At 63.3% G+C, this 111,548-nt stretch carries 112 protein-coding genes, 1 tRNA gene, 1 pseudogene and 1 riboswitch (1 of these 115 running past the window's edge); of the genes and pseudogenes, 68 read left to right on the top strand and 46 right to left on the bottom strand.

All coding sequences use genetic code 11. From position 1 onward, the window contains the following. From P0D73_RS23775 to P0D73_RS23760, 4 genes are all read left to right on the top strand, one after another. On the top strand, window positions 1-366 hold the 3' portion of the coding sequence (locus P0D73_RS23775; RefSeq protein WP_408433024.1) for a type IV pilus secretin PilQ. Its footprint begins 1,365 nt before the window's first position; the window shows 366 of its 1,731 coding nt (coding positions 1,366-1,731); the start codon falls outside the window, past its left edge; it ends in the stop codon at window positions 364-366. Window positions 367-472: 106 nt separating this feature from the next. Next, window positions 473-1,024 (top strand): shikimate kinase, encoded by a 552-nt coding sequence (locus tag P0D73_RS23770; protein ID WP_106284162.1) that lies wholly within the window; start codon window positions 473-475, stop codon window positions 1,022-1,024. Continuing rightward, on the top strand, window positions 1,024-2,109 hold the full coding sequence (gene aroB / locus P0D73_RS23765) for a 3-dehydroquinate synthase (RefSeq protein ID WP_132376716.1): 1,086 nt from the start codon (window positions 1,024-1,026) through the stop codon (window positions 2,107-2,109). The genes P0D73_RS23770 and aroB overlap by 1 nt, the downstream gene beginning before the upstream one ends. A 71-nt stretch (window positions 2,110-2,180) precedes the next feature. Then, window positions 2,181-3,386, top strand: a complete 1,206-nt coding sequence (locus tag P0D73_RS23760; protein WP_408433022.1) for a deoxyguanosinetriphosphate triphosphohydrolase — start codon at window positions 2,181-2,183, stop codon at window positions 3,384-3,386. Window positions 3,387-3,507: 121 nt separating this feature from the next. Here the strand turns inward: P0D73_RS23760 and P0D73_RS23755 are convergent, their stop codons facing one another. Both P0D73_RS23755 and P0D73_RS23750 read right to left on the bottom strand, forming a co-directional pair. Next, window positions 3,508-3,888, bottom strand: coding sequence for an ElaB/YgaM/YqjD family protein (locus tag P0D73_RS23755; protein ID WP_132376718.1), 381 nt, complete (start codon window positions 3,886-3,888; stop codon window positions 3,508-3,510). A gap of 350 nt (window positions 3,889-4,238) precedes the next feature. Beyond that, on the bottom strand, window positions 4,239-4,964 hold the full coding sequence (locus P0D73_RS23750) for an OmpW/AlkL family protein (RefSeq protein ID WP_408433020.1): 726 nt from the start codon (window positions 4,962-4,964) through the stop codon (window positions 4,239-4,241). Window positions 4,965-5,151: 187 nt separating this feature from the next. Between P0D73_RS23750 and P0D73_RS23745 the strand changes: the two genes are divergently transcribed. The 3 genes from P0D73_RS23745 (at window position 5,152) to P0D73_RS23735 (ending at window position 12,448) form a co-directional block, all read left to right on the top strand. After that, window positions 5,152-5,859 (top strand): transposase, encoded by a 708-nt coding sequence (locus P0D73_RS23745; protein ID WP_408433018.1) that lies wholly within the window; start codon window positions 5,152-5,154, stop codon window positions 5,857-5,859. Between the two features lie 295 nt (window positions 5,860-6,154). Beyond that, window positions 6,155-10,858, top strand: coding sequence for a glutamate synthase-related protein (locus tag P0D73_RS23740; protein ID WP_132376719.1), 4,704 nt, complete (start codon window positions 6,155-6,157; stop codon window positions 10,856-10,858). A gap of 120 nt (window positions 10,859-10,978) precedes the next feature. After that, complete coding sequence (locus tag P0D73_RS23735) at window positions 10,979-12,448, top strand: glutamate synthase subunit beta (RefSeq protein WP_408317055.1); 1,470 nt, start codon at window positions 10,979-10,981, stop codon at window positions 12,446-12,448. Window positions 12,449-12,629: 181 nt separating this feature from the next. Here P0D73_RS23735 and P0D73_RS23730 read toward each other — a convergent pair whose 3' ends face one another. Together P0D73_RS23730 and P0D73_RS23725 are read right to left on the bottom strand one after the other, a co-directional pair. Continuing rightward, the gene (locus tag P0D73_RS23730; RefSeq protein WP_408433016.1) at window positions 12,630-13,904 is read right to left on the bottom strand and encodes a D-amino acid dehydrogenase; all 1,275 of its coding nucleotides are present in this window, start codon (window positions 13,902-13,904) and stop codon (window positions 12,630-12,632) included. Window positions 13,905-13,921: 17 nt separating this feature from the next. Beyond that, on the bottom strand, window positions 13,922-15,181 hold the full coding sequence (locus P0D73_RS23725; RefSeq protein WP_408433014.1) for an MFS transporter: 1,260 nt from the start codon (window positions 15,179-15,181) through the stop codon (window positions 13,922-13,924). Between the two features lie 335 nt (window positions 15,182-15,516). Here P0D73_RS23725 and P0D73_RS23720 point away from each other — a divergent pair, with 335 nt between their 5' ends. Next, entirely contained in the window at window positions 15,517-16,467 is a 951-nt protein-coding gene (locus P0D73_RS23720; protein WP_408433012.1) for a tyrosine-protein phosphatase, read from the top strand. 161 nt (window positions 16,468-16,628) lie between these two features. On the opposite strand, the gene P0D73_RS23715 is transcribed toward P0D73_RS23720, so the two are convergent. After that, entirely contained in the window at window positions 16,629-17,900 is a 1,272-nt protein-coding gene (locus tag P0D73_RS23715; protein WP_408433010.1) for an ATP-binding protein, read from the bottom strand. Next, window positions 17,897-18,637, bottom strand: a complete 741-nt coding sequence (locus P0D73_RS23710) for a response regulator (RefSeq protein ID WP_132376725.1) — start codon at window positions 18,635-18,637, stop codon at window positions 17,897-17,899. The genes P0D73_RS23715 and P0D73_RS23710 overlap by 4 nt, the downstream gene beginning before the upstream one ends. Window positions 18,638-19,285: 648 nt before the next feature. Between P0D73_RS23710 and P0D73_RS23705 the strand changes: the two genes are divergently transcribed. From P0D73_RS23705 to P0D73_RS23695, 3 genes are all read left to right on the top strand, one after another. Next, entirely contained in the window at window positions 19,286-19,453 is a 168-nt protein-coding gene (locus P0D73_RS23705; protein ID WP_308706150.1) for a DUF6726 family protein, read from the top strand. Between the two features lie 3 nt (window positions 19,454-19,456). Continuing rightward, a complete protein-coding gene (locus tag P0D73_RS23700; RefSeq protein ID WP_408286927.1) occupies window positions 19,457-20,170 on the top strand; it encodes a hypothetical protein in 714 nt (237 codons plus the stop codon). Between the two features lie 74 nt (window positions 20,171-20,244). After that, window positions 20,245-20,916 (top strand): flagellar basal body L-ring protein FlgH, encoded by a 672-nt coding sequence (locus P0D73_RS23695; RefSeq protein ID WP_408433008.1) that lies wholly within the window; start codon window positions 20,245-20,247, stop codon window positions 20,914-20,916. Window positions 20,917-20,992: 76 nt separating this feature from the next. On the opposite strand, the gene P0D73_RS23690 is transcribed toward P0D73_RS23695, so the two are convergent. From P0D73_RS23690 to P0D73_RS23670, 5 genes are all read right to left on the bottom strand, one after another. Next, window positions 20,993-21,721 carry a response regulator gene (locus tag P0D73_RS23690; RefSeq protein WP_408179060.1) on the bottom strand — a complete coding sequence of 243 codons (729 nt, stop codon included), beginning with the start codon at window positions 21,719-21,721 and terminating at the stop codon, window positions 20,993-20,995. 91 nt (window positions 21,722-21,812) lie between these two features. Further along, complete coding sequence (locus P0D73_RS23685) at window positions 21,813-22,454, bottom strand: hypothetical protein (protein ID WP_408179061.1); 642 nt, start codon at window positions 22,452-22,454, stop codon at window positions 21,813-21,815. A 79-nt stretch (window positions 22,455-22,533) separates the two neighbouring features. Then, on the bottom strand, window positions 22,534-23,004 hold the full coding sequence (locus P0D73_RS23680; protein ID WP_408433006.1) for a hypothetical protein: 471 nt from the start codon (window positions 23,002-23,004) through the stop codon (window positions 22,534-22,536). A 310-nt stretch (window positions 23,005-23,314) separates the two neighbouring features. Further along, complete coding sequence (locus tag P0D73_RS23675) at window positions 23,315-24,124, bottom strand: SDR family NAD(P)-dependent oxidoreductase (protein ID WP_408179063.1); 810 nt, start codon at window positions 24,122-24,124, stop codon at window positions 23,315-23,317. Further along, window positions 24,121-25,872 carry an ABC transporter ATP-binding protein/permease gene (locus P0D73_RS23670; RefSeq protein ID WP_408433003.1) on the bottom strand — a complete coding sequence of 584 codons (1,752 nt, stop codon included), beginning with the start codon at window positions 25,870-25,872 and terminating at the stop codon, window positions 24,121-24,123. Before P0D73_RS23670 ends, P0D73_RS23675 begins: the two co-directional genes overlap by 4 nt. Window positions 25,873-26,252: 380 nt before the next feature. Next, window positions 26,253-26,376, top strand: a riboswitch (TPP riboswitch). Window positions 26,377-26,592: 216 nt separating this feature from the next. On the opposite strand from P0D73_RS23670, the gene P0D73_RS23665 reads away from it, so the two are divergent. From P0D73_RS23665 to P0D73_RS23515, 31 genes and pseudogenes are all read left to right on the top strand, one after another. After that, the gene (locus P0D73_RS23665; protein ID WP_408433001.1) at window positions 26,593-27,723 is read left to right on the top strand and encodes an FAD-dependent oxidoreductase; all 1,131 of its coding nucleotides are present in this window, start codon (window positions 26,593-26,595) and stop codon (window positions 27,721-27,723) included. Window positions 27,724-27,804: 81 nt separating this feature from the next. Further along, window positions 27,805-28,002 carry a sulfur carrier protein ThiS gene (thiS, locus tag P0D73_RS23660; protein ID WP_132376735.1) on the top strand — a complete coding sequence of 66 codons (198 nt, stop codon included), beginning with the start codon at window positions 27,805-27,807 and terminating at the stop codon, window positions 28,000-28,002. Between the two features lie 56 nt (window positions 28,003-28,058). Beyond that, on the top strand, window positions 28,059-28,874 hold the full coding sequence (locus P0D73_RS23655) for a thiazole synthase (RefSeq protein ID WP_012434521.1): 816 nt from the start codon (window positions 28,059-28,061) through the stop codon (window positions 28,872-28,874). Further along, the gene (gene thiE, locus P0D73_RS23650) at window positions 28,871-29,974 is read left to right on the top strand and encodes a thiamine phosphate synthase (protein ID WP_408286935.1); all 1,104 of its coding nucleotides are present in this window, start codon (window positions 28,871-28,873) and stop codon (window positions 29,972-29,974) included. The genes P0D73_RS23655 and thiE overlap by 4 nt, the downstream gene beginning before the upstream one ends. Window positions 29,975-30,068: 94 nt before the next feature. Further along, on the top strand, window positions 30,069-30,890 hold the full coding sequence (locus tag P0D73_RS23645) for an ABC transporter ATP-binding protein (RefSeq protein ID WP_408286936.1): 822 nt from the start codon (window positions 30,069-30,071) through the stop codon (window positions 30,888-30,890). Further along, window positions 30,887-31,654: a lipid asymmetry maintenance ABC transporter permease subunit MlaE gene (gene mlaE / locus P0D73_RS23640; protein ID WP_132376738.1), complete on the top strand. Its 768-nt coding sequence runs from the start codon at window positions 30,887-30,889 to the stop codon at window positions 31,652-31,654. The genes P0D73_RS23645 and mlaE overlap by 4 nt, the downstream gene beginning before the upstream one ends. A 91-nt stretch (window positions 31,655-31,745) precedes the next feature. Next, a complete protein-coding gene (gene mlaD / locus P0D73_RS23635; RefSeq protein WP_408286937.1) occupies window positions 31,746-32,300 on the top strand; it encodes an outer membrane lipid asymmetry maintenance protein MlaD in 555 nt (184 codons plus the stop codon). An 11-nt stretch (window positions 32,301-32,311) separates the two neighbouring features. Beyond that, entirely contained in the window at window positions 32,312-33,319 is a 1,008-nt protein-coding gene (locus P0D73_RS23630; RefSeq protein ID WP_132376740.1) for an MlaA family lipoprotein, read from the top strand. Between the two features lie 114 nt (window positions 33,320-33,433). After that, window positions 33,434-34,066 carry an MlaC/ttg2D family ABC transporter substrate-binding protein gene (locus tag P0D73_RS23625; RefSeq protein ID WP_408179068.1) on the top strand — a complete coding sequence of 211 codons (633 nt, stop codon included), beginning with the start codon at window positions 33,434-33,436 and terminating at the stop codon, window positions 34,064-34,066. Beyond that, window positions 34,063-34,356 carry an STAS domain-containing protein gene (locus P0D73_RS23620; protein ID WP_408179069.1) on the top strand — a complete coding sequence of 98 codons (294 nt, stop codon included), beginning with the start codon at window positions 34,063-34,065 and terminating at the stop codon, window positions 34,354-34,356. Before P0D73_RS23625 ends, P0D73_RS23620 begins: the two co-directional genes overlap by 4 nt. 170 nt (window positions 34,357-34,526) lie before the next feature. Beyond that, window positions 34,527-35,459, top strand: a complete 933-nt coding sequence (locus P0D73_RS23615) for an ABC transporter ATP-binding protein (RefSeq protein ID WP_132376743.1) — start codon at window positions 34,527-34,529, stop codon at window positions 35,457-35,459. Further along, on the top strand, window positions 35,456-36,211 hold the full coding sequence (locus P0D73_RS23610; RefSeq protein WP_132376744.1) for an ABC transporter permease: 756 nt from the start codon (window positions 35,456-35,458) through the stop codon (window positions 36,209-36,211). The genes P0D73_RS23615 and P0D73_RS23610 overlap by 4 nt, the downstream gene beginning before the upstream one ends. A 15-nt stretch (window positions 36,212-36,226) precedes the next feature. Next, a complete protein-coding gene (locus tag P0D73_RS23605) occupies window positions 36,227-36,466 on the top strand; it encodes a BolA family protein (RefSeq protein WP_006052280.1) in 240 nt (79 codons plus the stop codon). Between the two features lie 111 nt (window positions 36,467-36,577). Next, entirely contained in the window at window positions 36,578-37,840 is a 1,263-nt protein-coding gene (gene murA / locus P0D73_RS23600) for a UDP-N-acetylglucosamine 1-carboxyvinyltransferase (protein WP_408179071.1), read from the top strand. Next, complete coding sequence (gene hisG, locus P0D73_RS23595; RefSeq protein WP_408286939.1) at window positions 37,837-38,535, top strand: ATP phosphoribosyltransferase; 699 nt, start codon at window positions 37,837-37,839, stop codon at window positions 38,533-38,535. Before murA ends, hisG begins: the two co-directional genes overlap by 4 nt. Before the next feature lie 53 nt (window positions 38,536-38,588). Further along, window positions 38,589-39,911: a histidinol dehydrogenase gene (gene hisD / locus P0D73_RS23590; protein ID WP_408286941.1), complete on the top strand. Its 1,323-nt coding sequence runs from the start codon at window positions 38,589-38,591 to the stop codon at window positions 39,909-39,911. Between the two features lie 180 nt (window positions 39,912-40,091). Then, window positions 40,092-41,162, top strand: a complete 1,071-nt coding sequence (gene hisC / locus P0D73_RS23585) for a histidinol-phosphate transaminase (protein ID WP_408432999.1) — start codon at window positions 40,092-40,094, stop codon at window positions 41,160-41,162. A 115-nt stretch (window positions 41,163-41,277) separates the two neighbouring features. Then, entirely contained in the window at window positions 41,278-41,865 is a 588-nt protein-coding gene (gene hisB / locus P0D73_RS23580) for an imidazoleglycerol-phosphate dehydratase HisB (RefSeq protein ID WP_064267519.1), read from the top strand. 90 nt (window positions 41,866-41,955) lie between these two features. Continuing rightward, complete coding sequence (locus P0D73_RS23575) at window positions 41,956-42,576, top strand: MarC family protein (protein ID WP_132376748.1); 621 nt, start codon at window positions 41,956-41,958, stop codon at window positions 42,574-42,576. After that, window positions 42,573-43,214, top strand: a complete 642-nt coding sequence (gene hisH, locus P0D73_RS23570; RefSeq protein ID WP_408235018.1) for an imidazole glycerol phosphate synthase subunit HisH — start codon at window positions 42,573-42,575, stop codon at window positions 43,212-43,214. Before P0D73_RS23575 ends, hisH begins: the two co-directional genes overlap by 4 nt. 214 nt (window positions 43,215-43,428) lie before the next feature. Then, window positions 43,429-44,181, top strand: a complete 753-nt coding sequence (hisA, locus tag P0D73_RS23565; protein WP_042329166.1) for a 1-(5-phosphoribosyl)-5-[(5-phosphoribosylamino)methylideneamino]imidazole-4-carboxamide isomerase — start codon at window positions 43,429-43,431, stop codon at window positions 44,179-44,181. A gap of 152 nt (window positions 44,182-44,333) precedes the next feature. Further along, window positions 44,334-45,107, top strand: coding sequence for an imidazole glycerol phosphate synthase subunit HisF (hisF, locus tag P0D73_RS23560; protein WP_013589770.1), 774 nt, complete (start codon window positions 44,334-44,336; stop codon window positions 45,105-45,107). A 1-nt stretch (window position 45,108) separates the two neighbouring features. Continuing rightward, the gene (gene hisI / locus P0D73_RS23555; RefSeq protein ID WP_207915672.1) at window positions 45,109-45,519 is read left to right on the top strand and encodes a phosphoribosyl-AMP cyclohydrolase; all 411 of its coding nucleotides are present in this window, start codon (window positions 45,109-45,111) and stop codon (window positions 45,517-45,519) included. Continuing rightward, on the top strand, window positions 45,516-45,911 hold the full coding sequence (locus tag P0D73_RS23550) for a phosphoribosyl-ATP diphosphatase (protein ID WP_132376750.1): 396 nt from the start codon (window positions 45,516-45,518) through the stop codon (window positions 45,909-45,911). Before hisI ends, P0D73_RS23550 begins: the two co-directional genes overlap by 4 nt. A gap of 92 nt (window positions 45,912-46,003) precedes the next feature. Beyond that, window positions 46,004-46,399 carry a DUF4870 family protein gene (locus tag P0D73_RS23545; protein WP_408179074.1) on the top strand — a complete coding sequence of 132 codons (396 nt, stop codon included), beginning with the start codon at window positions 46,004-46,006 and terminating at the stop codon, window positions 46,397-46,399. A gap of 81 nt (window positions 46,400-46,480) precedes the next feature. Then, on the top strand, window positions 46,481-46,846 hold the full coding sequence (locus tag P0D73_RS23540) for a histidine triad nucleotide-binding protein (protein ID WP_342960584.1): 366 nt from the start codon (window positions 46,481-46,483) through the stop codon (window positions 46,844-46,846). Between the two features lie 228 nt (window positions 46,847-47,074). Then, on the top strand, window positions 47,075-47,314 hold the full coding sequence (tatA, locus tag P0D73_RS23535; protein ID WP_132376752.1) for a Sec-independent protein translocase subunit TatA: 240 nt from the start codon (window positions 47,075-47,077) through the stop codon (window positions 47,312-47,314). Window positions 47,315-47,353: 39 nt separating this feature from the next. After that, window positions 47,354-47,872, top strand: coding sequence for a Sec-independent protein translocase protein TatB (gene tatB, locus P0D73_RS23530; protein WP_408432996.1), 519 nt, complete (start codon window positions 47,354-47,356; stop codon window positions 47,870-47,872). A gap of 34 nt (window positions 47,873-47,906) precedes the next feature. Then, window positions 47,907-48,686, top strand: a complete 780-nt coding sequence (gene tatC / locus P0D73_RS23525; protein ID WP_408286950.1) for a twin-arginine translocase subunit TatC — start codon at window positions 47,907-47,909, stop codon at window positions 48,684-48,686. 246 nt (window positions 48,687-48,932) lie between these two features. After that, window positions 48,933-49,355 (top strand): annotated as a pseudogene (locus tag P0D73_RS23520) (STM2901 family protein). Then, window positions 49,352-49,702, top strand: coding sequence for a DUF1493 family protein (locus P0D73_RS23515; RefSeq protein ID WP_408432994.1), 351 nt, complete (start codon window positions 49,352-49,354; stop codon window positions 49,700-49,702). Before P0D73_RS23520 ends, P0D73_RS23515 begins: the two are co-directional and overlap by 4 nt. 22 nt (window positions 49,703-49,724) lie before the next feature. On the opposite strand, the gene P0D73_RS23510 is transcribed toward P0D73_RS23515, so the two are convergent. Next, window positions 49,725-50,945, bottom strand: coding sequence for a Do family serine endopeptidase (locus P0D73_RS23510; protein ID WP_408432992.1), 1,221 nt, complete (start codon window positions 50,943-50,945; stop codon window positions 49,725-49,727). Window positions 50,946-50,964: 19 nt separating this feature from the next. Here P0D73_RS23510 and P0D73_RS23505 point away from each other — a divergent pair, with 19 nt between their 5' ends. The 8 genes from P0D73_RS23505 to P0D73_RS23470 all read left to right on the top strand — a co-directional run bounded on the left by P0D73_RS23505 (window position 50,965) and on the right by P0D73_RS23470 (window position 57,617). Then, window positions 50,965-51,711 carry a Nif3-like dinuclear metal center hexameric protein gene (locus P0D73_RS23505; RefSeq protein ID WP_106284204.1) on the top strand — a complete coding sequence of 249 codons (747 nt, stop codon included), beginning with the start codon at window positions 50,965-50,967 and terminating at the stop codon, window positions 51,709-51,711. A gap of 231 nt (window positions 51,712-51,942) precedes the next feature. Continuing rightward, window positions 51,943-52,563, top strand: a complete 621-nt coding sequence (petA, locus tag P0D73_RS23500) for a ubiquinol-cytochrome c reductase iron-sulfur subunit (RefSeq protein ID WP_012434493.1) — start codon at window positions 51,943-51,945, stop codon at window positions 52,561-52,563. Next, entirely contained in the window at window positions 52,563-53,942 is a 1,380-nt protein-coding gene (locus P0D73_RS23495; protein ID WP_408432990.1) for a cytochrome b, read from the top strand. Before petA ends, P0D73_RS23495 begins: the two co-directional genes overlap by 1 nt. Before the next feature lie 22 nt (window positions 53,943-53,964). Further along, complete coding sequence (locus P0D73_RS23490) at window positions 53,965-54,720, top strand: cytochrome c1 (protein WP_408317076.1); 756 nt, start codon at window positions 53,965-53,967, stop codon at window positions 54,718-54,720. A gap of 95 nt (window positions 54,721-54,815) precedes the next feature. Further along, on the top strand, window positions 54,816-55,427 hold the full coding sequence (locus P0D73_RS23485) for a glutathione S-transferase N-terminal domain-containing protein (protein WP_006052302.1): 612 nt from the start codon (window positions 54,816-54,818) through the stop codon (window positions 55,425-55,427). Window positions 55,428-55,497: 70 nt separating this feature from the next. Next, window positions 55,498-56,007: a ClpXP protease specificity-enhancing factor gene (locus tag P0D73_RS23480; RefSeq protein WP_132376758.1), complete on the top strand. Its 510-nt coding sequence runs from the start codon at window positions 55,498-55,500 to the stop codon at window positions 56,005-56,007. Between the two features lie 19 nt (window positions 56,008-56,026). After that, window positions 56,027-56,102: transfer RNA gene (locus tag P0D73_RS23475), tRNA-Thr, on the top strand. Between the two features lie 393 nt (window positions 56,103-56,495). Beyond that, complete coding sequence (locus P0D73_RS23470) at window positions 56,496-57,617, top strand: methyltransferase (RefSeq protein WP_408317078.1); 1,122 nt, start codon at window positions 56,496-56,498, stop codon at window positions 57,615-57,617. A 48-nt stretch (window positions 57,618-57,665) separates the two neighbouring features. Here the strand turns inward: P0D73_RS23470 and P0D73_RS23465 are convergent, their stop codons facing one another. Then, complete coding sequence (locus P0D73_RS23465) at window positions 57,666-58,946, bottom strand: TIGR03862 family flavoprotein (protein ID WP_408432988.1); 1,281 nt, start codon at window positions 58,944-58,946, stop codon at window positions 57,666-57,668. Window positions 58,947-59,328: 382 nt separating this feature from the next. Between P0D73_RS23465 and P0D73_RS23460 the strand changes: the two genes are divergently transcribed. Continuing rightward, window positions 59,329-59,538, top strand: a complete 210-nt coding sequence (locus P0D73_RS23460; protein ID WP_132376761.1) for a DUF1059 domain-containing protein — start codon at window positions 59,329-59,331, stop codon at window positions 59,536-59,538. 90 nt (window positions 59,539-59,628) lie between these two features. Here the strand turns inward: P0D73_RS23460 and P0D73_RS23455 are convergent, their stop codons facing one another. Then, entirely contained in the window at window positions 59,629-59,949 is a 321-nt protein-coding gene (locus P0D73_RS23455) for a type II toxin-antitoxin system HicA family toxin (protein ID WP_012434486.1), read from the bottom strand. A 383-nt stretch (window positions 59,950-60,332) separates the two neighbouring features. On the opposite strand from P0D73_RS23455, the gene P0D73_RS23450 reads away from it, so the two are divergent. Continuing rightward, window positions 60,333-61,175, top strand: a complete 843-nt coding sequence (locus P0D73_RS23450) for a class I SAM-dependent methyltransferase (RefSeq protein ID WP_132376762.1) — start codon at window positions 60,333-60,335, stop codon at window positions 61,173-61,175. A gap of 43 nt (window positions 61,176-61,218) precedes the next feature. On the opposite strand, the gene P0D73_RS23445 is transcribed toward P0D73_RS23450, so the two are convergent. Together P0D73_RS23445 and P0D73_RS23440 are read right to left on the bottom strand one after the other, a co-directional pair. Beyond that, complete coding sequence (locus tag P0D73_RS23445) at window positions 61,219-61,773, bottom strand: DUF1415 domain-containing protein (protein WP_408432985.1); 555 nt, start codon at window positions 61,771-61,773, stop codon at window positions 61,219-61,221. A gap of 91 nt (window positions 61,774-61,864) precedes the next feature. After that, window positions 61,865-62,515, bottom strand: coding sequence for a TetR/AcrR family transcriptional regulator (locus P0D73_RS23440; protein WP_408432983.1), 651 nt, complete (start codon window positions 62,513-62,515; stop codon window positions 61,865-61,867). Window positions 62,516-62,670: 155 nt separating this feature from the next. Between P0D73_RS23440 and P0D73_RS23435 the strand changes: the two genes are divergently transcribed. Continuing rightward, a complete protein-coding gene (locus tag P0D73_RS23435) occupies window positions 62,671-63,954 on the top strand; it encodes an MFS transporter (protein WP_132376765.1) in 1,284 nt (427 codons plus the stop codon). Between the two features lie 177 nt (window positions 63,955-64,131). Next, window positions 64,132-64,725, top strand: a complete 594-nt coding sequence (locus tag P0D73_RS23430; RefSeq protein ID WP_132376766.1) for a nitroreductase family protein — start codon at window positions 64,132-64,134, stop codon at window positions 64,723-64,725. A 54-nt stretch (window positions 64,726-64,779) separates the two neighbouring features. Here the strand turns inward: P0D73_RS23430 and P0D73_RS23425 are convergent, their stop codons facing one another. Further along, window positions 64,780-66,255, bottom strand: a complete 1,476-nt coding sequence (locus P0D73_RS23425; RefSeq protein WP_408432981.1) for an MFS transporter — start codon at window positions 66,253-66,255, stop codon at window positions 64,780-64,782. A gap of 188 nt (window positions 66,256-66,443) precedes the next feature. On the opposite strand from P0D73_RS23425, the gene P0D73_RS23420 reads away from it, so the two are divergent. Beyond that, the gene (locus P0D73_RS23420; protein ID WP_408432979.1) at window positions 66,444-67,694 is read left to right on the top strand and encodes an Hsp70 family protein; all 1,251 of its coding nucleotides are present in this window, start codon (window positions 66,444-66,446) and stop codon (window positions 67,692-67,694) included. Between the two features lie 111 nt (window positions 67,695-67,805). On the opposite strand, the gene P0D73_RS23415 is transcribed toward P0D73_RS23420, so the two are convergent. Continuing rightward, window positions 67,806-68,009: a cold-shock protein gene (locus tag P0D73_RS23415; protein ID WP_007180251.1), complete on the bottom strand. Its 204-nt coding sequence runs from the start codon at window positions 68,007-68,009 to the stop codon at window positions 67,806-67,808. A 481-nt stretch (window positions 68,010-68,490) separates the two neighbouring features. Here P0D73_RS23415 and P0D73_RS23410 point away from each other — a divergent pair, with 481 nt between their 5' ends. Then, window positions 68,491-70,086, top strand: a complete 1,596-nt coding sequence (locus P0D73_RS23410; protein WP_408432977.1) for an APC family permease — start codon at window positions 68,491-68,493, stop codon at window positions 70,084-70,086. An 86-nt stretch (window positions 70,087-70,172) separates the two neighbouring features. Here the strand turns inward: P0D73_RS23410 and P0D73_RS23405 are convergent, their stop codons facing one another. The 7 genes from P0D73_RS23405 to P0D73_RS23375 form a co-directional block, all read right to left on the bottom strand. Continuing rightward, a complete protein-coding gene (locus P0D73_RS23405) occupies window positions 70,173-70,958 on the bottom strand; it encodes a DODA-type extradiol aromatic ring-opening family dioxygenase (protein ID WP_408432975.1) in 786 nt (261 codons plus the stop codon). A 157-nt stretch (window positions 70,959-71,115) separates the two neighbouring features. Further along, the gene (locus tag P0D73_RS23400) at window positions 71,116-71,715 is read right to left on the bottom strand and encodes a UbiX family flavin prenyltransferase (protein WP_408179088.1); all 600 of its coding nucleotides are present in this window, start codon (window positions 71,713-71,715) and stop codon (window positions 71,116-71,118) included. Window positions 71,716-71,759: 44 nt separating this feature from the next. Next, window positions 71,760-72,071 carry a Grx4 family monothiol glutaredoxin gene (grxD, locus tag P0D73_RS23395; protein ID WP_012434475.1) on the bottom strand — a complete coding sequence of 104 codons (312 nt, stop codon included), beginning with the start codon at window positions 72,069-72,071 and terminating at the stop codon, window positions 71,760-71,762. A 118-nt stretch (window positions 72,072-72,189) separates the two neighbouring features. Then, window positions 72,190-73,041 (bottom strand): peptide chain release factor N(5)-glutamine methyltransferase, encoded by an 852-nt coding sequence (gene prmC / locus P0D73_RS23390; protein ID WP_408432973.1) that lies wholly within the window; start codon window positions 73,039-73,041, stop codon window positions 72,190-72,192. Between the two features lie 7 nt (window positions 73,042-73,048). Further along, window positions 73,049-74,131 carry a peptide chain release factor 1 gene (gene prfA / locus P0D73_RS23385; protein WP_408179090.1) on the bottom strand — a complete coding sequence of 361 codons (1,083 nt, stop codon included), beginning with the start codon at window positions 74,129-74,131 and terminating at the stop codon, window positions 73,049-73,051. Window positions 74,132-74,254: 123 nt separating this feature from the next. After that, complete coding sequence (gene hemA, locus P0D73_RS23380; protein WP_132376774.1) at window positions 74,255-75,541, bottom strand: glutamyl-tRNA reductase; 1,287 nt, start codon at window positions 75,539-75,541, stop codon at window positions 74,255-74,257. 63 nt (window positions 75,542-75,604) lie between these two features. After that, window positions 75,605-76,315: a response regulator transcription factor gene (locus tag P0D73_RS23375; RefSeq protein WP_408432971.1), complete on the bottom strand. Its 711-nt coding sequence runs from the start codon at window positions 76,313-76,315 to the stop codon at window positions 75,605-75,607. Window positions 76,316-76,519: 204 nt separating this feature from the next. Here P0D73_RS23375 and P0D73_RS23370 point away from each other — a divergent pair, with 204 nt between their 5' ends. Genes P0D73_RS23370 through P0D73_RS23360 form a run of 3 tightly spaced genes read left to right on the top strand, consistent with a single transcriptional unit; the run spans window position 76,520 to window position 79,263 of the window. Then, window positions 76,520-76,774, top strand: coding sequence for a hypothetical protein (locus P0D73_RS23370; protein WP_408179091.1), 255 nt, complete (start codon window positions 76,520-76,522; stop codon window positions 76,772-76,774). Window positions 76,775-76,793: 19 nt separating this feature from the next. Then, a complete protein-coding gene (locus P0D73_RS23365; RefSeq protein WP_408432969.1) occupies window positions 76,794-78,608 on the top strand; it encodes an aminopeptidase P family protein in 1,815 nt (604 codons plus the stop codon). A 31-nt stretch (window positions 78,609-78,639) separates the two neighbouring features. Beyond that, window positions 78,640-79,263: an HAD family hydrolase gene (locus tag P0D73_RS23360; protein ID WP_408286976.1), complete on the top strand. Its 624-nt coding sequence runs from the start codon at window positions 78,640-78,642 to the stop codon at window positions 79,261-79,263. A gap of 191 nt (window positions 79,264-79,454) precedes the next feature. Here the strand turns inward: P0D73_RS23360 and P0D73_RS23355 are convergent, their stop codons facing one another. The 7 genes from P0D73_RS23355 to ugpB all read right to left on the bottom strand — a co-directional run bounded on the left by P0D73_RS23355 (window position 79,455) and on the right by ugpB (window position 87,407). Then, window positions 79,455-80,576, bottom strand: a complete 1,122-nt coding sequence (locus P0D73_RS23355; protein WP_408432967.1) for a DUF748 domain-containing protein — start codon at window positions 80,574-80,576, stop codon at window positions 79,455-79,457. 282 nt (window positions 80,577-80,858) lie between these two features. After that, a complete protein-coding gene (gene ettA, locus P0D73_RS23350; protein WP_132377022.1) occupies window positions 80,859-82,526 on the bottom strand; it encodes an energy-dependent translational throttle protein EttA in 1,668 nt (555 codons plus the stop codon). 233 nt (window positions 82,527-82,759) lie between these two features. Continuing rightward, window positions 82,760-83,059, bottom strand: a complete 300-nt coding sequence (locus P0D73_RS23345; protein WP_408179096.1) for a DUF3761 domain-containing protein — start codon at window positions 83,057-83,059, stop codon at window positions 82,760-82,762. 50 nt (window positions 83,060-83,109) lie between these two features. Beyond that, complete coding sequence (locus P0D73_RS23340) at window positions 83,110-84,198, bottom strand: sn-glycerol-3-phosphate import ATP-binding protein UgpC (RefSeq protein WP_408432965.1); 1,089 nt, start codon at window positions 84,196-84,198, stop codon at window positions 83,110-83,112. 85 nt (window positions 84,199-84,283) lie between these two features. After that, window positions 84,284-85,129 (bottom strand): sn-glycerol-3-phosphate ABC transporter permease UgpE, encoded by an 846-nt coding sequence (gene ugpE / locus P0D73_RS23335; protein WP_007180267.1) that lies wholly within the window; start codon window positions 85,127-85,129, stop codon window positions 84,284-84,286. Next, window positions 85,126-86,010, bottom strand: coding sequence for a sn-glycerol-3-phosphate ABC transporter permease UgpA (gene ugpA, locus P0D73_RS23330; RefSeq protein WP_012434461.1), 885 nt, complete (start codon window positions 86,008-86,010; stop codon window positions 85,126-85,128). The genes ugpE and ugpA overlap by 4 nt, the downstream gene beginning before the upstream one ends. 71 nt (window positions 86,011-86,081) lie before the next feature. Continuing rightward, entirely contained in the window at window positions 86,082-87,407 is a 1,326-nt protein-coding gene (gene ugpB, locus P0D73_RS23325; protein WP_408432963.1) for a sn-glycerol-3-phosphate ABC transporter substrate-binding protein UgpB, read from the bottom strand. Between the two features lie 270 nt (window positions 87,408-87,677). Here ugpB and P0D73_RS23320 point away from each other — a divergent pair, with 270 nt between their 5' ends. Then, window positions 87,678-88,661 (top strand): glycerophosphodiester phosphodiesterase family protein, encoded by a 984-nt coding sequence (locus P0D73_RS23320; protein WP_408432961.1) that lies wholly within the window; start codon window positions 87,678-87,680, stop codon window positions 88,659-88,661. Window positions 88,662-88,772: 111 nt separating this feature from the next. On the opposite strand, the gene ychF is transcribed toward P0D73_RS23320, so the two are convergent. Next, the gene (gene ychF / locus P0D73_RS23315; protein ID WP_408253546.1) at window positions 88,773-89,867 is read right to left on the bottom strand and encodes a redox-regulated ATPase YchF; all 1,095 of its coding nucleotides are present in this window, start codon (window positions 89,865-89,867) and stop codon (window positions 88,773-88,775) included. Between the two features lie 315 nt (window positions 89,868-90,182). On the opposite strand from ychF, the gene P0D73_RS23310 reads away from it, so the two are divergent. From P0D73_RS23310 to P0D73_RS23290, 5 genes are all read left to right on the top strand, one after another. Beyond that, entirely contained in the window at window positions 90,183-90,548 is a 366-nt protein-coding gene (locus P0D73_RS23310) for a hypothetical protein (protein ID WP_408179101.1), read from the top strand. 78 nt (window positions 90,549-90,626) lie between these two features. Next, window positions 90,627-91,799, top strand: a complete 1,173-nt coding sequence (locus tag P0D73_RS23305) for a UbiH/UbiF family hydroxylase (RefSeq protein ID WP_408286985.1) — start codon at window positions 90,627-90,629, stop codon at window positions 91,797-91,799. Window positions 91,800-91,931: 132 nt separating this feature from the next. Next, window positions 91,932-92,657 (top strand): DsbC family protein, encoded by a 726-nt coding sequence (locus tag P0D73_RS23300; protein ID WP_132376786.1) that lies wholly within the window; start codon window positions 91,932-91,934, stop codon window positions 92,655-92,657. 94 nt (window positions 92,658-92,751) lie between these two features. Beyond that, window positions 92,752-94,542 carry a M61 family metallopeptidase gene (locus P0D73_RS23295; protein ID WP_408432959.1) on the top strand — a complete coding sequence of 597 codons (1,791 nt, stop codon included), beginning with the start codon at window positions 92,752-92,754 and terminating at the stop codon, window positions 94,540-94,542. Window positions 94,543-94,695: 153 nt separating this feature from the next. After that, entirely contained in the window at window positions 94,696-95,292 is a 597-nt protein-coding gene (locus P0D73_RS23290; RefSeq protein ID WP_132376788.1) for an FMN-dependent NADH-azoreductase, read from the top strand. A 110-nt stretch (window positions 95,293-95,402) separates the two neighbouring features. Here P0D73_RS23290 and P0D73_RS23285 read toward each other — a convergent pair whose 3' ends face one another. From P0D73_RS23285 to rpe, 8 genes are all read right to left on the bottom strand, one after another. Continuing rightward, window positions 95,403-96,251, bottom strand: coding sequence for a uracil-DNA glycosylase (locus tag P0D73_RS23285; RefSeq protein ID WP_408179105.1), 849 nt, complete (start codon window positions 96,249-96,251; stop codon window positions 95,403-95,405). A gap of 46 nt (window positions 96,252-96,297) precedes the next feature. Next, entirely contained in the window at window positions 96,298-96,924 is a 627-nt protein-coding gene (locus P0D73_RS23280; RefSeq protein WP_408432956.1) for a CYTH domain-containing protein, read from the bottom strand. A 46-nt stretch (window positions 96,925-96,970) separates the two neighbouring features. After that, complete coding sequence (gene trpC / locus P0D73_RS23275; RefSeq protein WP_132376791.1) at window positions 96,971-97,756, bottom strand: indole-3-glycerol phosphate synthase TrpC; 786 nt, start codon at window positions 97,754-97,756, stop codon at window positions 96,971-96,973. A gap of 18 nt (window positions 97,757-97,774) precedes the next feature. Beyond that, complete coding sequence (gene trpD / locus P0D73_RS23270) at window positions 97,775-98,806, bottom strand: anthranilate phosphoribosyltransferase (RefSeq protein ID WP_408179107.1); 1,032 nt, start codon at window positions 98,804-98,806, stop codon at window positions 97,775-97,777. A 17-nt stretch (window positions 98,807-98,823) separates the two neighbouring features. Next, window positions 98,824-99,426, bottom strand: a complete 603-nt coding sequence (locus P0D73_RS23265) for an aminodeoxychorismate/anthranilate synthase component II (protein WP_408179108.1) — start codon at window positions 99,424-99,426, stop codon at window positions 98,824-98,826. Between the two features lie 13 nt (window positions 99,427-99,439). Further along, window positions 99,440-100,933, bottom strand: coding sequence for an anthranilate synthase component I (gene trpE / locus P0D73_RS23260; RefSeq protein ID WP_132376793.1), 1,494 nt, complete (start codon window positions 100,931-100,933; stop codon window positions 99,440-99,442). A 370-nt stretch (window positions 100,934-101,303) separates the two neighbouring features. Beyond that, window positions 101,304-102,020 carry a phosphoglycolate phosphatase gene (locus tag P0D73_RS23255; RefSeq protein ID WP_132376794.1) on the bottom strand — a complete coding sequence of 239 codons (717 nt, stop codon included), beginning with the start codon at window positions 102,018-102,020 and terminating at the stop codon, window positions 101,304-101,306. A 15-nt stretch (window positions 102,021-102,035) separates the two neighbouring features. Further along, window positions 102,036-102,719, bottom strand: a complete 684-nt coding sequence (gene rpe, locus P0D73_RS23250) for a ribulose-phosphate 3-epimerase (RefSeq protein ID WP_408179109.1) — start codon at window positions 102,717-102,719, stop codon at window positions 102,036-102,038. Window positions 102,720-102,998: 279 nt separating this feature from the next. On the opposite strand from rpe, the gene apaG reads away from it, so the two are divergent. Next, window positions 102,999-103,373, top strand: coding sequence for a Co2+/Mg2+ efflux facilitator ApaG/CorD (apaG, locus tag P0D73_RS23245; protein WP_132376796.1), 375 nt, complete (start codon window positions 102,999-103,001; stop codon window positions 103,371-103,373). 247 nt (window positions 103,374-103,620) lie between these two features. Continuing rightward, window positions 103,621-104,745 carry a murein transglycosylase A gene (gene mltA / locus P0D73_RS23240; protein WP_408179110.1) on the top strand — a complete coding sequence of 375 codons (1,125 nt, stop codon included), beginning with the start codon at window positions 103,621-103,623 and terminating at the stop codon, window positions 104,743-104,745. A gap of 59 nt (window positions 104,746-104,804) precedes the next feature. Here mltA and paaK read toward each other — a convergent pair whose 3' ends face one another. From paaK to paaN, 5 genes are all read right to left on the bottom strand, one after another. Then, window positions 104,805-106,109 carry a phenylacetate--CoA ligase PaaK gene (paaK, locus tag P0D73_RS23235; protein ID WP_408179111.1) on the bottom strand — a complete coding sequence of 435 codons (1,305 nt, stop codon included), beginning with the start codon at window positions 106,107-106,109 and terminating at the stop codon, window positions 104,805-104,807. A gap of 180 nt (window positions 106,110-106,289) precedes the next feature. After that, a complete protein-coding gene (paaI, locus tag P0D73_RS23230; RefSeq protein ID WP_408179112.1) occupies window positions 106,290-106,751 on the bottom strand; it encodes a hydroxyphenylacetyl-CoA thioesterase PaaI in 462 nt (153 codons plus the stop codon). A 1-nt stretch (window position 106,752) separates the two neighbouring features. Beyond that, window positions 106,753-107,544 (bottom strand): 2-(1,2-epoxy-1,2-dihydrophenyl)acetyl-CoA isomerase PaaG, encoded by a 792-nt coding sequence (paaG, locus tag P0D73_RS23225; RefSeq protein ID WP_408179114.1) that lies wholly within the window; start codon window positions 107,542-107,544, stop codon window positions 106,753-106,755. Between the two features lie 50 nt (window positions 107,545-107,594). After that, a complete protein-coding gene (pcaF, locus tag P0D73_RS23220; protein ID WP_408179115.1) occupies window positions 107,595-108,797 on the bottom strand; it encodes a 3-oxoadipyl-CoA thiolase in 1,203 nt (400 codons plus the stop codon). 124 nt (window positions 108,798-108,921) lie between these two features. Continuing rightward, window positions 108,922-110,622, bottom strand: coding sequence for a phenylacetic acid degradation protein PaaN (gene paaN / locus P0D73_RS23215; protein ID WP_408319762.1), 1,701 nt, complete (start codon window positions 110,620-110,622; stop codon window positions 108,922-108,924). A gap of 136 nt (window positions 110,623-110,758) precedes the next feature. On the opposite strand from paaN, the gene P0D73_RS23210 reads away from it, so the two are divergent. Continuing rightward, the gene (locus P0D73_RS23210) at window positions 110,759-111,535 is read left to right on the top strand and encodes an enoyl-CoA hydratase (protein WP_408287003.1); all 777 of its coding nucleotides are present in this window, start codon (window positions 110,759-110,761) and stop codon (window positions 111,533-111,535) included. Window positions 111,536-111,548: the final 13 nt, after the last annotated feature.

Here is a 111,548-nt window from a genome sequence, read left to right as displayed (position 1 = left end):
GTGGGGCAGGGCGTGTCGGGCGTGCAGTTTCGCCGCGCCACGCTCAAACTGGAGGTCGAGCCGCAGATCATGCCGGACGGCCGTGTGGTGCTGGACCTCGACGTCGCCAAGGACAGCGTCGGCGAACAGACCGACGCCGGGCCCGCGATCAACACCAAGCACGTGCAAACGCGCGTCGAGGTCGAGGATGGTGGTACGGTGTCGATCGGCGGAATTTATGCGACCGACGACCGGGACGATGTGACGCGGGTCCCGGTCCTGGGCAAAATACCGGTTTTAGGTGCGCTTTTCCGCCATCGGGCTCATCGCGACCAGCGCAGCGAACTGGCTGTTTTCATCACGCCGCGCGTCGTTCAGACAAATTAGGGGCATGCTGCCGCCGCTTGCGAGCGGGGGCGCGCAGGCTCGACAAGGCAGCCGCTTTGCCAGTAAGCTGCGGCACGAACCATACCGGATTAGCCAGAGGACACCGTTGCAAGCGCGGGACGCACACGCCAATGTATTTTTTGTAGGGCTCATGGGGGCAGGGAAAACCACCGTGGGCCGGGCCATTGCGCGCCGTCTCGATCGCCCGTTCTTCGATTCCGACCATGAAATCGAGGCGCGCACGGGCGCGCGCATCCCGGTGATCTTCGAGCTGGAGGGCGAAGCGGGCTTCCGCGAGCGCGAAGCCAGCGTGATTTCCGACCTCACGGGGCGCGACAATATCGTGCTCGCGACCGGCGGCGGCGCGATACTGCGGCCGGAAAATCGCGAAGCACTGCAGAATCGCGGAGTGGTCATCTACCTGCGCGCCAATCCGCACGACCTTTGGCTGCGCACGCGGCGCGACAAGAATCGCCCGCTTTTGCAGACCGAAGACCCCAAAGCGCGTCTCGAAGCACTCTATGAAGTGCGCGACCCGTTGTACCGGGAGTGCGCGCATTTCGTGATCGAAACCGGCCGGCCTTCGGTCAACGGACTCGTCAACATGGTTCTGATGCAGCTCGAGATGGCCGGCGTCGCCAAACATCCTGCGTCATAATGGACCGTATGATTACCGTCAACGTCGAACTGGGCGAACGCGCCTACCCCATCCATATCGGTGCCGATCTGATTGGCCAGACGGCGCTGTTCGCGCCGCATATCGCCGGCAGCTCGGTCACCATCGTCACCAACGCCACCGTCGAGCCGCTGTATGGCGACAAGCTGCGCGCCGCGCTGGCGCCGCTCGGCAAGCAGGTATCCACGGTCGTGTTGCCGGACGGCGAGGCGTACAAGAACCTCGAAACCCTGAACCTGATTTTCGACGCGCTGCTCGGCGGCCGCGCCGATCGCAAGACCACGTTGATCGCATTGGGCGGCGGCGTGATCGGCGACATGACGGGTTTTGCGGCCGCCTGCTACATGCGCGGCGTGCCGTTCATTCAGGTGCCGACCACGTTGCTGTCGCAGGTCGATTCTTCGGTGGGCGGCAAGACGGGCATCAATCACCCGCTTGGCAAGAACATGATCGGCGCGTTCTACCAGCCGCAGGCCGTGATCGCCGACATCGGCGCGCTGCGCACGCTGCCGGCGCGAGAACTCGCGGCGGGCGTCGCCGAAGTGATCAAGACGGGCGCCATCGCCGACGCGGGTTTCTTTAGCTGGATCGAAGCCAATATCGAAGCATTGAACCGCTGCGAACCCGAAGCGCTAGCTGAGGCGGTCAAGCGGTCTTGCGAAATCAAGGCGTCGGTGGTCGCGCAGGACGAACGCGAAGGCGGACTGCGCGCCATTCTCAATTTCGGTCACACCTTCGGCCATGCGATCGAAGCCGGCCTCGGCTACGGCGAATGGCTGCACGGCGAGGCGGTCGGCTGCGGAATGGTGATGGCGGCGGATCTGTCCGTGCGCTTGGGCTATCTCGACGAGGCCGCACGCAAGCGCTTGGTCGACGTGATCGTCGCCGCGCATTTGCCGACGCGGGCGCCCGCTCTTGGCGACTCGCGCTATGTCGAACTCATGCGGGTCGACAAGAAGGCGGAAGCCGGCGCGATCAAATTCATTCTGCTGAAGCGTTTCGGTGAGACGCTGATCACCCAGGCGCCCGACGCCGAGGTGCACGCCACGCTGGCCGCCGCCGTCTGAGTCTCGCGGGGCATCCAGCAACGCAACACGCACCAGCGTCACGAGGCGCCGCCCATGTTTCGGAGAACCCGGTGACTGACAGGCGCAGCGACGATGTAAAGCATGACCCGGTGGCAGGCGCGTCGACGATCGGCGTGCGTTCGCAGGAAGCACTCGAAGCGCACCTCGCGCCGTACGCGGCGCACTCCGCGCAATCGCGCGGCCGCCGCTATCCGGAAGCCGCGCCCAGCGCGCGCACCGAATTTCAGCGGGACCGCGACCGCATCGTCCATTCGACGGCATTCCGTCGGCTCGAGTACAAAACTCAGGTGTTCGTGAACCACGAGGGCGACCTGTTTCGCACGCGTCTGACGCACAGCCTGGAAGTCGCGCAGATCGCGCGGTCGGTCGCGCGCAATCTGCGGGTGAACGAAGATCTCGTCGAAGCCATTTCGCTCGCCCATGATTTAGGCCATACGCCTTTCGGGCATGCCGGGCAGGACGCGCTCAACGAATGCATGCGCGAGCACGGCGGCTTCGAGCACAATCTGCAGAGCCTGGCGGTGGTCGACGATCTGGAGGAGCACTACGGCGCGTTCAACGGCTTGAACCTTTGCTTCGAAACGCGTGAGGGGATTCTCAAGCACTGCTCGCGCGAGAACGCGCGGCGGCTCGGTGCATTGGGCGAGCGCTTTCTGGAAGGGCGGCAGCCGTCCATCGAGGCACAGATCGCGAATGTCGCCGATGAGATCGCGTACAACAATCACGACGTCGACGACGGCCTACGTTCGGGCCTGCTCACCGTCGAGCAACTCGCCGAAGTGGAGTTGTGGCAAGTGCACTATGAGGCGGCGCGCCGCGATTTTCCGCAGATCGAAGGGCGCCGGCTGATTCACGAAACGGTGCGCCGCATCATCAATACGTTGATCGTCGATCTGATCGACACGACCAAGCTGAATCTGGACCGGCACGCACCGGCGTCGCTGGATGCCGTGCGCTTGTCGCCCGCGCTCGTCGCGCACAGCGACACGATTGCCGCGCAGGCCGCGGCGCTCAAGCGCTTTCTGTTCAAGAACCTGTACCGCCATTACCGCGTGATGCGCATGGCCAACAAGGCACGCCGTGTCGTCGCGGGTCTGTTCGACGCGTTCACGGACGATCCGCGGCTGCTGCCGCCGAGCTACCAGTCGACCGACGCGACGCAGCAACCGCGCCTGATCGCCCACTACATCGCGGGCATGACGGATCGCTACGCGGTCAAGGAATACCAGCGGCTGTTCGTGATCGACGACAACTGAGCAGCGCGGCGCGAGGCTGCGCCGGCACGGACGGCCCGCGAGCCTGCACCAGTGCACGGCGCCGGTTCAGAGCACCTGCAACAACCGCCAGGGCGAGGGCGCGCCCCGCGCTGTAGCCGTCTTAACGCAGCCGCGACGCGAACAACGCGCCCGCAATCAACGCGACGCCGCCGACGATCGCAATCGTCTGCCACGGATTCTCATGCACGTAATCGTCGGCATCGGCGATCGCGACTTCGGCGCGTTCGCGCACGGCTTCGCGCGTGTCGTTCAAGCGGGCGCGCGCGACCTCGAGTTGTTTGCGAAGTTTGCTGCGCAACGCCACCGCGTCGGCCTGGGTGCCGTCCGCCAGCGTGGATTCGAGTTCCGACATTAGCGTGCGCAGTTCGCCTGCGATATCTTCGGCCGCGTGGCGGCTGTGGCGAGCGATACGCCGCGCACGGCGGCTGGTGCTGGTCCAGGATTCGCCGAGGGCGTCTCGCGTATTCGGAAGTGCAGTCATGGTCGCTCCGTCGATGAGGTGAAAGGGTCCCGCGCGTTGTCAGGAAGACGCAGATTCACGTCCCGACGCGGGAAACACCATGCGAATGCAACTTCGGTGCCAAACCCGAGAGGCCCCACCAATCGTGGTTTGGACGCGGATTCGTCAGCACATATTGCACTGGCTGACGCGAATCCGGGTCAAATTTACAACGCTGACAGCCGGTCGGCGCGTGGCTTCCACGAGCGCCGAAGTGGGAGCCATGAAGCGCCCACAAAAATAAAAACGCCGCCATTGGATGTATGACGGCGTTGTCCAAGCCACGAAAATTCGACTACCCTAACTCTACGGCCCCTAATTTTCTCGAAGCGTTAGAAACGGTAACCGATGTTGACGTAGGTAACGATCGGGTTCAGCTTGATCTTGGTTTCAGATTGCACGTTCAGCGTGCCGACCGGCGTGTTCGCCGCGGTATTCAGCTTGGCAGTCGTGCTGAGCGGCAGGTAGGAAACGGAAAGGCCGGCGAACCAGTGCTGGTTGAAGGCGTAAGTGAAGCCGGCATTAAACACCGGCTCCCACGAACTATCCGTAGTGACGCTGGTCGGACCATGCAGTACGTTTGCCTCGAATGCGCTGTTGGTGATCTTTTCGTCGGTGAACCAGATGCGGCTCACGCCAACGCCGAGATACGGGCGGAAAGCAGCAGTCGGGGCGTTGAAGTAGTACTTGAACAGCAGAGTCGGGCTCCACTGTTTTGCCTGGCCCAGCTTGCCGAATTGGGCGAGGCTGCCCGAGCCTTCCAGGTCGAACGAAGGCGGGACGCCAATCACGAACTCGGCTGCGATGTGATCGGTGACGAAGTAGCCGGCAGTGAAGCCGATTGTGTCGGCGGAACTGAGTGTTGCACCGGTGTTGGCTTCGGTGATGTTGGTCGGGCTGCCGCCGATGCTTGTCACCTTCAACGGTTCGCTGCTCGATTGAGGCGCTAGATGGAACCAGCCTGATGTGACGAAAAAGCTACCGGCCGATTGCGCATGCGCTGCCGTTGTCATGCAGGCTAGCGCCGCGATCCCCGTTACGGCCTGTTTTAATTTCATATGTGCTCCTCCAAAAAAGGCCCGCTCATTATGACTACAACGTTTGAAACAAACCATACGCGGCGGTTAGAGCTTTCTCCCTAAGCTCCGCGCGGTTTCTGGCTTTGCCGCGCCGCGCCGAACCTTTGGCGCATGCGGTTCTTCGGACCTTCGGGTATGTACCAACGCGACTATCGGATACTCCAGCATGGCACGGCTTGCACGTCTCTATGTCCCTGACCAGCCGCAGCACGTCATCCTCCGCGGGCTCGATCAGCAGCCCGCATTCGTCGACGACCAGGACTACGAGCTCTTCATCGATTGTTTGAAAGCGGCTTCTCGCGACCATCACTTATCCATCCACGCCTATGCGTTGATGCCAGGCGCGGTGCAACTGCTCGTCACGCCCACCGAGGAGTCGAGTCTGCCCAAGGCGATGCAGGCGGTCGGGCGCCGCTACGTGGCGCACTTCAACCGGCGTTACGCGCGCCGCGGCACCTTGTGGGAAGGCCGCTACCGCGCCACGGTGATCGAAGGCGAGCGCTACTTCCTGCTGGCGAGCCGCGTCGTCGAGATGTGCCCGGTGCGCGCGGGGCTCGTGAGCGCGCCGGAAGACTACCGCTGGTCGAGCTACCGCCATCACATCGGCCTCACGCTCGACAGCCTGATTACCGACCACCCGCTGTACTGGTCGCTCGGCAATACGCCGTTCGAACGACAGCGTGCGTACCGCGAACTGTGCGAGCAGCCGCTCGACGAACGCGAAGCCAGCCAGCTTCAACAGGCCACACTGAAGGGCTGGGTTTTGGGGAGCGATAAATACCGTGAATGGGCGGCACGGGCCGCCAACCGACGTGTGTCGCCGCTGCCACGCGGACGGCCGCGCAAGGTGCGCGAGACGCCGCAGCAGCAATAAAGCGTTTCGCATCAAAGGGCTGCATCGAAACGGCATCTTCGCATGCCGTTTTCTTTTGCACGATTTTGATATGGCACCAATAAAAATAAGGTGCAATGCACCAACTTGATAATTGGGGTTCGATGATCACGTTTTATTTGCTATTCCATTGATTCGTCGCGTATATTCCGAATTCCGGCGCTTTTTGACGCGCGTAGCATCGGGCGTTGAGCGCGCCGTCGCGGTTGTGAATCGCACTGCGGCAATAGAAAAAATGGTTTAACGGCCTGTCCGGCCCCTCACAGACGGTGTCCCCATGAACGACCACCAGCAACCGACTCATCCGGTTCCCGCCGCACAAGGTCTGTACGACCCGCAAAACGAGCACGACGCCTGTGGCGTCGGCTTTGTCGCACACATCAAGGGCAAGAAAAGCCACGAGATCATCGAGCAGGGCCTGAAGATTCTCGAGAACCTCGACCACCGGGGCGCCGTCGGCGCCGATCCGCTGATGGGCGACGGCGCGGGCATCCTGATCCAGATTCCGGACGGCTTCTATCGCGAGGAAATGGCCAAGCAGGGCGTAGTGCTGCCGCCGCACGGCGAGTACGGCGTCGGCATGGTCTTCCTGCCGAAGGAACACGCGTCGCGTCTCGCTTGCGAACAGGAGCTGGAGCGCACGGTGAAGGCCGAGGGCCAGGTCGTGCTGGGCTGGCGCGACGTGCCGGTCGACCACACCATGCCGATCTCGCCCACCGTCAAGGCGAGCGAGCCGCTGATCCGCCAGATCTTCATCGGCCGCGGCAAGGACATCATGGTGACGGACGCGCTCGAGCGGAAGCTGTATGTGATCCGCAAGACCGCGAGCCACCGCATCCAGGCGCTCAAGCTCAAGCACGGCAAGGAATACTTCGTGCCGTCGTGCTCGGCGCGCACGGTCGTCTACAAGGGCCTGCTGCTGGCCGGCCAGGTCGGCGTGTATTACCGCGACCTGCAGGACGAGCGCACGGTGTCGGCGCTGGCGCTGGTGCACCAACGCTTCTCGACCAACACGTTCCCGGCGTGGGAACTGGCTCACCCGTACCGCATGATCGCCCACAACGGCGAAATCAACACGGTGAAGGGCAACGTCAACTGGCTGAACGCGCGAACCGGCGCAATCGCGTCGCACGTGCTCGGCGACGATCTGCCGAAGCTCTGGCCGCTGATCTATCCGGGCCAATCGGACACCGCCTCGTTCGACAACTGTCTCGAGCTGCTGGTGATGGCCGGCTACCCGCTCGTCCACGCGATGATGATGATGATCCCGGAAGCCTGGGAACAGCACACGCTGATGGACGACAACCGCCGCGCGTTCTACGAATACCACGCCGCGATGATGGAGCCGTGGGACGGCCCCGCTGCGATCGCCTTCACCGACGGCCGCCAGATCGGCGCCACGCTCGACCGTAACGGCCTGCGTCCGGCGCGCTACATCGTCACGGACGACGACCTGGTCATCATGGCGTCGGAAGCCGGCACGCTGCCTATCCCCGAGTCGAAGATCGTCAAGAAGTGGCGTCTGCAGCCGGGCAAGATGTTCCTGATCGACATGGAACACGGCCGCATCATCGACGACAAGGAACTGAAGGACAACCTCGCGAACGCCAAGCCGTACAAGAGCTGGATCGACGCCGTGCGCATCAAGCTCGACGAAATCGAGCCGAAGGCCGAAGACGTCGTGACGGAGCGCCGCGAAGCCGCTGCTTTGCTGGATCGTCAGCAGGCGTTCGGCTACACGCAGGAAGACCTCAAGTTCCTGATGGCGCCGATGGCGCAAGCCGGCGAAGAAGCCGTCGGCTCGATGGGCAACGACTCGCCGCTGGCGGTCATGTCCAACAAGAACAAGACGCTCTACCACTACTTCAAGCAGCTGTTCGCGCAAGTGACGAACCCGCCGATCGACCCGATCCGCGAAAACATGGTGATGTCGCTGGTGTCGTTCGTCGGTCCGAAGCCGAACCTGCTGGACACGAACAACATCAACCCGCCGATGCGTCTCGAAGTGTCGCAGCCGGTGCTCGACTTCAAGGACATCGCCAAGATCCGCGCGATCGATCAGTACACGGGCGGCAAGTTCAGCTCGTACGAACTGAACATCTGCTATCCGGTGGCGTGGGGCAAGGAAGGCATTGAAGCGCGCCTCGCCTCGCTGTGCGCGGAAGCCGTCGATGCGGTCAAGTCCGGCTACAACATGCTGATCGTGTCGGACCGTAAGACCGACCGCGACAACGTCGCGATTCCGGCGCTGCTCGCCACTGCCGCAATCCACACGCATCTCGTGCAGCATGGTCTGCGCACGAGCGCGGGCCTGGTCGTGGAAACCGGCTCGGCGCGTGAAACGCACCACTTCGCGTTGCTCGCGGGCTACGGCGCCGAAGCCGTGCACCCGTACCTCGCGATGGAAACGCTTGGCCAGCTCGCAGCCGGCCTGAAGGGCGACCTATCGGCGGAGAAGGCGGTCTACAACTTCACCAAGGCAGTCGGCAAGGGCCTGCAGAAGGTCATGTCCAAGATGGGCATTTCGACCTACATGTCGTACACCGGTGCGCAGATTTTCGAAGCCGTCGGTCTCGCTGAAGATCTGGTGCAGAAGTACTTCAAGGGCACGTCGTCGAAGGTCGGCGGCATTGGCCTGTTCGACGTCGCGGAAGAAGCGATCCGTCTGCATCGCGAGGCGTTCGGCGACAACCCGGTCCTCGCGAACATGCTCGACGCGGGCGGCGAATACGCTTACCGCGTGCGCGGCGAAGAACACATGTGGACGCCGGATGCGATCGCCAAGCTGCAACATTCGGCACGCAGCAACTCATATCAGACGTACAAGGAATACGCGCATCTGATCAACGATCAGACCAAGCGTCACATGACGTTCCGCGGCCTGTTCGAGTTCAAGTTCGACCCGACCAAGGCCATCCCGCTCGACGAAGTCGAATCGGCGAAAGACATCGTCAAGCGTTTCGCCACCGGCGCGATGTCGCTGGGTTCGATCAGCACGGAAGCGCACGCCACGCTGGCAGTCGCGATGAACCGCATCGGCGGCAAGTCGAACACCGGCGAAGGCGGCGAGGACGTGAACCGTTATCGCAACGAACTGCGCGGCATTCCGATCAAGAACGGCGACACCATGAAGTCGGTGATCGGCGACGAAGTGATCGTCGACATTCCGTTGAAGGAAGGCGATTCGCTGCGCTCGAAGATCAAGCAGGTGGCGTCGGGCCGTTTCGGCGTGACCGCGGAATACCTCGCGTCCGCTGATCAGATCCAGATCAAGATGGCGCAGGGCGCGAAGCCGGGCGAAGGCGGCCAGTTGCCGGGCCACAAGGTGTCGGACTACATCGGCAAGCTGCGTTACTCGGTGCCGGGCGTCGGCCTGATTTCGCCGCCGCCGCACCACGACATCTACTCGATTGAAGACTTGGCGCAGCTGATCCACGATCTGAAGAACGCCAACTCGGCGGCAAGCATCTCGGTGAAGCTGGTGTCGGAATCGGGCGTCGGTACGGTTGCCGCAGGTGTCGCCAAGGCGAAGGCCGATCACGTCGTGATCGCCGGCCATGATGGCGGCACGGGCGCGTCGCCGCTGTCGTCGGTGAAGCATGCCGGCACGCCGTGGGAACTCGGTCTCGCCGAAACGCAGCAAACGCTGGTGCTGAACCAGTTGCGCGGCCGTATCCGCGTGCAGGCCGACGGTCAGATGAAGACCGGCCGCGACGTCGTGATCGGCGCGCTGCTCGGCGCGGACGAGTTCGGTTTCGCGACGGCGCCGCTCGTCGTCGAAGGCTGCATCATGATGCGCAAGTGCCATCTGAACACCTGCCCGGTCGGCGTCGCGACGCAAGATCCGGTGCTGCGTGCGAAGTTCCAGGGCCAGCCGGAACACGTCGTGAACTTCTTCTTCTTCGTTGCGGAAGAAGCGCGCGAAATCATGGCGCAACTGGGCATCCGCAAGTTCGACGACCTGATCGGCCATGCCGAACTGCTCGATATGAAGAAGGGCATCGAGCACTGGAAGGCGAAGGGCCTCGACTTCTCGCGCGTGTTCTATCTGCCGCAAGTGTCGGCCGAAGTGGCGCGCAAGCATGTGGACGTGCAGGACCACGGTCTGGACAAGGCACTCGATCACACGCTGATCGAGAAGGCGAAGGCGGCGATCGAGAAGGGCGAGCACGTCTCGTTCATCCAGCCGGTGCGTAACGTGAACCGTACGGTCGGCGCGATGCTGTCCGGCACGATCGCGAAGAAGTACGGCCACGACGGCCTGCCCGACGACTCGATCCACATCCAGTTGAAGGGCACCGCGGGCCAGAGCTTCGGCGCGTTCCTCGCCAAGGGCATCACGCTGGACCTGGTTGGCGACGGCAACGATTACGTCGGCAAGGGCCTGTCGGGCGGCCGCATCATCATCCGTCCGACCAACGATTTCCGCGGCAAGTCGGAAGAGAACATCATTTGCGGCAACACGGTCATGTACGGCGCGATCGAAGGTGAATCGTTCTTCCGCGGCGTCGCGGGCGAGCGCTTCTGCGTGCGTAACTCGGGCGCGACGGCGGTTGTCGAAGGCACGGGCGACCACGGTTGCGAATACATGACGGGCGGCACGGTGGTCGTGCTCGGCGAAACGGGCCGTAACTTCGCGGCCGGCATGTCGGGCGGCGTCGCCTATGTGTACGACCCGGACAGCACGTTCGCAGGCAAGTGCAACAAGTCGATGGTCGCGCTCGATCCGGTCCTGCAAACGGCCGAACAGGAACGCACGGTTGACAAGGGCCTGTGGCACACCGGCACGACCGACGAAGCGCTGCTCAAGGGACTCATCGAGCGTCACTTCCAGTTCACGGGTTCGCCGCGCGCCAAGGCGCTGCTCGAAAACTGGGACGCGTCGCGCCGTCAATTCGTGAAGGTGTTCCCGACCGAATACAAGCGCGCGCTGGGCGAAATGGCCGCGAAGAAGGCGAACAAGGAAGTGCTCGCCGCCTGATTCGCAACGCTGTTCAACAGCAAGACGTCACCTTTAGCCGTACCCGCCGCGCGCGACCGTTCAACGGTGCGACGCGACGGGTCCAGATCACCCCTAGATACAGATAGAGAAGAGAACCACATGGGCAAGGCAACCGGTTTTCTCGAGTTCGAACGCCGCCACGAGGCGTACGAAGCTCCGCTCACGCGTGTGAAGCACTACAAGGAATTCGTCGCCGCACTGACCGACGACGAAGCGAAGATTCAAGGCGCGCGCTGCATGGACTGCGGCATTCCGTTCTGCAACAACGGCTGCCCGGTGAACAACATCATCCCGGACTTCAACGACCTGGTGTTCCATCAGGACTGGAAGAACGCGATCGAAGTGCTGCACTCGACGAACAACTTCCCCGAGTTCACGGGCCGCATCTGCCCGGCGCCGTGCGAGGCGGCGTGCACGCTCGGCATCAATGACGACCCGGTCGGCATCAAGTCGATCGAACACGCGATCATCGACAAGGCATGGGCCGAAGGCTGGGTTGCGCCGCAGCCGCCGAAGCACAAGACCGGCAAGAAGGTCGCCGTGGTCGGTTCCGGCCCCGCCGGTTTGGCCGTCGCGCAGCAACTCGGGCGCGCGGGGCACGATGTCACCGTGTTCGAAAAGAACGACCGCATCGGTGGTTTGCTGCGTTATGGCATTCCCGACTTCAAGCTGGAGAAGTGGTTGATCGATCGCCGCATGCGCCAGATGGAAGCCGAAGGCGTGACGTTCCGCGCGGGCGTGTTCATCGGCAAGGCAGATTCGCTGCCGGCGCACATCGGCAGCACGGCGAAGGAAACCATCACGCCGGATCAGCTGAAGGAAGAATTCGACGCCGTGGTGATCGCTGGCGGTTCGGAAACGCCGCGCGATCTGCCGGTGCCGGGCCGCGAGCTGGAAGGCATCCACTACGCGATGGAATTCCTGCCGCAACAGAACAAGGTCAATGCCGGCGACAAGGTCGCGAACCAGCTGCTCGCGAAGGGCAAGCATGTCGTCGTGATCGGCGGCGGCGATACGGGTTCGGACTGTGTGGGCACGTCGAATCGTCACGGCGCGAAGAGCGTCACGCAGTTCGAACTGCTGCCGCAACCGCCGGAAGAAGAGAACAAGCCGCTCGTGTGGCCGTACTGGCCGATCAAGCTGCGCACTTCGTCGTCGCATGACGAAGGCTGCTCGCGTGATTGGGCGGTCGCGACCAAGCGCCTCGAAGGCAAGAACGGCAAGGTCGAGAAGCTGATCGCCGCGCGCGTCGAATGGAAGGACGGCAAGATGCAGGAAGTGCCGGGCTCCGAATTCGAAATGAAGGCCGATCTGGTGCTGCTCGCCATGGGTTTCACGCAGCCGGTGTCGCCGGTGCTCGAAGCGTTCGGCGTCGACAAGGATGCGCGCGGCAACGTGCGTGCGTCGACCGAAGGCGACAAGGCGTATTACACGTCGGTGGACAAGGTGTTCACCGCGGGCGACATGCGCCGTGGTCAGTCGCTGGTGGTGTGGGCGATTCGTGAAGGCCGTCAGTGCGCGCGTTCAGTTGACGCGTTCCTGATGGGTCATTCGGAACTGCCGCGGTAAACGTCTCCGTCGGGTTTTCACGCTCTGACTGTGGCGTGGAAACTGGCTACTGCTTGCAGGAAGAGGTGGAGACGACAATGTGCCACGTCAGTGGCACATCGAGCGGTAAAAAATGAAGCCGGGCACCTGAGAGGGTGACCCGGCTTTTTAATGTCTGCGCGACGCGGCGCTATGTGTGTGTCTACCCGCGAGGCTTGCGATACCGCGCCAAGGTCAGTCCATCGAGATCGATCTCCGGCTTGCGGTGCGTGATCAGATCCGCGACGACGCGTCCCGAACCCATCGACATCGCCCAGCCCGTCGAGCCGTGCCCGAGGTTCAACCACAGTTTCTCCACGCCGGACGGACCGAGCAGCGGCGCGCCATCGGGTGTCATCGGACGGCGGCCTACCCAGAAATGCGCTGACGTGGGATTGGCCGCGTGCGGGAACCAGTCGCTGAGCACTTTCATCAGCGTTTGCAGCGCCTGTTCGCGCAAGGTGGTCTGCCGATTACCGAGTTCCGCAGTGCCGGCAACTCGCAAGTTGTTGCCGAAACGAGTGATCGCCGTTTTCAGCGATTCGTCCATCAGCGCGGCGCGCGGGGCTTTTTCTTCGTCGGTGACGGGCAGCGTCGCCGAATAGCCTTTCACCGGATAAAGCGGCACCTTCACGCCGAGCCGCGCCAGCAGCGCCGCGCTGTCGACGCCTAGCGCTACCACCACGGCATCCGCGTGCAGCATCGCGGCGCCCCGCTCGCTCTCGATACCCACCGCGCGCACCGCACCGCCTTGCACATCGAGCGACGTGACGCGCGTGTCGAAACGAAAGCGCACTCCGTTGCGCTCGCAGATCGCGCGCAGTTCGCGGGTGAAGCGGGCGCAGTCGCCGGCTTCGTCGTCGGGCAGATAGAGGCCCGAGAGCGGCGCCTGGCGAGCCCAGCGCAAACCAGGCTCGATCTCGACGCATTGCGCCGCGCTAACCTCGCGATGCGCGATGCCCGCATCGCGCAACACGGCGAGCGCCGGCTGCGCAAGCTCGACGTCGTACTCGCTGCGGAACAACTGCAGATAGCCCTGGCTGCGGCCGTAGTCGAACGGATGACGGCCGCGGAATTCGTGCAGACACTCGCGGCTGTAGTAAGCAATGCGCTGCATGCGCTGCTTGTTGACGCGAAACCGTTCGAGGTCGCATTCACGCAGCCAGCGCGCGATCCAACGCCATTGAGCCGGATCGAAGGTCGGACGGAAGATCAGCGGCGAGGCCGGTTTGAACAGGTATTTGAGAATCTTCGTCGGCATGCCGGGCGCGGCCCAAGGCGTCACATAGCCCGGCGCGATCACGCCGGCGTTGCCGAAACTGGTGGAGAGCGCGACGTCCGGCTCGCGCTCGATCACGGTGACTTCGCAGCCCTGCTGGCGCAGGTAAAAAGCCGTGGCGACGCCGATGACGCCGCCGCCCAGAACAATCGTTTTCATGTGTGTGTACTGCGGATTCAGGCGGCGGGGCGAGTCGTGCCGAGTACCTTGCCCTTGGTTTCGGGCAGACACAACGCGGCGACGATCACGAGCAGGTAGCCCGAGCCGGCCACGATGCCCATCGCCTTCACCAGCGTCATGGTTTGCGACAGTGTACCGACCAGAATCGGAAAGAACGAGCCGAGTCCGCGTCCGAGGTTGTAGCAGAACCCTTGACCCGAACCGCGTATCGCGTTCGGATAAAGCTCCGACAGGTAAGCGCCCACGCCCGCGAAAATCCCTTGCACCACGATGCCGAGCGGAAAGCCGAGCGCGAGCATCATGCCGTCGGTGATCGGCAGCATGGTGTAGAACATGCCGAGTACGAAAGAGCCGATCGCGAACAGCACGAACGACGCGCGCCGGCCGATCTTGTCGCAGAGTATCGCGCCGACGATATACCCGGTGAACGAACCGACGATCAGCACGATCAGATAGCCACTGGTGTTGAACACCGACAGATGGCGCACGGTTTTCAGATAGGTCGGCAGCCAGGTGGTGATCGCGTAATAGCCGCCGAGCATGCCGGTGCACAGCGCACTGCCGAGCAAAGTGGTTTTGAGGTGATCGCCCGAGAAGATTTGCAGGAAATGCGAGGTGTCGAAACCGCTCTCACGAGCGCGGCGCGTTTCGAGAAAAATATCCGGATCGCTCACGTTGCGGCGAATGTAGATGATCCACGCGGCGGGTAGCAGGCCGATCCAGAAGCAGGCGCGCCATGCGTATTGCTCCGGCAGCAGCGCGAAGAACGCCCAGTAAATGATGGCCGCAGCCGCCCAGCCGAACGACCAACTGCTCTGCACGGTGCCCACGGCTTTCGCGCGATGCTGAGGCGAGCGAATGGTCTCGGCCATCATGATCGTCACGACCGACCATTCACCGCCGAAGCCGATGCCTTGCAACGTGCGCGTGGTGAGCAACTGCCAGAACGAATGCGTGAAGCCGGACAGAAAGGTGAAGAGCGCGAAGGTGGCGATGGTCCACTGCAGCACGCGGATACGGCCGTAGCGGTCAGCGAGAATGCCGGCAAGCCAGCCGCCCACCGCCGATGAGATCAGCGAACTGGTGGCGATCATGCCGGCTTCGCTTTTGGTCATGCCCCATGTCGCGATCAGCGTCGGAATGAGGAAGGAGTAAATCATGAAGTCGAAGGCGTCGACCGCGTAACCGCCGAAGCCGGCGTACAGAGTGCGGCGTTCTCGCTGTGTCAGTTCGGTGAACCATTGGAGAGAAGGCATGTTTTGTTGTGGTCTCCAGGGCTTGTTGGCCTGCCGTTGGCGTGAATGTGGGGTGTTTGTATTCTACGGGGATGGGGCGTCGTGGGGCCAGTTGTGGTCAAAAATGGCAGGGAACGGTAAGAAACCGATAACAGATGAAATGCCGGAGAAATCAGGCCGAGGAAAGGCCAGATCCACAGCCAGGCTGGCGATCGCGCTGTTCGGGCGATACGCGCGAAGATCTTTTTCCTTACCAACTACTACCGTGTAACCCAAACATTATTTGCCGTGGTTAAACTGCGCTCGCAGCGCCGATGCTGCGACTAATCCACTCACGCCCGCGACAGCCACGCCGAATGCCCGCTACCGCAAAAACCTGCTCGCCATCCAGTCGCTCCGCGAGCACGTTCCCGCGGGCAAGCCAGATCTCAGACGAGGCGCCGCTGGCCTCGCGCCGCACTTTTCTGAAGCGCTCAGCCAGTGTGCTGCTGGTTTCCGGCATGGGCAGCTCGCTGCTGTCCGCGTGCGGCGGCGGCAACCTCGACGCCGATCAGCCGGCCACGCCGCGCCTTGCGTCGGTCGACAACTTCCGCGATCTGGCGGGAGCGGCCGCGGGTTATCCGACCGTCGACGGCAAGCAGATGCGCCGAGGCGCGTTCTATCGCGCGAACGCATTGACGCTCAACGCCACCGACCAGGCCACGATAGACCGGCTCGGCATTGCCTCGGTCTACGATCTGCGCACGCCCGGTGAAATCGCGCGCACCGCTGATATCTTGCCGGGTGGCGCGACTAGCCAGACGCTCAACGTGCTCGGCATCACGGACTTCGTGGCGCAGCCCTTCGATACGGCGGGTGCCGCCGTCGCGTTCATGGAGGCGCAGGCGCGCGGCTATGTCACCGGCGCCGCCCAGCGCGCCGCTTACGGTGCGCTGCTGACGAGGCTCGCCGACGGACCCGGCGCGCAACTCTTTCACTCCAACGCGGGCAAGGACCGCGCTGGCTGGGTCGCGGCGCTTCTGCTCAGCATCGCGAACGTTCCGCTCGACGTCATCATGCAGGACTATCTGCTGAGCAACGTCTATCTGGTGCCGTCGATCAAGGCGCAAACCGACAGGTTGCGCGCGCAGGACGGCGACGCCGTCGCATCGGCCGAAGCGCCTTTGATGAATGTTCAGGAAAATTATCTGCAGGCCGGGTTCGACCAGGTGCAGGCGAGCTACGGCACGATGGTGAGCTATCTGACGCAAGGCCTCGGCGTCTCGCAGACGACCATCGACACCTTGCACAGCCGCTTGGTGGTCTGAGAAGTCCACGCCGCGCGCTCGAAGCAGGCAAAAAAAGTCCGCCCCAAGTGACTGGGCGGACAGAGAAGGGCGGCATCGAGGTTGCCGGGGGCGACTATAAAGCCGCCGCGCCTGTGATGGTTCATGCAGTAAGGGCGCGTAAGCGCCCGCCCAACTCTCTCTCACGTCGACGCCGGCACCACCGGCAATTCGATCCGCACTTCCAGGCCGCCTTGCGCGTGATTGCGCACGTGACACCGTCCGCCGCGATCGTGCGCGAGCCGCGCGACGATCGCGAGGCCGAGGCCGCAATGGCCTTCGCCGCCACGCGCGGCGTCGAGCCGGACGAACGGCTTCATCGCGGCGGCGACGCGGTCGTCGGGGATGCCGGGACCGTGGTCGCGCACGCTGATCACCCAATGGCCGTCAGTGCGGGCGGTGACGATATCCACCGGCGGCGCACCGTGTTCGAGCGCGTTATCGACGAGGTTCGTGACCAGCCGGTCCAGCAACGTGCGCGGCAACGTGAAAGCTGAACCGGCGCGCAGATCGAGCGTGAAGAGCGGCGTTTCGGTGCTGTCGCTGGCGGAGAACTGTTCCTGCAAAAAGTCGTCGACTTCGACCGGCGGCCCGGTGTCGGCGGACTGGCCCGCGAATTCGAGAAACTGCTGGACGATATTGGTGAGCGAGTCGACATCGCGAATCAGACCGGCACGTTCGCTTTCGGCGACCAGCACGCTCGCGCGCAACTTCAGGCGCGTGAGCGGCGCCTTCAGATCGTGCGCGACGCCGGCCAGCATTACGGCCTGGTCGTCGCCCGCTTCGTTCAGGCGCCGCATCATGTCGTTGAACGATCCGATCAGATCGCGCAATTCGCGTGGGCCTTGCACCGTCACGGGTTCCGGACGGCCGCCCGAGCCGAATGCGCGCGCGGCGTCGGCGACGCGCGAGAGCGGCCGCTGCATCTGCCAGACCGCGAACAGCGAGAGGATCAGCGCGGCGAGCAGCATCGAGATCGCCTCGATCAGGAAGCGCGGGCGCGGCGGCACGTCGACCGGCACCACGACCCAGTTCGACTTGCCGGGAAACAGCACCCATAACTGCGGCGGGCGCAGGTCGTCGACGGCGATCTGCGTGCCGGGCGGCAGGTTCTCGCGCAGATGCCGGCTCAGTTCTTCCAGCGGACGCTGGGTCGGCTGGTGCAGATGCACGCTCGCCGGCATGTTCCAGGTGGGCACGAGATGCACGCGCATGGCGGGCGCGAGAGCGGCGCCCTTCATCGGCTCGCCGTTGATGGCTTGCAGCACTAGCAGGATGCCGCGCGCGAAGCCGTCGATTTCATGGCGCGGCGGCTGCATCACCACCAGCACGAACCAGCCGGCCTGAATCGCGAACAACACCGCCGCCGAGAGTAACGCCATTCTGCCGAACAGCGTGTTCAGCGGGTTTTTCATGCGCTTGCGGCGGCCTCGTCGGCGAAGGGCGTGCCGTCGGCGTCGGGCACGAAGACGTAGCCTTTGCCGCGCACCGTCTGCACGTAGCAGGGATTCGACGGGTCGTCTTCGATCACGCGGCGCAGACGCCAGATCGGCACGTCGAGGCTGCGGTCGCGGAAGGCGAGATTGTCGCGATGCACGAGATCGTGAATCAGCACGCGCGACAGCACCTTGTACGGATTGTTGACGAAGATCTTCAGGAGCGCGAACTCACTGTCGCGCAGCGCCAGCTTCGAGTTGTCGCGGCACAGCGAACGCGTGGCGAAGTCGAGTTCGAACGGCCCAAAGCGATACGGCTTGCGGGCTTCCGGCGCGCTCGTGGTGGACGGCCCGCGCCGGCGCAGCACCGTGTGGATGCGGGCCAGCAATTCGCGCGGATCGAACGGCTTGGTCAGGTAGTCGTCTGCGCCGAGCGAGAGCCCGACGATGCGGTCGGCCACGGTGCCGCGCGCCGTCACGAAGATCACCGGAATGTCGTCGCCGGCGGCGCGCAGCGCGGTGAGCGCGCGCAAGCCGTCGGTGTTCGGCATCATGATGTCGAGCACGACGACGGACGGCCGTTCGCGTTCGAGCCGGCGTTGGAGATGCGTGCCGTCGTGGAGCACGGACGCGTCGAAGCCGTTCGATTGCAGAAACTTGCAAAGTAGATCGCGTACGACCGGATCGTCGTCGACGATGAGGACCTGTGGATTCATGGCGAAATTTTAGACTGGCGCGCGCGACGCGCGGCCGACTGTTTTCTTACCAATGCTTACGGCATGCCGCGCCGCTTCGCGGCGGCTCGCTTGTCAGGCCTGCCACGCAAGGCTCGCGGCATATTTCAGCGGCGCCATATCTGGCGACACGCGCAGTGGTGCTGAATTCGTTTCGCATCGCCAACATCCCTCCGAAGAAAGAATTTGCGCGCATCTGGAACCGGTCGAAACAGGTCGCAACGGGTAGGAACAGGTCGTAAGAACCGGTGGAAAGCGCGCTTTCCTTCGTGCATCGGCACTGCGTGGTCGGCGAGATGATTCGTCGTGCAGTACGTTGCGCCGCATGCTGAGAACAGCCTAACGCCTTGGGCCCACGGCAAGCGGCGTGAAATCGAAACCTAGCGCCACGCGAGGCTCACCATGACCGTTCCAAGCAATCTCACTTCAACCCGCTTTTCTTCCTTGGCGCCGATGCCGCCGGCCGAAAGGCCCGCAGCCGCCAACAACCCGGGCGCCGCCGGGCAAGCCAGGGAGTCCGCCACCCAGCCGCAGCCGTCGCTGCCCGCTGGGCTGGTCGGGCACCACGTCAATACGACAGCCTGACGTACCGAGGCCCATGTGTCGACCCCGAGAATTCTTCACCGCTTCATGCGTGTCGTTGCGTGGTTGACGCTCGGCGCGGCGCTGCTGCCCCTGGGTGGCTGCGCCGTTGCCGCGCTGCCGTGCCGGCTGACTTCGGCCACGCTGAAAATCATCCCGGTCGTCGGCCATGCCGCGGCCTCGCCGTTCGACATGTGTTCATCCGCCATCGACTGAATCATGACACTCAAACGGATTGCCTGGGCGCTGGCGTTGCTGGGCGGCGTACTGTCGTCGAGTGCTGAAGCGCAGCCGCCCGCGCGCGACGCGAGTGCGGCGAGCGCCGCGTCGAAAGAGCCTTCCGTCGATGCACGGCGGCGCCCGCAAGACGCGCCGTTCGCGTTTCGTGGCATCGCGCTCGGCATCACGCTCGACGAATTCCGCGCGGGCTCGAGCGTGCGGGCGACGCCGCTCGGCAGCGTGCCGGTCTGCGAGACGGACGTGCAGGCGGGCGCGCTCGGCATGCGGCTCAAGTCGCACGACAGTCTGACGGTGGCATGCCGCTGGGCGCATCGCGCGGACAACGGCTGGGCGGTGTCGCAGGCGGTGGTCGACGGGGCGCCTGCGTTAGAGCACGTGCTGCGCTTCGCGCGAGTGGACGGGCAAAGCGCGCTGCATCTGTACGAGATTTCTTTCGTGATCGACGAGATCACCGCCGAGGACTTGCGCGACGCGCTCGCGGACCGCTACGGGCCGCCGCGTCTCGCGACGCAGAACGTGTCGGCGTCCGGCGCGATGCCCACCTATGTCTGGGAAAACGCGGTCAGTTCGATCACGTTGTGCTTTCTGCCGGGTACGCGCAACGGCACGCTCACTTATCTGCTGAAGGGCTCGGACGCGTGGGTGAAGTCGGTCGTGCGGCAATGGCAGGCGAGCGGCGCGGAGGCGGGTTGATGCGCGGCACGAGTGTGGCCAATGAGTGGGCCAATGAGTATGGCCATCAGGCCCGTTTCGAACAAGGAGCATGCATGACTACGCTACGTCTGACTGTCGCGCTGGGCGCGGCGGCTTGCCTTGCGGCTTGCGCGAGCCACCAGCAAAACTCGATCGTCGATACGCCGATGGCGCCGCCGCTCGCCTCGGCGCCGCTGAACGTCAACACGCAAGGCGCGATCTATCAGGCTGGCACGCCGTTGCTGCTGTACGAAACGCCGCGCGCCCAGCATATCGGCGACGTGCTGACGATCCGTCTAGCGGAATCGTATAGCGGCAACAACAGCGCGACCGCGGCGGCGAGCCGTTCGAGCAGCATTACCGCCGACGCCGCCGACCAGTCCACCAATGCCGCCGCGCGGCTCGCGCGCCTGTTCAACATCGGCTCGGCGAGCACTGAATACAAAGGGCAGGGCAATATCACCGACATCAGCGGCATGAGCGGCACGCTCGCCGTCACTGTGATCGGCACGATGTCGACCGGTAATCTCGTGGTGTCGGGCGAGAAGGTGATTGCGATGAGCGGCAACCGCGACCGGCTGCGACTGTCGGGCATCGTCAATCCTAAGGATATCGAAGCGGGCAACTACGTGGCGTCGAGCAAGGTCGCGAACGCGCGCATCGAACAGGCGGGCGTGGGCATGGTGTCCGACTCCACGACGATGGGTTGGCTGCAGCGAATGTTCATGAGCGTGCTGACGTTCTGAGCCGGCGACGACGCGTTGGATACCTGAAACGCAAGAGATGCATGAAGTGGGATGTCCGTCGCACTTCATGCATGCGTCAGGCGCTGCGTTCGGCCGCGCCGATTTCACCGTCCGGCACGAATACGTAGCCGCGTCCCCACACGGTTTGCACATAGCGCGGCTCGGACGGATCCACTTCGATCAGCCGGCGCAAACGCCAGATCGAGACGTCCAGGCTGCGATTGCGATGCAGCTCGCTATTGCCGTGCAGTTTCTCCAGCAACTGCGCGCGCGTGAGCACGGTCATCGCGTGGCTGACGAATACCTTGAGCATGGCGAATTCGCTCGAACGCAGCGTGATGCGCTCGCCATCGCGGCGTAATTCGCGCGCCGGGAAATTCACTTCAAAACGGCCGAAACGGTACGGCGCGCGCTGCTCCGGCGCGCTCGGCGCAATACTGCCACGACGGCGCAGCACGGTGCGAATCCGCGCGACCAGTTCGCTCGGTTCGAAGGGCTTGCCGAGATAGTCGTCCGCGCCGAGTTCGAGGCCGATCACGCGATCGATCGGATCGGAGCGTGCGGTCAGCAGAATCACGGGAATGTCGTCGCCGGCCACCCGCAAGGCGCGCAGCGCGCTGATGCCGTCGAGCTCCGGCATCATGATGTCGAGCACGATCAAGGCGGGACGCTCGTCCTGCAAGCGACGCTGCAGCGCCATGCCATGCTCGAGCGTGTCCACCTTGAAGCCGCGCCCTTGCAGATAGCCGCTGACGAGCTCACGTACGACGGGGTCGTCGTCGACGACCAGAATGGATTGGTTCATTCAGGTCATCTTAGAGAACGGCGCGGGCGGAGCAAAGCGCGTAACGCTTTCGAATCCTTTCCCGTGTAAGAGAAAGCAAGAGCCCGCGTGCCTAGTTCGCCTGGGAGGTCTGAATGGTCTGCAGCGGCTGCCGCGCGAAGTCGGTTCGATCGACCACCATTCGCTCGATCAGGCCGTTGAGCTTGGTCGACGCCGAGGAAAAGCGATCGGTGTTCAGGCCGCCGGTCTGATAACGGGCCGTGACGAGAATGCGGCCGTTCTGAATCAGCGTCAGGTCGATGATCGACAGATACTGGATCGTTTCGTCGCTGAACGAGCGGCGACCGTAGTCGATCGCGGCGTTGTAGACGAGGCGCGCCTCACACCCGGCGGGCGAGGTGCCCGGATTGTAGACGTCCGAACGAATCCCGCGCCGGTCGAGTGCGAGTTGCAGCGCCGGCACGAAATCGCCGACCGACACGTTCTGATTCACTTCGATGCAGACGTTACTCACCTCGGCCGGCCGGCCGTTGACGAAGGTCGGCGACGAATAGTTCGCTGCGATCGCGTAGCCCGCCTGAATCACGGAGCCGGTGGCATCGGCGGCCTGGATCAGCGTCCAGGCGCAGCCGTTCAGACCGACCGCCAGTGTGGCGGAAACGGCGAGCCACGCGCAGGGACGCCGCAACGTGACCCACGCGGCGCGAGAGGCTCGCGTGAAAGCATAAGCGCGCATGCTCGGCATGAAGGTCATGATGCGGTGCCTGGTGGCGGTCAGTGGATGCGGTGAATCACAGCGAATCACCGCGGATAGCTGCGCTCTGGATCGAGCGTCAGCGCGTGACGCGCAGGCGCAGTTCGTTTTGACCTTGCACGCTTGCCGTGACGCTGACGCGCCGCTCGGCAGTGGTGACGATGAAATGCTGGCGCGTCGGTGTGTTGACGTCGTGCACGACGTTCGGGAAGCAGGCAGCGACATCGGCGCCGAACTCTTCGAGCGGATCGGTGACGACGCCGTCGGCTTGCCAGTGCACGCGCCAGTGGCAATCGTAGGCGTGCGTGTTGGCGTGGCAGTCGTCGGCGCTCGACGTGCCCGGCAGTTGCGCGGCGGCTTGGGTTTGCAACTGCCGGAAATCGGCCGCGTCGACGATGTGCTTGAGCGCGGGGCAAACGTCGGCCGGCTCGTTGGCCAGATTTGCCTGAGTCGCCTGGGCTGCGTGCGCGGCGCTCGTGACGAGCAGCGCGGCGCCGAGAGCCAGCGCGAGACGCTGGGTCAAAGGATGGGAGCGGCGATCGAATGACATGGGCGGAGAATCCAGTAGCGATGAATGACGTGGGGCAGGACGTGGTACGGCCCGCACGACTATCGTCGCCGCTGGGGGGCATTTCCAAAGCGCGGAACAGCTTGCCCGCTTCGCAAATGCTTTCGAACTCTTCTCGCGTGTTTCGGGATGTTGCGGGGTATTGCCTGGGATCGCGAAGGGATGCGGCGGCGGCCGCTGCGATCTGGCGTGGCTGGGTGAAGCGGTCAGGCGGTGCGGCGTGAGCGAGCGTTGCGGCTGAGTGGCCGCGCGTGTGGCTCCTACGGTCGGCGTGGCGCGGTTCGCCCGTCACTCACCCGAGCGTGAGACCACCGTCTACATGAATCACCTGGCCGGTGATATGACGCGCTTCGTCAGAGAGCAGGAACGCGATCAACGCGGCGACATCCGCCGGTTCGGCGACATGCCCGAGCGGCGTCGCTTCGGCAGCCCGAGTCCACACCGATGCATTATCGGCACTCGGCCCGCGATCTTTACGGGTATAGCCGGGCGCCACGCAATTGACCGTCACGCCGTGCGGTGCCAGTTCGGCGGCTGCGGTTTTCGCCAGCGACTCGAGCGCTGCTTTCGCGGCGGCGGTCGCGGCAAACGGCGCGTCCGCGCGATAGCGGTGCGCAACGAACGAACTGAGTGCGATCACGCGGCCGCGCTTCGAGGTTTCCAGTGCGGGTGTCGCGCGTTTGACGAGCGCCGCGAAGGCGGCGGGCATCGCCGCAAAGGCTGCGCCGAGCGCGTCGGGATCGAGCGCATTCAGCGTTTGGCGCTGCGCGTGTCCCGCGTTGGCGACGAGTTGATCGAGTGCGCCGAAGCTCGCCAGCGTTTGGTGGACCACATGTTCCGCGGCCCCGCGTTCGGCGAGGTCGCCGAACACCGTCGCGCAGCGCGCGCCGTTCGCGCTGCAATCGACGGCGACTTGCGCGAGCCGTTCACGCGCGTCATGATCGGCGCCGCGTGCGTGCAACATCAAGGCCGAGCGTGGCGCGGCGATGCGCCGGGCGAGAGCGGCGCCGATGCCGGAGCCCGCGCCGGTGATCAGCACGACGCGTTCGAATCCGGCGCTGCCGGCGTCGTTCAGGTCACTCACGCGGCTCATGGTGGTCATGCCGCGACCGCTTCGCCCGAGCGCTCGACTTCGAGCGTCTCGTCATGGAATGCAGCCAGCGACTCGCGATGCGCAACGCTGACAATCGCCGCCTTCGGCAGCCGCTCCGTGAACAGGCGATACAGACGCGCTTCGTTTTCCGCGTCGAGCGCGCTGGTCGCTTCGTCGAGGAACAGATAGTCCGGCTTGTGCAGCAGCACGCGCGCGGCGGCGAGGCGCTGTTGCTCGCCCGGCGAGAGAATGCGGGTCCAGTGTCCCGACTCCTGCAGACGGTCCGCGTATTCCGACAGATGGCACACGACGAGCGCCTCGCGGCATTCGTCGTCCGTGTAGGTGTCGACGGCGGACGGATAGGCGAGCGCCGCTTTGAGCGTGCCGATCGGCATGTAGCTCACCTGCGGGATGAACATCATGCGCGCGTTGACCGGGGCGTCGATCGAGCCGTCGCCGAACGGCCACAAGCCGGCGAGGGCGCGCATCAGCGTGCTCTTGCCCGAGCCCGACGGGCCGCGCACCAGCCAGCGCGAGCCCGGCTGAATCGCGACATCGCGAATGCGCGACAACGGGTTGCCGTTGGGCAGGGCGAGCTTGAGGCCGTCGGTGGAGAGCTTGTCCTCGTCGACGAAATGCAGATTGATGCCGCCATGCGCGGTAGCCGGCGAGACCGATTCCTTCAGACGCGGCGCGTGCACGACGCGCTTGAATTCACGCAACCGGTTCACCGTGGCGCGCCATTCGACCAACGTGCCGTAACTGTTGATGAACCACGAGAACGAATCGCTGACGGTGCCGAATGCGCTGGAGATCTGCATCAGCACGCCGAACGTGAAGGCGCCGGCGAAGTAGCGCGGCGCGGCGACCACCAGCGGGAAGATGATCGCGATCTGGCCATAGAAGCTCAGCACGAACGTGAGCCGCTTGGTGTACTTCATCACCTGCCACCAGTTGTCGCGGATGCGGCCGAACAGCGAGTGCGCGTTCGTCTTCTCGGTGTCCATGCCGTTGTAGAAGGCGATCTGTTCGGCGTTTTCACGCAGACGGATCAGGCCGAAACGGAAATCCGCCTCGACTTTCTGCGCCTGGTAGTTGATCGGCACGAGCGGATGGCCGACCTTCTGGATGATCAGCGAACCGACCACGGCGTAAAGCGCCGCGGCCCACACCATGTAGCCGGGAATCTCGATCGGCATGCCGCCGAGCGAAATGGTCAGAGCGCCGGCGAGTGACCACAGGATCGTGATGAACGACACCAGCGTGACGACGGTGGACAGCAGGTCGAGCGTCAGCGAGAGCGTGCTGGTGGCGAATGACTGCAGGTCGTCGCTGATCCGCTGGTCCGGGTTGTCGGCGAGGCGGTCGCGTTCGATCCGGTAGAACGCGCTGTCCTTCAGCCACTCGTTCAGATAGCGCGTGGTCAGCCACTGGCGCCAGCGGAAGCCGAGCATCTGGCGCAGGTAGCGGCCGTACACCGCAAGTATGATGAAACCGAACGCGAGCCCCGAGAACACCATCAGCAGATGCGGGAAGTCGTGCACGTTCTTGGTTTGCAGCGCGTTGTAGAAGTCGGCGCTCCAGCGGTTCAGGCGCACGTTGATCCACACCACGAGCAGATTCATCACGATGATCGCGATGAGCAGGCCCCATGCCGTTTTTCGTTCTTCGGAAACCCAGTAGGGTTTGATCAGGCTCCAGGCGGAGACTTTTTCGTCCGGCGGCAGCACGGGGGTGGCAGAGGTATTCGGTGTCATGAGCATCCTGAAGTAGTGCTGGCCCATTCGGGGCTGACCCATCGGGGCAGGCCCGTCTGCGGGCTGCCCTGCGGCGGGTTTGCGGTACATGCCCGGGCGTCGTGCTCGACGAACGCACGCCTGGGTGAGCGTCAGATTCTGGCGTGAAGCCCTTAAGCGAAAATTAATTTGCGCCGCGAGGCCCCGCGCCGGTGCCGCTGCGAACATGGCGGGACGGCGTGCCGCCCGCGCCGCGTTCGTGCGGCATCCTGTGCTGGCATTGTGCCAGAGCGCCGCCTTCGGCCGTATTGATAACGTGAAAGATGGTGCCGGATCAAATCGCGCGCGAGGCGGCCAGCCGCTGGTTTGCGGGCGCCGCGCCTTTTATGGTCTAATGACCTTCGACGAAACAGGGGTGCTTCGCGCACAGGCGGCATGGTTTTCATGGCGCAGCGGCGAGGCTGAGAGACACCCTTTGCACCCGATCCGGGTAATACCGGCGCGGGAAGTTTCCGGAAGCAGCCAGTCTTCCATTCCCCGCCGGGCAGCGTCCGTCATTGGAACGCGCATTGCCCGGCCGGCCTCACCCGCCGGTTTCGTCCTGGGTACGTGCGTTTTTTTGCCGTACGGAAAGGACTCGATGACCGCCTATTCTTCAGATATGTGTTTTGCTCTTCGTCACGCCGCCGTCGGCGCGCCGCGCTTCAGCTTTGCTTGCCGTCCTGAAACGGAGTGTGCGCGATGACGCGTTCTGCGCAACCCGATTTCGCGGTGCTTGGCGGCGGCCTGTGCGGGCGGCTGGTGGCGTGGCGTCTCGCCGGGCAGGGGCATCGCGTGGCGCTCTATGAGCGCGGCGACGCCGCTGGTACGCAATCGGCCGCGTGGGTCGCCGCGGCCATGCTGGCGCCGCTCGCGGAAGCCGCCAGCGCCGAGTTGCTGATCACGCGCCTAGGCGCGAGTTCGCTCGAAACCTGGCCGCAAGTGCTGGCCGAACTTCCTGAGCCGGTGTTCTTTCAACGCAATGGCACGCTGGTCGTCTGGCATCACGCCGACCGTACCGAAGCACCGCTGTTCGAGCGCCGGGTGCGCTCGAATGCCCCGGCTGAGTTGCTGGACGGCGGCTTCGTCACGCTCGCGGGCGCGCAGCTCGGCGCCGCCGAGCCTGCTTTGGCGGGACGCTTCAATCAGGGCTGGCTGTTGCCGCGTGAAGGGCAACTGGATAACCGTCAGGTGCTGAGCGCACTGGCCGCGGGCCTCGCGCAACGTGGTGTCGACACGCACTGGAATACGCCCGTCGACGATCGCGCGCTGCCTCCCGCCCGCATCACGATCGACTGCCGCGGCCTCGGCGCGAAGCCCGTGCTGCCCACGCTGCGCGGCATTCGCGGCGAAGTGGCGCGCGTGCATGCGCCCGGTATCAAACTGACGCGGCCGGTGCGGCTGCTGCATCCACGCTACCCGCTCTACATCGCGCCGAAGCAGGACGACCTCTACGTGATCGGCGCGACCGAAGTGGAAGGCGAGGACATGTCGCCGGTCAGCGTGCGTTCCGCGCTCGAACTGTTGAGCGCGGCGTTTTCCGTGCATCCCGGCTTCGGCGAGGCACGCATTCTCGAACTGAATTCGCAGTGCCGCCCAACTTTGCCGGACCACCGTCCGGCCTTGCTGTGGGACGGTGCGCAGACACTGCGCGTGAACGGCCTGTACCGGCACGGCTACATGATCGTGCCCGAAGTCGCCGACGAAGCCGTGCGCTTCGCCGCGGCGCTGCTCGACGGCCGCATCGGCGACGCCGATGCCTTCGCCGACTGGCAGCGCGATGCGCGCTGGAGCGAGCTTTTTCAACTGGACTCCGCGCGGGAGCCGGCATGAGCGTTGCGCGACTGGTCTTTACCCAAACGAGCGCTCCACGCCACGCCGCTTTCGCCATCGACTGAAACGTATTCGAACGCCATGGACATTCATATCAATCAGAAGCCGTTGTCGCTGCCCGAAGGCGCGACTGTCGCCGACGCGCTCACCGCGTTCGGCGCGCGTCCGCCGTTCGCGGTCGCGCTGAACGGCGACTTCGTGGCGCGCACCCAGCATGCGGCGCGCGCGCTGCGCACGGGCGACAAGCTCGATGTCGTGCAACCCGTGGCCGGCGGCTGAGCGCCCGCCACGCATTGCCGGAACGCCGATTGCCGGAGACAAACAGGATTATGCAAATGACTTCCCCCCAAACCGCCGATGCGCTCACGCTCTACGGCCAGACCTTCGCGAGCCGCGTGCTGCTCGGCACTTCGCGCTATCCGTCGCTGCAATCGCTGTCCGATTCGATCGACGCGGCGCGGCCCGGCATGGTGACCGTCGCGTTGCGCCGGCAGATGAACGAAGGCGGCGCCGAAGCCGGCTTCTTCGACCTGCTCAAGCGCCACGGCGTGCCGCTCCTGCCGAACACGGCCGGCTGCCTGACGGTCGGCGAGGCGGTGACGACCGCGCACATGGCGCGCGAAATTTTCGAGACCGAGTGGATCAAGCTCGAACTGATCGGCGACGACTACACGCTGCAGCCCGACCCGGTCGGCCTGATCGAAGCGGCCGCGCAACTGGTCAAGGACGGCTTCAAGGTGCTGCCGTATTGCACCGAAGACCTGGTGATCGGCCGTCGTCTGCTGGACGCCGGTTGTGAGGCGCTGATGCCGTGGGGCGCGCCGATCGGCACCGGCAAGGGCGTGATCAATCCGTACGGCCTGCGCGTATTGCGCGAACGGCTGCCGGACGTGCCGCTGATCGTCGACGCTGGCCTCGGCGTACCGTCGCATGCGGCGCAGGTCATGGAATGGGGTTTCGACGGCGTGTTGCTGAACACGGCGGTTTCGCAGGCGACGCATCCCGACGCGATGGCGCGCGCCTTCGCGCTGGGCGTCGAAGCGGGCCGCCAGGCTTTTCTGGCGGGGCCGATGGCCGAGCGCGAAAGCGCGCACGCGAGCACGCCGGTGGTCGGCATGCCGTTCTGGCATCAAGACGGGAGCGCCGCATGACACAGACGTTGACATTGAAAGACCGCGACCTGTTCTGGCCGCCCGCCGACGAACTCACCGAAGCCACCGAGCGCATCCGCGCCCGGCTGGGCGACTGGCCGCCGACGCATGCGCCGTGGCGCATCTGCCTGACCGCGCCGGACGAACCGAACGGCGGCGATCTGATCGTCATCGCCGACGCGCAGCAGCATGGCGAGCAGGTGGCGCGCTGGCTGGTGCGGGGCGCCGGCGTGATCGAAGCCGCTGAAGACAAAGCGACGCTGCATCTTGGCGGCGAAAAATACCGCCTCGAAGGCCATCTGGCGGAAGACTGGATTGCCGCGCTGGCGGCTTTCCTCGACTGCGGCTTCGACCCGCATGACGCGCTGGTGCTCGCGCTGGCCTGGCGCGACGGCGATGAAACCCGCGCCGACGACGCCTTTCCCGCCGATCTCAGCCATTTCCCGCGTCTCGCCGGCTTGCCCGACGCGCCGGCCCAGGCGTTCGCGCGCTGCCCGGACCGGCTCGGCCTTTATCCGGTGCTGCCGACGGCGGAATGGGTCGAACGCGTGGTGGGCTTCGGCGTGAAGACCGTGCAGTTGCGCCGCAAATCGGCCGAACCCGCCGATGAACTGAAGCGCGAAATCGCCCGCTGCGTGACCGTCGGCCGCCAGCACGACGCCCAGGTGTTCATCAACGACCATTGGCTGGCCGCGCTCGAAGCCGGCGCGTACGGCGTCCATCTCGGTCAGGAAGACGTGCATACGGCTGACCTCGCCGCGCTCGCGGCGGGAGGCATTCGGCTCGGGCTGTCGACCCACGGTTTCTACGAGATTCTGAAAGCGCTGCATTTCCGGCCGAGCTACATTGCACTGGGCGCGGTGTTTCCGACCACCACCAAGGTCATGCCGACCGCGCCGCAGGGCCTCAAGCGTCTAGCCCGCTACGTGCGGCTGCTCGACGGCGTGGTGCCGCTGGTGGCGATCGGCGGGATCGATCTGCAGGTGCTGCCCGACGTGCTGGCGACGGGCGTCGGTTGCGCGGCTGTGGTGCGGGCAGTAACGGAAGCAGCGGATCCTGCCGCCGCCGTTTATGCACTGCAACAAGCGTTTGCGCAATAATCGTCACGTTTAGTCAAGGGACGGGGCAGCCTCAGGGCAACTTTTGCACGATGGCCCTATAATTCGCCTTCCGTGTAAAAGGACTGTCCGTTTCGTGTCTTCCTCTCCCGAGACCTTACTCGAGCTGCGCGACGTCGACTTCGGTTATGGCGACCGGCTCGTCCTGTCGAACCTGAATCTGCGCTTCAAGCGCGGCCAGGTAGTCGCGGTCATGGGCGGGTCGGGCTGCGGCAAGACCACGGTGCTGCGCCTGATCGGCGGCCTGGTGCGCGCGCAGCGCGGCCAGATCCTGTTCCAGGGCCAGGACGTCGGCCGGCAAACGCGCGACGGCCTGTACGCGATGCGCCGCAAGATGGGCATGCTGTTCCAGTTTGGCGCTCTGTTCACCGACATGTCCGTGTTCGAAAACGTCGCCTTCGCGCTGCGTGAGCACACCGACCTCCCCGAAGAACTGATCCGCGACCTCGTGCTGATGAAGCTCAACGCGGTCGGTCTGCGGGGCGCGCGCGACCTGGCGCCGTCGGAGATTTCGGGCGGCATGGCGCGGCGTGTCGCGCTGGCCCGCGCCATCGCGCTCGATCCCGAACTGATGATGTACGACGAGCCGTTCGCCGGCCTCGATCCGATCTCACTCGGCATCACCGCGAACCTGATTCGCGCGCTCAATCAGGCGCTCGGCGCCACCTCGATTCTCGTCACGCACGACGTGCCGGAATCGTTCGCGATCGCCGATTACGTCTACTTCCTCGCCAACGGCGGGGTTCACGCCGAAGGCACGCCCGCCGAACTGCGCGCGTCGACCGATGCCACCGTGCGTCAGTTCATCGACGGCGCGCCGGACGGCCCCTTCAAATTTCACTATCCCAGCAAGACGCCGCTCGCGGCGGACTTCGGCATCGGCGGAGGTCAGTCATGATCAGTGCGATCGGCCGCTCGGTGATCGACGGGCTGGGCACGGCCGGCTACGCCACGCGGTTTTTCTTCCGGCTGCTGCTCGAATTTTTCCCGTTGTTGCGCCGTCCGCGTCTTGTCACGAAGCAGATCCACTTCGTAGGTAACTATTCGCTGGTGATCATTGCCGTGTCGGGCCTGTTCGTCGGCTTCGTGCTCGGCCTGCAGGGCTATTACACGCTGAACCGGTACGGCTCCGAGCAGGCGCTCGGCCTGCTGGTCGCGCTGTCGCTCGTGCGCGAACTCGGTCCGGTGGTCACGGCGCTGCTGTTCGCCGGGCGCGCCGGGACGTCGCTCACCGCCGAGATCGGCTTGATGAAGGCCGGCGAGCAACTGACCGCGATGGAAATGATGGCGGTCGACCCGGTCAAGGTCGTGGTCGCGCCGCGCCTGTGGGCGGGCATTATTTCGATGCCGATCCTCGCCGCGATCTTCAGCGCGGTCGGCGTGTTCGGTGGTTATGTGGTGGGCGTGCTGCTGATCGGCGTCGATGCCGGCGCGTTCTGGTCGCAGATGCAAGGCGGCGTCGATGTCTGGCGCGATGTCGGCGCCGGGGTCGTCAAGAGCGTGGTGTTCGGGCTCGCGGTGACGTTCGTTGCGCTGTTTCAAGGCTATGAAGCCAAGCCGACGCCGGAAGGCGTGTCGCGCGCCACGACCAAGACGGTCGTGTACGCGTCGCTTGCGGTGCTCGGCCTCGATTTTCTGCTGACCGCACTGATGTTCAGCTAAGACTGCGCTGCGCGTTTTCCGCCGGCGACGCGTCACTGGGCGCGCGCGGCGGGGAGTATCGGCGGCGTGGCGGATTCACTTTGGGATGACGATGAAAAAGACTGCTGCTCTCGACTTCTGGGTCGGCCTGTTCGTGGTGCTGGGTTTCGTGGCGTTGCTGTTTCTCGCGCTGAAGGCCGGCAACATGAGCTCGTTGTCGTTCCAGGCAACGTATCCGGTCAAGCTCAAGTTCGACAATATCGGCGGATTGAAGGCGCGCGCGCCCGTGAAAAGCGCCGGCGTGACGGTTGGCCGCGTCGATTCGATCGGCTTCGACAGCAACGCGTACCAGGCCGTCGTCACGATCGACCTCGACAAGCAGTACCAGTTTCCGAAAGACACCTCGGCGAAGATCCTGACCTCGGGTCTGCTCGGCGAGCAATACATCGGGCTCGAACCCGGCGGCGACACCGAAATGCTCAAGGCGGGCGACACCATCTCCATGACGCAGTCGGCGATCGTGCTGGAAAACCTCATCGGCCAATTTCTGTACAGCAAGGCCGCGGATTCGGGCGCGTCCAAACCTGGCGCGGCGACGGGCACGCCCGCGCCTGCGGTGGCGCCGGCGGCGCCGAGCTTGCCCGCCTCCGGCGCGGCCGCTCAATAAGGAGAACAAGAATGCAGACCACACGCATCAGCGGCGCGCGCGCCTTCCAGGCCGGTAAGCTGGCGGTAGCCGCAGCGCTGCTCGCCGGCTGTTCGACGGTGCAGACGCCGACCAAGGGCGACCCGCTCGAAGGCTTGAACCGCACCATCTTCACGGTCAACGACAAGCTCGATCAGTACGCGCTCAAGCCGGTCGCGAAGGGCTACGTGTTCATCACGCCGCAGCCGGTGCGCGACAGCGTGACGAACTTCTTCTCGAACATCGGCGACGTCTACATTGCGGCAAACAACCTGCTGCAGTTGAAGATCACCGACGGTGTCGAAGACATCATGCGGATCGTGATCAACACCGTGTTCGGCGTGGGCGGCCTGTTCGACGTGGCGACGCTCGCCAAGCTGCCCAAGCACGACAACGACCTCGGCCTCACGCTGGGCCACTACGGCGTGCCGGCGGGCCCGTATCTCGTGCTGCCGCTGTTCGGGCCGAGCACCGTGCGCGACGCGGTCGGCTCGATCGGCAACTACTATGTGAATCCGCTCAGCTACATTCATCCGGATGGTCTGAGCTGGGCGCTCTACGGCTTGAACATCGTCAACACGCGCGCGAATCTGTTGAACGCGAGCGATGTGCTGGAAGGCGCCGCGCTCGACAAATATTCGTTCGTGCGTAACGCGTATTTGCAACGCCGTCAGTATCTGCTGTCGGATGGCAAGCAGTCGGCGGCGCTGCCCAACTACGGCGACGAAGCGCCGCTGCCGAAGTACGACGACGTCGACAGCGGCGCGGCGGCTGGTGCGGCGGGCACGCAGGGTGCTGCTGCCGCGAAGGCGGCTTCGGGTGCGACCGCGGCAACGCCGCCGCAAGCGGCATCGGCCACCGCTGCCGCGCCAGAGGCCGCTTCGGGTAGCTCGGAATCACCGCCGCTGGACCTGAACGGCGGCCCTGAGACGACGCAGATCCCGGCCGGTCAACTGGTCCCGCCCACGCGTTTCAACTTTCCGTCATTCAAATTGCGTTGATCGTGCGCCCGTAACAGATCGATACGACTCTCGCAGTTTGCGCATGGATTGCTGCTGAACTCGCGTGCTAATGTCGGTTCAAACGGTTGCACTATTTTTAAGGCAAGGCTCCAAATGAAAAAATTCTTCCTGATTCCGCTGTTCGCCGCGCTGTTCTCGTTTGCTAGTGCCGGTGCATCGGCACAAACGGTCGACACCAATTCGCCCGACGGCATGGTCAAGACGGTCACCCAGCAGGTGATCGACGCAATTCGTGCAGACAAGTCGATCCAGCAAGGCGATATCTCGCACATCACCAGGCTGGTCAACGAAAAGATCCTGCCTTACACGGATTTCCGCCGCACCACACAACTGGCGATGGGCCGCAACTGGCGCACCGCTACGCCGGAGCAGCAAAACGCGGTGGTCGAGCAGTTCAAGATGCTGCTGATCCGTACGTACTCGGGCGCATTGGCTCAGGTGCGCGATCAGGAGATCCAGTACAAGCCGTTCCGCATGAACCCGGACGACACCGACACGGTGGTGCGCTCGGTTGTGATGAACAACGGCTCGCCGATCGAACTCGACTACCGTCTGTACAAGACGCCGCAAGGCTGGCGTGTGTATGACATCAACGTGCTCGGCGCATGGCTGATCCAGGCGTACCAGCAGCAGTTCAACGAGCAGATCCAGCAGAAGGGCGTGGACGGACTGATCCAGTTCCTCACGCAGCGCAACCAGCAACTCGCCGCGGGCAAGCAGTCGTGAGCGAAGTGCTGAGCCCCGTCGTCAGCCGCTTCGAGAGCGGCGCGACGCTGACCCACGCGAGCGCGAATGCCGCGCTCGCGGCGGGTTTGCAACGTATCGCGGCGGGCGCGACGGGCGTGGACTGCGCACCGCTTGCGCAGTTCGATTCGTCCGCGCTGGCCGTCCTCCTCGCGTGGCAGCGTGCCGCCCAGGCACGCGGTGCCGCGTTCGAGATCGTCAATCTGCCGGCTGGTCTCGCCAGTCTCGCGCAAGCCTACGGCGTCGATACCCTCATCGCCTCGCGACATTGACGCTCTAACGCGTCACATCCAAACACCTCCTGCTGAGATAGGGCTACAGATTTTTGCCCTATAATCAAACGTTTTTTGGGGCACATAACCGGCCCCAATTCCGTTCCTTCCAGCATTTGTGCGCCCTCCCAGGGCTCCTTTAGGCGCCGCGACGCACGCGGCCCACAGTCATGTCAGCCATAGAAATTCGTAACGTCAAGAAGCGCTACAAGGATTTGCAGGCGCTCAAGGGCGTCAGCCTCACAGTTGAAGAAGGCGAGTTCTTCGGACTGCTCGGTCCGAACGGCGCGGGCAAGACGACGCTCATCAGCATCCTCGCCGGGCTCGCGCGCGCCGACGAAGGCAGCATTGCCGTGCGCGGCCACGACGTCGTCAGCGATTTTCGCGACGCACGCCGCGCGCTCGGCGTGGTGCCGCAAGAACTGGTGTTCGATCCGTTCTTCACGGTCCGCGAAACCTTGCGCATCCAGTCCGGCTACTACGGGCTGCGCAACAACGACGCGTGGATCGACGAGATCATGGCCAATCTCGACCTCACCGACAAAGCCGATGCCAACATGCGCGCGCTGTCGGGCGGCATGAAGCGCCGCGTGCTGGTCGCGCAGGCGCTGGTGCATCGGCCGCCCGTGATCGTGCTCGACGAGCCGACCGCGGGCGTCGACGTCGAATTGCGGCAAACGCTGTGGAAATTCATTTCGCGTCTGAACCGCGAAGGCCACACCATCGTGCTGACCACGCATTACCTGGAAGAAGCCGAATCGCTGTGCGACCGCATCGCGATGCTGCGGCGCGGCGAAGTCGTCGCGCTCGAGCGCACCAGCGCGCTGTTGCAACGCTTCGCCGGCATGCAGCTGTTCCTGCGTTTCTCGCAAGGCGTCTTGCCGGTCGATCTGCGTCCGCTCGAAGTGGAAAGCGGCACGGGCAACGGCAATGGCCGTCAGCATCTGCTGCGTCTGGCGAGCTACGACGACGTCGAAACAATTCTCGCGCAGTGCCGCGCAGCGGGCTGCATATTCGAAGAAATCGAGGTTCGCAAAGCCGACCTCGAAGATGTGTTCGTTCAGGTGATGAACGGTCCGGAAGTGATCGAGGGGCTTGCATGAGCGGTTTCCGTACGCTGTTTTACAAAGAGCTCCTGCGTTTCTGGAAGGTGGCGTTCCAGACCGTGCTGGCGCCGGTCATCACCGCGCTCCTGTATCTGACGATTTTCGGCCACGCGTTGCGCGGTCATGTGCAGGTCTATCCGGGCGTCGAATACACGAGTTTCCTGATTCCGGGTCTCGTGATGATGAGCGTGTTGCAAAATGCATTTGCAAACAGTTCGTCCTCGCTGATCCAGTCGAAGATCACCGGCAACCTGGTGTTCGTGTTGCTGCCGCCGCTGTCGCACTACGAGATGTTCGGCGCCTATGTGCTCGCGGCCGTGGCGCGCGGGCTGGCGGTCGGCTTCGGCGTATTCATCGTGACGATCTGGTTCGTGCCGGTCAGTTTCAGCGCGCCGCTCTACATCATTCTCTTCGCGATTTTCGGCGCGGCGATTCTCGGCACGCTCGGTTTGATCGCAGGTATCTGGGCCGACAAATTCGATCAGCTTGCCGCGTTTCAAAATTTTCTGATCATGCCGCTCACGTTCCTCTCGGGCGTGTTCTACTCCACTCACACGCTGCCACCGGTGTGGCGCGAAGTGTCGCGGCTGAATCCCTTTTTCTACATGATCGACGGCTTTCGCTACGGTTTCTTCGGGATGTCGGATATCAATCCGCTCGCGAGCCTCGCGATCGTTGCCGGTTTCTTTGTGGTGCTGGCCGTGGTGGCGATGCGCATGCTCGCTTCCGGCTACAAACTGCGCCACTGATCAGGAGCTTCTCTCATGTTGCCGACTCCCGAACAGGTCAAGCAATACATCGCGGCTGGGCTCGCCTGCCAGCATCTCGAAGTCGAAGGCGACGGCCAGCATTTCTTTGCGACCATCGTTTCGCCGAGCTTCGAAGGCAAGCGTCTGATCCAGCGACATCAACTCGTGTATGCGGCGCTCGGCGACCGCATGCGCGAAGAAATCCACGCGCTCAGCATGAAGACGCTGACGCCCGCCGAATGGCAGAACGCGTAATCTGGAAATTTAGTGCGAATTACTCAAGAAGGGCGTGACGCCGGTAGCGGCGCGCCGAACACAGTCAAAGCAGCCCCGGCCGAAGTCCGGGTCAATCAGGAACTGACAGGCATGGATAAACTCGTCATTGAAGGTGGCTACCCGCTGTCGGGTGAAGTCGTCGTCTCGGGTGCGAAGAATGCGGCATTGCCGATTCTGTGCGCGAGTCTGCTCAGCGCGGAGCCGGTGCATCTGGAAAACGTGCCCGACTTGCAAGACGTGCGCACGATGCTCAAGCTGCTCGGCCAGATGGGCGTGCAGATCGAAAGCGGCGACGGGCGTGTGTCGCTGAACGCGTCGAAGGTCGATAACCTCGTCGCGCCGTACGAAATGGTGAAGACCATGCGCGCGTCGATCCTCGTGCTCGGCCCGCTGGTCGCGCGCTTTGGTCACGCGCGTGTTTCGCTGCCTGGCGGCTGCGCGATCGGCGCGCGTCCGGTGGATCAGCACATCAAAGGCCTGCAGGCCATGGGCGCCGAGATCACGATCGAGCACGGCTTCATCGAAGCGCGCGCGAAGCGTCTGAAGGGGGCGCGCATCGTCACCGACATGATCACCGTGACCGGTACCGAAAACCTGCTGATGGCCGCCGTGCTGGCCGAAGGCGAAACCGTCATCGAGAACGCGGCGCGTGAGCCGGAAGTCGGCGATCTCGCGCATCTGCTGGTCGAGATGGGCGCGAAGATCGAAGGCATCGGCACGGACCGTCTCGTGATCCAGGGCGTCGACAAGCTGCATGGCGCGAAGCACACGGTGATTCCGGACCGGATCGAAGCCGGCACGTTCCTGTGCGCGGTGGCGGCAGCCGGTGGCGATGTCACGTTGCGCAAAGTGCGTCCGCTGATTCTCGAAGCGGTCACCGAAAAGCTGCGCGAAGCCGGCGTCACGATCGAAGAGGGCGACGACTGGATGCGCGTGCGCATGGACAAGCGTCCGAGCGCGGTCACGTTCCGCACCTCCGAATACCCGGCGTTCCCGACCGACATGCAGGCGCAGTTCATGGCGCTGAACACGATCGCGACGGGCACCTCGCAGGTCGTCGAAACGATCTTCGAAAACCGCTTCATGCACGTGCAGGAACTGAACCGTCTCGGCGCCAACATCACGATCGATGGCAACACCGCGCTCGTGACCGGTGTCGACCAGCTGTCCGGCGCGAAGGTGATGGCGACCGATCTGCGCGCGTCCGCGAGTCTCGTGATCGCCGCCTTGCGCGCCGACGGTGAAACGCTGATCGACCGGATCTATCACCTCGACCGCGGTTACGACCGGATGGAAACCAAACTCACCGCCATCGGCGCGAAGGTGCGCCGGGTCTCGGGGAGCCAGGCATGAGCGCCATGGCGCAAACTTCGTCGTCGCCGGCGGTGAGCGCACCGCTCACGCTGGCGTTGTCGAAAGGGCGTATCTTCGAGGAGACCTTGCCGCTGCTCGCCGCAGCCGGCATCGAGGTGGCCGAAGACCCGGAAACCTCGCGCAAGCTGATCCTGCCAACCACGGACGCGAACCTGCGCGTGATCATCGTGCGCGCCACCGACGTGCCGACCTATGTCGAATACGGCGCGGCCGACTTCGGCGTGGCGGGCAAGGACGTGCTGCTCGAACACGGCGGCAGCGGCCTGTATCAGCCGGTCGACCTGGATATTGCGCGTTGCCGCATGTCGGTCGCGGTCGCCGCCGGTTTCGATTATGCGAATGCGGTGCGCCAGGGCGCCCGTTTGCGGGTGGCGACCAAGTACGTTGAAACCGCCCGTGAGCATTTCGCCGCCAAGGGCGTGCACGTCGATCTGATCAAGCTGTATGGTTCGATGGAACTGGCACCGCTGGTCGGTCTCGCCGATGCGATCGTCGACCTGGTGAGCTCGGGCAATACCTTGCGCGCCAACAATCTGGTCGAGGTGGAGGAGATCATGCAGATTTCGTCGCGCCTCGTTGTGAATCAGGCGGCGCTGAAGCTCAAGCGCGCCGCGTTGCGGCCGATTCTCGACGCGTTCGAACGCGCGTCGAAAACCGGCGCCGCGACGGCCTGATCGTGTCAGTGTGACCACGTTCTAAAGCGCGCCTTACCGAAACGGATACCCGTATGTCTATCAAGATTCGCAAACTCGATTCCACCGCTCCCGACTTCCAGAAGTCGCTGCACGCGGTGCTCGCGTTCGAGGCGAGCGAAGACGAAGCAATCGAGCGCTCGGTCGCGCAGATTCTGAACGACGTGAAGGCGCGCGGCGACGCTGCGGTGCTCGAGTACACGAAGCGCTTCGACCGTGTCGAGGCGAAGAGCGTCGACGCGCTCGAACTGCCGATGTCGGAACTGGAAGCGGCGCTCGAAAGCCTCGAGCCGAAGCGCCGTGCGGCGCTCGAAGCGGCGGCGGCGCGGGTGCGTGGTTACCACGAGAAGCAGAAGATCGAATGCGGCAGCCATAGCTGGCAGTACACGGAAGCCGACGGCACCGTGCTCGGCCAGAAGGTCACGCCGCTGGATCGCGCGGGTATCTACGTGCCGGGCGGCAAGGCGGCGTATCCGTCGTCGGTCCTGATGAACGCGATTCCGGCGCGGGTGGCCGGCGTGCGTGAAATCGTCATGGTCGTGCCGACGCCGGACGGTGTGAAGAATCCGCTGGTGCTCGCGGCCGCGCTGCTGGGCGGCGTGGATCGCGTGTTCACGATCGGCGGCGCGCAGGCGGTCGGCGCGCTGGCCTACGGCACGGCAACCATTCCCGCGGTCGACAAGATCTGCGGTCCCGGCAACGCGTACGTCGCATCGGCCAAACGCCGGGTGTTCGGCACGGTCGGTATCGACATGATCGCCGGGCCGTCGGAAATCCTCGTGTTGTGCGACGGCACCACGGACCCGCGCTGGGTCGCGATGGACCTGTTCTCGCAAGCCGAGCACGACGAGCTCGCGCAGTCCATTCTGCTGTGCCCTGACGACGCGTTCATCGGCCGCGTGAAAGACGCGATCGACGAACTGCTGCCCACCATGCCGCGCCGCGACGTGATCCGCGCGTCGCTGGAAGGCCGCGGCGCGCTGGTCAAGGTGCGCGATATGGAGCAAGCCTGCGCGATCGCCAACGACATCGCCCCGGAACACCTCGAAATCTCCGCGCTGGAGCCGCATCAGTGGGGCCAGCTGATCCGCCATGCCGGCGCGATCTTCCTCGGCCGCTACACCAGTGAAAGCCTCGGCGACTACTGCGCGGGGCCGAATCACGTTTTGCCTACGTCTCGTACCGCACGGTTCTCGTCTCCTTTGGGCGTCTATGATTTCTTTAAGCGTTCAAGCGTGATCGAGGTCAGCGCGGAAGGCGCGCAGACGCTCGGCGAGATCGCAGCCGAGCTCGCTTACGGCGAAGGCCTGCAGGCGCATGCCCGCAGCGCCGAATACCGGATGCGGCAAACCGGCTAAGCGCGGTTGATCCGACGCTGAAACCGCGGGCAATGCGGGCATCGAGCCGGTGCCCGCGAACGTCGGCGACGGATTGCGCGCGGTTCTCCGTTTAATAAAGACAACACAGACCAACCTGGGGCGGCCCGCATGCCGCCGACGCCGGGCCGGCGTTCCCCCCGCGGCCCGCTCACCTGACCTATGACGACACCTCAAGACATCATCCGCCGCGACGTGCTCGCGATGACGGGCTATCCAGTCCCCGACGCCACGGGCTACATCAAGCTCGACGCGATGGAAAATCCGTTCACGCTGCCGCCGGTGCTGGCCGCGCATCTGGGCGAGCACCTGGCCGGCATCGCGCTGAATCGCTATCCGGCGCCGCGTCCGGATGCGTTGATCGAGAAGATCAAGCGTGTGATGGGCGTGCCGGCCGGCTGCGACGTGCTGCTCGGCAACGGCTCGGATGAAATCATCAGCATGGTGTCGGTCGCGTGCGCGCAGCCGGGCGCCAAGGTGCTCGCGCCGGTGCCGGGCTTCGTGATGTATCAGATGTCGGCGAAGCTCGCGAATCTCGAGTTCATCGGCGTGCCGCTGCAAGCGGACTTCACGCTCGACACCGAAGCGATGCTGGCCGCCATCGCCGAGCACCAGCCGGCGATCATCTATCTTGCCTACCCGAACAACCCGACCGGCACGTTGTACGACGACGCCGACATGGAACGCATCATCGCTGCGGCAACCAAGAGCCTCGTGGTGATCGACGAGGCTTACCAGCCGTTCGCGCAGAAAAGCTGGTTGCCGCGCGCCGACGCGTTCGACAACGTCGTCGTGATGCGGACGGTGTCCAAGCTCGGCCTCGCCGGGATCCGTCTCGGCTACCTGGTCGGCAAACCGGGCTGGCTGACCGAATTCGACAAAGTGCGGCCGCCGTACAACACCAACGTGCTCACGCAAGCCGCCGCCGATTTCTTGCTCGACCACGTCGACGTGCTCGACTCGCAAGCCGCGCAATTGCGCGACGAACGTACGAAACTGGCGCACGCGGTGTCCCAATTACCGGGCGCCGAAGTGTTCCCGAGCGCCGGTAATTTCCTGCTGGTGCGCGTGCCCGACGCGTCGGTGCTGTTCGAAACGCTACTGACGGCGCGGGTTCTGATCAAAAACGTGAGTAAAATGCATGCATTGCTGGCCAATTGCGTGCGTTTGACCGTCGGTTCGCCGGAAGAAAACGCCCAATTGATCGCTGCACTGAAACTCGTGCTGAACTGAACGGCGTGCAGAACGGGCGCGCAAGCGTTTTCCCATATTGCGGAAAAGCGCGCGTGGCCCGCCGTTTTCCCATCCCACCTACCTATCGCTTTCTAGCTAGATTCGAGGAATTACCATGCGCCTTGCGGAAGTCGTTCGCAACACCAGCGAAACGCAGATCCGTGTGAAGATCAATCTGGACGGCACCGGTCAGCAAAAGCTGGCCACCGGTGTGCCGTTTCTGGACCACATGCTCGACCAGATCGCGCGGCATGGATTGTTCGACCTCGAAATCGAAGCGCATGGCGACCTGCATATCGACGACCATCACACGGTCGAAGACACCGGTATCACGCTCGGCCAGGCCGTCGCGAAAGCGATCGGCGACCGCAAGGGCATCCGCCGCTACGGTCATTCCTACGTGCCGCTCGACGAAGCGCTGTCGCGCGTCGTGATCGATTTTTCCGGCCGTCCGGGCCTCGAATTCCATGTGCCGTTCACGCGCGCGCGCATCGGCACGTTCGACGTCGATCTGTCCATCGAATTTTTCCGCGGCTTCGTGAATCACGCCGGTGTCACGTTGCATATCGACAACCTGCGTGGCCTGAACGCCCACCATCAGATGGAAACGGTGTTCAAGGCGTTCGGGCGTGCGTTGCGCATGGCCACCGAACTGGACGAACGCGCGGCGGGGCAGATTCCGTCGACCAAGGGCAGCCTTTAAGCGCTCACTAGCCGGCTCGTTGGCCGGCTCATTGGCCAACTCACTTACCAGGACCGGGACCAGCGCCGATGCGCTCGCGCCCGGTGTGCGATGGACATTCTGAAGTCGTTTATTTCGCTGCTGGCACTGATCAACCCGGTCGGCGCGATCCCGTTCTTCATGAGCCTGACGGCGAATCAGAGCGATGCCGAGCGGCGTAGAACCATTCGCATTGCAGCGATTTCGGTGTTCTGCGTGATCACGATCACCACGCTGCTCGGGCAGCAGATCATCAGCTTCTTCGGTATTTCGGTCGGCTCGCTCGAAGTGGGCGGCGGGATCATCATGCTGCTGATGGCGATCAACATGCTGAACGCGCAGATCGGCAACAGCCGTTCGACGCCGGAAGAGCGCCATGAAGCCGAGCAGAAAGACAACATCGCGGTCGTGCCGCTGGCGATTCCGCTGTTGACCGGTCCGGGCGCGATCAGCACCACGATCATCTACGCGGCCGGTTCGGCGCACTGGTACGACCGGATCAGCCTCGTCGCGATCGGCGCGGTGCTGGCGGCGATCTGCTTTTTTTCGCTGCGGCTCGCCGAACCGATTGCCCGCTGGGTGGGTCGCACGGGTATCAACATCGGCACGCGGCTCATGGGTTTGATGTTATCGGCGCTGGCGGTGGAATTCATCGTCGATGGATTGAAGGCATTGTTGCCTAACTTGAAATGAAAACTTCGATAGCGATTGTGGATTACGGAATGGGCAACCTGCGTTCGGTCGCCCAGGCACTGCGCAAAGCCGCGCCGGAAGCGGACGTGGCGATCGTCGACCAGCCTGAAGCGATTCGCGCGGCCGACCGTGTCGTGCTGCCCGGCCAGGGCGCGATGCCCGACTGCATGCGCAGCCTGGCCGAATCCGGCCTGCAGGAAGCGGTGATTGAAGCGTCGCGCAGCAAGCCGCTGATGGGCGTATGCGTCGGCGAGCAGATGCTGTTCGACTGGAGCGCGGAGGGCGGTACGCCCGGCTTGGGCCTCTTGCCCGGCAAAGTGCTGCGCTTCGACCTGGAAGGCCAGGTGCAGGACGACGGCTCCCGCTTCAAAGTCCCGCAAATGGGCTGGAACCGCGTGCGCCAGGCGCAGCCGCACCCACTGTGGGACGGCGTCGCGGACAACGCCTTCTTCTACTTCGTGCACAGTTATTACGTGGTGCCGGACAACGCCGCCCATACCTCGGGCGAAACGGTGTACGGTGTGCCCTTTACCTCGGCGGTGGCGCGGGATAACATCTTCGCGACCCAATTCCACCCGGAAAAGAGCGCCGAAGCGGGGCTGCGCGTGTATCGCAACTTCGTGCACTGGAATCCGTGAGCGCCTTTCTTCATCCTGTTGCCGTGCACCGTTTCGCCACAAGCGGAGCGTGCGCTGCGGGCCGCAATCGCAGCGTCACGATTTCGCTCCCCCACGACGCCGCGCAAGGGCGTCGAAAGAGTTGTACTAAACTAGCGAAACGGCGTCCCGGCGGGCTGGACCATCAGCCGCCTCCGCCGACCTTCAACCCCTTCCCAGACAACACCCGATTGCTATGCTGCTGATTCCCGCCATCGACCTGAAAGACGGTCAGTGTGTACGCCTCAAACAGGGCGATATGGACCAGGCGACGATATTTTCCGAGGAACCGGCGGCGATGGCCCGACATTGGGTCGATCGCGGTGCCCGGCGTCTGCACCTCGTCGACCTGAATGGCGCGTTCGCCGGCAAGCCGAAGAATGAAGACGCGATTCGCGCGATCATCGAGGAAGTGGGCGGCGAGATTCCCGTGCAACTGGGCGGCGGCATCCGCGACCTGAACACGATCGAGCGCTATCTGGACGACGGTTTGTCGTACGTGATCATCGGCACGGCGGCGGTGAAGAACCCCGGCTTCCTGCAGGATGCCTGCACGGCGTTCGGCGGCCATATCATCGTCGGGCTGGATGCGAAAGACGGCAAGGTCGCGACCGACGGCTGGAGCAAGCTGACCGGCCACGAAGTGGCCGATCTGGCGCGCAAGTTCGAGGACTACGGCTGCGAGTCGATCATCTACACCGATATCGGCCGTGACGGCATGCTTCAGGGCATCAACATCGAAGCGACGGTGCGCCTTGCGCGCGCGGTGAAGATTCCCGTGATCGCGAGCGGTGGCTTGTCCAACCTCGCCGACATCGAATCGCTGTGCGAAGTCGAAGACGAAGGCATCGAAGGCGTGATCTGCGGCCGGGCGATTTACTCGGGCGATCTCGACTTCGCGGCGGCGCAAACCCTCGCGGACCGGCTGCGCGAATCGGACGACGCTTAAGGGTCGTTCAAGCGGCGTCGCGTTTGGCTCATCATTCGCGCAGAGGCGCCTCAGGGCGCCCGGCGCGCGCGGCTCGCCGCGCCGGCACTGTGCCGTTCGTCTGAATTCAAAGCGAGCGGCCTCATCAGCGGTATTGGCAGAATTGCAAGATCATGGCTCTAGCTAAACGCATCATCCCCTGTCTCGACGTCACGGCTGGCCGCGTGGTCAAGGGCGTCAACTTCGTCGAACTACGCGATGCGGGCGACCCGGTCGAAATCGCCCGCCGTTACGACGATCAGGGCGCCGACGAACTCACCTTCCTCGATATCACCGCGACCTCGGATCAGCGCGATCTGATCCTGCCGATCATCGAAGCGGTCGCCTCGCAAGTGTTCATCCCGCTGACGGTTGGCGGCGGCGTGCGCGCTGTCGAAGACGTGCGGCGCCTGCTGAACGCGGGCGCGGACAAGATCAGCATGAACTCGTCGGCGGTGGCGAATCCGCAGCTCGTGAAAGACGCGACGGACAAATACGGCTCGCAATGCATCGTGGTCGCGATCGACGCGAAACGCGTCTCCGCGGACGGCGAGCCGCCGCGCTGGGAAGTCTTCACGCACGGCGGACGCAAGGCCACTGGCCTCGAAGCCGTCGAATGGGCGCGCAAGATGGCCGAACTCGGCGCCGGCGAAATCCTGCTCACCAGCATGGACCGCGACGGGACAAAGAGCGGTTTCGACCTTGCACTCACGCGCGCGGTGTCCGACGCGGTGCCGATTCCGGTGATCGCTTCGGGCGGCGTGGGCAATCTGCAGCATCTGGCCGACGGCATCAAGAGCGGCCACGCCGACGCAGTACTCGCCGCGAGCATCTTCCACTACGGCGAACACACCGTGGGCGAGGCCAAGCGCTTCATGGCCGATCAGGGCATTTCGGTGAGGTTGTGACGTGGTGAATCCCTCGGCAGTCAATTGGCTCGACAAGGTCAGGTGGGACGCGAACGGCCTCGTGCCGGTGATCGCGCAGGAGGCGTCGACGAACGACGTGCTGATGTTCGCGTGGATGAACCGCGAAGCCCTTGCCAAGACCATCGAAACCAACCGCGCAGTGTATTTCTCGCGCTCGCGTCAGCGTCTGTGGTTCAAGGGCGAAGAGTCCGGCCATGTGCAGCATGTGCACGAGGTGCGGCTCGATTGCGACGAAGACGTCGTGCTGCTGAAAGTGGAGCAGGTGTCGGGCATTGCCTGTCACACCGGCCGCCACTCGTGCTTTTTCCAGAAATTCGAAGGCGCGGTGGACGATGGCGACTGGGTCGCCGTCGATCCCGTGCTGAAAGACCCCGAACACATCTACAAATGACGCAATCCACGCAAACCACGTCGTCCGATCCCGCGACCACGAATGACACGCTGCTGCGCCTCGCGGCGATCATCGACAGCCGCAAGGGCGGCGATCCGGACGTGTCGTACGTGTCGCGCCTGTTCCACAAGGGCGACGACGCGGTGCTGAAGAAGATCGGCGAAGAAGCCACCGAGGTCGTGCTGGCCGCCAAGGATGCGCGCCACGGCGGCGCGCCGAAGGCGCTGGTCGGCGAAGTCGCGGACCTGTGGTTTCATTGCCTCGTGATGCTGTCGCACTTCGATCTGAGCCCGGCGGACGTGCTCGCCGAGCTGGAGCGCCGCGAAGGCATGTCGGGCATCGAGGAGAAGGCGCTACGCAAGAGCCGCGACCGCGAGCAGAACGGCGACTGATCGTCGTTGGGCCGCTCGCGTCTTGAAGTGGGGAGCACCGGCGCCCATATTGCACTGAACGCATCTGATCGCATCCTTGGGAGGACGCAAGCATGGAACAGTCGCACGAAAGCTATCCGCCGCCGGTCTATCGCAATGCTATCGAGCCAGAGCGCGAACGCAGCCTGCGCACGCTCACCCACGTTCTGTACGCGCTGTATGCGGTCCACTGGCTGACAGGCGGCCTGACGATCCTGATCGCGATCATCATCAACTACGTGAAGCGGCCCGACGTGGTGGGCACGCCGTACGAAGCCCATTTCGAGTGGCAGATCCGCTCCTTCTGGATGGCCTTGCTGGGTTATGCGATCGGCGGCGTGCTGCTGTTCGTGGTGATCGGCATTCCGGTCCTGTGGGCCGTGAGCATCTGGATGTTGTACCGTATTATCAAAGGCTGGCTGTATCTGTACGATAACAAGCCGCTCGCGAATCCGCGCGCCTGGTTCTGAGTTTCGTCCGACGGTTGCCGGGCCTGACATGAATCGCGCCGCGTACGCTTCGCGCTTCAGCCATACTGTGTCAGGAATACGATGAGCCACGACCCGAACTGCCTTTTCTGCAAAATCGCCGCCGGCGCGATCCCGTCGACCAAAGTCCACGAAGACGACGAATTCGTCGCCTTTCGCGACATTCGTCCGGCCGCCGAGACGCATGTGCTGGTCATTCCGCGCAAGCACATCGCCACGCTGTCGAATTGCACCGAAGGCGATGCGCCGCTGCTTGGTAGAATGCTAGTTTTGGCGGCACGTCTGGCCGATCAGCTGGGCGTGGCGTACACCGGCGGCGAAACGGGTTTTCGCACGGTAATCAATACCGGGCCGGGCGGCGGGCAAGAGGTGTATCACCTGCACGCACACATTCTCGCGGGGCCGCGCCCCTGGCAGCGCATGGGCTGACGCGGCTGCGCGGCGAGTTTTGGTCACGCACAATACCGCGGCCGTTGTTTTTGCCGCATTGTAACGACGCCGACGCGATCGTCTGGTCACAATGACATACCGTGTCGCGGGTTGAGTCGGAAGGGCTCGCGGTAATGTTCAGATGAAGCGTACGCGCTTCGATTCATGCCGCAAGGCGTACGAGGTTCACCGCATTACGGTGCGGTGTCGGGTTTAAGGAGAGTAGTCATGGGTTCGTTGAGTATTTGGCATTGGTTGATCGTGTTGTTGATCGTGGCGCTCGTGTTCGGCACGAAGAAGCTGCGCAATATCGGAACCGATCTGGGTGGCGCGGTGAAGGGCTTCAAGGAAGGCATGAAGGAAGCCGAAACGCCAGGCGGCGAAGCGCAGCAGCGCGAACTGCCGCGCAACGGCGCCGTGGATGTGGAAGCGAAGGAAAAGACGCCGCGTTCGGGCGATTACCGCTAAGCCGCGGCTTAACCGCGTTACTGACGGACATTCCACTTCATGCTGGACCTCGGTCTAACCAAGATGGCGCTGATCGGCGTCGTCGCGCTGGTCGTACTCGGGCCTGAGCGCCTGCCACGCGTCGCCCGCACAGCCGGCGCGCTGTTCGGCCGCGCGCAGCGGTATATCAACGACGTGAAGGCCGAAGTCACGCGCGAAATCGAACTCGACGAACTGCGTCGCATGAAAAGCGAGTTCGAAGCCGCCGCGACCAATGTCGAAACCTCCGTTAAGGATAATCTGCGCAAGCACGAGACCGAACTGAACGACGCGTGGAACAGCGGCACGTCGGTGTCGCCGAGCATTGCCGGTGGCGCGCTTGAAGACGTCGGCAATACATCGTGGCCGAGCAGCACGCCGGCGGCGGCGCCCAAACGCAAGAACTGGCGTGTCAAGCAGACGGCCATGCCCACCTGGTACAAGCGCGCGACCACGCGCCGCACGCGCGTGCAGTCGGGTGCGGCGCGCGTGGCGCGGCATACGCCGGCCAGCATGCGTCGCCCGACGCGGTTTTTCTGATGATCAGAACGACAATCTCCAACCGAGGGCCGGTGTGAGCGACCCCCAGCATACCCAGGACGAAGGCACTGAAGAGACCTTCATTTCCCACCTCGTTGAATTGCGCGACCGTATCATTCGCGCCGGCCTTGCCGTCGTCGTGGTGTTCGTCGGGCTCGTGTACTGGGCGCCGGATATCTTCCGGTTGCTGGCGCGGCCCTTGATGCAGAACCTGCCGAAGGACGGCAAGATGATCGTCACCGACGTCACCGGCTCGTTCTTCGTGCCGATGAAGGTGACCATGCTGGTGGCCTTCGTGATCGCGCTGCCGATCGTGCTGTATCAGATCTGGGCATTCGTCGCGCCGGGTCTTTATCAGCACGAGAAGAAACTGGTCGGCCCGCTGGTGGGTAGCAGCTACACGCTGTTCCTGTGCGGCATGGCGTTCGCGTATTTCGTGGTGTTCCCAACTATCTTCCGCGTGATGGCGCACTACAACGCGCCACTCGGCGCGGAGATGACCACGGACATCGACAATTACCTGAGCTTCGTGTTGACCATGTTCATTGCATTCGGCGTGACGTTCGAAGTGCCGATCGTCGTGGTGCTGTTGGTGCGCATGAACGTGGTGACGCTCAAGAAGCTCAAGGAGATTCGTCCCTATGTGATCGTCGGCGCCTTTGTTATCTCGGCCGTGGTCACGCCGCCGGACGTGTTCTCGCAATTGATTCTGGCGATTCCGCTGATCGTGTTGTACGAGGCAGGGATCATCGCGGCGCGGTTGATTGTTGGCAAGCAGCCGGTGGTGGTTGAGGATGCGAGCGCTTCGGAGTGAGCGGCGCGGGGTTTTCCTGCGGTTCCGCATGAGTTAACAAAAAGGGCAGCACATCACGGGCTGCCCTTTTTGTTTTCGCTCATGTTGCGGTAGGTTTGGATGCTTGCTCTTGTGGACATTCAAACGTCGAACAAAAAGCACACGTTCTTAGAATGCGAGTTGAAAAGTCTTAAGGCGTCTAATTGTTTATCGCCTTATCGAGCGATATTATTTTGCCTGGCCATTAGACGGGCGTTCGTATGTCAAATCAATAAATACGGAATACATGACGGGCTAAGTCGAGAAGAGATCTTCTCTCTTATCACAATTGACGAGACATGCAAGCAACTCGGTGTGGACGATTTCGCTGGTGTTGCGAGCGTCTTGCTGGGACAGCGATTCATTCCGACGCGTGGCAAGTTCTCGGGTGCGGTCAAGGGAACCTCAATCGCATCGGTTGTGTCCCGCCGTGTGTTGCCATACGAACTCAAGTAGAGGCTGCTGCCGACAGTCACATCGTTCAAAAGTCTTATTTTGCTGAGAATCAAATTTACCCGTAGTGTTGGCGCGTTCGTTGGACGCGCTATTCCGGGTGTTGGCGGGGTCCTCCTCGCTTCCGATGCGTCTACAATCATTTACCGTTCGGTTACTTCATATAGCGGGCTCGTAAAAGCAGAGGACCGTCTATGACCGCAGATATCTGGAACGACTTGGAAGCGTTCGTTACAGAAGATGCCGGCAAACCGATTGTCGGCCGACTCCAACTCACGAGAGAAACGGACCTCTATCACGATCTGGACATGAATCCCGATTGCATCTCCGAATTCATGAAAAGATGGGCCGCCCAGTTTCACGTCGAGCTAAACGGGTTTGATCTCCATCACTACTACGCCGCTGCGAAATTGAATATCGGCTCGTTTCTCGCTACGGTGGCCAAGTCGCCATTCAGCGCTAATGCGCGCGAAACCCTCGGCGGTAGATCGCTTACGCTCGGCATGCTTGAAGATGCTATGAAAACGGCGCAGTGGGAAGCCTAGCGGTCTTCCACGCAGCTAAACCTCAACCCCCCTCATCATCTTGCTGATCACCACCGCCGTTGTCCTCGGCCGGTTGCTTCGGCGGAGGCGGGCGTTTGCCGATCGTGACTTCCAGATCCATCTCGCGGCTCTTGCGCACGAGATGCACCTTCGCGGCCGTGCCCGGCTTGATCTGCGCGATCACATTCAGGAGACGCGTGGTGTCGGTGATTTCCTGGCCGTTCACGCTCATGAGAATGTCGCCCGGCTTGATGCCCGCGCGGTCCGCGGGACCGTTCTTCAGCACGCCCGCGACAATCGCGCCCGACTTCTGATCCAGCCCAAACGATTCGGCGATTTCCGGCGTGACATCCTGCGGTTCGACGCCGATCCAGCCGCGCGTGACCGAACCCGTGGTGATGATGCTCTCGAGCACGCTGCGCGCCGTCGAGACGGGAATCGCGAAGCCGATGCCGAGCGAGCCGCCCGAGCGCGAATAGATCGCGGTGTTGATGCCGAGCAGATTGCCGTTCACGTCGACGAGCGCGCCACCCGAATTGCCCGGGTTGATGGCCGCGTCGGTCTGAATGAAGTTTTCGAACGTGTTGATGCCGAGGTGATTGCGCCCGAGCGCGCTGACGATGCCCATGGTCACCGTCTGGCCGACGCCGAACGGATTGCCGATCGCCAGCACCACGTCGCCCACGCGCGTCTGATCCATGCGGCCGAGCGTGATGGTGGGCAGATTGGTCATGTTGACCTTGAGCACGGCCAGATCCGTTTCCGGATCGACGCCGATCACCTTCGCATTCGTGGTGCGGCCGTCGGCCAGCGCGATTTCGATCTGATCGGCGCCGTCCACGACGTGCTGGTTCGTTAGAATGTAACCTTCCGAACTCACTATCACGCCGGAGCCCAGATTGGACGCGGGCTGTTCCTGCTGCTTGCGGTTCTTGTCGCCGAAGAAGTAGCGGAACAGCGGATCTTTTGCGCGCGGGTCGGGTGGCAGTGAGCCATCCTTGCTGGAGAACACATTGACGACCGCGGGCATGGCCTTTTGCGCGGCGTCCGCGTACGACGCCTGAGCTGGGCCGCTGCCGATGCCTGGCGCTACTTCCCGCAGGGCGACGATCGGTTCGGCGAGTTGCTTGCCGAATTGCCCTTGACGCTGGAGCCACTGCGGTTTGAGGGTCGCAATGATGAACATGAGCGCCAACAGCACGGTCACCGCTTGGGCAAAGAACAGCCAAAAGCGTCTAAGCATCTGAAGACTAGAGGTTTATATGGATCGGATCGAACTTGAATTGTACTTGAACAATCTCCTTGAAACCGCGCGCTTCAAGGACTATTGCCCCAATGGACTGCAGGTCGAAGGGCGTCGCAAGATCAATAAGCTCGCGACCGGCGTGACCGCTTCGGCGGCCTTCCTGGAGGCCGCGCTCGATTGGGGTGCGGACGCCGTGCTAGTCCATCACGGCTACTTCTGGCGCAACGAAGCGCCGCAGATCACCGGCCGCAAACACGCGCGGCTGAAGCTGCTGATCGCCAACGACCTGAACCTGTTCGCCTATCACCTGCCGCTCGACGACCACCCCGAATTCGGCAATAACGCGCAGATCGGCCAGAAGATGGGCTGGATCAGCGACGCGCGCTTCGGCGAGAACGATCTCGGCTGGCTTGCCACGTTTCCGATGCCGATCACGCTCGCGCACTTCACCGCGCAAGTCGAACAGACGCTCGGCCGCACGCCGCTCGTGTTCGGCGACGCGGACCGCGAACTGCGCCGCGTAGGCTGGTGCACGGGCGCCGCGCAAGGCATGTTCGACGCGGCCATCAACGCTGGCGCGGACGTTTATCTGACCGGCGAAGTGTCGGAGTCGGTGATGCACACATCGGCGGAAAGCGGTGTGGCTTTTCTCGCGGCGGGCCACCATGCCACCGAGCGCTTCGGCGTGCAGGCGGTGGGCAAGCATCTGTCCGAGCAGTTCGATATCGAGCACCTCTTTATCGATATCCCTAATCCCGTTTGAATCGCAAGAATCAGGTAAAACGCATTAGCGTAGAAAAAGGCACGAATAACGGAGGGGGCACTTAAAAGGAGATGCAAAAAGGTTTGCGATTCGTACGGAGAAACCCTGATTTATCAAAGGCTTCGCACGGTTTTTGGCAATCGGCCCTTGTAAATGGCGACTCCATTCGCGCAAACTAGCGGCGGTAGAAGAGACGTGAAGGAAAAATCCAACTCAGAAGTGGGGCGTGTGATGCGAGACAAGGAAGATGAACGCGTCGACGGCAGCCGCCGTACCTGGCTGATAGCGACGACCGTAGCAGGTGGCATAGGAGGCGTTGCCACTGTCGTACCCTTTGTTAGTTCGTTTGCACCATCTGAAAAGGCCAAGGCAGCAGGTGCCCCGGTCGAAGTCGATATCAGTGATCTCAAGCCCGGCGACATGAAGACCGTTGCCTGGCGCGGTAAGCCGGTGTGGATCATCAACCGCACCGACCGGATGCTCGCCGATGTCCAGAAAGCCGATAACGAAGTAGCGGATCCCCACACCAAGAATCCTTTTTCGATGCCGTTGCCGGAGTACTGCAACAACGAGTTCCGTTCACGCACTGACCACAAGAACCTTTTCGTCGCCGTCGCCGTGTGCACCCATCTGGGCTGCACGCCGACGCCGCGCTTCCAGGAGGGCGCGCAGCCCAATCTTCCAGACGACTGGCCAGGCGGCTTCCTGTGCCCTTGCCATGGCTCGACCTATGACATGGCCGGCCGCGTCTTCAAGAACAAACCTGCGCCGCAGAACCTCGACATCCCGCCTTACATGTTCACCTCGGCCACCGGCCTCGTGATCGGCAAGGACGAGAAAGGAGAAGCGTAATGGCGATCGAACACGAAGTAGAGACGACCGGGCTGGTCGGCTGGATCGACCGGCGCTTTCCGATGACTTCCACCTGGAAGAAGCACGTTTCCGAGTACTACGCGCCGAAGAACTTCAACTTCTGGTACTTCTTCGGTTCGCTTGCGCTCCTGGTGCTGGTCAACCAGATCGTCACCGGCATCTTCCTCACCATGAACTACAAGCCCGACGCGACGCTTGCGTTCTCGTCGGTCGAGTACATCATGCGCGAGGTGCCGTGGGGCTGGCTGATCCGCTATATGCACTCCACGGGCGCGTCGATGTTTTTCGTCGTCGTGTATCTGCATATGTTCCGCGGGCTGATGTACGGCTCGTACCGCAAGCCGCGCGAACTGGTGTGGATCTTCGGCTGCGCGATTTTCCTGTGCCTGATGGCCGAGGCCTTTTTCGGCTATCTGCTGCCGTGGGGGCAAATGTCGTTCTGGGGCGCGCAGGTGATCGTGAACCTGTTCTCGGCGGTTCCGTTCATCGGGCCGGATCTGTCGCTGTGGATCCGCGGCGACTATGTGGTCTCCGACGTCACGCTGAACCGTTTCTTCGCGTTTCACGTGATCGCGATTCCGCTGGTGCTGATCGGTCTGGTGGTCGCCCACCTGGTCGCGCTGCACGAAGTGGGATCGAACAACCCGGACGGCATCGAAATCAAGGCGAAGAAGGGCCCGGACGGCATTCCGCTCGACGGCATCCCGTTCCACCCGTACTACTCGGTGCACGATTTCATGGGCGTGACGGTGTTCCTGCTGATCTTCGCGGCGATCATCTTCTTCGCGCCGGAGATGGGCGGCTACTTCCTCGAAGCGAACAACTTCGTGCCGGCCAACCCGCTGCAGACGCCGCCTGAAATCGCGCCGGTGTGGTACTTCACCGCCTTCTACGCGATGCTGCGCGCTACTACGGATCCGTTCAAGATCGTGCTAATGGTCGTGATCGGGCTGCTCGGCCTGCTCGCGTTGGTGCGCGCGCGCGGCAAGTGGAAGCTCGGCCTGCCGGCGCTCGCGGTGCTGGTGATTCTGGCCATGGCGTTCACGGAGTCGAAGTTCTGGGGCGTGGTGGTGATGGGCAGCGCGGTGGTGTCGCTGTTCTTCCTGCCGTGGCTCGACCGCTCGCCGGTCAAGTCGATCCGTTACCGGCCGTTTTTTCACAAGGTGTTCTACGGCATCTTCGTGGCCGCGTTCCTGACGTTGGCTTTCCTCGGCACTAAACCGCCGTCGCCGGCTGCCACGTTGATCGCCCAGATCTGCGCGCTGGTCTACTTCGCGTTTTTCCTCGGTATGCCGTTCTGGACGCGGCTTGGCACGTTCAAGCAGCCGCCCGAACGGGTGCGGTTCAAGCCTCACTAATCGCGAGCCAGGAGAACACGAAATGAAAAAACTGCTTACGAAGTGCGCGCTGATCGGCGCGACACTGCTCGCGGTGCTGGCTGCCCCGGCTTACGCGGACGAGAATTTCCCTCTCGACCGCGCGCCGGATAACGCGGAGAATTTCGCTTCTTTGCAGCACGGCGCGCAATTGTTTGTAAACTACTGCCTGAATTGCCACAGCGCGAACCTGATGCGCTACAACCGCCTGACCGACATCGGCATTACGCCGAACGAAATTCAGGCGAACCTGCTCTTCACCACGGATAAAGTCGGCAACACCATGACCGTGGCGATGCGTCCGGCCGACGCGCAAGCGTGGTTCGGCGCGAGTCCGCCGGATTTGTCGGTGGAAGCGCGAGCGCGCGGCAAGGATTGGCTGTACACGTATTTGCGCAGCTTTTACCGCGACAATACGCGGCCGACCGGCTGGAACAATCTGGTGTATGAAAACGTGAGCATGCCTCACGTGCTGTGGCAGCTTCAGGGGCAACGTACCGCGAAGTTCGGTGACGAAACCGACGAAAAAACTGGCGAGACGGTACACAAATTTGTCGGCTTCCAGCAGGTCACTCCGGGGACGATGTCGCCGGTAGATTATGATTCTGCTGTGGCCGACCTTGTGTCGTACCTGTCATGGATGTCCGAACCGACCCAGAAAACCCGCAAACAGCTTGGCGTGTGGGTGCTGTTGTTCCTCGGTATCCTGAGCTTTTTCGCCTGGCGATTGAACGCCGCGTACTGGAAACATATCAAATAATCACGCCGTCACCCGGCGTGGGGCCGGCGCCAGGAAAAACCTGTTGAACGGTTTTTCCGCGCGCTGGCCTTTCAGCTTTTTGAGGAAACGTAAACATGATGGTTCTGTATTCCGGCACAACTTGCCCGTTCTCCCAGCGCTGCCGGCTGGTGTTGTTCGAAAAGGGCATGGACTTCGAGATCCGCGACGTCGACCTGTTTAACAAGCCGGAAGACATCGCCGTGATGAATCCGTATGGTCAAGTGCCGATTCTCGTCGAACGGGACCTGATTCTGTACGAATCGAACATCATCAACGAGTATATCGACGAGCGCTTCCCGCACCCGCAGCTGATGCCGGCCGATCCGGTGCAGCGCGCGCGCGCGCGCCTGTTCCTGCTGAACTTCGAGAAGGAACTGTTCGTTCACGTCGGCACGCTCGAAAACGAAAAGGGCAAGGCCGCCGAGAAGAATCACGAGAAGGCCCGTCTCGCGATTCGCGATCGTCTGACGCAACTCGCACCGATCTTCCTGAAGAACAAGTACATGCTCGGCGAAGAGTTCTCGATGCTCGACGTCGCGATCGCGCCGTTGCTGTGGCGTCTGGATCATTACGGCATCGAACTGTCGAAGAACGCCGCACCGCTGATGAAGTATGCCGAGCGCATTTTCAGCCGCCCGGCTTATATCGAAGCGCTGACGCCTTCGGAAAAGGTGATGCGTCGTTGAGTTTGGCTTTGGGGCGAGGGCGCCGCGCGGCGGAGTGAGCGCGGGCCCGCGCCCGGTAAGAGGACTGTTGATGCAAGAGATTTCCACCAAGCCTTACCTGCTGCGCGCGCTCTACGAGTGGTGCACGGATAACGGCTATACGCCGCACATCGCGGTCCGGGTCGACAATCAGACGCGCGTGCCGCGTCAGTTTGTGCGCGACAACGAAATCGTGTTGAACATCAGCTTCGAGGCGACCAGCCAGTTGCAGATGGGCAACGAGTGGATCGAGTTCAGCGCGCGTTTCTCCGGCAAGTCGCACAAGATCGAGGTGCCGATCGCCAATATTCTCGCGATTTACGCGCGCGAAAACGGGCAGGGCATGGCGTTCCCGGTCGAGTCGACGGGCGGTGAAGCGCAGGATTCGGGCGCCGACGCGGAAGTGGCGGACGAGACCGAGGCGCCCGCGCCACGCGTGGTCGAAACGGCGCCGGCAACGGATGCCGCCACCGCCAAAGCGGATAGCGAGACGGACGGTCCGCAGCCTGACGACGATGGATCGAAAGGCGGCGGAAGGGCTCGCCTCAAGATCGTAAAATGAAGTAGAATCACGGCCTCATGCCGGCTTAGCTCATCAGGTAGAGCGCTTGACTTGTAATCATGAGGTGGCGGGTTCGAGTCCTGCAGCCGGCACCAGTTGTACTAAACGGGGTTTCTGTTCAGTCAGAAACCCCGTTTTTATTTGTCCGCGCTTATCGATAGACGCGACGTATCCGAGCCGCTGCACGGCCATTCAGCCTGCAGAAGGAACCGGCTTCGTGAAGCATCGGTGAGCTGCGAAACGGTCCAAAATCACCATATCTCTTTCACCTTGTCGATCGTAGACTTTTTAGTCTACGAGTTGCCAGTCGAGGCCTGCAGATAGCGCGCCTCACCCGTCCTCGCCGACGAATAGCGCACCGCGAACCCGGACGACAGAGGTACTATGCGGGCGTCAGTCGGCAACGCTATCCAGTACTCCGGCGGGCAACGCCCCCGATGACGCGGCTTATCAGCGCGTCGCTCCCGCAACACCGACCCCACCTCACCATGACCAGCCCTGCAACCATCACCTGGCCCGAAGCCGACGGCCCCCGCTCCGCGCGTTGGCGCTCCGAAGCGGCTGTGCCGCCGCCCAAGCGCGTCATCGTCGCGGACGACCGCACCACCGCCGATTCCGCGTACCGACTCGCATGTGAAGGCACGGCGCTACTGTGGAACGGCGACTTCCAGAACGCTCGCCAACTGCTGCAAGCGGTCACGCGCCGGCTCGAGCGCAAGCCTCGCAAACACGGCGAAACGCCGATCGACGCGTTCAATCTGCATCGGCAGGCGCAGTCGCAACGCGCGCGCACGCTCGGCATGATCCTGATTCCGCTCGACGCCGCGTACGGTATTCCGCTGCGCCGCGCGCCGGAGGTCCAACAGGCTTGCATCGAGACGTACGGACCGTCCACCGACGAGCCGTCCGTCGTGTCGCTGCGCGAACTGCTTGGCATGATCGGCGCGCATGAATGGCGCAAGAAGGGAGTCGAGATTCCCGCGCTGGGTGACCGGATACATCCGCACTACGGTGTGTTCTCACCGGTGCGCGGCGAGTATGTGGATCTCGTTGCGCGCACGCCGCTGACTTCGCTGAACAAGGCGTTCGATATTGGCACCGGTACGGGCGTGTTGTCCGCGCTGCTCGCCAAACGCGGCGTGAAGAAAATCATCGCTACCGATCAGGATCCCCGCGCGCTCGCTTGTGCGCGTGAGAACCTGACGCGTCTCGGCTATGACCAGCAGGTCGAGCTCGTGCAGGCCGATCTGTTTCCGGAAGGCCGCGCGCCGCTCGTCGTATGCAACCCGCCATGGGTGCCGGCGAGACCCGCTTCGCCGATCGAGTATGCGATCTACGATCCGGAAAGCCGCATGCTGCTCGGTTTCCTGAACGGCCTCGCGGAGCATCTGTCGCCGGGCGGCGAGGGCTGGCTGATCATGTCGGATTTCGCCGAGCATCTCGGTTTGCGCTCGCGCGACTGGCTGCTGGCCGCCATCGACAAGGCGGGGTTGACCGTGGTGGGACGCGAGGACATTCGTCCGCGACACCCCAAGTCGACCGATGAAACCGATGCACTGCACACGGCGCGCATGGCCGAAGTGACGTCGCTGTGGCGTCTGAAGGCGTGATAAGCGGTGAAGCGCGCTGCTCTCTCTTCCAAAAGCGAGGGCAACACGTCACGCCGCCGCGTCGCTCCCCTTGAGTTTGCCGACATACGCCGCCGCGCCGCGTCCTGCCGCGAGGCCGCTGGCAAAGCAGGCGGTGAGCAGGTAACCGCCCGTCGGCGCTTCCCAATCGAGCATCTCCCCCGCGCAGAAGGCGCCGGGCAGGCGCTCAATCATCAAGTGCTCATCAAGCGCCTCGAAGGGAATGCCGCCGGCGGTGCTGATCGCTTCCGCGATCGGCCGGGCGCGCGTGAGGCGCACGGGCAGCGCCTTGATGGCGTGCGCGAGGCCGTCGGCGTCGGCGAAGGCTTCTTTCGACAAAATCTCGTGCAACAAAGCCAGTTTTACCCCGCCAATTCCGATTCTGCCGTGCATATGGCTGGACATCGAGCGTGAGCCGCGCGGTCGCGTGACTTCGGCGACGACCCGCTCCAAAGGCAAGCCTGGCGCCAGATCCAGCGTGACCGTGACATCGCCGTCGGCCAGAATCCGCTCCCGGATTACTGCCGACAAGGCGTAAATCAGACTCCCTTCCAAGCCCGTTTCGGTCAGAAGTATTTCACCTTGTCGATTGTGGACTTTATTGTCTACGTCGGTGAGCGCAATGGCCACCGGCTTGACCGGTTGACCCGCGAAACGCTCGCGCAGATAGGGGCTCCAGTCCGCGTCGAAGCCGCAGTTTGCGGACAGCAACGGCGTTACGGGCACGTCGCGCGAGGCCATCAGCGAGACCCAGGCGGCGTCCGATCCGAGCCGCGGCCAGCTTGCGCCGCCAAGCGCGAACACGACGGCGTCGAAGGTCACGGTTTGTTCGCCGTCGGGTGTCGCGAAGTGGAGCCTATGCGCCGCGGCATCGTCCGCTTCGGTGTCCCAGCCAATCCACTTATGGCGCATGTGAAACCGCACGCCCGCCTCGCGCAGTCGATGCAGCCACGCACGCAGCATCGGCGCGGCTTTCATGTCGGTCGGAAAAACGCGTCCCGAACTGCCGACGAACGTCTCCACACCCAAGCTGTGCACCCACGCGCGCAGGGCGTCGGGATCGAAAGCTCGCACGAGCGGCGCGATCTGCTCGCGGCGCGCGCCGTAGCGGCCGAGGAACGGCTCGAGCGGCTCCGAATGCGTGATGTTCATACCGCCCTTGCCCGCCATCAGAAATTTGCGGCCGACCGATGGCATGGCGTCATAGACGTCGACCTGCACGCCTTGCTGGACGAGCGCCTCGGCGGCCATCAAGCCGGCGGGGCCGCCGCCGATCACGGCGACGCGGGCGGAATCGAATGAGGATGACATGCGGGCCTGCGGATGAGCGGAAGAGGCGGCGCGCCCTCGGTTCGGATGATCCGCCGGCGCGAAGGGCGCTATTTTCACACTGCGAGCAGTGCAGGGCAAACGCGCGGGCGGGTCGGCAGGCCGAAAATGGCTGAGTTCAGGCGGTCCTGCGTAAGCCTGGTTTGCGTCGACGGCTTTGTTATCGACCGGCGCGACCTATACTTTTCAGACACCTTCCATCGGATGCCGTGCGCGTCTTCCTCGCGTCATACCAACTCGCCGTCTTCCCCGCCACCCGACGCTATCCGAGCTATCGGAGCCGCCGTGTCACGGCCGGTGATGTGGTCCGCGCGTCTGCTGCCTGCGTGGATGTCTGAACGTCATCTTGATCAAGGAGACTGCCATGTCCCGCAAATACATCGATTGCCGTGAGTTTCCGAGCGAAATGAACTGCACCGTCGCCTTGTCTGCCGACAGCGAGAGCGAATTGCTCGACGCCGCCGTGCAGCATGCGGTTGCTGTGCACAAACATACGGATTCGCCGGAATTGCGCTCCCAACTCAAGGCGCTCTTTCACGACGGCACGCCACCGGTCGAAGCGACGCGCGGGTGAGCTGCCGTCATTTGGGGAGCTACAGAACGAGCGACCCGCGCAAGCGGCGTCTGGCCGCCCGCGCGGGTCGCAGCATCGTTGAACTATGTGTTAGCCGGGGTACGCCTCGTCCACCTTTAGCCCGGCGAGCTTGAAAATGACTCGCAGCGTCTGCGGTTTGATATCGCGCCGCGATGCGAGCGTAGTCATGACGAAGTCGAGCACTTTGGCGTACTTGAGCATGGTCAGGCAGGTTTCCATGTCCACGCTGCCGTCGCGCATGACTTCGGCCAGCCGCAGCATCTCCGTGGAGATGTCGCGGGCCATTTCCAGTTCGAGTTGCTGCTTCTCGGACCACGCTGGGGTGGCGATGAGTTTCGCCAGCATTTCCTGAAATTTCTGTTCGACGTTTCCGTTGGGTACCGTATCCATTGCCGCCTCTTCTATTTTCCGAGCGCGCGTCCGCTTGACGTCTCGGCGCGCTGCTGGTTACGTAACGTTCGGCCCGTGTTCCGGGACCGTCCTCCCCACATTCATTCGGTTCGCGTGGTGAAAGCCACGGCCGCAGCCCGTTGTTATAGGCGGCACGGCCGGCACCATCGGGCCCGGCCGTCACGCAAGCTGCTTTTGCGCCTTTCTGGAACCTTCCGCGTGACACTTTTTACGCAGGAAGTGTTCCAGTTGATGCCCTTTATCACATGCTTCGCGCGGCTCCTTCGGTCAGCAAGCCGCACTTTGGGTAAACTGGCAGCAACTTTTCCCTTTTTCCGTCACCTGTCGCACGTTCACGTTGCAATTCTTGGCGGTTTCCCCCGATGTCCAGCAAAACGCACGAAATCCGTCCGAACCAGTCCGTCGAGTTGTTGAAGGAGCTTCACATCCTCACGCGCGACGGCAAGATGAATCAGGACAGCCGCCGCAAGCTGAAACAGGTCTATCACCTGTTCCAGTTCATCGAGCCGCTGCTCAAAGACCTCAAGGACAAGCAAGGCGCCGTTACCCTCGTCGATCACGGCGCGGGCAAGTCGTATCTAGGTTTTATCCTGTATGACCTTTTCTTCAAGGAGTTTCAGGAAGATGCGGGTGTTGCGTCACATATATACGGCATTGAGACGCGCGAGGAGCTCGTCGCGAAGTCGGAAGAGCTGGCTGGAAGGCTGGGTTTCACGGGCATGTCGTTTCTGAATCTGTCAGTGGCGGACTCGATCACGTCGGACCGCTTGCCGGCCCAGATCGACATCGTCACGGCGCTGCACGCCTGCAATACCGCGACCGACGACGCGCTGCGCTTCGCGCTCGAAAAGAAGGCGAAGTACATCGTGGTCGTGCCGTGCTGTCAGGCCGAGGTGGCGGGGGTGTTGCGGCAGAACAAGGGCAAATCGCTCGGCAACGCCTTGACGGAGATCTGGCGGCATCCGTTGCACACGCGGGAGTTCGGGAGCCAGATCACGAACGTGCTGCGGTGTTTGCAGCTCGAAGCGCACGGGTATCAGGTCAGCGTGACCGAACTGGTGGGCTGGGAGCATTCCATGAAGAATGAACTGATCATCGCCCAATACAAGGATCTGCCGAGACGCCGGCCGACCGAGCGCTTGAACGAGGTGATGGAAACGCTTGGGATCGAGGAACTGAAGGAACGGTTCTTTGTTTCGGCCTGATCGGACGGCGTGGGCGGTGGCTCGTTGCGAGCCGCTGCGTGAACTAGGGCTTCATCAACGCGGCCCAGCCGGCCAGGCCGATTCGCCGGAGCGTTTCCTGATTCCGCTCGTAAATCTCTTCCGCATCGGGAAAAGCCTGAACCGCGCGTTCAATGCTGTCTTCGCGCAGCAGATGCAAGATCGGATAGGGCGCGCGATTCGTGTAGTTCTCGATATCGTCGGGCTCGCTGCCTTCGAACTGGTAAAAGGGATGGAAGCTCGCGATCTGAACGATGCCTTCGAGCCGAAGCTGCTTGAGCATGCGTTCGGCGAAAAACAGGCAGTCGTTGTAGTCGAGAAAATCGCTGAGCGCCTGCGGCACGATCAACAGCGTCGTATCCACGGCATCCGGGTTGGCGGCGACCAGCGTCTGAAGCTCGGTTTCCAGATCGGCCAGCACGCCTTCCATGTCCACCGCATCGCTGACGGCATAGCGAATCTGCCCCTTTACGTGGACTGCCTTCGCGAACGGACACAAGTTGAGCCCGATCACGGCCTCGGTCAGCCAGTGACGAGTAGCGGCAACAACGGCATCGTGGGATTCGGCGGACAACGGCATGGCGGGCGGCGCGGGAGATAAAGCGCCATTTTAACGGGGCGGATGGGCATCGATTCGCGCCTCGCGCAAACAGAACCGCAAAGCAGACAATTCAGTCAGTCGACGACGCCGACGCCGCGCCGCACGCCGCGGCGATCAACTGCGCGGCGACCTTCGGCGCGGCCAGAATGGGCCCGCAACCGGGGCCGTACGTCTGGCTGGCCGCATACACGCCTTCGATCATCAAACCGAGCGCATTGGCGAGCGCGACCGGATCATCGGCGCCCGCCGCCGTCGTCAGTTCCGTGAGTCGCGCCATCAGGCGCGCTTTGTTGTGAAACACGAACTGCCGCGCCGGATGCGCCGTGTCCGGAAACTCCACCGACACGTTCACGAAGGGACAGCCGCGATAGTCGTCGATCGACGCGCGCACCGCGAGGTCGTCGAAATATTGCTGAAGCTGCCGGGCCGGCTCGCCCGGATGTTTGGCGAAGCTCCTCTCCACGTAGCCGAAGAACTGCTCGTCCTTGCGGTCCAGATAAGCCATGACCAACTCGTCCTTCGACGAAAACTGCCGGTACAAGCTCATCTTGTTCACGCCGGCGCGCTCGACCACTGCGTCCACCCCGACGGCTCGCACACCCTCGCGATAGAACAGCTCGTCCGCGGCACGGAGCAAGTGCTGTTGCGCCTGCGGCCCGGCGGTCTGCGCGCCGCGCGTGCGACGGGCCGCGGCCGGTTTGAGGGATTCACTGTCGGACATGGAAGACCACCTGAACTCAATTAACGCCTTGACATGTTACCGACCAGTAACTAAGATCGCAACACCTATTGTGACTGATCTGTCACAAATCCTTTACCGAACGCGTAACAATACAAGCGGCGACGCCTGCGGGGCAGGTGTCGATTGGAGAACCGATGAACTGGGCAGCAAAACTGATTGGCGGACGTTTCCACTACGGCTGGTTGACCGTTGCGGTGGTGTTTCTGGTACTGCTGGCGGCAGCCGGCACGCGCGCCACGCCGAGCGTGATGATGGTGCCGCTCGAGCATCAATTCGGCTGGAGCCGCGCAACGATCTCGTTGGCGATCTCCGTGAACATCGCGCTGTACGGTCTGATGGGACCGTTCGCGGCGGCGGCAATGCAACGTTTCGGTGTGCGCCCCACGTTGTTGGCCGCGCTCGGCACGATGGCGGCCGGTGTGGGCCTCTCGTCGCTGATGACGCACCCGTGGCAGATGATATTGATCTGGGGCGTGATGGTCGGCGGCTCGACGGGTGTCGCGGCGCTGTCGTTGTCGGCGACGGTGGTCACGCGCTGGTTCACCACGCACCGCGGCCTCGTCATGGGCATTCTCACGGCAAGCTCGGCAACCGGCCAACTGGTGTTCCTGCCGATGCTCGCGGCCATCGCCGAGCACTACGGCTGGCGGCAAGTGGTGTGGGTCGTCGCCATTGCGGCCGCGATCGTGATTCCGCTGGTTGCGTTTCTGTTGCCGGAACGCCCGGCCGACATGAAGCTGCGTCCTTATGGCGAGCCACACGATTCGCCCATCAACAGCACGGTCACCAAACAGAACCCGCTGGCAATCGCCTTCGGCACACTCGCCATGGCGAGCAAGACCCGCGACTTCTGGCTGCTGTTTTTCAGCTTCTTTATCTGCGGCGCGAGCACCAACGGCTACGTCGGCACCCATCTGATCGCGATGTGCGGCGACTACGGCATGACGGAAGTGCAGGGCGCCTCGCTGCTCGCCGCAATGGGCATCTTCGATCTGTTCGGCACGACTCTTTCGGGCTGGCTGTCGGACCGCTTCAATAGCCGCGTGCTGCTGTTCTGGTACTACGGTCTGCGCGGGTTGTCGCTGATGTTTCTGCCGCACGCGTTCGGCATCGACTTCTTCGGTCTGCCGCTGTTCGCCGTGTTCTACGGCCTTGACTGGATCGCAACCGTGCCGCCGACCGTGCGTCTGGCCACCGACGTCTACGGCAAGGAATCAGCGCCGGTAGTGTTCGGCTGGGTCGTCGCCGGCCATCAACTCGGCGCGGCGTTCGCGGCGCTCGGCGCGGGCATGCTGCGCGCGAGCCTCGGCACCTATACGGTAGCGTCGATGATTTCCGGCGGCTTGTGCCTCGTGGCTGCGGTGATCGTGTTGCGGATCAACCGGCCCGCCAAGGTGCCGGAACCGCAGGCGGCATAAAACCGCCGCGGCGATCCGAGCATCGCGAGAACCACGGCCCCGCAAGGGGCCGTTTCGCTATCGCAGCCGGCACTAAACAAACTGCTCGCTTGTTGGCGCACGCGCGCTGAAGCCCGGTTATGCTATGTGACCCCGGGCAGTTGCCCGTCGATCATGAATTTCGACTGAGAGAAGCGCATGACCCATAAACCCGCCCCTACCGCAATTGCCATTCACGAGCTGATTGCAGGCCGCTGGAGCCCGCGCGCGTATTCGAGCGAGCCGGTGAGCCGCGAGCATCTGCAAGCCGTGCTCGAAGCGGCACGCTGGGCGCCGTCTTCGTACAACGCGCAGCCGTGGCGTTTTCTCGTATTCGACCGCAGCGTCGATGAAGTCTCGTTCAAGCAGGCTTTTGCCACGCTGGTGCCGTTCAACCAGGGCTGGAATGCGCCGGCGCCGGTGCTGATCGCGGTGACCACACACACGCTCACCAACAAGGGCGACGTGAATCGCTGCGCGCCGTACGATGCGGGCGCCGCGGCGATGGCGCTGGTATTGCAGGCGCATGCGCTCGGACTTGCCGCGCACCAGATGAGCGGCTTCGATCCGAACGCGTTCCGCACGGCATTCAAGCTGCCGAGCGACGTCGACGTGATCGCGATGATTTCGCTCGGCCACTACGGCGACGTCGACAAGCTGGATCCGGTGTTGCGCGAGCGCGAGAAGTCGGTGCGTCAGCGTCTGCCGCTGGCGGAAATCGCCTATGCTGGCGGCTGGAAGAAGGCGTTCTGAGCGGCCTGCGATTTGTGAATTGAAGTAGAACGCGCGGCGACAACCGCGCGTTTTTTATTCCACATCCTCCGCGACGCTCGACAGCGGCGTAGCCACACTCTCCAGCGACTTGCGCTCCGCGTCCACGCCCCAGATCGCCGCGATCACCGCCGCCGCGAGCATCAGCCCCGAGCCGACGAGATAGCCCGAAAACACTTCGCTGCGCTGATGCGTGTCGATCAGCCGGCCGAAGAACGCCGGCCCGGCGATGCCGCCGAGCGCCGTGCCCAACGCGTAGAAAACCGCAATGGCCAGCGCGCGAATTTCCAGCGGAAACGATTCGCTGACGGTCAGATAAGCCGAGCTCGCAGCTGCCGACGCGAAGAAGAAAATCACCATCCACGCGATCGTCTGCGTCACGACGGTGAGCATCTGCTGCTCGAAGAGGTAACCGCTGAGCGTCAGCAGAATACCGGAGCTCGCGTAAGTCGCCGCGATCATCTTGCGCCGCCCGATGACATCGAAGAGCCTGCCGAGCAGCAGCGGTCCTAGGAAATTGCCGAGCGCGAAGGGCAGCAGATACCAGCCGATGTGGTCGCCCGGCACGTGGTAGAAATCGGTGAGCACCAGCGCGTAGGTGAAAAAGATCGCGTTGTAGAAGAACGCCTGCGCGGTCATCAGCGACAGGCCGACCAGCGCGCGCCGTCGATGCACGTTGAAGAGCGTATGGAATACCTCGCGCAGCGGCGTATGTCCACGAGCACGCAGCCGCAGGCGCAGGAGGCCTTCGTCGGAGATCGTGTGACCTTCGTGGCGAAAGCGCGTTTCGATGCCTTCGACGATCGCGCGCGCGTCGCGCTCGTCGCCGTGCGTGAGCAGCCAGCGCGGGCTTTCGGGCAGCCAGATGCGCATCGGCAGAATCCCCAGCGCGAGCACCGCGCCGATGAAGAAACAGGCACGCCAGCCCCAATCGGCCGGCAACAGATGCGGATCGAGCAGCACTAGCGAGCCGGCCGCGCCGAGCCCCGCGCCGACCCAGAACGTGCCGTTGATGCCGAGATCGGTCCAGCCGCGCAGGCGCGCCGGCGTGAATTCCTGGATCGTCGAATTGATCGCCGTGTATTCACCGCCGATCCCGGCGCCGGTCAGGAAGCGAAACAGCAGAAAGCTGGCCAGATTCCACGACAGCGCGGTTGCCGCAGTCGCTGCCAGATACAGCGCGAGCGTGATGAAAAACAGCTTGCGGCGGCCCAGCCGGTCGGTCAGCCAGCCGAATCCCAGCGCGCCGAGCACCGCGCCGGCGATGTAGGCGCTACCGGCCAGGCCGACGTCGGCGTTGGAAAAGTGCAACGATGGGCTAGACTTCAACGCACTCGCAACCGCGCCCGCCAGCGTGACTTCCAGACCGTCGAGCAGCCACGTCACGCCAAGCGCCACCACGAGCAGCGAGTGAAACCGGCCCCACGGCAGACGGTCGAGCCGCGAGGGCAGATCGGTTTCGACGACCGTGGCGTTTTTTTCGTGAACAGCGGCAGTAGGCGGCGCGCTCATTGCTTGAAGTCTCCTCAATTCCGAAAATTGGCGGCGTATCCTGTCAAAATGAGCAATATTCGTTCCGTTGAGTTGGGTTCTTCCATTATCTGGAGCGTGCCCAAGCGTCAGTTGATGCTGATTGGGCTTTCGTGTTACAAAGCCGCTCCCCTTTCTGTCCGCGCCAGCCGTGAGCGGCGATTCCTGCCATGAACTATTGCGCGATTGACTTCGGTACTTCCAACTCGGCTGTGGCCGTTCCTGTCGGCGGCGCGCTCAAGCTCGCGCCGGTCGAGGGCGCCTACACGACGCTGCCCACGTCGGTCTTTTTCAACACCGACGAAAACACCCGCGAATTCGGGCGGGCGGCGCTAGCAGCCTACATCGACGGCTTCGACGGCCGCCTGATGCGCTCGATGAAGAGCATTCTCGGCTCGCCGCTCGCCGAGAACTCCACCGACCTCGGCGACGGTTCCGCGATCAAGTACACGGATGTGATCGCGATTTTCGTCGAGCACCTCAAGCGCTCGGCCGAAAAAAGCGCGGGCGGCGCGATTCATCGCGCCGTGCTGGGCCGGCCCGTGTTTTTCGTCGACGACGATCCGCGCGCCGATCAGATGGCGCAACAACAGCTCGAAGCCGCTGCGCGCTCGGTCGGCCTGCGGGAAATTCACTTTCAGTATGAGCCGATCGCGGCCGCGTTCGACTACGAATCGCATCTGACGGAAGAAGGGCTCGTGCTGGTGGCCGACATCGGCGGCGGTACCTCGGACTTTTCGCTGGTACGGGTCGGGCCGGAACGGATGAAGCGCGTCGAGCGCAAGGACGACGTGCTGGCGCACCACGGCGTGCACGTCGCCGGTACGGATTTCGACCGGCGCGTGGAACTGGTGACGATCCTGCGCGAACTGGGCTATCAGACGCTGGACCCGGAAGGCCGCGAAATCCCGAACCGGATCTATTTCGATCTGGCGACCTGGCATTTGATCAACACCGTCTACGCCCCGAAGCGCGTCAGTGAACTCGCGCTGATGCGGCACCTGTTCACCGAGGTCAAACACCATGACCGCCTGATGCGCGTCGTGGACCGCCGGCTGGGCCATGCGCTGGCAGCGCACGCGGAAGAGGCGAAGATCGGCGTGGCGGCGGGCGGAGAGACCGTGATCGACCTCGATGAAGTGGAAGACGACCTGCGCCTCGCGTTCGACGAGGTGCAACTCATCAAGGCCGGCCACGACGAAACGGTCCGCATCGTGCAGGCGGCGCGCGACACGGTGCAGGCGGCCGGCGTCGCGACACGCGACGTCAACGCGATTTACTTTACGGGTGGTTCGACCGGATTGGCGTTTTTATCGGGCGCATTGGCGGCGGCATTTCCGGATGCCAAAGCAGTATTCGGCGACCGACTTGCGAGTGTCGCGACTGGACTCGGTATTCACGCGCGGCGTCTATTCGGATAACCGAAATCACCAATCGCATACTGCGAAGATAATCACCATTCGCAATAGCGATGGATATAAAAAAACCCCGCCGAGGCGGGGTTTTTTTGCGTCCAGAAGGAAGCGTGTTGCTTACACCGGCTTGATGTTAGCAGCTTGCTTGCCCTTCGGGCCCGTCTTCACTTCAAACGTAACCTTTTGGTTTTCTTGCAGCGTCTTGAAGCCTTCCGTGCGGATTTCCGAGAAATGCGCGAACAGATCTTCGCCGCCGCCGTCCGGCGTGATGAAGCCAAAGCCCTTTGCGTCATTGAACCACTTGACGGTACCGGTTTCCATATTACTTGTTCCTAAAGATGGTAAATAAGGCCGAAGCCCAGAGGGTGCATGAAAATCAAGGAAGGGGGTAATGGGACCAACCGGAGTACCGTTGATGGGCGAACTACGAAAGACCAATTCACTCGCCGCTTGAAATCCTGCCCGAACGTTATACGGCGATTTCGAGAGAAGGTCAACAGTCTCCCCACAACTTTACAAACTTTCGTCAGCTTGGCGTAAAAGTTGCTTACAAAGCTTGCTATTCGTCTGAATTTTTTGCTAGGGAGAACCCTTGGTTTCGCTGCAGAGGCTGGGTGCAACCGTTAAACTACGCGCCTCGCGTCGGTTGCACCTGTCTGGAATGGGCCGTCGCGTACGAATGCGCGTCACCCGTCTGCAACGCCCCAAGGCGATGTCACGCGGTGCCGTCATGGTTCTGCAGCAAACTTGCATGGGGCGGAGGAGTGCCGAGGCGCTCACTCCGGCCGACACAGGAGAAGACGTGAAAAGTTCTATACAACGGAACATTGGGCCGTTCGCGCTGATGCTGACGGGCTTGGGTTCGATCATCGGGTCCGGCTGGCTGTTCGGCGCGTGGAAGGCCGCAAAAATTGCCGGTCCCGCCGCCATTTGTGCATGGGTGATCGGCGCGGTCGTGATTCTCGCGATCGCATTGACCTACGCGGAACTCGGCGCGATGTTCCCGGAGTCCGGCGGCATGGTGCGTTACGCGCGCTATTCGCACGGTGCGCTGGTTGGTTTCATTAGTGCATGGGCCAACTGGATCGCGATTGTCTCGGTGATTCCCATCGAGGCTGAAGCGTCCATTCAATATATGAGTACGTGGCCCTATCCTTGGGCACATGCGCTATTCGTGGATGGCTCATTAACTACGAATGGGTTATTGCTATCCGCTGCGCTCGTGATCATTTACTTCATGCTGAACTACTGGGGCGTGAAACTGTTCGCGCGCGCCAACTCGGCGATTACGATTTTCAAGTTCCTGATTCCCGGCGCGACGATCCTCGGCTTGATGCTGACCGGCTTCCACAAGGAAAACTTCGGCGAAGCGAGCACCTTCGCACCGTACGGCTGGTCAGCGGTGCTGACGGCCGTGTCGACGAGCGGCATCGTGTTCGCGTTCAACGGTTTCCAGAGCCCGATCAATCTCGCGGGTGAAGCGCGCAATCCGGCCAAGAGCGTGCCGTTCGCGGTGATCGGCTCGATCCTTCTCGCGCTGGTGATCTACGTGCTGTTGCAGGTCGCGTATATCGGCGCGGTGAACCCGGGCGACGTGATGAAGGGCTGGAGCCACTTCAACTTCGCTTCGCCGTTCGCGGAACTCGCGATCGCGTTGAACCTGAACTGGCTGGCAATTCTGCTGTACGTCGACGCATTCGTCAGCCCGAGCGGCACCGGCACGACCTATATGGCGACCACGAGCCGCATGATCTACGCGATGGAACGCAACAACACCATGCCGAAGATGTTCGGCAACGTGCACCCGTTCTACGGCGTGCCGCGTCAGGCGATGTGGTTCAACCTGCTGGTGTCGTTCATTTTCCTGTTCTTCTTCCGCGGCTGGAGTTCGCTCGCGGCGGTGATCTCGGTCGCAACGGTGATTTCGTATCTGACCGGCCCAATCAGCCTGATGGCCCTGCGCCGCGCGGCGACGGACCTCGAGCGTCCGCTGCATATCCCGGGCATGAAGATCATTGCGCCGTTCGCGTTCGTCTGCGCGTCGCTGATCCTGTACTGGGCGAAGTGGCCGCTGACCGGCGAAATCATTCTGCTGATGGTCGTCGCGTTGCCGGTGTACTTCTACTTCCAGGCGAAGTCGGGCTTTGCCGGCTGGGGACGTGATCTGAAGGCGGCGTGGTGGCTGGTCGCCTATCTGCCGGTGATGGCGATTCTGTCGCTGATCGGCAGCAAGCAGTTCGGCGGTCACGACCTCATCCCTTACGGCTGGGATATGGTGGTGGTGATCGCGTTTTCGCTGGTGTTCTACTACTGGGGTGTGACGAGCGGTTATCGCTCGGAATATCTGGACGAGCGCACAGAGCACGACGAAGTGCTCGAAGGCATGGGCGCGCATTAAGGTGCTGCGCTGAAGTCTGTAAAAAACCCCCGCCTGAGTTGCTCAGGCGGGGGTTTTTCTTTTCTGCCGCGCTTATTGACTCTGCGTCAGGCGGTGCCGAACACGTAGTTCGTCATGGCCAGCGAGCGCTGGTAGGTCCCAAGCGACTGGATGGCCAGCGAGTAATCGTCGTCCGCCGCGCCCAACGCGGCGAAGACCGGCAGCAGATGCTCGTCGGTGGGATGCATCAGCACGGCATGCGGCGCCTGGCGGCGGTAGTCGAGCAGCGCGTCGATATCGTGCGCGGCGAGCTTTTCCTCGAACCAGTCGGTGAATTCGGCGACGCGCGGATCGGCGTCTTCGGGGCGCGCGGAAAAGTCGGCGGCGCGCAGGTTGTGCGTGATCTGGCCGGAGCCGATCACCATCACGCCGTCGTCTTTCAACGACCGCAGCGCCCGGCCGACGCGGAAGTGATGCGCCGCGTCCATGTGCGGCTGGATCGACAACTGGGCGACGGGTACGTCCGCATCCGGAAACATGAGCAGCATCGGCACCCATGCGCCGTGGTCGAGTCCGTGCGGCTGCGCGCCCGTGAGGATGCCGTTTTCGCCAAGCAGCACCGCCGCGCGGCGCGCCACATCGGGCGCGCCAGGAGCCGGATACTGAATTTCGTACAGCTGACGCGGAAAGCCGTAGAAATCGTGGATCGTCTCCGGCGCCGTGGACGTGCTCGCCACCGGTTGCGACGTGCCCCAATGGGCCGACAGCATCAGCACGGCTTGCGGACGCGGCAATTGGGCGCTCAGCGCGCCGAATTCGGCGGACGGCAGCGACGGGTCGATCGGCAGCGTGGGCGCGCCGTGGGACAGGAAAAGCGAAGGTAAGCGGTTCATGGCGGCAGCGCAGCCGCGAAAGGCGGCGCAGAGATTGGGTTGCTACCAATATAGGGCTGCACCGCGATTTGATAAACGGGTGAAAAAAGAATTGATTGTGTCGCGGATGTTGTGAATCCGTGTGTATGCACGGTCATCATACGCTGCGGTTAAGGCGCTATTCCTGCACGCCGCGCAGCCCGGCCCACGCCGGCGACAAAGCCGGTCCGAGCGCGAATAGATCCAGCACGCGCGCCACGGTGTGATCGACCATTTCGTCGATGGAAGCGGGTTGGTTGTAGAAAGCAGGCAGGGGCGGGAAGATCACGCCGCCCATTTCGGTGACGGCCGTCATATTGCGCAGATGCGCAAGATTGAACGGCGTCTCGCGCACGAGCAGCACGAGGCGGCGGCGCTCCTTGAGCGTGACGTCGGCGGCGCGCGTGATCAGGTTGTCCGAGAAACCGTGCGCGACGCTGGCGAGCGTCTTCATCGAGCAAGGGGCGACGACCATGCCGTCGGTGGCGAACGAGCCGGACGCGATGCTCGCGCCGACGTCGCGCACCGAATGAACGACATCCGCGAGCGGATGCACGTCTTCTTTGCTCAACCGGAGTTCGTGCTGAATATTGAGCCAGCCCGCGCTCGAAATCAGCAGATGGCTCTCGACGCCGCCCAGCCTGCGCAGCGTTTCGAGTATCCGGATGCCGTAGATGGCACCCGTCGCGCCGGTAATCGCGACGATCAGCCGGCGTGGCGCCGCAGCGCGTGTTTCCATGGCTCGCGGCGCCTTGGGGATAGAAGCGTGTGGACCGTGGCCGCTCAGGCCGCGGCGAACAGTTGCTGCAGTTCGCCCGATTCGTACATTTCCATCATGATGTCCGAGCCGCCGACGAATTCGCCCTTCACGTAGAGCTGCGGAATAGTCGGCCAGTTCGAGAACTGCTTGATGCCCTGGCGGACTTCGTCGTCTTCCAGGACGTTGACGGTCTTGATCTCGCCGACGCCGCACGCCTTCAGGATCTGGATGGCGCGGCCCGAGAAGCCGCACATCGGGAACTGAGCAGTGCCCTTCATGAAGAGGACGACGTTGTTCTCGTCGACGATTTGCTTGATGCGTTGTTGCGTATCCATGACTGACCTTGCGGTTCCGTTATGTGTAGGGAATAGGCTGAAATGATAGCGGATTTCGATACGGCCGGCCGAGCGCCGCTTTGTCCGTGCAGCGTTTGTGGATATTAGGCGATGCGCGTCAGCCGTCCAACCGCCCGCCGCTGATCCGCTCGATGCCGGCCAGGTCCCGCTCCGAGCGGACTTGCGCGAAACCTTGCGCCGTCAGCAGCGCGCGCACGGCTTCGGCCTGATCGTAGCCGTGCTCGATCCACAATACGCCATCGGCGGCGAGCCGTGTGGGTGCACCGGCGATGATGGCGCGGATCGCGCTGAGCCCGTCGGCTTCGTCGGTGAGCGCGCCGCGCGGTTCGAAGCGCAGATCGCCTTCGTCCAGATGCGGATCGCCACTCGCGATATACGGCGGATTGCTGACGATCAGGTCAAAGCGCAAGGTGGCGTCGAGCGAGTCGTACCAGTCGCTTTGCGTCAATGCCAAGGCGCCGCCCGGCCGTTTCGCGTCGAGCAGGCGGGCGGCGTTGCGTGTGGCGATCGCCAGCGCTTCGGCGGAATGGTCGAGCGCCCAGACTTGCGCGTCGGGTCGCATCGATGCGATCGCGACGGCAATGGCGCCGGTGCCCGTGCCGAGATCGACCACGCGAGGCCGCGAGAGGTTTTCCAGCGCCGTCAGCGCGGTTTCGACCAGCAGTTCGGTTTCGGGGCGCGGAATCAGCACGTGTGGTGTGACTTCGAAATCCAGCCCGAAAAATTCCCGGGCGCCGACCAGTTGCGCTACCGGCTCGCCCGCTACGCGCCGTGCTTCCAGCGCCTGGTAACGCTCGACAAACTCGTCGCTGAGCGCTTCGTCGCTGCGCGTAATCAGCTGCGTGGGCCGCCAGCCGAGCACATGCGTGAGCAGGATGCGCGCTTCGAGCAGCGGCAGCGGCGAGGCGCGCAACAAAGCGGCGGGCGTGTTGGGCGTGGCCGAACTCATGCGCGCTTTAGTCCGCGTCGCCCAGCGAGGCCAGCAACTCGGCCTGATGCTCGCTGACGAGCGCCGCGATCAGTTCGTCGAGATCGCCGTCCATGATTGCGTCGAGGCGGTAGAGCGTCAGGTTGATGCGGTGATCCGTCAGACGCCCTTGCGGGAAGTTGTACGTGCGAATCCGCTCCGAGCGGTCGCCCGAGCCGATCAGGCTCTTGCGCGTGGCGGCTTCCTTCGCCTGCTGCTCGTGCGATTGCTTGTCCTTGATGCGCGCGGCCAGCACCTTCAGCGCGCGGTCCTTGTTCTTGTGCTGCGAACGGTCGTCCTGACATTCGACGACGATACCCGTCGGCAAGTGCGTGACGCGCACCGCGGAATCGGTCTTGTTGATGTGCTGCCCGCCCGCGCCGGAAGCGCGGAACGTGTCGATCCGCAAATCGGCCGGATTGATCTCGACTTCGCCGATTTCGTCCGCTTCCGGCATGACCGCGACCGTGCACGCCGATGTATGAATGCGGCCTTGGGTTTCAGTCGCCGGCACGCGCTGCACGCGATGGCCGCCGGACTCGAACTTGAGCTTCGAATAGGCGGCCTCGCCCGCGATCCGCACGATCACTTCCTTGTAGCCGCCCAGATCCGATTCGCTCGCCGACATCATCTCGACTTGCCAGCGGTTGCGCTCGGCAAAGCGCAGGTACATGCGCAGCAGGTCGCCGGCGAACAGCGCGGATTCGTCGCCGCCCGTTCCGGCACGGATTTCGAGAAAGATGTTGCGATCGTCGTTCGGGTCTTTCGGCAGCAGCATTTTCTGCAACTCGGCGCCGAGTTTTTCCATGCGCTCGCGCGCCGCGCGAATTTCATCTTCGGCGAAGTCGCGCATCGACACATCGGCCAGCAATTCCTGCGCGGTGGCCGCGTCGTTCATGGCCTGGCGCCACAGCGCGTAGTGGTCGACCACCGGCCCGAGCTCGGCGTGTTCCCGCGTGAGCTTGCGGTATTGGTCGAGATTCGAGGTGATGTCCTCGCGGCTCAACAGATCATTCAGTTCGGCCAGCCGGGTGGTGAGCTGGTCGAGCTTGCGTTGCATGCTCGTTTTCATCGGACGGGTATCGGAGCGGGCTCCGGCAAGGACGACGACTAGGGGAGTGGGCGGATGCCCTGGTCAGAAGCACGTCGCGGGCCACTTGCGGGTAGCCCGGACTGCGCGGCGGTGGCTGCGCCGCTAACGCTCCGTGGAACCGGAGTGTTTGTAGAAACCGCTCATGAGTTCGATGAGCGTGTCACGGTTCTCGCTGCTCGCACGATTGAGCGCGTGCGTGGGACCGTGGATCAGTTTATTGGTGAGCGATTGCGACAGCGCTTCGAGCACGGCAGCCGGATCGTCGCCGCGTGCGAGCATTTTCTGCGCGCGTTCGACTTCGGCACGGCGCAGCACGTCGGCTTGCGTGTGCATATGGCGGATCACCGGCACGATGCTGCGCGCGTCCAGCCATTGCATGAAATTCTGCACGCGCGTTTCGATGATCGCTTCGGCCTGCGCAACCGCGGCTTGCCGCGACGCATTGCCTTCGCGGACGATCGCGCCGAGGTCGTCGACGGTGTACAGGAACACGTCTTCGAGCTTGCCGACTTCGGGTTCGATATCGCGCGGCACGGCCAGATCGACCATGAAAATCGGCCGGTGGCGGCGCGCTTTGACCGCCCGCTCGACCGCGCCCAGGCCGATGATCGGCAAGGTGGACGCCGTGCACGACACGATAATGTCGAACTCATGCATGCGCGACGGCAGCTCCGACAGCGGAATGGCCCGGCCGTTGAAGCGCTCGGCGAGACGCGTGCCGCGCTCGGCCGTGCGGTTGGCGACTACGAGCTCCTTCGGCTGCTGCGCGGCGAAATGCGTGGCGCACAACTCGATCATTTCGCCCGCGCCGATGAACAGCACGCGCTGGTTCGAGACCTTGTCGAAAATCCGTTGGGCGAGGCGCACGGCGGCGGCTGCCATGGAAACCGACTGCGCGCCGATTTCAGTCGTGCTGCGCACTTCCTTCGCCACGGCGAAGGTGCGCTGAAACAGCTGGTTCAAATAGGTGCCGAGCGCGCCGGCTTCCGACGCGGTACGCACGGCATCCTTCATTTGTCCGACGATTTGCGTCTCACCCAGCACCATCGAATCCAGCCCGGACGCGACGCGGAACGCGTGACGCACGGCTTCCGATTGCGGCAGCGCGTAGACGTGCGGCGCGAGTTGGTCGATGGGCAGGTTGTGGTACTTGGACAGCCACTGGATCGCGGCTTCGCGCGCGGCCTGGTCGTCGGTCGCGCAGTAAAGTTCGGTGCGATTGCACGTGGACAGAATTGCCGCTTCCGGCGCCGTGCGGGCCGACGGCCCCAGCCAGACGCTCTTGAAGGTGTCCAATGCAGGCTTGATCTGTTCGAGCGGAAACGCCACGCGTTCGCGCAGGGCGACAGGCGCAGTGTGGTGATTGATTCCGATCGTTAGAAGCTGCATTTGGGGGAGCTATGGTTTAGCCCAATATTATAGCGTTTCCACGATTTTCACATTGTGCGTGGCTTATTCCGCGTTTACAACGGCTTCCGGCGGGATCGCGTCGAGTTGATAGCCGTAGCCGTACAGCGGCGTCAGGCAATAGCCATGTTCAGGATGAAGCTGCAATTTGCTGCGCACGCGCGACGCGTGCGTGTCGACCGTGCGCGACCTTACGTCGCGGCGGCGCGTCCAGACGTTTTCAAGAATATGCGCTCGCGACACCGGCCGCGAGAGATTGCTGAACAGCAGCAGCGCGAGGTGGAATTCCTTTGGCGTGAGCGTGACCGTTTGCTTACGGAATGTGACGGCAAATTGCGCCGCATCGAACGCATATTCGCCGATGACGTCGCGCCGCCGGTTGGGCAGCCGCCGCAAGCCGGCGCGGCGCAACAGCGCGTCCACGCGGGCCAGCATCTCCGGACCGCGGACCGGTTTGGTCAGGCAGTCGTCGGCGCCGGCGTGCAGCGCGGCGACAATCTGGCTTTCGCGTGGCGCCGACATCAGCACGATCACCGGCAAGCCCGGCAGGATGGCGCGGGCGCGCGCGATGACGTCTTCGGCGGAGTGGTCGCCGGCCCAGCTTTCGGTGATGAGAAGGTCGAAGAGTTCTTCGCTGGCGCGCGTCAGAAACGGCACGCTCGCGATGAAGTGCTGACACAGATGACCGCCGGCGAAGACCAGCCGGCCGACAAGTTCAGCATGCCGCAAGTCCGGCTCGATAAGGGCGATTCGCATGACGCACTTTCAGCGTGGCAATGACCGGGGACCAGGCTTTTCCGTAAGGCTCACAGCTTGCCTAACATCACCCCGACCCCTAAACTCAACCGCTATGCGGAAAGCGCCGTGCTGAACTTCTATAGTTAATGAGACAAAAATGCTAGCTGTGTTGGCCCCTTGCGCCCATGAGACGAATCCGAAACTGCGCGAGGCCAGCCGTTAATGGGGTGGCCCGGCCTTGTAGTGTTGGGGGCGGCGATCGGCCTTGCGGGCTGGTGGTTGCATCCGCTGCGACGCGCGAGCCGCGCCCGGTGGTGGGTGGCGCTGCTGGCCGGCGTGCTGGGCGCGGCCGTCGCGCACATGGCCGGCAATGTGATTGGTCTCTTCCATGACGGTGATACGCTCGAATGGCCGGTTTGCACCGCCGTCGCGTTGATCGCCGTCGCCGTGACGGTCGGCTTGCTCTCCCGTCGATGAATATTTGCAGGTGACTCCGATGAATGCCCGACTCCCCGAAACTTCCTCCATTCCCGAACGTCTTGCCACCTTGCGCAACGCAATGGCGCGCGAAGGCGTCGCCGCCTACCTGGTGCCGTCCGCCGACCCGCATCTGTCCGAGTATCTGCCTGGGCGCTGGCAAGGCCGGCAGTGGCTGTCCGGCTTCACCGGCTCGGCCGGCACGCTGGTCGTGACCGCGGACTTCGCCGGCGTCTGGACAGACAGCCGTTATTGGGAACAGGCCAACGCGCAACTAGCCGGCACCGGCGTTCAGTTGATGAAGATGACCGGCGGCCAGCAGACCGTGCCGCATTTCGAATGGCTCGCTCAGAACGTGCCGGCAGGCGCCACGGTCGGCGTGGACGGCGCCGTGCTCGGCGTGGCGGCGGCGCGGGCCTTGAGCGAGGCGCTGAGCGCGCGCGGCGTGCAACTGCGCACCGACGTCGATCTGTTCGACGCGATCTGGCCGCAGCGTCCGTCGCTGCCGGCGGCCGCCGTGTTCGAGCACGCCGCGCCGCATGCGAGCGTCGCCCGGTCGGACAAGCTCGCGCAAATTCGCCGCGCCATGGCGGACAAAGGCGCGCAATGGCACTTCATCTCCACGCTCGACGACCTCGCGTGGCTGCTGAATCTGCGCGGCGCCGACGTCAGCTACAACCCGGTGTTCGTGGCCCACGCGCTGATCGGCGTCGACCACGCGTCGCTGTTCGTCGCCGACGGCAAGGTGCCGCAGGCGCTGGCCGATGCGCTGGCGAAAGACAACATCAGCGTCGAGCCGTATGCGAAGGCCGCGGACGCGCTGGCCGCGCTGCCCGCCGGCAGCACGCTGCTGATCGACCCGCGCCGCATCACGTTCGGCTCGCTGCAATCGGTGCCGTCAACGGTTACGGTGGTCGAGGCCGTCAATCCGTCCACCTTCTTCAAATCGCGCAAGACCGAGGCGGAAGCCGAGCATGTGCGCGAGACGATGGAACAGGACGGCGCGGCGCTGGCGGAATTTTTCGCGTGGTTCGAAGGCGCGCTGGGCCGCGAGACGATCACCGAACTCACCATCGACGAACGTTTGACGGCGGCTCGCGCGCGCCGTCCGGGTTTCGTGTCGCTGAGCTTTGCGACGATCGCCGGCTTCAACGCGAACGGCGCGATGCCGCACTACCGCGCCACCCAGGAATCGCATTCGGTGATCGAAGGCAACGGCCTGTTGCTGATCGATTCCGGCGCGCAGTATCTGAGCGGCACGACCGACATCACGCGCGTGGTACCGATCGGCACCGTCAGCGAAGCGCAGCGGCGCGATTTCACGATCGTGCTGAAGGGCACCATGGCGTTGTCGCGCGCGCAGTTCCCGCGCGGCATCCGTTCGCCGATGCTCGACGCGATCGCCCGCGCGCCGATTTGGGAAGCCGGCGCCGATTACGGTCACGGCACCGGCCACGGCGTGGGCTATTTCCTGAACGTGCACGAAGGCCCGCAGGTGATTTCGCACTACGCGCCAGCCGAACCGTGGACCGCAATGGAAGAGGGCATGATCACCTCGGTCGAACCGGGCATTTACCGTCCGGGCAAATGGGGCGTGCGGATCGAGAATCTCGTGCTGAATGTGCCGGCCGGTCAAACCGAGTTCGGCGATTTCCTCAAGTTCGAGACGTTGACGCTGTGCCCGATCGACACGCGCTGCCTCGATCTGCCGCTGCTGCGCGAGGACGAACGCGCGTGGCTGAACGCGTATCACGAGACCGTGCGTACGCGTCTGTCGCCGCACGTGTCCGGCGACGCCAAAGCGTGGTTGGAGTTGCGCACGCAACCCATTTGATTGCGATCAGAAATCAGCTTACGGAGAGTGCATGGCCATCAAGGCAGTGGTGTTCGATTTCGGCGGCGTGCTGATCGACTGGAGCCCGGAGTATCTGTATCGGGAACTGATCCCTGACGAGACCGAGCGCCGCTGGTTTCTGACTCACGTCTGCTCGATGGACTGGGTGATCCGTCAGGACGGCGGCCAGCCGATCGTCGAGGCCACCGAGGAACTCGTCGCAAAGTTTCCCGATCACGAAGCGCTGATCCGCGCGTTCTACGAACGCTGGCACGACATGGTGGCCGGTGTGCTGGAAGAGGGCGTGGCGATCATGGAAAAGCTCGAAGCGGCCGAGGTGCCGCTCTTCGGGCTGACCAACTGGTCGGCGGAGACCTTTCCGTATGCGTGGGAGCATTACCCGGTGCTGCGGCGGTTTCGCGACATCGTCGTCTCGGGGCGAGTGAAGATGGTGAAGCCAGATCCGGCCATTTTCGCGGCCATGCGCGAACGGATCGAGGCGCAAATGCCGGGCATCGAGCCCGGCGAACTCGTCTTCATCGACGACAACCTGAAGAACGCGGAGGCCGCAACCGCGCTCGGCTGGCACGGCGTGCATCACACCAGCGCCGCGCGAACCGAAGCGAAACTGCGCGAGTTGGGGCTGTCGGTTTAAGGCTGGGACGGTTCCGAAGAAATAGCGAGGCAGTTGCGTTCCAGTTTCAGCGCGCCTCGCAAATTGAAGGGAGACTGCGCGAGCTTGGGCCAGCAGTTCGAAGCTCGTGCGTTTCTGGCAGCAAAGCGGCGCGGCCGCGCTCCAACGGCGCTGCTTTAACTCTGCCCGCATCGACGCAGTTTTGCCCCGGCCTACTGCCCAAGCAGATTTTTCAACGCGTTCCCTAAGCCTTTCACAGTTTCCCCCGCGCCCTTTGCCACGTCCTCGACGCTCACTCCGAGCGCCTTCGCAAAGCCGGTGCCGATGCGCTTCATCAGGCCTTCCTGCACCGAGAATTTCGGGTCGCGCAAATTCCCATCCAGAACGAAATGCAACGTGATGTCGCCGTTGTGCGACTTGAGCGCGGCGACCGCAGCCTTGGTCGGAATCGACATGAAGGTGTCGAGCGGGTTGCCGGTGTCGGCGAGCTGCAGATTGTGGACCGTCAGCGAGCCGGGTGCGTGCAACTGATAGTTGCGTACCGTCGAGTCGACCGTCAGGTCAATCGTGCCGCCGGTCACTTGCGCCTTGGTGCCGGCCTTTTTGATCAGGTACGGGTCGAGCATGACGATGTCGACGCCGCGCAGTTTGCTGGTGGTCTGCGAATCCTTGCTGGCGATCTTGATCCAGCCGGCGAACGACACGGTGCCCGTATGCGCCGGGCCTTTGATCGAGCCCGTGACATTGACGTTGGTCGGCTCAGTGAGGGCGGGCAGGTGCAGATTGTCGACGGTCGCGTTGGCATTGCTGACCGTCACTTTGAACGGCGGCGGCCCAACCGTCATGTCGTAAAAGTGGAAGTTGCCCTGCTCGAAGCTGATGTGATCGACCTGCTTTTCGCGGGGAGTGGACGCCGCCGCGCCGCTGGCTTCGATGTCGTACCGGTTGACCGATTCCCGCAGATTCGGCATCAAGCGAATCGTGCCGTCTTTGGTGCGCAGCACGGCGATATCGAAGCCGCGTACCACGACGCTACGGATATGCATGCGCCGCGCGATCAGATCGCGAATATCGGGCGTGACGGTGATTTCGTCCGCCCGGAGCGGATCGCCGGCCGGCCAACCGGGCGGCGCTTTGAGAAGAACGTTGGTGAGATGAACCGAGGTGAGGCCGACGTCGATGGTTTCGGCGCTGCCCAAGGGACCGAGCGCCGCGATCACGCGCTCCTTGACCTCGCGTTGCGCGAACTGCAAGGCGCCAACCACGACGACGATCAGCACCAGCAGCACGCCGCCCACGGCAACGGCCCAGCGCTTGCCCTTCGACATCGCCATGCTTGCCTCCTCGTCACCGCGTGGCGCGCGGCGTGGCAGTGATCGGCCTGTGCGCTCATCGGGTGGGCGCGCCTAGAGATGTTCGTCCGGGCGGAACGAGGAATGCACGCGTCTCGCCGCGATGACGTGTATCACGCCATGGCACGCAATGCGTGTGCCCTACCGCTCATACCGTCGACGCCAGGTGTTTGCGGCGCACGCCACGCTCGAGCGCCTTGAAAAGCGGCCGTCGAGGCGGCCTGCGCGTCAGCCCAGCCAACGCGCAGGCCAGCCGGTCTCAGCTTATCGTGTGATCGGCTTGTAACGCAGACGCTTCGGACGCGCCGCTTCTTCACCCAGACGAGCGCGCTTGTCCGCTTCGTATTCCTGGTAGTTGCCGTCGAAGAACGTGATTTGCGAATCGCCTTCGAACGCGAGGATGTGCGTGGCGATCCGGTCGAGGAACCAGCGATCGTGCGAGATGACCATCACCGAGCCGGCGAACTCGAGCAACGCGTCTTCGAGCGCGCGCAGCGTTTCGACGTCCAGATCGTTCGACGGTTCGTCCAGCAGCAGCACGTTGCCGCCCGCGATCAGCGTCTTGGCCAGGTGCAGCCGGCCGCGCTCACCGCCCGACAGATTGCCGACCACCTTCTGCTGGTCGCCGCCCTTGAAGTTGAAGCGGCCGATGTACGCACGCGACGGCGTTTCGTACTTGCCGACTGTCAGCACGTCGGCGCCGCCGGAGATTTCCTCGAACACGGTCTTCGAACCGTCCAGCGCGTCGCGGCTTTGATCCACGTACGCGAGCTTGACGGTCGGGCCTTGCACGATCTCGCCCGAATCCGGCTGTTCGCGGCCGGTCAGCATGCGGAACAGCGTCGACTTACCCGCGCCGTTCGGCCCGATGATGCCGACGATCGCGCCCGCCGGAACCTTGAAGCTGACGTTGTCGAGCAGCAAACGGTCGCCATACGACTTGCTGACATTCTTGAACTCGATCACTTCATTGCCCAGACGATCGCCGACCGGAATGAAGATTTCCGAGGTTTCGTTACGCTTCTGGTAGTCCTGGCTGTTCAGTTCCTCGAAGCGGGCGATACGCGCCTTCGACTTTGCCTGACGGCCCTTCGGGTTCTGGCGCACCCACTCCAGTTCTTTCTTGATCGCCTTCTGACGCGCCGACTCCGACGATTCTTCCTGCTTCAGGCGCTCTTCCTTCTGGTCGAGCCAGCTGCTGTAGTTGCCCTTCCACGGAATGCCGTGGCCGCGGTCGAGTTCGAGAATCCACTCGGCGGCGTTATCGAGGAAGTAGCGATCGTGGGTCACGGCCACGACGGTGCCCGGGAAGCGCGTGAGGAACTGTTCGAGCCAGTCGACCGATTCCGCATCCAGGTGGTTGGTCGGCTCGTCGAGCAGCAGCATGTCCGGCTTTTCGAGCAGTAGCTTGCACAGCGCGACGCGACGCTTTTCGCCGCCCGACAGATGTTCGATCTTCGCGTCCCAGGCCGGCAGGCGCAGCGCGTCGGCGGCGATTTCGATCTGCTGCTCGGCGTTGCCGCCGTCGGAGGTGGCGAGGATCGCTTCGTACTTCGCCTGTTCGGCGGCGAGCGCGTCGAAGTCGGCGTCCGGTTCGGCGTAGGCCGCGTAGATTTCGTCGAGCTTCTTTTGCGCGTTGAACACGTCGCCGAGACCTTCCTCGACTGCTTCACGCACCGTCTTGTTCGGATCGAGTTGCGGTTCCTGCGGCAGATAGCCGATGTTCAGGTTCGGCATCGGCGTGGCTTCGCCTTCGATGTCCTTGTCCACACCGGCCATGATGCGGATCAGCGTCGACTTGCCCGAGCCGTTCAGGCCGAGCAGGCCGATCTTCGCGCCGGGGAAAAACGACAGCGAGATGTCTTTCAGGATTTGACGCTTGGGCGGCACGATCTTGCCGACCCGGTTCATGGTGAAGACGTATTGGGCCATTTGCTTGCAATAGACGTTGACGACGCCGGCCGCGTAGGGGCGGGCGATCGTGGGTGGATGGGTAATCGGTGTCATGGCCGGGCGGAGCGCCCGGCGCCGGCCGGCGCGGCGTGAAGCATGGCGTCGAACTTCGCGACGCCCCGCGCGCGGGCGGGTTCTTCAGGTGGCATTGTACTTCGGCAGGGGCGCCGGACGGCAGTGGGTGTCCGTTCGGCCAGGGCCCGCTCGGATGATCAGAGCCAATCCGCGACACCGCCATGCCGCGAACACGTGCCGCTGCGATGCCGGCTGAAGCTGTACGTGGCATCGCGGCAGCGCGCGGTCGCGCCTTCCGGCGCCTTGCCGGATAACGAGCGGGCTGGCGCGTGCACCGTGTTGCCGTCGCGATTCGTATAGGTGTTGTGATTGCTGAGGTTCGCTTCGTCGGGCGTGGTGCCCGGTGCGACATACGCGAACGCGGAGGACACGCTGAACAACAGCGCCGCGGCAGCTGCCGTGCAGGCGCGCAAGGTGTTACGAGTCATGCCTGTCATGGTCTTACGAGTGCTTGTTATTCTGACCTCACGCGCGCTTTGCGAGCTCTTCAATTCGCGCGCCGTCCGCTCGCCGGATCGAAGAAATGCAGATGCCGCGCGGGCAGCGCCACTTGCAGCGCCTCGCCTGCCGCGGGCCGATGCGCGTGCGGCAAACGCACCGTCACGTCGTGCTTGCCCCAGCGGCCGTGCGCGAGATTGTCCGCGCCGAGCAATTCGCAGGAATCGACGGTGAGCGTCGCGTGCGGCGCATCCGCCTGACCCGGGCTCATGTGCTCCGGACGAATGCCGAGCGTCCACTCGCGTCCTTTGGCGACTTCCCGGTCGATCGACGCGACGTCGGCCAACGGCAGCCTCGGACCGTTCCCAGCCACTTCGAAAACTGAGCCGTCGTCCGACACGCGGCCTTCCAGCAAATTCATCCCCGGCGAACCGATGAAGCTCGCGACGAACACCGTGGCGGGCCGTTCATAGACCTCGGTCGGCGCGCCGATCTGCTCGGCGTGGCCCTTGTTCATCACGATCACACGCTGGGCCAACGTCATCGCTTCGATCTGATCGTGCGTCACGTACAGACTGGTCGTTGCGAGCCGCGCATGGAGGCGCTGGATTTCGAGCCGCATCTGCACGCGCAAGCGCGCGTCGAGATTCGACAACGGTTCGTCGAACAGGAACACGGCCGGCTCGCGCACGATCGCGCGCCCCATCGCGACACGTTGGCGTTGTCCGCCGGATAACTCGCGCGGCTTGCGCTGCAACAGCGCTTCTAGTTCGAGAATCTGCGCGGCGGCCTGCACGCGCTTTTCGATCTGCGCGCGCTCGACGCCCGCGATCTTCAGCGCGTAGCCCATGTTCTCGGCCACGCTCATATGCGGATACAGCGCGTAGTTCTGGAACACCATCGCGATGTTGCGATCCTTCGGCTCGAGCTGATTGACCACTTTGCCGGCGATCGAAATATTGCCATCGGAGATGCGCTCGAGTCCCGCCACCATCCGCAGCAAGGTCGATTTGCCGCAACCGGACGGGCCGACCATCACGACGAACTCGCCGTCGGCGACGTCCACGTCGATGCCGTGCAACACGAACTGTTTGCCGTCGTAGGTTTTTTTCACGCCTTGCAGAGTGAGTGCAGCCATGCCGTTTTAGCCTTTCGTTACGTGCCGCGGATCGCGCGGTGTTGTGATTTCAATGCCGGAAGAAGCTCGCTCAAACGGGCGCCGCTTACTTCTCCGCGTCCACGAGTCCGCGCACGAACCAGCGCTGCATCGTCAGCACGACTGCGAGCGGCGGCAGCATGGCGAGCAGCGTTGCGGTCATTACAAGATGCCATTCGGTAGCGGTGTCGCCCGACGCGATCATGCTTTTGATGCCGACCACGGCCGTGGTCAGCGATTGCTGGCTCGTGATCAGAATTGGCCACAGGTACTGATTCCAGCCGTAGATGAACGTGATCACGAACAGGGCAGCCATGTTCGTCTTCGACAGCGGCAAGACGACGTCCCAGAAGAACCGCATGGCGCCGGCGCCGTCGATGCGCGCGGCTTCCATCAATTCGTCCGGCAGCGTCATGAAGAACTGGCGGAACAGGAAGGTTGCGGTGGCCGAGGCGATCAGCGGCAACGTCAAACCGCTATACGTATTGCTCAGATGCATCGACGAGACGACTTGCACGGTCGGAAAGATCCGCACTTCGACCGGCAGCATCAGCGTAATGAAGATCAGCCAGAACGCGAGGTTGCGAAACGGGAAACGGAAGAACACGATCGCGTACGCGGAGATCATCGAGACGGCGATCTTGCCGATCGAAATCACCAGCGCCATCACGAGGCTGTTGAACAGCATGCGGCCGAACGGCGCCGCCGCGTTGCCGCTGCCTTGCGACCAGACGGTCGCGATGTTCTCGAACAGATGCGTGCTCGGCACCAGCGAAAGCGGCACGCTGAACACTTCGTGCTCGCTCATGGTCGCCGCGCAGAACGCGACGTACACCGGAAACACCACCAGCACGACGCCCAGAATCAGCACCGCGTGGCAGAAGAGGTCGAAACCGCGGCGGTTCTCGATCATGAGTATTGAACCCTGCGTTCGATAAAGCGAAATTGCACGACCGTCAACGCGACGACGATCACCATCAGGATCACCGACTGCGCGCCGGAACTGCCGATGTCGAGCCCCTGAAAACCTTCGGCGAAGATCTTGTAGATCAGCGTACGGGTGGCTTGCGCGGGACCGCCGCCGGTGGCGGCGTCGATCACCGGGAAGGTGTCGAAGAATGCATAGGTGATGTTGATCACCAGCAGGAAGAAACTGGTCGGTGACAGGAGCGGTAGTGCGATGCCGAAAAAGCGCCGCACCGGACCGGCGCCGTCGATTGCCGCCGCTTCGATGAGCGAGCGCGGAATCGCCTGCAAGCCCGCATAGAAGAACAGAAAGTTATAGCTGACCTGCTTCCAGACGGACGCGAGCACCACGAGGAACATCGCCTGGCCCGCGTTCAGCGCGTGATTCCACACGATGCCGTACTTGGCCAGCGCGTAGGTGACGAGGCCGATGCTCGGGTTGAACAGGAACGACCACAGCACGGCGGCGATCGCGGGCGCGACCGCGTACGGCCAGATCAACAGCGTTTGATAGGTCTTGGCGCCGCGCGTCACGCGATCGGCGCAGACCGCGAGCAGCAGCGAGATCACGAGCCCCGACACCGTGACGAGCGCGCAGAAGATCAGCGTCGTATAGAACGACGAGAGGTAGAGCGGATCGGCGAAGAGTTGCTTGAAGTTGGCGAGCCCGACGAACTCACTCGATGTTCCGAACGCGTCCTGGCTTTGCGTGGATTGCCAGAGCGCCTCACCGGCCGGCCACAGAAAGAACAGCAGCGTGATCGCGAGTTGCGGCGCGACGAGCAGGTAGGGCAGCAGGCTGGTGCCGAAGCTGGAGCGCTTTTCCATCGATGATTTCCAAGGTTCTGCTGCAAGCACGGGTTTCGGTGCGGGCGCACCGAAACCCTGCCGACGACCGCTTAGTTGCCGGCTTTCTCGAAGCGGCGCAGCAGTTCATCGCCACGCGACACGGAGGCGTCGAGCGCCTGTTGCGGCGTCTTCTTCTGTGCCCAGACCTGTTCGAGTTCTTCGTCGATGATGGTGCGGATCTGCGGCATGTTGCCCAGACGCAAGCCCTTCGTGTACGGCAGCGGCGGCTTGTTGAGCATCTGCTTGATGGCGGTGTCGCTGCCCGGGTTCTTTTCGTAGAAGCCTTGTTGCTGCGTCAGTTGATAGGCGGCGGTGGTGACCGGCAGATAGCCGGTGTCCTGATGCCACTTGGCGGCAACCGGCGCCGACGACAGATACGAGAGGAATTTCGCCACGCCCTTATAAACCGCCGGATCCTTGCCCGACAGCACCCACAGGCTCGCTCCGCCGATGATCGCGTTCTGCGGCGCGCCCTTCACGCTCGCGTCGTACGGCATCATGCCGGTCCCGAAGTTGAACTTCGCGTACTTCTTGATCGTGGCGAGCGACCCCGACGAGTTGGTGATGATCCCGCAGTCGCCGCTATAGAACTTCGACACCGGTTCGTCCTTGCGGCCGACGTACGTGAAGGTGCCGTCCTTCTGCATGTTCTGCAGGAACTGGATATGCGCGACTTGCAGCGGCTTATCGAACTCCAGTTGCGCGTCGGGGCCGTCGAAGCCGTTGTTCTTCGTCGCGAACGGCGCGCCGTGCCAGGCGCTGTAGTTCTCGAGTTGAATCCAGCTCTGCCAGCCCGACGAATAGCCGCACGCCATGCCCGACGCCTTCAGCTTTTGTGCGTCGGCCTGCAGTTCGGCCCAGGTTTTCGGTGGCTGGTTCGGGTCGAGGCCGGCTTTCTTGAAAGCGTCCTTGTTGTAGTACAGCACCGGGGTCGAGCTGTTGAACGGCATCGAGATCAGCTCGCCAGTTTTGGCGTCGCTGTAATAGCTGGCGATGGTCGGCACGAAGGCCTTTTCATCGAGCGGCACGCCGGCTTGCTTGAACACTTCCGAGACGGGGATCACGGCCTTCTTCGCCTGCATCATGGTGGCGGTGCCGACTTCGTACACCTGCAGGATGGCCGGCGCATTGCCGCTGCGATACGCGGCGATGCCGGCGGCGAGAGTCTGGTCGTAGGTGCCTTTGAAGACCGGCACGATCTTGTAGTCGCTTTGCGATGCGTTGAACGCGTTGGCGATGTCGTTCAGCCGTTCGCCCAATGCGGCTTCCATGCCGTGCCAGAACTGGATTTCAGTCGCGGCGTGGGCCGCCTGGCTGAGGCCGACACTCAATACGGCGGCAACGGAAAGCGAACGGATTAGCGGCTTCAAACTCATCGATTTGTCTCCAGATTGGAACGGGCGCGGATGCGAATCGCGCGATTCTATTTGTGTTCGATGACAGTCCGGCGACGGTGGCCGGGCGGCGTGCACCATTTTTGACGGGCGCCGAATGCCGCAATTTAACACCGGTGTCACAAAACGGAAACAGTCGGTGGTTGAAGGCGACGGTCTGTGCGAGGCCTTAGTCTGCTCGGCGCCTACGAGTTTGAGTTGCTCGCGTGGATTCGTGTACGTTACGTCACGGTGCGTTAATCAGGATTGCAGATGCTGGGTTCTTCATTGCGATTGGTAGCAGGTAGCTGGGTGGCGGGCCTGGCGTTGGCCGGTTGTTCGCTCGCGCCAGTGAGGAGCAACGATGCCGTCACTCAGGTGAGTTCATTGCCGGAGATCATCGCCCACCGTGGCGGCACGGGCGATGCGCCGGAGAACACGCTCGAAGCGATCCACCTGTCGATCGAACATCATGCCGACGCGATGTGGCTCACCGTGCAGTTGAGCAAGGACGGCGTGCCGGTCTTGTATCGACCAGCGGACCTGTCGGCGTTGACCTACGCGAAAGGACCGGTGTCCGCCTATACCGCGGCTGAACTCGCCCGCGTGAATGCCGGGTGGAGTTTCCGCCGCGGACAGGCGTATCCATACCGTGATCATCCTTCGGGCATTCCGACGCTACGCGAGGCACTGCGCGCGATGCCGGCGGACATGCCGGTCATCCTCGACATGAAGGTGCTGCCTGCCGGGCCGCAGACGCAAGCCGTCGCGCGCGTGCTCGACGAAGAAAACGCGTGGCAGCGTGTATCGATCTATTCGACCGAAGCCGATTATCAACAGAGCTTTGCCGCGTATCCGCAAGCCAGACTGTTCGAATCGCGCGATGCAACGCGTGAGCGGCTCGTGCGCGTCTTGCTGAATCAAGGCTGTGTGGATGCGGCGGCCGGACACGCAATGACCGCGTTCGAGCTGCATCGCGCGCTGACGGTGGTCGAGAAATTCACGCTGGGAGAAGGGCGGTCGGATGTGCAGGCTACGCTGTGGACGGCGGCAACGGTCGCGTGCTTCCGGCAGAAGCCCGACGTGCGCATCGTCGCGATTGCCGTGAACGATGCGGACGATTACCGCATGGTGGCGTGCCTCGGCATCGATGCGGTGCTGGCGGATTCACCGGCAAGAATGGCGGCGATCAGGGACGGTATCGCGTTGCCGCTGCGCTGCGCTGCGCGCGTTCCAACGCAAACTAGCGGCCAATAAAAAAAGCCCGCTTTAAAAAGCGGGCTCTCTTGAAGTCACTTGCTGCGGGCGACAACGCTCAGGTTTTCACCCGTGGCCGTCTCATGCCGAAGCCGAAGCCCAGGCAGAAACTCAAACGTTAAACAAGAAGTTCATCACGTCGCCATCATGCACGACGTATTCCTTCCCTTCCGCACGCATCTTGCCGGCTTCCTTCGCGCCTTGCTCACCCTTGTAAGTGATGTAGTCGTTGAACGCGATCGTCTGCGCGCGAATGAAGCCGCGCTCGAAGTCCGTGTGAATCGCGCCCGCGGCCTGCGGCGCCGTATCGCCAACATGGATCGTCCACGCGCGCACTTCCTTCACGCCAGCCGTGAAGTAGGTTTGCAGGCCCAGCAGCTTGAAGCCGGCGCGGATCACGCGGTTCAGACCCGGCTCTTCCATGCCCATGTCGGCGAGGAACACCTCCATGTCCGCTTCGTCGAGGTCGGCGATTTCCGCTTCGATCGCGGCGCACACGGCGACGACCGGCGCGCCTTCGGCCGCTGCGAACTTCGCGACCGCGTCCAGATGCGGGTTGTTCGCGAAGCCGTCTTCCTTCACGTTGGCCACGTACATGGTCGGCTTGGCAGTGATCAGGCAGAACGGCTTGAGCGTGGCCTTTTCTTCGTCCGACAGGTCGAGCGCGCGGACCGGTTTGGCCTGGTCGAGTTGCGCACGCACCTTTTCCAGCACCGCAGCGTTCTTGATGGCTTCCTTGTCGTTACCCGACTTGGCGGCCTTCGAATAGCGCGCCAGCGCCTTTTCGACGGTTGCGAGGTCGGCCAGCGCCAGTTCGGTGTTGATCACTTCGATATCCGACAGCGGATCGATCTTGTTCGCGACGTGAATCACGTTCTCGTCTTCGAAGCAGCGCACCACGTGCGTGATCGCGTCGGTTTCGCGGATGTTGGCGAGGAACTGGTTGCCCAAACCTTCGCCCTTGCTCGCACCGGCCACCAGACCGGCGATGTCGACGAATTCCACCACGGCCGGCAGGATGCGCTCCGGCTTGACGATCTCAGCGAGCGCCTTCAGACGCGCGTCCGGCACCTCGACGATGCCGACGTTCGGCTCAATCGTGCAGAACGGATAGTTTTCGGCGGCAATGCCCGCCTTGGTCAGCGCGTTGAACAGGGTGGACTTGCCGACGTTAGGCAAGCCGACGATGCCGCATTTGAGGCTCATGGAAATCCTTCAGTGAATCAGTAAGTTGCGTGATGCGCTCGACGCTGTGTGCAGGATTCGAGAAGCCTTCGCGTGTGGCGTGGCGGACCAATGCAGCGGAGCGGGACAAGACACCGGATCGGGGCGTTGCTCGACGACCGGGCGCAAGTTTTCACGGAAAGCGCAATTGTAACCCGTTCGGATCGGCGCACCGACGCGGCAGCGGGAAAGCGGCGCCCATCGCTCGATCGGCGATTGCAAGGTTCAGGTAAGAATTTCTCGAACGCATTGTAGAATCGCCGGTTCAGGGCCGCTAGAGCCCAATCCGAGGAAAAAATGAGAACAATACGATGGGTCATCACGGGCGTGGCTGTCGTCGCGCTGGGCAGCGCGATCGCGTCATGGGTATCGCCGAACTTCGACGACGCCCAGGCGAACTCGGACCGGCAGACGGTCAACTGCCTCGCCAGCCGTTTGACGTTGGACGATAAAAAGCAGATCGCCCAATACGCCGATGCCAACGACTTCGATTCACTGTGGCACGTGTATGACCGCATTTTCCCGGACTGCGCCGTGCGCGGCGATCAGCGGGAGCGCAAGGGCGACCTCGAGGCGAGCGCCTGGCGGCTCCTGTCTTCCGACCGCGAATTCACGCGGCTGCGCGAAGCGAACGCGGCACACGCGGCCGCCGGTCGCCTGTGAGCATCGGCGCGATTGTTTGGGCTCAAACGCCGTGTGCATCGATCCGTCCCCCGCAACCCCCGCGGCTATAATGCGCGGATGAACGCACACCACCAGACCTTTGATGCCGCCGTGATCGGCGGCGGGCTCGTCGGCAAGACCGCGGCGCTCGCGCTGACTCAAGGCGGGTTGCGCGTGGCGCTGCTCGCGCAACCCTGCGCGGCACTGCCCGCCGCCGTCGCCTTCGACTCGCGGGTCTACGCGTTGTCGTCGAGTTCACAGGCTTTGCTGGAGCGTTTGCGGGTCTGGCAGGCGCTGGATCTGGCGCGGCTCGGGCCCGTCTACGACATGCGCGTCTACGGCGACGCGCACGCCGAACTGCATTTCTCCGCGTTCCAGGCTTCGGTGCCGCAACTGGCGTGGATCGTCGAGTCGTCGGTGATCGAACGTGCGCTGGATGCGGCGCTGCGCTTCCAGCCGAATCTCACCTGGATCGACACGCGCGCTCAGGCGCTGGACTTCACCGCGGATAGCGCGAGCGTCGGGCTAGCCAACGGCAATGTGCTCGACGCCGATCTGGTGGTCGGCGCGGACGGTGCACATTCGTGGGTGCGTGCTCAGATCGGCTCGAAGATGGACCGGCGCGACTACAAGCAAACCGGCGTGGTCGCCAATTTCAAGGCCGAAAAGCCGCACGGCGAAACCGCTTACCAATGGTTCAAGGACGGCGAGATCATCGCGCTCCTGCCCATGCCGGACGGCCACGTTTCGCTGGTCTGGTCGGCGCGCACCGAGCACGCGGAGCAACTGATCGCGCTCGATCCGGCGCAACTCGCCGCGGAAGTGGAACGCGTGACCGGCGGCCAGTTCGGCGCGCTCGATTGCGTGACGCCCGCGCAAGGTTTCCCGCTCGCACTGCAAACGGTCGACCGGCTGGTGGCGCCACGCGTCGCGCTGGTCGGCGACGCCGCGCATCTGATTCATCCGCTGGCCGGGCAGGGCATGAACCTCGGCCTGCGCGACGTCGCGGCGCTCGCCGACGCGGTCGCCGGCAAGGAATCGTTCCGCGATCTCGGCGACATGGTGCTGCTGCGCCGCTACGAACGCGCCCGCCGCGAAGACATCCGCGCGCTGATGATTGCCACCGACGGGCTGCAAAAACTCTTCTCGGTTCCCGGTCCGTTTGCCAAGGTGTTGCGTAATACCGGCATGGCGTTCGTGGGCGCGCAGCCGTTCATCAAGCGCTGGCTGGTGTCGGCTGCGCTGGGTTGAAGCACCCGGCCGGGCATGCCGCGGCCGGCGACACAGGTATCATGAGCGGATGGACGCCGTTCCGGTCAGACTGGAAACGTCAGGAAACGAGCAATGCGTGCGCATGGCGCGCGATTGAACCAGGAATTCAGGATGAAAAAAACTTTCCGCATGGCCGCCGCCGTGCTTGCCATCGCCGCCGTCACGATCGGCTGCTCCGCGCAGGCCGACCAGACCACCGACAAGCTCAAAGCCACGCTGCAGACGCGGCTTTCCGACGTGTCGATCAAGAGCGTGACGAAGTCGCCGATTGCCGGCCTGTACGAAGTGAACCTCGGTACGCAGATCGTGTATAGCGACGCGAACGGCGATTACCTGATGCTCGGCGACATGGTCGACGCCAAGACCCGCAAGAATCTGACTGAAGCACGCCTCGCTGAAACCAACCGCATCGATTTCGCGAGCCTGCCGTTCGGGAACGCGGTGAAGGTCGTGAAGGGCAACGGCGCGCGCAAGATCGCCGTGTTCTCCGACCCGAACTGCCCGTACTGCAAGCAGCTCGAAACGTCGCTCAAGTCGATCGACAACGTGACGGTCTACACGTTCCTGTACCCGGTGCTGTCGCCGGATTCGACCGCCAAATCGAAATCGATCTGGTGCTCGACGGACCGCGCGAAGGCCTGGGAATCGTGGATGCAGGACCATCAGGCGCCTACCGCCGCCGGCACCTGCGACACCGCCGCGATCGACAAGAACCTGGCGCTCGGCCACGCAATGAACGTCGACGGCACGCCCACGGTGTTCCTCGCCGACGGCCGCCGTCTGCCCGGCGCCGTGCCGGCCGACCGGCTGGACAAGGAAATGTCCGCAGTGCACTGAGCACGCGGAACACAACGAACAAAGGAGGCGCGACGTGCGCCTCCTTTCGCATCGAGCCCGAACATCCCCGCCTCACCTCTTCTAATCGCCGCCGATGAAGCCGATCCGCTACACCATCGTTCCCAAGCAACCCGCCGCTCACCTGTTCGAAGTCACCGTGACCGTCGCCGATCCCGATCCGGCCGGCCAGCGTTTCATGCTGCCGGTGTGGATTCCGGGCAGCTACATGGTGCGCGAGTTCGCCCGCAACATCGTGACGTTGCGCGCCTTCAACGACGCGGGCCGCAAAGTGCGCGTCGAGAAGACCGACAAGCACACGTGGCAGGCTGCGCCGGTCAAGGGCGCGCTGACGTTGCGCTATGAGGTCTACGCGTGGGATCTGTCGGTGCGCGCGGCGCATCTCGACGATACGACGGGCTTTTTCAACGGCACGAGCGTGTTCCTCTCGCCGCTCGGCCATGAAGAGGCGCAGTGCGTGGTCGATATTCAGAAACCCGAAGGCGCGGCGTATCGCAACTGGCGTGTCGCGACCGCGCTGCCGGAGGCGCGCGGCACGAAGCGTTACGGTTTCGGCGAGTATCGCGCGCAGAACTACGACGAGCTGATCGATCATCCCGTCACGCTGGGTGAATTCGCGCTGGCGACGTTCAAGGCGCATGGCGTGCCCCACGACATCGTGATCGCCGGACGCGTGATCGGGCTCGACATGGCGCGTCTGTCCGCCGACCTGAAGCGCATTTGCGAAGCGCAGATCGCGTTGTTCGAGCCGAAGTCGAAGAAAGCGCCGATGGATCGCTACGTATTCATGACCCAGGCCGTCACCGATGGTTATGGCGGCCTCGAACACCGTGCTTCGACCGCGTTGATCTGCAATCGCGGCGATCTGCCGGTGGCAGGGCGCGAGGCGCTCACCGAAGGCTACCGGACCTACCTCGGCCTGTGCAGTCACGAATACTTCCACACCTGGAACGTGAAGCGCATCAAGCCGGCCGTGTTCGCGCCGTACGATCTGAGCGTCGAAAACTATACGTCGCTGCTGTGGTTGTTCGAGGGCTTCACCTCTTACTACGACGACCTGATCCTCGTGCGCAGCGGCCTGATCTCGCAGGACGACTACTTCGGCATGCTCGGCAAGGTGATCGGCGGCGTGCAGCGCGGCAGCGGACGTCTCAAGCAGACCGTCGCCGAAAGCTCGTTCGACGCGTGGGTCAAGTACTACCGCCAGGACGAGAACGCGCCGAACGCGATCGTCAGCTACTACACCAAGGGCTCGCTCGTCGCGCTCGCGTTCGATCTGACGATCCGCGCGCAGACCAACAACCGCAAATCGCTCGACGACGTGATGCGTCTGCTGTGGCAGCGCTTCGGCCGTGACTTCTATCGCGGCAAGCCGGTCGGTGTCGACGAAAGCGAGATCGAAGCGATTTTTGCGGAAGCGACCGGCGCGAAATTGGCCGAGTTGTTCGCCGAAGCCGTCCACGGCACGCGCGATCTGCCCCTCGACACGCTGCTCGCACCGTTCGGCGTCGAAATCGCGCCCGAAGTGGACAAAAACGCCAAGCCGTCGCTCGGCGCGCGCATGCGCGGCGGCGCGGATTGCACGCTGGCAGCGGTTCATGACGGCAGCGCCGCACAAAAGGCAGGGCTCTCGGCCGGCGACGTGCTGATCGCGCTCGACGGCCTGCGCGTGACGGGCTCGAATCTTGACGGGCTGCTCGCGCGCTACCAGCCGGGCGCGAAAGTCGAGATTCACGCCTTCCGCCGCGACGAGTTGCGCATCGCGCAAGTCAAGCTGGACGGGCCTGAGGTAGCGCGCTACAAGCTTAGCGCCAGCGACAAGCGCCCCGCCGCGCGCAAGGCTCGCGAGCGCTGGCTGGCTAGCTGATCGTCATCCGGGCCGTCCCAACGGACGGCCCGTGGTGGCGGATTGTTCTACCAGTGCAACGATCCGTCGCCGCCGGATGGCTTTTTCCCGAGGCGGTAAAAAAACACAATGGCTCCATTCGCGCAACACTGCGCGCCCCAACTGGAGTCAACCATGACCACGATCCTGCAAATCAACTCGGCAGCCCGCTCGCAAGGCGCAAACTCGACGTTGCTCGTCAACGAGCTGACCGCAAAACTGCAACAATCGAATCCGGGCGCGCAAGTCGTCGTCCGCAATCTGCAAGCTGAACCGCTGCCGCACCTGGACGACGCCGTCCTCGGCGCGTTCTTCACGCCGGCTGAGCAACGCACGGCCGAGCAAGCCGCGATCGCCGCGCGCAGCGAAGCGCTGATCGCCGAACTGCAAGCCGCCGACATCGTCGTGATCGGCGCACCGATGTACAACTTCGGCATCTCGTCGCAACTGAAGACGTACTTCGACTTCATCGCCCGTGCCGGCATCACGTTCCAGTACACGGCGAACGGTCCGGAAGGTCTCGTGAAGGGCAAGAAGGTTCACGTCGTGTCGGCACGCGGCGGCAAGTATCTGGGCACGCCGAACGACAGCCAGACGCCGTACCTGACGAGCTTCCTGGGCTTCCTCGGTATGACCGATGTCAACTTCATCTACGCCGAAGGCCTGAACATGGGCCCGGACGCTGCCGGCGCCGCGCTGGCTTCCGCGCGCGAAGCGATCGCTGCTGCGTAAATCTGGCTGCGCCGCTTCGATGCGGTCGATAGCACCGGAATGAAAAACGCCACGAACCTTGGGTCCGTGGCGTTTTTTCTTTGTGGCGCGATGCCGGATGCCGGCGGTTTTTACGCGAGCATTTGCGCTTCGTCGGGCAGGCGCCAGTCGATGGGTTCGCGGCCGTGCTGCGCGAGATAGTCGTTGGCCTTCGCAAAATGCCCGCAGCCGAGAAAACCGCGATGCGCCGACAGCGGCGACGGATGCGGCGCCTCCAGGACGTAATGCGACTTGCCGCCGAGCAGCGCGCGCTTGGCTTGCGCATGCGCGCCCCACAGCATGAACACGAGGCCGTCATGGCGCATCGCCAGTTCATGGATCAGCGTGTCGGTGCATTTTTCCCAGCCACGTTTCGCGTGGCTGGCGGCGGAATCACGCTCCACGGTCAGCACCGTGTTCAACAGCAGCACGCCTTGCTTCGCCCATGTGTCCAGACAACCGTGACGGGGCGTCTCGTGACCGAGGCTTGCGGCGATTTCCTTGAAGATATTGCGCAGCGACGGCGGCGTGCGCACGTCCGGCGCCACGGAAAACGCGAGGCCGTGCGCTTGCGGCGTGCCGCGGTCTTCGCCGTGGTACGGGTCCTGGCCGAGGATGACGACTTTCACTTCGTCAGGACTGGTCAGACGCAGCGCGCGGAACACGTCGGCGGGATAGACGGTTTTGCCGGCGGCGCGCTCACCGTCGACGAAACGGCAGAGCGGCGCGTAGGCGTCGCTTTCGATAAACGGTTTGAGGTGTGCGCGCCATGCGGGCGGCAGGGTGTCGAACTGGGCCTCGAGTGTTGGCGGCCGCGTGGCGGCGCTGGCGCTGGTTTGCTGCGGCTGCGCGTGCGTCATGTCAGTGGCCGGTGCAGACGCGGCGTCGCCGAACAGCGATGCCTGCGACGGATTGGAGCGGGTACGGGAAGCGGAGGTCATGGCGGGGAAGTGTCGCAGCAAACGCGGCGTTGCTCAAGGTGTCGCCTCAACCAGCCCGCAACTTATAACCGCGCTGCGCCTTGCTGATATTGTCCGGTGCGAGACCGGCTATCTGTTTACCGAGTTCCGCGGCGAGTGTGTGAAGCGCGGCTTCGTCGCCGGACTTCAGTTCGAGCTCGACTTCCGAGATCGGCGCGCGACGCGTTTCGCTATCGACCTCGGCGAACACGTCGCCCTGATCGATCGCCGCTTCGATGTCCGAGCCGTCCACTTCGACACGCCACAGCGTCCGGGTGAAATTCGTGCGGAACAATTCGACGAGTTCGGGCGCTGCCTGACGCAAAGCATCCGCGGCGGACGGTTCGTCGCACTCGCGTAACAACGCATCGATCTCCAGCTTTTCGCCCGCCACCGGCATTTCCCATTCATGCCGGCTGTGCAAACCTTCTTTGGCGCTGCCCACTGTCTTGAAGGTCTGCAGCCAGCCGTCCGGCGTCTGACGCAGACGCAACGCGCTCTTCGAACTCGCCAGCGTCAGCTCGGGCGTGTCGAAGTAGATATTCACCAGCTTGATCGGACGGCCCGTCCCACCTGCGCGCGCGACGAACCATTGGGTCGCCGCTTGCACCTGCGCGGGCGGCAGCGCCAGTTTGATTTCGCGTTCCATGCCCATGATCTGCTCCGCTATGTGCGCCGCGTGCCGTGTGTCGACACCGTGCTCAGAAAAACATCCGAGCAAGCTCCACGCCCGGCTCGTCTGCGCGCATGAACGCTTCGCCGACGAGGAACGTGTGCACGTCCATCGCGCGCAGGCGTTCCACATCGGCGCGCGACAGAATGCCCGACTCCGTGACGACGATGCGGTCCTCCGGAATCGCTTCGAGCATGCCGATCGTCGTTTCGATCGACGTCTCGAAGGTGCGCAGATTGCGGTTGTTGATACCGATCAACGGCGTTTTCAGCGTGAGGGATTCCATCAGCTCATTCTGGTCGTGCACTTCGACCAGCACGGCGAGACCGAGCGAATGCGCGAGCGCTTCGAGATCCTGCATCTGCGAGGTTTCGAGCGCGGCGGCGATCAGCAGGATCGCGTCCGCTCCCATCGCGCGGGCTTCGACGATCTGGTACGGATCGACGATGAAGTCTTTGCGCAGCACCGGCAAATTGCAGGCCGCGCGCGCTTCCTGCAGATACGCGACGCTGCCTTGAAAGAACTGCACGTCGGTGAGCACGGACAGGCAGGCCGCGCCGTGCTTTTCATACGATCGCGCGATCTCGGCCGGCACGAAGTGCTCGCGCAACACGCCTTTGGACGGGCTCGCTTTCTTGACTTCGGAGATCACCGCGGCGAGACCCGCCGCGTGTTTCGCGCGCAATGCGCCGACGAAATCGCGCAGGTCGCGCGACGACGCTTCGAGGCGCAGCTCTTCGAGCGGCGCGCTCTGTTCGGCCGCGCGGACTTCTTCGCGTTTGACCGCGATGATACGGTCGAGGATGTCGCTCATAAATGTCTCGCTACGTGATTACTGCTTGAATTGCTGGGTGAAGCGGACCAGCTCGTCGACTTTCGCGCGGGCCTTGCCGCTCGCGATCGCTTCGCGCGCCAACTGGATGCCGTCCGCGATCGACGAAGCCACGTTCGCCGAATACAGGGCAGTGCCCGCATTCAGCGTGACGATCTCGCGGGCGACGCCCGGCTTGTTGTCGAGCGCTTCGAGCAGCATTGCTTTCGATTCGGTGGCGTCGGCCACTTTCAGCGTGCGGTTCGACACCATCTGCATGCCGAAGTCTTCCGGGTGAATTTCGTACTCGTGGATCTGGCCGTCGCGCAGCTCGCCGACTTGCGTCGCCGCGCCGAGCGAGACCTCGTCCATGCCGTCCATACCGTACACCACCAGCACGTGCTTCGCGCCGAGGCGCTGCATCACGCGCACCTGAATGCCGACGAGGTCCCCGTGGAACACGCCCATCAGTTGATTGGGCGCGCCGGCCGGATTGGTCAGTGGCCCGAGAATATTGAAGATGGTCCGCACGCCGAGTTCGCGGCGCACCGGCGCGATGTTCTTCATGGCCGGATGATGGTTCGGCGCGAACATGAAGCCCATGCCGGTTTCCGCAATCGACGCCGCCACCTGTTCCGGCTGCAGATCGATATTCACGCCGAGCGCTTCGAGCACGTCCGCGCTGCCCGACTTGCTCGACACGCCGCGGCCACCGTGCTTCGCGACCTTCGCGCCGGCCGCGGCGGAGACGAACATGGTCGCCGTGGAAATGTTGAAGGTGTGCGAGCCGTCGCCGCCGGTACCGACGATATCGACGAAGTTCGAGTTGTCCGGCACGTCGACGTGCCGGGCGAATTCACGCATCACCGTGGCGGCGGCGGTGATTTCGCCGATGGTCTCTTTTTTGACGCGCAAGCCGGTGATGATCGCGGCCGCCATCACCGGCGAGAGTTCGCCGCGCATGATGAGCCGCATCAAATGCAGCATTTCGTCGTGGAAAATCTCGCGGTGCTCGATGGTCCGTTGCAGCGCTTCCTGGGGCGTAATCGACATGATCTCGTCTCTCTTCATCAAGCGTTGCGGTTGGACGTTTGCGCGCTCGCGAGCTTCGACTGCTTCACGAAGTTTTCGAGCAGCGCGTGGCCGTGTTCGGACAGGATCGATTCCGGATGGAACTGCACGCCTTCCACGGCCAGTTCCTTGTGACGCACGCCCATGATCTCGCCGTCTTCGGTCCATGCCGATACTTCGAGGCAGTCGGGCAGCGATTCGCGTTCGATCGCGAGCGAGTGGTAGCGGGTCACGACGAAATGCTTCGGCAGGTCGGCGAACACGCCTTTGCAGTCGGTTTCGATCGTGCTGACCTTGCCGTGCATGATGGTTTGCGCGCGCACCACGCGCCCGCCGAAGGCCTCGCCGATCGCCTGATGGCCGAGACAGACACCGAGAATCGGCGTCTTGCCGGCGAATTCACGCAGCACGTCGAGCGTGATCCCGGCATGTTGCGGATTGCTCGGACCGGGCGACAGGCAGATGCGCTCGGGGTTGAGCTTCGCGATTTCGTCCAGCGTGATTTCGTCGTTCCGATAGGTGAGCACGTCTTCGCCGAGTTCGCCGAAGTATTGCACCAGGTTGTAGGTGAAGGAGTCGTAGTTGTCGATCATTAGCAGCATGGTGTGTCTCCGGTCAGAAGTCGCTATCGAGGCCGTCTTGAACCTGTTCGGCGGCGCGCAACACGGCGCGCGCCTTGTTCTCGGTCTCTTGCCATTCGGATTCCGGCACCGAATCCGCGACTACACCCGCTGCCGCCTGCACGTACAGATTGCCGTTCGCGATCACGCCGGTGCGGATCGTGATGGCCAGATCCATTTCGCCGGTGAACGACAGATAGCCGACCGCACCGCCGTACAGGCCGCGCTTCACGGGCTCCAGTTCGTCGATCAATTCCATCGCGCGGACCTTCGGCGCGCCCGACAGCGTGCCGGCCGGGAAGGTGGCGCGCAGCACGTCGAAATTGGTGGTGCCGGGTTTCAGCTTGCCTTCGACCGAACTCACGATGTGCTGCACGTGCGAGTACTTTTCGATCACCATCTTGTCGGTGACGACCACCGAGCCGATTTGCGCGATGCGGCCCACGTCGTTACGCGCGAGGTCGATCAGCATGACGTGTTCGGCGATTTCCTTCGGGTCGTTCAGCAGCTCGGTGGCGAGTTCCGCATCGCGTTCCGGCGTATTGCCGCGCGGACGCGTGCCGGCGAGCGGCCGGATCGTGACGATGCGATCCTCACCGCGCTTTTCCTGGCGCACCAGGATTTCCGGCGACGCGCCTACCACGTGGAAGTCGCCGAAGTTGTAGTAATACATATACGGCGACGGATTCAGCGAGCGCAGCGCGCGGTACAGCGAGAGCGGATTGTCGCGGTACGGCTTGATCAGGCGCTGGCCGACCTGCACCTGCATCAGTTCGCCGGCGGCGATGTATTCCTTCGCCTTGCGCACGGCCGCCAGGTAATCGTCCTTGGCGAATTCGCGGTAGGTCTCGGTGCGCACGCTCGCCGACGTGACCGGCGGTTGCACGGTGGTGCGCAAACGCTGGCGCAGTTCGCGCAGCCGCTGTTTGGCTTTCGTGTACGCCTCGGGCTGCGTCGGATCGGAGTAGACCACCAGATAGAGCTTGCCCGCGAGGTTGTCGATCACCGCGACTTCCTCAGTCAGCAGCAACTGGATGTCGGGCAGATTCAGATCGTCTTTCGGGGCCGTGTGCGCGAGCTTTTTCTCGATGTAGCGCACCGCGTCGTAACCGAAATAACCGGCCAGACCGCCCGCGAAGCGCGGCAAGCCGGGGCGCTGCGCCACTTTGAAGCGGCCCTGGAATTGCTGGATGAATTCGAGCGGGTCGCCCTCGTGCGTTTCGACGACCTTGCCGTCACGCACCACTTCCGACACGCCGTTGCGGGTACGCAGCAGCGTGCGCGCCGGCAGGCCGATGAACGAATAGCGGCCGAAACGTTCACCGCCCACCACTGACTCCAGCAGGAACGAGTTCGCGCCGTTGCGCTCGCTCTGCGCGAGCTTCAGGTACAGCGAGAGCGGCGTTTCGAGGTCGGCGAGCGCTTCGGCGATCAGCGGAATGCGGTTGAAGCCCTCATTGGCGAGGGACTGAAATTCGAGTTCGGTCATGTTCCGATCCTGTACGGTGGTCCGGCGGCAGTGTGCGTCGGACAAAGCGGGTCATTGCGCGGCCGGTCAGGCGTTGGTTCGACGTATCGACACGATGATACCGACCGGCGCGAGTTTCCCATCGACGCGTGCAAGGGATTTCAGCGCACAGATGTACTTTGCGGGTACACGCAGGCCGAATCAACCGATGCAGCGAAACAAGATGATGGAAAAAACGCGTGAGCGCAGCGAAGTAAAAAACGGTTGCCGAAGACGAGCTTCAGCGTACCTCAGGCGAGGTTAGCGCGACCAGCGACGCCAGGGCCAGGCTCCCCGGTCGATGCTAATCAGACTCCGTTTTTTATTCAGAAACATGAGGATGAAGGACTTTTCAAGTCGTGGAATGGTGCGCTGCGATCGCCTTGGCGGCGCCGAGCAGCGAGTCAACTATACCATCGGATTTTATTGTTTGTATAGCTTGGCCGTGGTTGTAGCCGTACGGCACCGTGAGCGTCGCCATGCCCGCCGCGCGGCCCGCCAGCGCGTCGTTTTCCGAATCGCCGATGGCCACCGTGGCTCGCGGTTCGACGCCCAGTTGTGCCGCGGCTGTGAGCATGGGCAGCGGATCCGGCTTCTTTTTCGCCAGGCTGTCGCCGCCGATCACGACGCTGAAATACTGCGCGAGCCCATACTGCTGCAGCAACTCCACTGCGAACCGGTGCGGCTTGTTGGTCACGCAGGCGAGTTTGAGACCGGCCTCGCGCATGGCGATCAAGCCGGCTTCGACATCGGGATAGAGCCGCGTGTGCGTGCCGTTGATCTTCGCGTACTCCTCCTGATAGATCGCGAGCGCTTCGTCGAAGCGGTCTTGCGCATGCTCCGTTTCGAAGCGCGGCGCCAGAACGCTGCGGATCAGATGCTCTGAACCCTTGCCCACATAACCGACCACCTCCTCGCGCGACGTTTCTTCTGCGTCGAGTTGCGCGAGCATGCCGTTCAGGCCGGCGGTGAAGTCGTCGGCGGTATCGATCATCGTGCCGTCCAGGTCGATGATCGCGGCTTGCAGGCGTGGGCTGGTGAAGGTCGGGGCGGGGAACGGAGTGGTCATGTTGCGTACAAGTGCTCAGTGCTGGATGTTGGCGAGTGCCGCGCGCATCTTTTCGATCACGACCTTGTGGTCGGGCTGGCCGAAAATCGCCGAACCGGCCACGAAGGTGTCCGCGCCGGCCGCCGCGATTTCAGCGATGTTGTCGACCTTCACGCCGCCGTCTACTTCCAGGAAGATCTGCCGGCCGGTGCGTTCCTTGTAGGCGTCGAGCCGCTTGCGCGCTTCGCGCAGCTTGTTGAGCGCTTCCGGAATGAACGACTGCCCGCCGAAGCCCGGATTCACCGACATGATCAGCACAAGATCGAGCTTATCCATCACGTGATCCAGATAATTCAGCGACGTGGCCGGATTGAACACCAGGCCGGCCTTGCAGCCGTGGTCGCGGATCAGCGACAGCGTGCGGTCGATATGGTCCGAGCCTTCCGGGTGAAAGCTGATCAGGTTCGCGCCGGCCTTGGCGAAGTCCGGGACGATGCGGTCGACCGGGCGCACCATCAGATGCACGTCGATCGGCACGTCGACATGCGGGCGGATCGCTTCGCAGACGAGCGGCCCGATGGTGAGGTTCGGCACGTAATGGTTGTCCATCACGTCGAAGTGAATCCAGTCGGCGCCAGCGGCGACGACGTTGCGGACTTCCTCGCCAAGGCGGGCGAAGTCGGCTGACAGAATGCTTGGAGCGATGCGGAATTGCGTCATGGCGGGGGCGGAGGCAAGCGGGAAAGCGCCATTTTACCGTTTTGTGCGCGGGCGTTCCGGTTCACGGGTGCATTCGGGCGTGGCTCGTCGTTTGAGCGGCGAATGCGACAAAACGCCTTACTCGCCCTTGTCCAAAGGGATTTGTCCGGTTGCGGGCGTGCCGCGCATCAAGCAGAATGCCAAAACCATCAGCGCCGCTTCGCCAATGCGCCCGCAAACCATTGGCGTTCGGGCTTTCCCGCGATTTTTCACACCCCGTTTCAGCAGACCGGAATCAGGATGAGCCAGTACGAATTCAGCGTCTCGGCGCAGGTGCAATATCTGCCCGAAGAGTCGGACCCGGAGCGCCGCCAGTATGCGTTCGCATACACGCTGACTATCCGTAACACCGGCCAGGTGCCCGCGCAATTGATCGCGCGCCATTGGGTGATCACCGACAGCGACAAGAACGTGCAGGAAGTGAAGGGCCTGGGCGTGGTCGGGCACCAGCCGTTGCTCAAACCGGGCGAGCATTTCGAGTACACGAGCTGGGCGGTGATTGCCACGCCGGTCGGCACCATGCGCGGGGAATACTTCTGCGTGGCCGAGGACGGCGAGCGTTTCGAAGCGCCAGTGCCGGAGTTCATCTTGCGCATGCCGCGCACCTTGCATTGAACCGAGGGCGTGGCCCGCGGTCTTTAAGAAGCTCAATGCGCGGTTAAGCGCGCAGCATTACTGCGATTTTTGCTGCTTTTGCTGTTCACTCGCGTTGGCGCGCGCCGCTTTCTTCTTGCCGGACGACGTCCACACAACGATAAAGACGAGCAGGAAGAGCGCGAGGAGCGATTCCAGCGCGAAGATGAGCATCGGGTATTCGTCGAACAGATCAGACATGGCGGTTTCCATCAAGAACGAACATTGTATGCGTTTTGTCCGCACGGCCGGAGCATGGCTCGGAGCGCTTTCGGTTGCGGTGATGCTGGCGTCCTGCGGTGGCGGCGGAGCGATCCGGCCTTCGGTTTCGCCCCCCACGGGTGCCGCGATCATACCCGGACAGATCGCCGCGACACGACTGACCGCCGTTGCGTGGCAGCAAGTGCCGGGTTGGCAGGACGACTCGTTGATAGGCGCAACGGCCGCGTTGCGGCAAAACTGCGTGAGGCTCGCACGTCAACCGAACTGGGCGCGCGCATGTGCCGCAGCCTCGCAAATCGACGACCTCGACGTCACCAGTGCGCGGGCTTTTTTTGAAGCCTATTTCACGCCATTCCAGTTAGCGAATACCGACGGCACCCTCGACGGTCTCGTCACGGGCTACTACGAGCCCTTGCTGCGTGGTTCGCGTACGCGGCACGGTGTGTATCAGACCGCGTTGTATCGCTGGCCGGCGAGTTATCGCGCGGGCGCGCCGCTGCCGGCGCGTGCGCAACTCGAACGCGCAGGTGTGCTCAACGGTAACGAACTCGTGTGGGTCGATGATCCGATCGAAGCTTTCTTCCTGCAGGTGCAGGGGTCCGGGCGCATCGTGATGGAAGACGGCAGCGTCATGCGTCTGGGCTTCGGCGGTACCAACAATCAGCCGTACAAGTCGATCGGACGTTGGCTGCTGGATCGCGGCGAACTGACGCCCGCGCAGGCGACCATGCAGGGCATCAAGGCGTGGGCACGCGCGAACCCGACGCGCGTCGATGCGTTGCTCGATACGAATCCGCGCTTCGTTTTTTTCCGCGAGATGCCTTCCGGCGAAAGCGTGCCGAGCGGCGGCGCGGACGGCCCAATCGGCGCGCTGGGTGTGCCGCTAACGCCGGAGCGGTCGATTGCAGTCGATCCGACGTCGATTCCACTTGGTACGCCGGTGTTTTTGCAGACCACGCGTCCGTTGACGAACTCGCCGATGAATCGCCTCGTCTTCGCGCAAGACACGGGTTCCGCGATCAAGGGCGGCGTGCGCGCCGATTATTTCTGGGGCCTCGGCGACGACGCCGGCGATCTGGCCGGCAAGATGAAGCAGGGCGGCCGGATGTGGCTGTTGCTGCCGAATTCTTGAGGGTTGAGTAGCGCGTGGCGCGGTGCGGGTCCGCCGCGCCGCGCGTTACTTCCTGCTTGTTACAGCCCCGACTTGCGCTTGTCCACCACGCGCCGCGCCTTGCCGACCGAACGCTCGATCCCGTTCACACCCAGCACGTTCACCACCGCGCTCACGCCGATCAGCGCCTTGATGTCATAGGTCAACGCCTGCTTGGCCGAGTTCAACGCAGCCGTATCCGGCGCCGATTCCGGGCAAGGCTCGACGTTCAACGTCAACACGTCGAGCGGGCCTTCCTTGGTCAGCACGATCTGATAGTGCGGCGCAAGCGCGTGCTGCTTGAGCAGCAGTTCCTCGATCTGCGTCGGGAACACGTTCACGCCGCGCACGATCATCATGTCGTCCGAGCGGCCGGTGATCTTTTCCATCCGACGCATGGTGCGGGCGCTGCCCGGCAATAGGCGCGTCAGGTCGCGCGTCCGGTAACGGATGATCGGCAGCGCCTCTTTGGTCAGCGACGTGAACACCAATTCGCCGAGTTCGCCGTCCGGCAGCACCTCGCCGGTTTCGGGATCGATGATCTCGGGATAGAAATGATCTTCCCAGATGGTTGGGCCGTCTTTCGTTTCCACGCACTCCGACGCCACACCAGGGCCCATTACTTCGGACAGGCCATAGATGTCGACAGCATCGATGCCCATGCGCTTTTCGATCGCCTGACGCATGTCGTTGGTCCACGGTTCCGCGCCGAAGATGCCGAGGCGCAGCGAACAATTGGCCGGGTCGATGCCTTGACGCTCGAGTTCGTCGGCAATGGAGAGCATGTAGCTCGGCGTCACCATGATGATGTCCGGCCGGAAGTCCTGGATCAGCTGCACCTGCTTTTCGGTCTGGCCGCCACCGAACGGGATCACAGTGAGCCCCGCGCGTTCGGCGCCGTAGTGCGCGCCGAGACCGCCTGTGAATAGGCCGTAGCCATAGCTCACGTGAACCTTGTCGCCACGCTTCGCACCGGCGGCGCGGATCGAACGCGCGACGAGATTCGCCCACGTGTCGATGTCGCGCGCGGTGTAGCCCACGACGGTCGGCTTACCCGTTGTACCGGACGATGCGTGAATCCGTGAAATCTGTTCCTGCGGCACGGCGAACATACCGAACGGGTAGCTGTCGCGCAGATCCTTCTTGGTGGTGAAGGGGAAGCGCGCCAGGTCCGCGAGGGTTTTCACTTCGCTCGGATGAACCCCGGCTTCGTCGAATTTGTGTCGATAAACCGGCGAGTTTTCATAAGCGTGGTTCAACGACCATTTAAGCCGTTCAAGTTGAAGCGCGGCAAGTTCGTCGCGGCTGGCGGTCTCGATCGGATCGAGCGGAAGGGCGGTGGTCATCGAATGTCTCCTTGCTGCCTCAATGCTTGGGTCTGAAATACGCGCGCTTGCGCGCAAAAACCTGGGGCTGGCTGCTGTTTAGCGGTGTGGCGGCGAAGAGCCGCTACTGGGCCGCGAATCTGTCATTGGTTTGCTGCGTGGTGTCTCGGAGTTATAGCGTTTGCTGCGAGGTTGCTGTTATCACTCGCCTGTCGGAATCAGATTGCCTTTGATTTGCGCCGATTTGCCGCGGAACATGGCAACGGTTTCTTCGGCACGGTTCGTCACGCGAATGTCGTAGATGCCGGTTCGGCCACTCAGCGTCTGCTCGACGGCTTCCGCCGTCAGCACGTCGCCCCCTCGCACGGGCCGCAGAAACTCGATCGAGCATCCGGCGGCAACCGTGTTGATGTTGTACGTGTTGCAGGCGAACGCAAAGGTCGAATCTGCGAGCGTGAAAATCAGGCCGCCGTGGCAAATCTGATGGCCGTTCAGAAAGTCATCACGTATTGCCATGCGCAGGCGCGCGTATCCGGGGCGTACTTCGAGGATTTCGAGGCCGAGCGCGCGGCTGCACGCGTCGTTCTCGTGCATCGCAGCAGCAGTCGCGCGGGCGAGTTCGTCGGGTGTCATCTGATTGGGATGGTTGGCTTGAGCGGACATGTCAGCGGCCCTCGAAGCGCGGCGCGCGCTTTTCAACAAAGGCTTGCACGCCTTCCGCGTAGTCGTGGGAAGCACCCAGTTGACGTTGCAAATCGCGTTCGAGATCGAGTTGCTGGCCGAGCGTTTGCGTCGCGCCCTCCCGCATGGCCTGCTTGATTGCGGCGATGGCGCGCGTGGGTTGTTGCGCAAGTTGAGTCGCAAGTTTCGCCGCAATGGCGGCGAGTTCCGCGTCGTCGACTGCTTGCCAGATCAAGCCCCAGCTTTCGGCTTTTTCCGCGCTGAGTTTGTCGCCGGTGATGGCGAGCCCTAACGCGCGAGCCATGCCGACGCGCTGCGGCAGGAACCATGTGCCGCCCGAGTCCGGCACGAGGCCGATCTTCACGAACGCCTGAATGAAGTTGGCGGAGCGAGCCGCGAGGACGAGGTCGCACGCGAGCGCGAGATTGGCGCCCGCGCCGGCGGCCGTGCCGTTCACCGCGGCGATGACCGGCAGCGGCAAAGCTTGCAGGCGGCGAATCAGCGGATTGAAATGTTGCTCGATCAGTTCGCCCAGATCGGTCATGGCGCCTGGCGTGAAGTCGAGGTCGGCGAGATCCTGGCCGGCGCAAAAGCCGCGGCCCGCGCCGGTGAGCACAAGCGCGCGGGCGCCGGACGTTTCGACCTCGTCGAGCGCGGCGCTCAATTCCTGATGCATCGCGCGCGTGAAGCTGTTGAGTTTGTCCGGCCGGTTCAGCGTGATGGTTGCGACATGGCTCGACGCGTCGATGTCCAGTCGAATCGCTTCATATGACATTGGGTGTCTCCTCAAAGTCTCTTTGACCGATGCGCGCTGTGGCGTCGACCTCAGATTCGCTCGATGACCAGCGCGATGCCCTGGCCTACGCCGATGCACATTGTGCAAAGCGCAAAGCGGCCATTGGTCCGTTCCAACTGGTACAACGCGGTCGTGATCAAACGCGCGCCTGATGCGCCCAGCGGATGACCAAGCGCAATGGCTCCGCCGTTCGGGTTGACGCGCGGGTCGTTGTCGCGCAGACCGAGCGTGCGCAGAACAGCCAGGCCTTGCGATGCGAAGGCTTCGTTCAACTCGATCACATCGAGCTGTTCGAGCGTCATGCCGAGTTGCTTCAACAGCTTTTGCGTGGCCGGCGCCGGACCGATACCCATGATGCGCGGCTCGACGCCTGCTGTTGCCATGCCCACCACGCGGGCGCGGCGACGCAGTCCGTATTGATCGGCGGCCTGCTGGTTTGCGAGCAACAGTGCGCACGCGCCGTCGTTCACGCCCGACGCATTGCCGGCCGTCACGCTGCCGTCCGGACGGACCACGCCCTTGAGCTTGCCCAAACTTTCGAGCGAAGTTTCGCGCGGGTGTTCATCGAGCAGCACGCGTACGGGGTCACCCTTCTTCTGCGCGATGTCGACGCCGACAATTTCTTGGGCCAGCGTGCCGTCCTGCTGGGCCCGAGCGGCTTTTTGCTGGCTCGCCAGCGCAAACGCGTCCTGATCAGCACGGCTCACGCTGAATTCGACGGCAACGTTTTCCGCGGTCTCAGGCATTGAATCGACGCCGTACTGACGTTTCATCAGCGGATTGATGAAGCGCCAGCCGATGGTCGTGTCGTAAATGTCGGCCTGACGCGAGAACGCGCTAGTCGCCTTGCCCATGACGAACGGCGCACGCGTCATGCTTTCGACGCCGCCGGCGATCATCAGGCGTGCTTCCCCCGCCTTGATGGCGCGCGCCGCGGTGCCGACCGCGTCCATACCCGATCCGCACAAGCGGTTGATGGTTGCGCCGGGTGCTTCGGTGGGCAAGCCGGCCAGCAACGCGGACATACGGGCGACGTTGCGATTGTCTTCGCCGGCCTGGTTCGCGCAGCCATAAATGACGTCGTCGAGAGCGCGCCAGTCGACGCCGGGATTGCGTTCGATCAGCGCCTTGATCGGCACCGCGCCGAGGTCGTCGGCGCGGACATCTTTCAGGGCGCCGCCGTAGCGGCCGATTGGAGTGCGAATCGCATCGCAAATGAAGGCGTCGTTCATATGGATTCCTGCTGGGGCGGATCGGCGTGAGGTGCCGATCCGATGTCTCATGTTAGTTTGGGTGCACAGCCAGGTCCATTCGGCCAAACGGCATAGGACGAAGCCGTGTTTTGTCTTATGCCATTCAGCCAGCTACCGCCGGCGCCGCTTTCGGTTCAACATGAACCCGGCTTTGAACTACGCGGAAGCGATTCGATACGAAGGCGGCGTCCGCCAGCGCGGCATTGGCCGCCGGGTTCGCGCCCGTGCCGTGGAAGTCGGAAAAGGCTGCCGACTGATTGACGAACACACCGCCGGTCAAATTGATCGACAAGGCCACACCACCGCGGATCGATGCTTCGTGCGCTTCTTCCAGCACCGCGTCGTCCGTGCTGTACACCGACAGCGTCAGCGCACCGTGCTCGGCGGCGATCGCGCCGGCGAGATCGAGCGACTGCGCAGTCGAGTCCGTCGCGATCACGAACGAGATCGGGCCGAACCATTCTTTGGTGAACTGTGCTTGGTCGGTGGCGGCATCCAGTTGAAGCACGAGCGGCGTGCGCACGCGGGCCGCGGCAAATGCGGGATGTTCGAGCGTCAGGCTCTCGACGAGCACGCGGCCGAGTTTTGCGGCATCGTCGATGCGTTGAGTCACGCCTTCGTTCTGAATCGCGCCGAGTAGTTCGACAGCGCGAGCCGGGTCGGCCACGAGTTTTTGCACGGCGCCGGCAATGGCTTGAGCGACTTCGTCAAAACCGAGCGTGCCTTCCGCAGTGCGGATGCCGCCGCGCGGCACATAGATGTTTTGCGGCGCGGTGCACATCTGGCCCGAGTACAGCGCGAGCGAGAAGGCGATGTTGCGGGCGGCGGCCTTGATGTCGTCGACCGAGTCGATCACGATCTGGTTCACGCCGGCTTTTTCGGTGTAGACCTGCGCCTGATGCGCATTGCGCTCGAGCCACGTGCCGTTTTGCGTGCTGCCCGTGAAGTCGATGAGTTTGATTTCCGGGCGCAGGGCCAAGTCTTGGACGAGTGCACCGTCGTTCGGTTCGGTGGCCAGCAAGGTAACGACGTTCGGATCGAATCCCGCTTCGCGCAAAACGTCACGCGCAATTCGCACGGTCAGCGCGAGCGGCAGAATTGCGCCCGGGTGCGGTTTGACGATGACCGTGTTGCCGGTGGCCAGATCGGCGAAGAGGCCCGGATAGCCGTTCCACGTCGGGAAGGTGCAGCAGCCGAGCACGAGGCCGGTGCCGCGCGGCACAACGGTGTAACGCTTGTGCATGGCGAGCGGCGGGTTCTTGCCTTGCGGCTTTTCCCAATGGGCGTCGCCGGGAATGCGGCGCAATTGGTCCCATGCGTACACGACGGCTTCAAGCGCGCGGTCTTGCGCGTGCGGGCCGCCGGCTTGGAAGGCCATCATGAACGCCTGACCGGTCGTGTGCATCACGCTGTAGCCGATTTCGAAGCTGGCGCGATTCACGCGGGCAAGGATTTCGAGGCACACGCCGATCCATGCCCGCGGGCCCGCCGCGCGCCAGTCGCGCTGGGCGGCGGCGGCGGCCGCGATCAGAGCGGCGGGGTCGGCCTTCGGATAGCGCACGCCGAGCGGGAATCCGAACGGTGAGACTTCGGCGCCGACGGTTTCGCCCGTCGACGGTTGGTCCAGCTGGAACGTTGCGTTGAGGTGCGCTTTGAATGCGGCTTCGCCGTCCGCGTTGGCCGTTTCCCCGTACACTTTCGGACTGGGCATTTCGACGAACGGGCTCCAGTAGCCGCGCGTTTCAACCGCGGTGAGTGCCTTTTGCAGCGTGTCTTCGTGCTTGGTGAATAGCGGATGTGTCATGGCAGAGGGGCTTGGCTGTACGTTGGGAAAAGCCTGTCGAATAATTGACCGACCGGTTGGTTGGTGAATGGTAGCATTATTAAGATGGCCGCGCGAAGTGTTTTCGCGCGCAATTTTTCTACCCTTGGGAGGCGGCATGGCTTACGAGAACATTCTGGTTGAGACGCGGGGACGAGTCGGCTTGATCATGTTGAATCGTCCGAAGGCGTTGAACGCTCTGAATGACGCGTTGATGGACGAGTTGGGGACGGCGCTGCGCGAGTTCGATGCGGACGACGCGATCGGCGCGATCGTGGTCACGGGCAGTGAAAAAGCGTTCGCGGCCGGTGCCGACATCGGCATGATGTCCACCTATACCTATATGGATGTCTATAAGGGTGACTACATCACCCGCAACTGGGAAACTGTTCGCTCCATTCGCAAGCCGATCATTGCCGCAGTGGCCGGGTTCGCGCTCGGCGGCGGCTGCGAGTTGGCGATGATGTGCGACATCATTTTCGCCGCCGACACGGCAAAGTTCGGCCAGCCGGAAATCAAGCTCGGCATCATGCCGGGCGCTGGCGGTACGCAGCGCTTGCCGCGCGCCGTCTCCAAGGCGAAGGCAATGGACCTCTGCCTGACCGCGCGGTTCATGGATGCCGCCGAAGCTGAGCGCGCCGGATTGGTGTCGCGTGTGATTCCGGCTGCTTCCTTGGTGGACGAAGCGGTGGCTGCGGCTGCGACGATTGCAGAATTCCCCCTGCCGGCAGTGATGATGGTGAAGGAATCGGTCAATCGCGCCTACGAAACGACGCTCGCGGAAGGCGTGCATTTCGAGCGGCGCCTGTTCCATTCGCTCTTCGCTACCGAAGATCAGAAGGAAGGTATGGCCGCGTTCGTGGAGAAGCGCAAACCGGTGTTCAAGCATCGTTAATACGCTTGTCAAA

The organism is Paraburkholderia sp. RL18-101-BIB-B (assembly GCF_046026985.1).
Taxonomy (GTDB): domain Bacteria; phylum Pseudomonadota; class Gammaproteobacteria; order Burkholderiales; family Burkholderiaceae; genus Paraburkholderia.
The sequence above is the reverse complement of the archived record's forward strand: the minus strand, read 5'-3'. Positions and strand labels throughout refer to the sequence as shown.

Excerpts from the sequence above, each read along its gene's own strand:
- aroB (WP_132376716.1), top strand. The coding sequence starts at position 1,024 with ATGGACCGTATGATTACCGTCAACGTCGAACTGGGCGAACGCGCCTAC.
- P0D73_RS23755 (WP_132376718.1), bottom strand. The coding sequence starts at position 3,888 with ATGACTGCACTTCCGAATACGCGAGACGCCCTCGGCGAATCCTGGACC.
- P0D73_RS23750 (WP_408433020.1), bottom strand. The coding sequence starts at position 4,964 with ATGAAATTAAAACAGGCCGTAACGGGGATCGCGGCGCTAGCCTGCATG.
- P0D73_RS23745 (WP_408433018.1), top strand. The coding sequence starts at position 5,152 with ATGGCACGGCTTGCACGTCTCTATGTCCCTGACCAGCCGCAGCACGTC.
- P0D73_RS23740 (WP_132376719.1), top strand. The coding sequence starts at position 6,155 with ATGAACGACCACCAGCAACCGACTCATCCGGTTCCCGCCGCACAAGGT.
- P0D73_RS23735 (WP_408317055.1), top strand. The coding sequence starts at position 10,979 with ATGGGCAAGGCAACCGGTTTTCTCGAGTTCGAACGCCGCCACGAGGCG.
- P0D73_RS23730 (WP_408433016.1), bottom strand. The coding sequence starts at position 13,904 with ATGAAAACGATTGTTCTGGGCGGCGGCGTCATCGGCGTCGCCACGGCT.
- P0D73_RS23725 (WP_408433014.1), bottom strand. The coding sequence starts at position 15,181 with ATGCCTTCTCTCCAATGGTTCACCGAACTGACACAGCGAGAACGCCGC.
- P0D73_RS23720 (WP_408433012.1), top strand. The coding sequence starts at position 15,517 with ATGCCCGCTACCGCAAAAACCTGCTCGCCATCCAGTCGCTCCGCGAGC.
- P0D73_RS23715 (WP_408433010.1), bottom strand. The coding sequence starts at position 17,900 with ATGAAAAACCCGCTGAACACGCTGTTCGGCAGAATGGCGTTACTCTCG.
- P0D73_RS23710 (WP_132376725.1), bottom strand. The coding sequence starts at position 18,637 with ATGAATCCACAGGTCCTCATCGTCGACGACGATCCGGTCGTACGCGAT.
- P0D73_RS23705 (WP_308706150.1), top strand. The coding sequence starts at position 19,286 with ATGCGTGTCGTTGCGTGGTTGACGCTCGGCGCGGCGCTGCTGCCCCTG.
- P0D73_RS23700 (WP_408286927.1), top strand. The coding sequence starts at position 19,457 with ATGACACTCAAACGGATTGCCTGGGCGCTGGCGTTGCTGGGCGGCGTA.
- P0D73_RS23695 (WP_408433008.1), top strand. The coding sequence starts at position 20,245 with ATGACTACGCTACGTCTGACTGTCGCGCTGGGCGCGGCGGCTTGCCTT.
- P0D73_RS23690 (WP_408179060.1), bottom strand. The coding sequence starts at position 21,721 with ATGAACCAATCCATTCTGGTCGTCGACGACGACCCCGTCGTACGTGAG.
- P0D73_RS23685 (WP_408179061.1), bottom strand. The coding sequence starts at position 22,454 with ATGACCTTCATGCCGAGCATGCGCGCTTATGCTTTCACGCGAGCCTCT.
- P0D73_RS23680 (WP_408433006.1), bottom strand. The coding sequence starts at position 23,004 with ATGTCATTCGATCGCCGCTCCCATCCTTTGACCCAGCGTCTCGCGCTG.
- P0D73_RS23675 (WP_408179063.1), bottom strand. The coding sequence starts at position 24,124 with ATGACCACCATGAGCCGCGTGAGTGACCTGAACGACGCCGGCAGCGCC.
- P0D73_RS23670 (WP_408433003.1), bottom strand. The coding sequence starts at position 25,872 with ATGACACCGAATACCTCTGCCACCCCCGTGCTGCCGCCGGACGAAAAA.
- P0D73_RS23665 (WP_408433001.1), top strand. The coding sequence starts at position 26,593 with ATGACGCGTTCTGCGCAACCCGATTTCGCGGTGCTTGGCGGCGGCCTG.
- thiS (WP_132376735.1), top strand. The coding sequence starts at position 27,805 with ATGGACATTCATATCAATCAGAAGCCGTTGTCGCTGCCCGAAGGCGCG.
- P0D73_RS23655 (WP_012434521.1), top strand. The coding sequence starts at position 28,059 with ATGACTTCCCCCCAAACCGCCGATGCGCTCACGCTCTACGGCCAGACC.
- thiE (WP_408286935.1), top strand. The coding sequence starts at position 28,871 with ATGACACAGACGTTGACATTGAAAGACCGCGACCTGTTCTGGCCGCCC.
- mlaE (WP_132376738.1), top strand. The coding sequence starts at position 30,887 with ATGATCAGTGCGATCGGCCGCTCGGTGATCGACGGGCTGGGCACGGCC.
- mlaD (WP_408286937.1), top strand. The coding sequence starts at position 31,746 with ATGAAAAAGACTGCTGCTCTCGACTTCTGGGTCGGCCTGTTCGTGGTG.
- P0D73_RS23630 (WP_132376740.1), top strand. The coding sequence starts at position 32,312 with ATGCAGACCACACGCATCAGCGGCGCGCGCGCCTTCCAGGCCGGTAAG.
- P0D73_RS23625 (WP_408179068.1), top strand. The coding sequence starts at position 33,434 with ATGAAAAAATTCTTCCTGATTCCGCTGTTCGCCGCGCTGTTCTCGTTT.
- P0D73_RS23615 (WP_132376743.1), top strand. The coding sequence starts at position 34,527 with ATGTCAGCCATAGAAATTCGTAACGTCAAGAAGCGCTACAAGGATTTG.
- P0D73_RS23610 (WP_132376744.1), top strand. The coding sequence starts at position 35,456 with ATGAGCGGTTTCCGTACGCTGTTTTACAAAGAGCTCCTGCGTTTCTGG.
- P0D73_RS23605 (WP_006052280.1), top strand. The coding sequence starts at position 36,227 with ATGTTGCCGACTCCCGAACAGGTCAAGCAATACATCGCGGCTGGGCTC.
- murA (WP_408179071.1), top strand. The coding sequence starts at position 36,578 with ATGGATAAACTCGTCATTGAAGGTGGCTACCCGCTGTCGGGTGAAGTC.
- hisG (WP_408286939.1), top strand. The coding sequence starts at position 37,837 with ATGAGCGCCATGGCGCAAACTTCGTCGTCGCCGGCGGTGAGCGCACCG.
- hisD (WP_408286941.1), top strand. The coding sequence starts at position 38,589 with ATGTCTATCAAGATTCGCAAACTCGATTCCACCGCTCCCGACTTCCAG.
- hisC (WP_408432999.1), top strand. The coding sequence starts at position 40,092 with ATGACGACACCTCAAGACATCATCCGCCGCGACGTGCTCGCGATGACG.
- hisB (WP_064267519.1), top strand. The coding sequence starts at position 41,278 with ATGCGCCTTGCGGAAGTCGTTCGCAACACCAGCGAAACGCAGATCCGT.
- P0D73_RS23575 (WP_132376748.1), top strand. The coding sequence starts at position 41,956 with ATGGACATTCTGAAGTCGTTTATTTCGCTGCTGGCACTGATCAACCCG.
- hisH (WP_408235018.1), top strand. The coding sequence starts at position 42,573 with ATGAAAACTTCGATAGCGATTGTGGATTACGGAATGGGCAACCTGCGT.
- hisA (WP_042329166.1), top strand. The coding sequence starts at position 43,429 with ATGCTGCTGATTCCCGCCATCGACCTGAAAGACGGTCAGTGTGTACGC.
- hisF (WP_013589770.1), top strand. The coding sequence starts at position 44,334 with ATGGCTCTAGCTAAACGCATCATCCCCTGTCTCGACGTCACGGCTGGC.
- P0D73_RS23550 (WP_132376750.1), top strand. The coding sequence starts at position 45,516 with ATGACGCAATCCACGCAAACCACGTCGTCCGATCCCGCGACCACGAAT.
- P0D73_RS23545 (WP_408179074.1), top strand. The coding sequence starts at position 46,004 with ATGGAACAGTCGCACGAAAGCTATCCGCCGCCGGTCTATCGCAATGCT.
- P0D73_RS23540 (WP_342960584.1), top strand. The coding sequence starts at position 46,481 with ATGAGCCACGACCCGAACTGCCTTTTCTGCAAAATCGCCGCCGGCGCG.
- tatA (WP_132376752.1), top strand. The coding sequence starts at position 47,075 with ATGGGTTCGTTGAGTATTTGGCATTGGTTGATCGTGTTGTTGATCGTG.
- tatB (WP_408432996.1), top strand. The coding sequence starts at position 47,354 with ATGCTGGACCTCGGTCTAACCAAGATGGCGCTGATCGGCGTCGTCGCG.
- P0D73_RS23515 (WP_408432994.1), top strand. The coding sequence starts at position 49,352 with ATGACCGCAGATATCTGGAACGACTTGGAAGCGTTCGTTACAGAAGAT.
- P0D73_RS23510 (WP_408432992.1), bottom strand. The coding sequence starts at position 50,945 with ATGCTTAGACGCTTTTGGCTGTTCTTTGCCCAAGCGGTGACCGTGCTG.
- P0D73_RS23505 (WP_106284204.1), top strand. The coding sequence starts at position 50,965 with ATGGATCGGATCGAACTTGAATTGTACTTGAACAATCTCCTTGAAACC.
- petA (WP_012434493.1), top strand. The coding sequence starts at position 51,943 with ATGCGAGACAAGGAAGATGAACGCGTCGACGGCAGCCGCCGTACCTGG.
- P0D73_RS23495 (WP_408432990.1), top strand. The coding sequence starts at position 52,563 with ATGGCGATCGAACACGAAGTAGAGACGACCGGGCTGGTCGGCTGGATC.
- P0D73_RS23490 (WP_408317076.1), top strand. The coding sequence starts at position 53,965 with ATGAAAAAACTGCTTACGAAGTGCGCGCTGATCGGCGCGACACTGCTC.
- P0D73_RS23485 (WP_006052302.1), top strand. The coding sequence starts at position 54,816 with ATGATGGTTCTGTATTCCGGCACAACTTGCCCGTTCTCCCAGCGCTGC.
- P0D73_RS23480 (WP_132376758.1), top strand. The coding sequence starts at position 55,498 with ATGCAAGAGATTTCCACCAAGCCTTACCTGCTGCGCGCGCTCTACGAG.
- P0D73_RS23470 (WP_408317078.1), top strand. The coding sequence starts at position 56,496 with ATGACCAGCCCTGCAACCATCACCTGGCCCGAAGCCGACGGCCCCCGC.
- P0D73_RS23465 (WP_408432988.1), bottom strand. The coding sequence starts at position 58,946 with ATGTCATCCTCATTCGATTCCGCCCGCGTCGCCGTGATCGGCGGCGGC.
- P0D73_RS23460 (WP_132376761.1), top strand. The coding sequence starts at position 59,329 with ATGTCCCGCAAATACATCGATTGCCGTGAGTTTCCGAGCGAAATGAAC.
- P0D73_RS23455 (WP_012434486.1), bottom strand. The coding sequence starts at position 59,949 with ATGGATACGGTACCCAACGGAAACGTCGAACAGAAATTTCAGGAAATG.
- P0D73_RS23450 (WP_132376762.1), top strand. The coding sequence starts at position 60,333 with ATGTCCAGCAAAACGCACGAAATCCGTCCGAACCAGTCCGTCGAGTTG.
- P0D73_RS23445 (WP_408432985.1), bottom strand. The coding sequence starts at position 61,773 with ATGCCGTTGTCCGCCGAATCCCACGATGCCGTTGTTGCCGCTACTCGT.
- P0D73_RS23440 (WP_408432983.1), bottom strand. The coding sequence starts at position 62,515 with ATGTCCGACAGTGAATCCCTCAAACCGGCCGCGGCCCGTCGCACGCGC.
- P0D73_RS23435 (WP_132376765.1), top strand. The coding sequence starts at position 62,671 with ATGAACTGGGCAGCAAAACTGATTGGCGGACGTTTCCACTACGGCTGG.
- P0D73_RS23430 (WP_132376766.1), top strand. The coding sequence starts at position 64,132 with ATGACCCATAAACCCGCCCCTACCGCAATTGCCATTCACGAGCTGATT.
- P0D73_RS23425 (WP_408432981.1), bottom strand. The coding sequence starts at position 66,255 with ATGAGCGCGCCGCCTACTGCCGCTGTTCACGAAAAAAACGCCACGGTC.
- P0D73_RS23420 (WP_408432979.1), top strand. The coding sequence starts at position 66,444 with ATGAACTATTGCGCGATTGACTTCGGTACTTCCAACTCGGCTGTGGCC.
- P0D73_RS23415 (WP_007180251.1), bottom strand. The coding sequence starts at position 68,009 with ATGGAAACCGGTACCGTCAAGTGGTTCAATGACGCAAAGGGCTTTGGC.
- P0D73_RS23405 (WP_408432975.1), bottom strand. The coding sequence starts at position 70,958 with ATGAACCGCTTACCTTCGCTTTTCCTGTCCCACGGCGCGCCCACGCTG.
- P0D73_RS23400 (WP_408179088.1), bottom strand. The coding sequence starts at position 71,715 with ATGGAAACACGCGCTGCGGCGCCACGCCGGCTGATCGTCGCGATTACC.
- grxD (WP_012434475.1), bottom strand. The coding sequence starts at position 72,071 with ATGGATACGCAACAACGCATCAAGCAAATCGTCGACGAGAACAACGTC.
- prmC (WP_408432973.1), bottom strand. The coding sequence starts at position 73,041 with ATGAGTTCGGCCACGCCCAACACGCCCGCCGCTTTGTTGCGCGCCTCG.
- prfA (WP_408179090.1), bottom strand. The coding sequence starts at position 74,131 with ATGAAAACGAGCATGCAACGCAAGCTCGACCAGCTCACCACCCGGCTG.
- hemA (WP_132376774.1), bottom strand. The coding sequence starts at position 75,541 with ATGCAGCTTCTAACGATCGGAATCAATCACCACACTGCGCCTGTCGCC.
- P0D73_RS23375 (WP_408432971.1), bottom strand. The coding sequence starts at position 76,315 with ATGCGAATCGCCCTTATCGAGCCGGACTTGCGGCATGCTGAACTTGTC.
- P0D73_RS23370 (WP_408179091.1), top strand. The coding sequence starts at position 76,520 with ATGGGGTGGCCCGGCCTTGTAGTGTTGGGGGCGGCGATCGGCCTTGCG.
- P0D73_RS23365 (WP_408432969.1), top strand. The coding sequence starts at position 76,794 with ATGAATGCCCGACTCCCCGAAACTTCCTCCATTCCCGAACGTCTTGCC.
- P0D73_RS23360 (WP_408286976.1), top strand. The coding sequence starts at position 78,640 with ATGGCCATCAAGGCAGTGGTGTTCGATTTCGGCGGCGTGCTGATCGAC.
- P0D73_RS23355 (WP_408432967.1), bottom strand. The coding sequence starts at position 80,576 with ATGGCGATGTCGAAGGGCAAGCGCTGGGCCGTTGCCGTGGGCGGCGTG.
- ettA (WP_132377022.1), bottom strand. The coding sequence starts at position 82,526 with ATGGCCCAATACGTCTTCACCATGAACCGGGTCGGCAAGATCGTGCCG.
- P0D73_RS23345 (WP_408179096.1), bottom strand. The coding sequence starts at position 83,059 with ATGACAGGCATGACTCGTAACACCTTGCGCGCCTGCACGGCAGCTGCC.
- P0D73_RS23340 (WP_408432965.1), bottom strand. The coding sequence starts at position 84,198 with ATGGCTGCACTCACTCTGCAAGGCGTGAAAAAAACCTACGACGGCAAA.
- ugpE (WP_007180267.1), bottom strand. The coding sequence starts at position 85,129 with ATGATCGAGAACCGCCGCGGTTTCGACCTCTTCTGCCACGCGGTGCTG.
- ugpA (WP_012434461.1), bottom strand. The coding sequence starts at position 86,010 with ATGGAAAAGCGCTCCAGCTTCGGCACCAGCCTGCTGCCCTACCTGCTC.
- ugpB (WP_408432963.1), bottom strand. The coding sequence starts at position 87,407 with ATGAGTTTGAAGCCGCTAATCCGTTCGCTTTCCGTTGCCGCCGTATTG.
- P0D73_RS23320 (WP_408432961.1), top strand. The coding sequence starts at position 87,678 with ATGCTGGGTTCTTCATTGCGATTGGTAGCAGGTAGCTGGGTGGCGGGC.
- ychF (WP_408253546.1), bottom strand. The coding sequence starts at position 89,867 with ATGAGCCTCAAATGCGGCATCGTCGGCTTGCCTAACGTCGGCAAGTCC.
- P0D73_RS23310 (WP_408179101.1), top strand. The coding sequence starts at position 90,183 with ATGAGAACAATACGATGGGTCATCACGGGCGTGGCTGTCGTCGCGCTG.
- P0D73_RS23305 (WP_408286985.1), top strand. The coding sequence starts at position 90,627 with ATGAACGCACACCACCAGACCTTTGATGCCGCCGTGATCGGCGGCGGG.
- P0D73_RS23300 (WP_132376786.1), top strand. The coding sequence starts at position 91,932 with ATGAAAAAAACTTTCCGCATGGCCGCCGCCGTGCTTGCCATCGCCGCC.
- P0D73_RS23295 (WP_408432959.1), top strand. The coding sequence starts at position 92,752 with ATGAAGCCGATCCGCTACACCATCGTTCCCAAGCAACCCGCCGCTCAC.
- P0D73_RS23290 (WP_132376788.1), top strand. The coding sequence starts at position 94,696 with ATGACCACGATCCTGCAAATCAACTCGGCAGCCCGCTCGCAAGGCGCA.
- P0D73_RS23285 (WP_408179105.1), bottom strand. The coding sequence starts at position 96,251 with ATGACCTCCGCTTCCCGTACCCGCTCCAATCCGTCGCAGGCATCGCTG.
- P0D73_RS23280 (WP_408432956.1), bottom strand. The coding sequence starts at position 96,924 with ATGGGCATGGAACGCGAAATCAAACTGGCGCTGCCGCCCGCGCAGGTG.
- trpC (WP_132376791.1), bottom strand. The coding sequence starts at position 97,756 with ATGAGCGACATCCTCGACCGTATCATCGCGGTCAAACGCGAAGAAGTC.
- trpD (WP_408179107.1), bottom strand. The coding sequence starts at position 98,806 with ATGTCGATTACGCCCCAGGAAGCGCTGCAACGGACCATCGAGCACCGC.
- P0D73_RS23265 (WP_408179108.1), bottom strand. The coding sequence starts at position 99,426 with ATGCTGCTAATGATCGACAACTACGACTCCTTCACCTACAACCTGGTG.
- trpE (WP_132376793.1), bottom strand. The coding sequence starts at position 100,933 with ATGACCGAACTCGAATTTCAGTCCCTCGCCAATGAGGGCTTCAACCGC.
- P0D73_RS23255 (WP_132376794.1), bottom strand. The coding sequence starts at position 102,020 with ATGACCACTCCGTTCCCCGCCCCGACCTTCACCAGCCCACGCCTGCAA.
- rpe (WP_408179109.1), bottom strand. The coding sequence starts at position 102,719 with ATGACGCAATTCCGCATCGCTCCAAGCATTCTGTCAGCCGACTTCGCC.
- apaG (WP_132376796.1), top strand. The coding sequence starts at position 102,999 with ATGAGCCAGTACGAATTCAGCGTCTCGGCGCAGGTGCAATATCTGCCC.
- mltA (WP_408179110.1), top strand. The coding sequence starts at position 103,621 with ATGCGTTTTGTCCGCACGGCCGGAGCATGGCTCGGAGCGCTTTCGGTT.
- paaK (WP_408179111.1), bottom strand. The coding sequence starts at position 106,109 with ATGACCACCGCCCTTCCGCTCGATCCGATCGAGACCGCCAGCCGCGAC.
- paaI (WP_408179112.1), bottom strand. The coding sequence starts at position 106,751 with ATGTCCGCTCAAGCCAACCATCCCAATCAGATGACACCCGACGAACTC.
- paaG (WP_408179114.1), bottom strand. The coding sequence starts at position 107,544 with ATGTCATATGAAGCGATTCGACTGGACATCGACGCGTCGAGCCATGTC.
- pcaF (WP_408179115.1), bottom strand. The coding sequence starts at position 108,797 with ATGAACGACGCCTTCATTTGCGATGCGATTCGCACTCCAATCGGCCGC.
- paaN (WP_408319762.1), bottom strand. The coding sequence starts at position 110,622 with ATGACACATCCGCTATTCACCAAGCACGAAGACACGCTGCAAAAGGCA.
- P0D73_RS23210 (WP_408287003.1), top strand. The coding sequence starts at position 110,759 with ATGGCTTACGAGAACATTCTGGTTGAGACGCGGGGACGAGTCGGCTTG.